114 protein-coding genes (2 of these 114 only partly in view) are annotated in these 112,209 nt (G+C 55.3%); 67 read left to right on the top strand and 47 right to left on the bottom strand.

Going from position 1 to position 112,209, the window contains the following annotated elements:
• Positions 1 to 838, bottom strand: the 5' portion of a protein-coding gene (locus GH984_RS09955; protein WP_172973216.1) for an acyltransferase family protein. The gene continues 251 nt to the left of window position 1, outside the view; only the first 838 of its 1,089 coding nucleotides appear in the window; its start codon is at positions 836 to 838; the stop codon falls past the left edge of the window.
• Between the two features lie 112 nt (positions 839 to 950).
• Here GH984_RS09955 and GH984_RS09950 point away from each other — a divergent pair, with 112 nt between their 5' ends.
• Genes GH984_RS09950 through GH984_RS09915 form a run of 8 tightly spaced genes read left to right on the top strand, consistent with a single transcriptional unit; the run spans position 951 to position 12,065 of the window.
• Positions 951 to 1,871 (top strand): lysylphosphatidylglycerol synthase domain-containing protein, encoded by a 921-nt coding sequence (locus GH984_RS09950; protein ID WP_153720067.1) that lies wholly within the window; start codon positions 951 to 953, stop codon positions 1,869 to 1,871.
• Positions 1,858 to 2,598 (top strand): glycosyltransferase family 2 protein, encoded by a 741-nt coding sequence (locus tag GH984_RS09945; protein WP_216643659.1) that lies wholly within the window; start codon positions 1,858 to 1,860, stop codon positions 2,596 to 2,598. The genes GH984_RS09950 and GH984_RS09945 overlap by 14 nt, the downstream gene beginning before the upstream one ends.
• The gene (locus tag GH984_RS09940; protein ID WP_153720066.1) at positions 2,595 to 3,509 is read left to right on the top strand and encodes an NAD-dependent epimerase/dehydratase family protein; all 915 of its coding nucleotides are present in this window, start codon (positions 2,595 to 2,597) and stop codon (positions 3,507 to 3,509) included. Before GH984_RS09945 ends, GH984_RS09940 begins: the two co-directional genes overlap by 4 nt.
• The gene (locus GH984_RS09935) at positions 3,502 to 4,539 is read left to right on the top strand and encodes an MraY family glycosyltransferase (RefSeq protein WP_216643658.1); all 1,038 of its coding nucleotides are present in this window, start codon (positions 3,502 to 3,504) and stop codon (positions 4,537 to 4,539) included. The genes GH984_RS09940 and GH984_RS09935 overlap by 8 nt, the downstream gene beginning before the upstream one ends.
• A 30-nt stretch (positions 4,540 to 4,569) precedes the next feature.
• On the top strand, positions 4,570 to 5,817 hold the full coding sequence (locus GH984_RS09930) for an NHLP bacteriocin system secretion protein (RefSeq protein WP_153720065.1): 1,248 nt from the start codon (positions 4,570 to 4,572) through the stop codon (positions 5,815 to 5,817).
• On the top strand, positions 5,807 to 7,975 hold the full coding sequence (locus GH984_RS09925) for an NHLP family bacteriocin export ABC transporter peptidase/permease/ATPase subunit (protein WP_153720064.1): 2,169 nt from the start codon (positions 5,807 to 5,809) through the stop codon (positions 7,973 to 7,975). The genes GH984_RS09930 and GH984_RS09925 overlap by 11 nt, the downstream gene beginning before the upstream one ends.
• Positions 7,972 to 10,671: an NHLP bacteriocin export ABC transporter permease/ATPase subunit gene (locus tag GH984_RS09920; RefSeq protein ID WP_153720063.1), complete on the top strand. Its 2,700-nt coding sequence runs from the start codon at positions 7,972 to 7,974 to the stop codon at positions 10,669 to 10,671. Before GH984_RS09925 ends, GH984_RS09920 begins: the two co-directional genes overlap by 4 nt.
• The gene (locus tag GH984_RS09915; protein WP_153720062.1) at positions 10,668 to 12,065 is read left to right on the top strand and encodes an AprA-related methyltransferase; all 1,398 of its coding nucleotides are present in this window, start codon (positions 10,668 to 10,670) and stop codon (positions 12,063 to 12,065) included. The genes GH984_RS09920 and GH984_RS09915 overlap by 4 nt, the downstream gene beginning before the upstream one ends.
• Here the strand turns inward: GH984_RS09915 and GH984_RS09910 are convergent.
• Together GH984_RS09910 and GH984_RS09905 are read right to left on the bottom strand one after the other, a co-directional pair.
• Positions 11,987 to 13,018 (bottom strand): homoserine O-acetyltransferase family protein, encoded by a 1,032-nt coding sequence (locus GH984_RS09910; RefSeq protein ID WP_153720061.1) that lies wholly within the window; start codon positions 13,016 to 13,018, stop codon positions 11,987 to 11,989. The genes GH984_RS09915 and GH984_RS09910 overlap by 79 nt on opposite strands.
• Positions 13,015 to 14,340, bottom strand: coding sequence for a TolC family protein (locus tag GH984_RS09905; RefSeq protein WP_153720060.1), 1,326 nt, complete (start codon positions 14,338 to 14,340; stop codon positions 13,015 to 13,017). The genes GH984_RS09910 and GH984_RS09905 overlap by 4 nt, the downstream gene beginning before the upstream one ends.
• Before the next feature lie 90 nt (positions 14,341 to 14,430).
• Between GH984_RS09905 and GH984_RS09900 the strand changes: the two genes are divergently transcribed.
• From GH984_RS09900 to GH984_RS09890, 3 genes are read left to right on the top strand one after another with little or no spacing between them, the layout of a single operon-like run.
• Positions 14,431 to 15,906 (top strand): radical SAM family RiPP maturation amino acid epimerase, encoded by a 1,476-nt coding sequence (locus GH984_RS09900; protein ID WP_153720059.1) that lies wholly within the window; start codon positions 14,431 to 14,433, stop codon positions 15,904 to 15,906.
• 24 nt (positions 15,907 to 15,930) lie between these two features.
• Positions 15,931 to 16,248, top strand: coding sequence for a Nif11-like leader peptide family natural product precursor (locus GH984_RS09895; protein ID WP_153720058.1), 318 nt, complete (start codon positions 15,931 to 15,933; stop codon positions 16,246 to 16,248).
• Complete coding sequence (locus GH984_RS09890) at positions 16,245 to 16,559, top strand: Nif11-like leader peptide family natural product precursor (protein WP_153720057.1); 315 nt, start codon at positions 16,245 to 16,247, stop codon at positions 16,557 to 16,559. Before GH984_RS09895 ends, GH984_RS09890 begins: the two co-directional genes overlap by 4 nt.
• A gap of 1 nt (position 16,560) precedes the next feature.
• Here the strand turns inward: GH984_RS09890 and GH984_RS09885 are convergent, their stop codons facing one another.
• Positions 16,561 to 17,433: a hypothetical protein gene (locus tag GH984_RS09885; RefSeq protein ID WP_153720056.1), complete on the bottom strand. Its 873-nt coding sequence runs from the start codon at positions 17,431 to 17,433 to the stop codon at positions 16,561 to 16,563.
• 175 nt (positions 17,434 to 17,608) lie between these two features.
• Positions 17,609 to 19,783, bottom strand: coding sequence for a hypothetical protein (locus tag GH984_RS09880; RefSeq protein ID WP_153720055.1), 2,175 nt, complete (start codon positions 19,781 to 19,783; stop codon positions 17,609 to 17,611).
• Between the two features lie 121 nt (positions 19,784 to 19,904).
• Between GH984_RS09880 and GH984_RS09875 the strand changes: the two genes are divergently transcribed.
• From GH984_RS09875 to galE, 10 genes are all read left to right on the top strand, one after another.
• Positions 19,905 to 20,072, top strand: a complete 168-nt coding sequence (locus tag GH984_RS09875) for a type II toxin-antitoxin system Phd/YefM family antitoxin (protein ID WP_369692046.1) — start codon at positions 19,905 to 19,907, stop codon at positions 20,070 to 20,072.
• Positions 20,060 to 20,446, top strand: a complete 387-nt coding sequence (locus GH984_RS09870; protein ID WP_153720053.1) for a type II toxin-antitoxin system VapC family toxin — start codon at positions 20,060 to 20,062, stop codon at positions 20,444 to 20,446. The genes GH984_RS09875 and GH984_RS09870 overlap by 13 nt, the downstream gene beginning before the upstream one ends.
• A gap of 45 nt (positions 20,447 to 20,491) precedes the next feature.
• Positions 20,492 to 21,388, top strand: coding sequence for a T6SS phospholipase effector Tle1-like catalytic domain-containing protein (locus tag GH984_RS09865; protein ID WP_153720052.1), 897 nt, complete (start codon positions 20,492 to 20,494; stop codon positions 21,386 to 21,388).
• A 77-nt stretch (positions 21,389 to 21,465) separates the two neighbouring features.
• Entirely contained in the window at positions 21,466 to 22,527 is a 1,062-nt protein-coding gene (gene rfbB, locus GH984_RS09860; RefSeq protein WP_153720051.1) for a dTDP-glucose 4,6-dehydratase, read from the top strand.
• Between the two features lie 11 nt (positions 22,528 to 22,538).
• Positions 22,539 to 23,426, top strand: coding sequence for a dTDP-4-dehydrorhamnose reductase (gene rfbD / locus GH984_RS09855; RefSeq protein WP_439959287.1), 888 nt, complete (start codon positions 22,539 to 22,541; stop codon positions 23,424 to 23,426).
• Entirely contained in the window at positions 23,423 to 24,316 is an 894-nt protein-coding gene (gene rfbA, locus GH984_RS09850; RefSeq protein WP_153720049.1) for a glucose-1-phosphate thymidylyltransferase RfbA, read from the top strand. Before rfbD ends, rfbA begins: the two co-directional genes overlap by 4 nt.
• Positions 24,313 to 24,855, top strand: coding sequence for a dTDP-4-dehydrorhamnose 3,5-epimerase (rfbC, locus tag GH984_RS09845; protein WP_153720048.1), 543 nt, complete (start codon positions 24,313 to 24,315; stop codon positions 24,853 to 24,855). Before rfbA ends, rfbC begins: the two co-directional genes overlap by 4 nt.
• A 9-nt stretch (positions 24,856 to 24,864) precedes the next feature.
• Entirely contained in the window at positions 24,865 to 26,829 is a 1,965-nt protein-coding gene (locus GH984_RS09840; protein WP_153720047.1) for a nucleoside-diphosphate sugar epimerase/dehydratase, read from the top strand.
• 22 nt (positions 26,830 to 26,851) lie between these two features.
• Positions 26,852 to 27,349 carry a transcription/translation regulatory transformer protein RfaH gene (rfaH, locus tag GH984_RS09835; RefSeq protein WP_153720046.1) on the top strand — a complete coding sequence of 166 codons (498 nt, stop codon included), beginning with the start codon at positions 26,852 to 26,854 and terminating at the stop codon, positions 27,347 to 27,349.
• On the top strand, positions 27,346 to 28,362 hold the full coding sequence (gene galE / locus GH984_RS09830) for a UDP-glucose 4-epimerase GalE (RefSeq protein ID WP_369692045.1): 1,017 nt from the start codon (positions 27,346 to 27,348) through the stop codon (positions 28,360 to 28,362). The genes rfaH and galE overlap by 4 nt, the downstream gene beginning before the upstream one ends.
• Here galE and rpiA read toward each other — a convergent pair.
• Positions 28,350 to 29,024, bottom strand: coding sequence for a ribose-5-phosphate isomerase RpiA (rpiA, locus tag GH984_RS09825; protein WP_369692044.1), 675 nt, complete (start codon positions 29,022 to 29,024; stop codon positions 28,350 to 28,352). The genes galE and rpiA overlap by 13 nt on opposite strands.
• Positions 29,025 to 29,051: 27 nt before the next feature.
• On the opposite strand from rpiA, the gene ilvA reads away from it, so the two are divergent.
• From ilvA to GH984_RS09805, 4 genes are all read left to right on the top strand, one after another.
• A complete protein-coding gene (ilvA, locus tag GH984_RS09820; RefSeq protein WP_153720044.1) occupies positions 29,052 to 30,563 on the top strand; it encodes a threonine ammonia-lyase, biosynthetic in 1,512 nt (503 codons plus the stop codon).
• Positions 30,564 to 30,639: 76 nt separating this feature from the next.
• The gene (locus tag GH984_RS09815; RefSeq protein ID WP_153720043.1) at positions 30,640 to 30,855 is read left to right on the top strand and encodes a DUF1289 domain-containing protein; all 216 of its coding nucleotides are present in this window, start codon (positions 30,640 to 30,642) and stop codon (positions 30,853 to 30,855) included.
• The gene (locus GH984_RS09810) at positions 30,855 to 31,571 is read left to right on the top strand and encodes a FadR/GntR family transcriptional regulator (protein WP_253939206.1); all 717 of its coding nucleotides are present in this window, start codon (positions 30,855 to 30,857) and stop codon (positions 31,569 to 31,571) included. Before GH984_RS09815 ends, GH984_RS09810 begins: the two co-directional genes overlap by 1 nt.
• A complete protein-coding gene (locus GH984_RS09805; protein WP_153720041.1) occupies positions 31,568 to 32,116 on the top strand; it encodes an adenine phosphoribosyltransferase in 549 nt (182 codons plus the stop codon). The genes GH984_RS09810 and GH984_RS09805 overlap by 4 nt, the downstream gene beginning before the upstream one ends.
• On the opposite strand, the gene GH984_RS09800 is transcribed toward GH984_RS09805, so the two are convergent.
• From GH984_RS09800 to GH984_RS09785, 4 genes are read right to left on the bottom strand one after another with little or no spacing between them, the layout of a single operon-like run.
• Positions 32,106 to 32,891, bottom strand: a complete 786-nt coding sequence (locus GH984_RS09800) for an ABC transporter permease (RefSeq protein WP_153720040.1) — start codon at positions 32,889 to 32,891, stop codon at positions 32,106 to 32,108. The genes GH984_RS09805 and GH984_RS09800 overlap by 11 nt on opposite strands.
• Positions 32,888 to 33,817 carry an ATP-binding cassette domain-containing protein gene (locus GH984_RS09795; protein WP_153720039.1) on the bottom strand — a complete coding sequence of 310 codons (930 nt, stop codon included), beginning with the start codon at positions 33,815 to 33,817 and terminating at the stop codon, positions 32,888 to 32,890. The genes GH984_RS09800 and GH984_RS09795 overlap by 4 nt, the downstream gene beginning before the upstream one ends.
• Positions 33,807 to 36,839 carry an efflux RND transporter permease subunit gene (locus GH984_RS09790; protein WP_153720038.1) on the bottom strand — a complete coding sequence of 1,011 codons (3,033 nt, stop codon included), beginning with the start codon at positions 36,837 to 36,839 and terminating at the stop codon, positions 33,807 to 33,809. Before GH984_RS09790 ends, GH984_RS09795 begins: the two co-directional genes overlap by 11 nt.
• Positions 36,836 to 37,945: an efflux RND transporter periplasmic adaptor subunit gene (locus GH984_RS09785; RefSeq protein ID WP_153720037.1), complete on the bottom strand. Its 1,110-nt coding sequence runs from the start codon at positions 37,943 to 37,945 to the stop codon at positions 36,836 to 36,838. The genes GH984_RS09790 and GH984_RS09785 overlap by 4 nt, the downstream gene beginning before the upstream one ends.
• A gap of 93 nt (positions 37,946 to 38,038) precedes the next feature.
• Here GH984_RS09785 and GH984_RS09780 point away from each other — a divergent pair, with 93 nt between their 5' ends.
• Positions 38,039 to 38,857 (top strand): universal stress protein, encoded by an 819-nt coding sequence (locus tag GH984_RS09780; protein WP_153720036.1) that lies wholly within the window; start codon positions 38,039 to 38,041, stop codon positions 38,855 to 38,857.
• A 41-nt stretch (positions 38,858 to 38,898) separates the two neighbouring features.
• Here the strand turns inward: GH984_RS09780 and GH984_RS09775 are convergent, their stop codons facing one another.
• The 6 genes from GH984_RS09775 to folE form a co-directional block, all read right to left on the bottom strand.
• Positions 38,899 to 40,245: a DUF2142 domain-containing protein gene (locus GH984_RS09775; RefSeq protein WP_153720035.1), complete on the bottom strand. Its 1,347-nt coding sequence runs from the start codon at positions 40,243 to 40,245 to the stop codon at positions 38,899 to 38,901.
• A gap of 4 nt (positions 40,246 to 40,249) precedes the next feature.
• On the bottom strand, positions 40,250 to 40,531 hold the full coding sequence (locus GH984_RS09770; RefSeq protein WP_216643657.1) for a DMT family transporter: 282 nt from the start codon (positions 40,529 to 40,531) through the stop codon (positions 40,250 to 40,252).
• A gap of 62 nt (positions 40,532 to 40,593) precedes the next feature.
• Entirely contained in the window at positions 40,594 to 41,568 is a 975-nt protein-coding gene (locus GH984_RS09765; RefSeq protein ID WP_216643656.1) for a glycosyltransferase family 2 protein, read from the bottom strand.
• 103 nt (positions 41,569 to 41,671) lie between these two features.
• Positions 41,672 to 43,225, bottom strand: a complete 1,554-nt coding sequence (locus tag GH984_RS09760) for a Fic family protein (RefSeq protein WP_153720032.1) — start codon at positions 43,223 to 43,225, stop codon at positions 41,672 to 41,674.
• Between the two features lie 84 nt (positions 43,226 to 43,309).
• Positions 43,310 to 43,666, bottom strand: a complete 357-nt coding sequence (folX, locus tag GH984_RS09755) for a dihydroneopterin triphosphate 2'-epimerase (protein ID WP_153720031.1) — start codon at positions 43,664 to 43,666, stop codon at positions 43,310 to 43,312.
• 11 nt (positions 43,667 to 43,677) lie between these two features.
• Positions 43,678 to 44,232: a GTP cyclohydrolase I FolE gene (gene folE / locus GH984_RS09750; RefSeq protein ID WP_153720030.1), complete on the bottom strand. Its 555-nt coding sequence runs from the start codon at positions 44,230 to 44,232 to the stop codon at positions 43,678 to 43,680.
• Positions 44,233 to 44,313: 81 nt separating this feature from the next.
• Here folE and GH984_RS09745 point away from each other — a divergent pair, with 81 nt between their 5' ends.
• From GH984_RS09745 to GH984_RS09715, 7 genes are read left to right on the top strand one after another with little or no spacing between them, the layout of a single operon-like run.
• Positions 44,314 to 45,273: a glutathione S-transferase family protein gene (locus tag GH984_RS09745; RefSeq protein ID WP_153720029.1), complete on the top strand. Its 960-nt coding sequence runs from the start codon at positions 44,314 to 44,316 to the stop codon at positions 45,271 to 45,273.
• A gap of 15 nt (positions 45,274 to 45,288) precedes the next feature.
• Positions 45,289 to 45,885 carry a GTP cyclohydrolase II gene (gene ribA, locus GH984_RS09740; protein WP_153720028.1) on the top strand — a complete coding sequence of 199 codons (597 nt, stop codon included), beginning with the start codon at positions 45,289 to 45,291 and terminating at the stop codon, positions 45,883 to 45,885.
• The gene (locus tag GH984_RS09735) at positions 45,885 to 46,964 is read left to right on the top strand and encodes an efflux RND transporter periplasmic adaptor subunit (RefSeq protein ID WP_153720027.1); all 1,080 of its coding nucleotides are present in this window, start codon (positions 45,885 to 45,887) and stop codon (positions 46,962 to 46,964) included. The genes ribA and GH984_RS09735 overlap by 1 nt, the downstream gene beginning before the upstream one ends.
• The gene (locus GH984_RS09730) at positions 46,948 to 50,088 is read left to right on the top strand and encodes an efflux RND transporter permease subunit (RefSeq protein ID WP_153720026.1); all 3,141 of its coding nucleotides are present in this window, start codon (positions 46,948 to 46,950) and stop codon (positions 50,086 to 50,088) included. The genes GH984_RS09735 and GH984_RS09730 overlap by 17 nt, the downstream gene beginning before the upstream one ends.
• Positions 50,085 to 50,687, top strand: a complete 603-nt coding sequence (locus tag GH984_RS09725; RefSeq protein ID WP_153720025.1) for a glutathione S-transferase family protein — start codon at positions 50,085 to 50,087, stop codon at positions 50,685 to 50,687. The genes GH984_RS09730 and GH984_RS09725 overlap by 4 nt, the downstream gene beginning before the upstream one ends.
• A 51-nt stretch (positions 50,688 to 50,738) precedes the next feature.
• Positions 50,739 to 51,380, top strand: a complete 642-nt coding sequence (locus GH984_RS09720) for an AzlC family ABC transporter permease (protein ID WP_153720024.1) — start codon at positions 50,739 to 50,741, stop codon at positions 51,378 to 51,380.
• Positions 51,373 to 51,690 (top strand): AzlD domain-containing protein, encoded by a 318-nt coding sequence (locus GH984_RS09715; protein WP_153720023.1) that lies wholly within the window; start codon positions 51,373 to 51,375, stop codon positions 51,688 to 51,690. Before GH984_RS09720 ends, GH984_RS09715 begins: the two co-directional genes overlap by 8 nt.
• 4 nt (positions 51,691 to 51,694) lie before the next feature.
• Here GH984_RS09715 and GH984_RS09710 read toward each other — a convergent pair whose 3' ends face one another.
• Positions 51,695 to 51,841, bottom strand: coding sequence for an RSP_7527 family protein (locus GH984_RS09710; protein WP_153720022.1), 147 nt, complete (start codon positions 51,839 to 51,841; stop codon positions 51,695 to 51,697).
• A 112-nt stretch (positions 51,842 to 51,953) separates the two neighbouring features.
• On the opposite strand from GH984_RS09710, the gene GH984_RS09705 reads away from it, so the two are divergent.
• Positions 51,954 to 52,913, top strand: coding sequence for a LysR family transcriptional regulator (locus GH984_RS09705; protein ID WP_153720021.1), 960 nt, complete (start codon positions 51,954 to 51,956; stop codon positions 52,911 to 52,913).
• A gap of 9 nt (positions 52,914 to 52,922) precedes the next feature.
• Here GH984_RS09705 and GH984_RS09700 read toward each other — a convergent pair whose 3' ends face one another.
• The 3 genes from GH984_RS09700 to glpK form a co-directional block, all read right to left on the bottom strand.
• Positions 52,923 to 53,408, bottom strand: a complete 486-nt coding sequence (locus GH984_RS09700) for a TspO/MBR family protein (RefSeq protein WP_153720020.1) — start codon at positions 53,406 to 53,408, stop codon at positions 52,923 to 52,925.
• Positions 53,409 to 53,419: 11 nt separating this feature from the next.
• Positions 53,420 to 53,863 carry a VOC family protein gene (locus GH984_RS09695; protein ID WP_153720019.1) on the bottom strand — a complete coding sequence of 148 codons (444 nt, stop codon included), beginning with the start codon at positions 53,861 to 53,863 and terminating at the stop codon, positions 53,420 to 53,422.
• Between the two features lie 150 nt (positions 53,864 to 54,013).
• On the bottom strand, positions 54,014 to 55,504 hold the full coding sequence (glpK, locus tag GH984_RS09690) for a glycerol kinase GlpK (RefSeq protein WP_153720018.1): 1,491 nt from the start codon (positions 55,502 to 55,504) through the stop codon (positions 54,014 to 54,016).
• 112 nt (positions 55,505 to 55,616) lie between these two features.
• Between glpK and GH984_RS09685 the strand changes: the two genes are divergently transcribed.
• The 10 genes from GH984_RS09685 to GH984_RS09640 all read left to right on the top strand — a co-directional run bounded on the left by GH984_RS09685 (position 55,617) and on the right by GH984_RS09640 (position 66,805).
• The gene (locus GH984_RS09685; RefSeq protein ID WP_369692042.1) at positions 55,617 to 56,405 is read left to right on the top strand and encodes a DeoR/GlpR family DNA-binding transcription regulator; all 789 of its coding nucleotides are present in this window, start codon (positions 55,617 to 55,619) and stop codon (positions 56,403 to 56,405) included.
• Between the two features lie 56 nt (positions 56,406 to 56,461).
• The gene (gene glpD, locus GH984_RS09680; protein WP_369692040.1) at positions 56,462 to 57,991 is read left to right on the top strand and encodes a glycerol-3-phosphate dehydrogenase; all 1,530 of its coding nucleotides are present in this window, start codon (positions 56,462 to 56,464) and stop codon (positions 57,989 to 57,991) included.
• Positions 57,991 to 59,079, top strand: coding sequence for an ABC transporter ATP-binding protein (locus GH984_RS09675; RefSeq protein WP_153720017.1), 1,089 nt, complete (start codon positions 57,991 to 57,993; stop codon positions 59,077 to 59,079). The genes glpD and GH984_RS09675 overlap by 1 nt, the downstream gene beginning before the upstream one ends.
• Position 59,080: 1 nt before the next feature.
• Complete coding sequence (locus GH984_RS09670) at positions 59,081 to 60,172, top strand: ABC transporter ATP-binding protein (protein WP_153720016.1); 1,092 nt, start codon at positions 59,081 to 59,083, stop codon at positions 60,170 to 60,172.
• Complete coding sequence (locus GH984_RS09665; RefSeq protein WP_153720015.1) at positions 60,165 to 61,058, top strand: carbohydrate ABC transporter permease; 894 nt, start codon at positions 60,165 to 60,167, stop codon at positions 61,056 to 61,058. Before GH984_RS09670 ends, GH984_RS09665 begins: the two co-directional genes overlap by 8 nt.
• The gene (locus tag GH984_RS09660; protein WP_153720014.1) at positions 61,055 to 61,879 is read left to right on the top strand and encodes a carbohydrate ABC transporter permease; all 825 of its coding nucleotides are present in this window, start codon (positions 61,055 to 61,057) and stop codon (positions 61,877 to 61,879) included. Before GH984_RS09665 ends, GH984_RS09660 begins: the two co-directional genes overlap by 4 nt.
• A 13-nt stretch (positions 61,880 to 61,892) precedes the next feature.
• Complete coding sequence (locus GH984_RS09655; RefSeq protein WP_172973215.1) at positions 61,893 to 62,168, top strand: DUF2160 domain-containing protein; 276 nt, start codon at positions 61,893 to 61,895, stop codon at positions 62,166 to 62,168.
• A gap of 64 nt (positions 62,169 to 62,232) precedes the next feature.
• Positions 62,233 to 63,972, top strand: a complete 1,740-nt coding sequence (locus GH984_RS09650; protein WP_153720013.1) for an ABC transporter substrate-binding protein — start codon at positions 62,233 to 62,235, stop codon at positions 63,970 to 63,972.
• An 87-nt stretch (positions 63,973 to 64,059) separates the two neighbouring features.
• Positions 64,060 to 66,546 carry a heavy metal translocating P-type ATPase gene (locus GH984_RS09645; RefSeq protein ID WP_153720012.1) on the top strand — a complete coding sequence of 829 codons (2,487 nt, stop codon included), beginning with the start codon at positions 64,060 to 64,062 and terminating at the stop codon, positions 66,544 to 66,546.
• Entirely contained in the window at positions 66,509 to 66,805 is a 297-nt protein-coding gene (locus GH984_RS09640) for a metal-sensitive transcriptional regulator (RefSeq protein WP_153720011.1), read from the top strand. Before GH984_RS09645 ends, GH984_RS09640 begins: the two co-directional genes overlap by 38 nt.
• On the opposite strand, the gene GH984_RS09635 is transcribed toward GH984_RS09640, so the two are convergent.
• From GH984_RS09635 to otsB, 6 genes are read right to left on the bottom strand one after another with little or no spacing between them, the layout of a single operon-like run.
• Positions 66,780 to 69,494, bottom strand: a complete 2,715-nt coding sequence (locus GH984_RS09635; protein ID WP_153720010.1) for a bifunctional acetate--CoA ligase family protein/GNAT family N-acetyltransferase — start codon at positions 69,492 to 69,494, stop codon at positions 66,780 to 66,782. The genes GH984_RS09640 and GH984_RS09635 overlap by 26 nt on opposite strands.
• A gap of 58 nt (positions 69,495 to 69,552) precedes the next feature.
• On the bottom strand, positions 69,553 to 70,479 hold the full coding sequence (locus tag GH984_RS09630; protein WP_153720009.1) for an AEC family transporter: 927 nt from the start codon (positions 70,477 to 70,479) through the stop codon (positions 69,553 to 69,555).
• Positions 70,476 to 71,522 carry a DNA polymerase IV gene (locus tag GH984_RS09625; RefSeq protein WP_153720008.1) on the bottom strand — a complete coding sequence of 349 codons (1,047 nt, stop codon included), beginning with the start codon at positions 71,520 to 71,522 and terminating at the stop codon, positions 70,476 to 70,478. Before GH984_RS09625 ends, GH984_RS09630 begins: the two co-directional genes overlap by 4 nt.
• The gene (locus tag GH984_RS09620; RefSeq protein WP_153720007.1) at positions 71,519 to 72,883 is read right to left on the bottom strand and encodes an alpha,alpha-trehalose-phosphate synthase (UDP-forming); all 1,365 of its coding nucleotides are present in this window, start codon (positions 72,881 to 72,883) and stop codon (positions 71,519 to 71,521) included. The genes GH984_RS09625 and GH984_RS09620 overlap by 4 nt, the downstream gene beginning before the upstream one ends.
• Positions 72,880 to 74,667 carry a glycoside hydrolase family 15 protein gene (locus GH984_RS09615; RefSeq protein WP_153720006.1) on the bottom strand — a complete coding sequence of 596 codons (1,788 nt, stop codon included), beginning with the start codon at positions 74,665 to 74,667 and terminating at the stop codon, positions 72,880 to 72,882. Before GH984_RS09615 ends, GH984_RS09620 begins: the two co-directional genes overlap by 4 nt.
• Positions 74,649 to 75,374, bottom strand: coding sequence for a trehalose-phosphatase (otsB, locus tag GH984_RS09610; RefSeq protein WP_153720005.1), 726 nt, complete (start codon positions 75,372 to 75,374; stop codon positions 74,649 to 74,651). The genes GH984_RS09615 and otsB overlap by 19 nt, the downstream gene beginning before the upstream one ends.
• Before the next feature lie 139 nt (positions 75,375 to 75,513).
• On the opposite strand from otsB, the gene GH984_RS09605 reads away from it, so the two are divergent.
• The 3 genes from GH984_RS09605 to GH984_RS09595 are packed head-to-tail and all read left to right on the top strand — an operon-like array spanning position 75,514 to position 77,114.
• Complete coding sequence (locus tag GH984_RS09605; RefSeq protein WP_369692039.1) at positions 75,514 to 76,386, top strand: mycobacterial-type methylenetetrahydrofolate reductase; 873 nt, start codon at positions 75,514 to 75,516, stop codon at positions 76,384 to 76,386.
• A complete protein-coding gene (locus GH984_RS09600) occupies positions 76,383 to 76,877 on the top strand; it encodes an MOSC domain-containing protein (RefSeq protein WP_153720004.1) in 495 nt (164 codons plus the stop codon). Before GH984_RS09605 ends, GH984_RS09600 begins: the two co-directional genes overlap by 4 nt.
• A gap of 3 nt (positions 76,878 to 76,880) precedes the next feature.
• A complete protein-coding gene (locus tag GH984_RS09595) occupies positions 76,881 to 77,114 on the top strand; it encodes a hypothetical protein (RefSeq protein WP_153720003.1) in 234 nt (77 codons plus the stop codon).
• On the opposite strand, the gene GH984_RS09590 is transcribed toward GH984_RS09595, so the two are convergent.
• Genes GH984_RS09590 through ccoN form a run of 11 tightly spaced genes read right to left on the bottom strand, consistent with a single transcriptional unit; the run spans position 77,092 to position 87,072 of the window.
• Entirely contained in the window at positions 77,092 to 78,513 is a 1,422-nt protein-coding gene (locus tag GH984_RS09590; RefSeq protein WP_153720002.1) for an FAD-binding oxidoreductase, read from the bottom strand. The two genes, GH984_RS09595 and GH984_RS09590, sit on opposite strands and share 23 nt — an antisense overlap.
• A gap of 7 nt (positions 78,514 to 78,520) precedes the next feature.
• Complete coding sequence (locus GH984_RS09585; protein WP_153720001.1) at positions 78,521 to 79,213, bottom strand: sulfite exporter TauE/SafE family protein; 693 nt, start codon at positions 79,211 to 79,213, stop codon at positions 78,521 to 78,523.
• On the bottom strand, positions 79,210 to 79,383 hold the full coding sequence (gene ccoS / locus GH984_RS09580) for a cbb3-type cytochrome oxidase assembly protein CcoS (RefSeq protein ID WP_153720000.1): 174 nt from the start codon (positions 79,381 to 79,383) through the stop codon (positions 79,210 to 79,212). Before ccoS ends, GH984_RS09585 begins: the two co-directional genes overlap by 4 nt.
• The gene (locus GH984_RS09575; RefSeq protein WP_172973214.1) at positions 79,380 to 81,773 is read right to left on the bottom strand and encodes a heavy metal translocating P-type ATPase; all 2,394 of its coding nucleotides are present in this window, start codon (positions 81,771 to 81,773) and stop codon (positions 79,380 to 79,382) included. Before GH984_RS09575 ends, ccoS begins: the two co-directional genes overlap by 4 nt.
• Positions 81,770 to 82,288, bottom strand: a complete 519-nt coding sequence (locus GH984_RS09570; protein ID WP_153719998.1) for a FixH family protein — start codon at positions 82,286 to 82,288, stop codon at positions 81,770 to 81,772. The genes GH984_RS09575 and GH984_RS09570 overlap by 4 nt, the downstream gene beginning before the upstream one ends.
• 11 nt (positions 82,289 to 82,299) lie before the next feature.
• A complete protein-coding gene (ccoG, locus tag GH984_RS09565; RefSeq protein ID WP_153719997.1) occupies positions 82,300 to 83,685 on the bottom strand; it encodes a cytochrome c oxidase accessory protein CcoG in 1,386 nt (461 codons plus the stop codon).
• Positions 83,682 to 83,966 (bottom strand): hypothetical protein, encoded by a 285-nt coding sequence (locus tag GH984_RS09560; protein ID WP_253939205.1) that lies wholly within the window; start codon positions 83,964 to 83,966, stop codon positions 83,682 to 83,684. The genes ccoG and GH984_RS09560 overlap by 4 nt, the downstream gene beginning before the upstream one ends.
• Positions 83,944 to 84,867, bottom strand: a complete 924-nt coding sequence (gene ccoP, locus GH984_RS09555; RefSeq protein ID WP_153719996.1) for a cytochrome-c oxidase, cbb3-type subunit III — start codon at positions 84,865 to 84,867, stop codon at positions 83,944 to 83,946. Before ccoP ends, GH984_RS09560 begins: the two co-directional genes overlap by 23 nt.
• Complete coding sequence (locus GH984_RS09550) at positions 84,864 to 85,034, bottom strand: cbb3-type cytochrome oxidase subunit 3 (protein ID WP_153719995.1); 171 nt, start codon at positions 85,032 to 85,034, stop codon at positions 84,864 to 84,866. Before GH984_RS09550 ends, ccoP begins: the two co-directional genes overlap by 4 nt.
• Positions 85,034 to 85,639: a cytochrome-c oxidase, cbb3-type subunit II gene (gene ccoO, locus GH984_RS09545; RefSeq protein WP_153719994.1), complete on the bottom strand. Its 606-nt coding sequence runs from the start codon at positions 85,637 to 85,639 to the stop codon at positions 85,034 to 85,036. Before ccoO ends, GH984_RS09550 begins: the two co-directional genes overlap by 1 nt.
• 11 nt (positions 85,640 to 85,650) lie before the next feature.
• Positions 85,651 to 87,072 carry a cytochrome-c oxidase, cbb3-type subunit I gene (gene ccoN / locus GH984_RS09540; RefSeq protein WP_153719993.1) on the bottom strand — a complete coding sequence of 474 codons (1,422 nt, stop codon included), beginning with the start codon at positions 87,070 to 87,072 and terminating at the stop codon, positions 85,651 to 85,653.
• Between the two features lie 148 nt (positions 87,073 to 87,220).
• Between ccoN and GH984_RS09535 the strand changes: the two genes are divergently transcribed.
• The 6 genes from GH984_RS09535 to hemL are packed head-to-tail and all read left to right on the top strand — an operon-like array spanning position 87,221 to position 91,697.
• Positions 87,221 to 87,805, top strand: a complete 585-nt coding sequence (locus GH984_RS09535; protein WP_172973213.1) for a YfaZ family outer membrane protein — start codon at positions 87,221 to 87,223, stop codon at positions 87,803 to 87,805.
• 7 nt (positions 87,806 to 87,812) lie between these two features.
• The gene (locus GH984_RS09530; RefSeq protein ID WP_153719991.1) at positions 87,813 to 88,829 is read left to right on the top strand and encodes a polysaccharide deacetylase family protein; all 1,017 of its coding nucleotides are present in this window, start codon (positions 87,813 to 87,815) and stop codon (positions 88,827 to 88,829) included.
• Positions 88,829 to 89,596 carry a phosphodiesterase gene (locus tag GH984_RS09525; protein ID WP_153719990.1) on the top strand — a complete coding sequence of 256 codons (768 nt, stop codon included), beginning with the start codon at positions 88,829 to 88,831 and terminating at the stop codon, positions 89,594 to 89,596. Before GH984_RS09530 ends, GH984_RS09525 begins: the two co-directional genes overlap by 1 nt.
• Positions 89,596 to 89,766: a rubredoxin gene (locus GH984_RS09520; RefSeq protein ID WP_153719989.1), complete on the top strand. Its 171-nt coding sequence runs from the start codon at positions 89,596 to 89,598 to the stop codon at positions 89,764 to 89,766. Before GH984_RS09525 ends, GH984_RS09520 begins: the two co-directional genes overlap by 1 nt.
• 3 nt (positions 89,767 to 89,769) lie before the next feature.
• Positions 89,770 to 90,390 (top strand): thiamine phosphate synthase, encoded by a 621-nt coding sequence (gene thiE / locus GH984_RS09515; protein ID WP_153719988.1) that lies wholly within the window; start codon positions 89,770 to 89,772, stop codon positions 90,388 to 90,390.
• 17 nt (positions 90,391 to 90,407) lie between these two features.
• Positions 90,408 to 91,697: a glutamate-1-semialdehyde 2,1-aminomutase gene (gene hemL / locus GH984_RS09510; RefSeq protein WP_153719987.1), complete on the top strand. Its 1,290-nt coding sequence runs from the start codon at positions 90,408 to 90,410 to the stop codon at positions 91,695 to 91,697.
• Here hemL and GH984_RS09505 read toward each other — a convergent pair.
• From GH984_RS09505 to GH984_RS09495, 3 genes are read right to left on the bottom strand one after another with little or no spacing between them, the layout of a single operon-like run.
• Positions 91,686 to 92,315 (bottom strand): flavin prenyltransferase UbiX, encoded by a 630-nt coding sequence (locus GH984_RS09505; RefSeq protein WP_153719986.1) that lies wholly within the window; start codon positions 92,313 to 92,315, stop codon positions 91,686 to 91,688. The two genes, hemL and GH984_RS09505, sit on opposite strands and share 12 nt — an antisense overlap.
• The gene (locus GH984_RS09500; RefSeq protein ID WP_153719985.1) at positions 92,312 to 93,610 is read right to left on the bottom strand and encodes a glutamate ligase domain-containing protein; all 1,299 of its coding nucleotides are present in this window, start codon (positions 93,608 to 93,610) and stop codon (positions 92,312 to 92,314) included. Before GH984_RS09500 ends, GH984_RS09505 begins: the two co-directional genes overlap by 4 nt.
• Complete coding sequence (locus tag GH984_RS09495; protein ID WP_153719984.1) at positions 93,607 to 94,128, bottom strand: hypothetical protein; 522 nt, start codon at positions 94,126 to 94,128, stop codon at positions 93,607 to 93,609. The genes GH984_RS09500 and GH984_RS09495 overlap by 4 nt, the downstream gene beginning before the upstream one ends.
• A gap of 92 nt (positions 94,129 to 94,220) precedes the next feature.
• Between GH984_RS09495 and GH984_RS09490 the strand changes: the two genes are divergently transcribed.
• From GH984_RS09490 to hemN, 10 genes are all read left to right on the top strand, one after another.
• Positions 94,221 to 95,384, top strand: a complete 1,164-nt coding sequence (locus GH984_RS09490; protein ID WP_153719983.1) for an SAM-dependent methyltransferase — start codon at positions 94,221 to 94,223, stop codon at positions 95,382 to 95,384.
• Positions 95,385 to 95,419: 35 nt separating this feature from the next.
• Positions 95,420 to 96,679 carry a 6-phosphofructokinase gene (locus GH984_RS09485; protein ID WP_153719982.1) on the top strand — a complete coding sequence of 420 codons (1,260 nt, stop codon included), beginning with the start codon at positions 95,420 to 95,422 and terminating at the stop codon, positions 96,677 to 96,679.
• Positions 96,680 to 96,730: 51 nt separating this feature from the next.
• On the top strand, positions 96,731 to 97,261 hold the full coding sequence (gene ppa, locus GH984_RS09480) for an inorganic diphosphatase (protein WP_153719981.1): 531 nt from the start codon (positions 96,731 to 96,733) through the stop codon (positions 97,259 to 97,261).
• A gap of 3 nt (positions 97,262 to 97,264) precedes the next feature.
• Positions 97,265 to 97,828 (top strand): cob(I)yrinic acid a,c-diamide adenosyltransferase, encoded by a 564-nt coding sequence (locus tag GH984_RS09475; RefSeq protein ID WP_369692038.1) that lies wholly within the window; start codon positions 97,265 to 97,267, stop codon positions 97,826 to 97,828.
• Entirely contained in the window at positions 97,825 to 98,718 is an 894-nt protein-coding gene (prmA, locus tag GH984_RS09470; protein WP_172973212.1) for a 50S ribosomal protein L11 methyltransferase, read from the top strand. The genes GH984_RS09475 and prmA overlap by 4 nt, the downstream gene beginning before the upstream one ends.
• A 29-nt stretch (positions 98,719 to 98,747) precedes the next feature.
• Complete coding sequence (fis, locus tag GH984_RS09465) at positions 98,748 to 99,011, top strand: DNA-binding transcriptional regulator Fis (protein ID WP_153719979.1); 264 nt, start codon at positions 98,748 to 98,750, stop codon at positions 99,009 to 99,011.
• 4 nt (positions 99,012 to 99,015) lie between these two features.
• Positions 99,016 to 100,584 (top strand): bifunctional phosphoribosylaminoimidazolecarboxamide formyltransferase/IMP cyclohydrolase, encoded by a 1,569-nt coding sequence (purH, locus tag GH984_RS09460; RefSeq protein ID WP_153719978.1) that lies wholly within the window; start codon positions 99,016 to 99,018, stop codon positions 100,582 to 100,584.
• Between the two features lie 21 nt (positions 100,585 to 100,605).
• Positions 100,606 to 101,904, top strand: coding sequence for a phosphoribosylamine--glycine ligase (gene purD / locus GH984_RS09455; protein ID WP_153719977.1), 1,299 nt, complete (start codon positions 100,606 to 100,608; stop codon positions 101,902 to 101,904).
• Positions 101,901 to 102,284 (top strand): MAPEG family protein, encoded by a 384-nt coding sequence (locus GH984_RS09450; protein WP_153719976.1) that lies wholly within the window; start codon positions 101,901 to 101,903, stop codon positions 102,282 to 102,284. The genes purD and GH984_RS09450 overlap by 4 nt, the downstream gene beginning before the upstream one ends.
• Positions 102,285 to 102,371: 87 nt before the next feature.
• Positions 102,372 to 103,763 carry an oxygen-independent coproporphyrinogen III oxidase gene (hemN, locus tag GH984_RS09445; protein ID WP_153719975.1) on the top strand — a complete coding sequence of 464 codons (1,392 nt, stop codon included), beginning with the start codon at positions 102,372 to 102,374 and terminating at the stop codon, positions 103,761 to 103,763.
• Here hemN and GH984_RS09440 read toward each other — a convergent pair.
• A complete protein-coding gene (locus tag GH984_RS09440) occupies positions 103,760 to 104,197 on the bottom strand; it encodes a copper chaperone PCu(A)C (RefSeq protein WP_153719974.1) in 438 nt (145 codons plus the stop codon). The genes hemN and GH984_RS09440 overlap by 4 nt on opposite strands.
• Positions 104,198 to 104,215: 18 nt before the next feature.
• Positions 104,216 to 104,896: a histidinol-phosphatase gene (locus GH984_RS09435; RefSeq protein ID WP_153719973.1), complete on the bottom strand. Its 681-nt coding sequence runs from the start codon at positions 104,894 to 104,896 to the stop codon at positions 104,216 to 104,218.
• 85 nt (positions 104,897 to 104,981) lie between these two features.
• Here GH984_RS09435 and GH984_RS09430 point away from each other — a divergent pair, with 85 nt between their 5' ends.
• Together GH984_RS09430 and ptsP are read left to right on the top strand one after the other, a co-directional pair.
• A complete protein-coding gene (locus GH984_RS09430; RefSeq protein WP_369692037.1) occupies positions 104,982 to 105,485 on the top strand; it encodes an RNA pyrophosphohydrolase in 504 nt (167 codons plus the stop codon).
• Positions 105,486 to 105,488: 3 nt separating this feature from the next.
• Entirely contained in the window at positions 105,489 to 107,759 is a 2,271-nt protein-coding gene (gene ptsP / locus GH984_RS09425; protein ID WP_369692036.1) for a phosphoenolpyruvate--protein phosphotransferase, read from the top strand.
• A gap of 7 nt (positions 107,760 to 107,766) precedes the next feature.
• Here ptsP and irrA read toward each other — a convergent pair whose 3' ends face one another.
• The 3 genes from irrA to GH984_RS09410 are packed head-to-tail and all read right to left on the bottom strand — an operon-like array spanning position 107,767 to position 109,203.
• Entirely contained in the window at positions 107,767 to 108,207 is a 441-nt protein-coding gene (irrA, locus tag GH984_RS09420; protein ID WP_153719971.1) for an iron response transcriptional regulator IrrA, read from the bottom strand.
• A gap of 55 nt (positions 108,208 to 108,262) precedes the next feature.
• The gene (hemJ, locus tag GH984_RS09415) at positions 108,263 to 108,691 is read right to left on the bottom strand and encodes a protoporphyrinogen oxidase HemJ (protein ID WP_153719970.1); all 429 of its coding nucleotides are present in this window, start codon (positions 108,689 to 108,691) and stop codon (positions 108,263 to 108,265) included.
• Positions 108,688 to 109,203 carry a peroxiredoxin family protein gene (locus GH984_RS09410; RefSeq protein ID WP_172973211.1) on the bottom strand — a complete coding sequence of 172 codons (516 nt, stop codon included), beginning with the start codon at positions 109,201 to 109,203 and terminating at the stop codon, positions 108,688 to 108,690. The genes hemJ and GH984_RS09410 overlap by 4 nt, the downstream gene beginning before the upstream one ends.
• Before the next feature lie 69 nt (positions 109,204 to 109,272).
• On the opposite strand from GH984_RS09410, the gene argC reads away from it, so the two are divergent.
• Both argC and erpA read left to right on the top strand, forming a co-directional pair.
• Positions 109,273 to 110,304: an N-acetyl-gamma-glutamyl-phosphate reductase gene (gene argC / locus GH984_RS09405; protein ID WP_153719968.1), complete on the top strand. Its 1,032-nt coding sequence runs from the start codon at positions 109,273 to 109,275 to the stop codon at positions 110,302 to 110,304.
• A 38-nt stretch (positions 110,305 to 110,342) separates the two neighbouring features.
• A complete protein-coding gene (gene erpA / locus GH984_RS09400; protein ID WP_153719967.1) occupies positions 110,343 to 110,693 on the top strand; it encodes an iron-sulfur cluster insertion protein ErpA in 351 nt (116 codons plus the stop codon).
• Here the strand turns inward: erpA and GH984_RS09395 are convergent, their stop codons facing one another.
• A complete protein-coding gene (locus tag GH984_RS09395; RefSeq protein WP_153719966.1) occupies positions 110,694 to 111,794 on the bottom strand; it encodes an anhydro-N-acetylmuramic acid kinase in 1,101 nt (366 codons plus the stop codon).
• A gap of 5 nt (positions 111,795 to 111,799) precedes the next feature.
• Positions 111,800 to 112,209: the 3' end of an OapA family protein gene (locus GH984_RS09390; RefSeq protein WP_253939204.1), read on the bottom strand. The gene runs 928 nt beyond the window's last position; only the last 410 of its 1,338 coding nucleotides appear in the window; its start codon lies beyond the right edge, outside the window; its stop codon occupies positions 111,800 to 111,802.

The raw sequence follows: 112,209 nt of genomic DNA, 5'->3' as shown, positions 1-112,209 counted from the left end.
GAATAATGCTTGGCGCAATACGCGTGCCGACTAAGCAAAAAATAATCCCCGCACCGGCAAACAGTAAATACAGCAGCGGTTGATTTACGGTGGCCTTGGCAAGGTCTACGGGTGCATTCAGTGGCGCAAACAGCGTAATCGCAAACGCTATCGCCATGAGGCCGATTGCTCCGGTTGAGCGGTGGGGCAGTGGAAAGCCGACACGCCGATATTCAAAGCCGACTTGTATAAACAACAACCCAATGAGTGCGGCATTGATGCTAAAGGGCAGTGCCATCCCATCTCCCACCCATAACGCAATGCCACTCATCATAGCTACGATGGCAAGCCGGGCGGCGGTGTTTTGCAGGCGATGGTTAATGGCATGACAGGCAACAAGCGCAATGAGCAGTGCCGGCAAGAACCACAGTGGGCTATTGACGAGCCGCCCATCACCGACCCTGCCCTCAAGAATTCCAAACAGGGGTATCCAGAGGCCGTCGGCAAAGGCGGCAGGGGGGTTGGCTTGCCCCTTTGTGAGAAGGTATCCGCCTAAGTGGAAGAGATACCCGATCAATGCAAAGATAATGTACGGCGTCATTAACTGCTGAAAGCGAAGACGAGCAAACGCCAAGGGTGCGGTTATTTTGGGTTTAAGATTGAGGCCGGCGGCAAAGAAGAAAAGCGGCACGTGAAAGGCAAAGATCCATTCGTAAAAAAGGGATCGATCATCAAGCGCCCAAATGTGCCCAATAACGATTAGGCTGATGCCCAGCCCCTTGATTGCGTCGATCCATTGGATTCGCGCTGATGACTGAGCCAGCGGTTTGCCGGCGGTGCTATCCATCAGATTTGCCACGAATCGGTTATCCTCTGCTCGTTTAGTAGCGAATGGTAGCTGATATGCTGCACCCGTGGAGACAATAGGGCAGTGGAGCATTAAATTGGGGAAGAAATCGCGATCTTTTCGCATGTGGGCACGTCGAGTCGGTTTTTTTCTCGTAGCGATCGGGACGATTTACTTCGCGTTTGCTTTGGTGTCTAACCTTGCCGATATGCCTAGAGTTAAGATGACGCCAAGCGCGTTGGCGGCCGGTCTATTCTCTTTGATCGTTGTGCCCATGACTGCCGCATTGCTCGCTTTGTTGTTTCGGATTTTGCTTGATGATTTAGGCGTCGTTGTTCGCTGGTCAGCCGCCTTTAAAATTATCGCGCTATCGCAGATGGCCAAGTATTTGCCCGGTAATATTGGGCATTTTGTGGGCCGTGCCGCACTCGCCAGAGCTCAGGGGCTTCCTTTGGGGCCGGTAATCAGCGTTACGCTGCTGGAAGTGATTTGGACGCTTGCATTGGGGCTGGGGATTGCCGCGATTGCGCTTTTGCTGCTGTTAGATACACCGCTCCGTGGGCCGTTTGATGTGCTTAATCAGCAATGGGTTGTTCTTGGGTTGGCTGGTGCATTGGCGCTGGCTCCGTGGCCGGCAATTGCGCTGTTAAATCGCGTTTCGCCGGGGCTGTCGAGACGGCTTGGTAATGGGGTAGTTATTTCGCGGCCTAAGGCGCTCGTGGCGCTGGTCACGGCGGCAATTTTGCTGTCTTGTTTTTGCCTGCTTGGTGCATCCGCATTTGTTCAGGCGCGGTACTTATTTGCCATTGATGCAGGCGAGTTGCTGTCGTTTATCATGTTATTTGCCACCGCCTGGGTAGCGGGTTATGTAACGCCCGGTGCACCGGGAGGGTTGGGTGTCAGAGAAGCCGCTTTACTCGTTTTGTTTTCTCCGATTTTAGGCCCTGCCGGTGCCGTTTCTTTAGGTATTAGTTCGCGCGTGTTAACAACGCTGGGTGACGGGCTGACATTTTTGCTTGGGTTGGTTTTTCGTGCGCGAGGGTGAAGGCAACCTAAGGTTATCCGTTGTTAGCCATGGGCAGCAGGCGTTATTAGCGCATTTGCTCCAAGATCTGCGCAAATTGCCTGAAAACGTGCAGATAAGCATTACGGCCAATTGCCCGGGCTCCTTACCAGCACATTTGTTATTAGATCAGTGGCTTGATGTGACTGAAAACACTCAGCCAGCAGGGTTTGGTGCTAATCATAACGCGGTTTTTCAGCGCTCAAAGGCGTCTTTTTTTGGTGTCATCAACCCTGATTTGCGTATGCCTACCGATCCCTTTCCTGCCCTGCTTGATGCATTGAAGCAACCGGATGTGGGTGTCGTTGCGCCTTTGGTGCGTTCACCATCTGGTGAGGTTGAGGACAATGCGCGCAATTTCCCAAGATTCCATGATCTCGTTGCAAAAGCACTGGGCGCGGCTGACGGGCGTGCGCCGGTTTCTGGCACAGATCCGCAAGCCGTAGACTGGGTTGGGGGGATGTGCATGCTCTTTCGCCAAGAAGCGTTTGCCTCGATTGGTGGGTTTGATGAGGGCTTCCATCTGTATTACGAGGACGTTGATATTTGCGCCAGACTCTGGCGTGCAGGCTGGAAAGTTCTGCTCGTCCCAGAAGCCGAAGTAATCCACGATGCTCAGCGCACAAGCCGCCGCAACTTAGGCTATATGCGTTGGCATGCCCTTAGCATCGCTCGCTATTTCTTCAAACACCTAGGGCGATTGCCATGAAGCCCCGGGCCGTGGCCGTAACCGGCGCATCGGGCTGGATTGGGCGGGTGGTGTGCGCCGAGGGCGCCCGCCGGGGGTTTGCGATGCGTGCGTTAACTCGCTCGCAGGCCGAATTAGGGCCGGATACGCAGTGGGGCCCTTGGCTCGATGGCGTAGATACGCTTATTCACTGTGCCGCGCGCGTGCATGTGATGGATCGGGCTGGCCAGGCTGATGAGGCTGGGTTTCATCGGGTGAATGCGCTGGGTACCGCCTGCTTGGCCAAGGCGGCAGCGGCAGCCGGCGTGCGGCGGATGATTTTCCTCTCCAGCATTAAGGTGAATGGCGAGTTGGCCTCAGCTGAGCAGCCCTTTCGCGCCGACGATACCCCCGCTCCCGCCGATGCCTATGCGCGCTCTAAAGCCGCGGCCGAAGCGGCGTTATGGGAGGTGGTCGCCCAGTCTGACTTAGAAGGCGTTGTAGTTCGCCCGCCGCTAGTGCACGGCCCGGGCGTTGGCGGCAATTTGGCAAGCCTGCTTAATGCCGTGGCCCGCGGGTGGCCCTTACCCTTGGGTGCGGTCAACAATCAGCGCTCCCTCATTGGCCGCGCTAATCTAGTGGACGGCCTTTTGCACTGCATTAACGCCCCCACCGCCCCCGGCCGAGTCTGGCTCATGCGCGATGCCCACATGCCCAGCACCCCCGAGCTGATCACCGAAATTGCCACGGCCATGAACAAAAAAAATTTGCTGATAAAAGTGCCTGTCCCCATTATTCGCGGGATTGGGCAGATCAGCGGTCAAAAATCGCGGGTTGAGCGGTTGATTGGGTCGTTATGTATGGATGTTGGCGATACCGAGGCTGTGCTTGGCTGGCGCCCACCGCTTACGTTTAAGGCGGGTATTGAGCAGATGGTGAAAGGCGATGGCTGAGGGGCATATTGGGCTGATTTGGCTGGCGCCAGCCCTGTGGGTGGCGGTGGGCATTACGGCGGTTTTGGTGGGTGTGGTGCGGCGCTACGCTACCAGCCGTCAGATGCTGGATCAGCCCGGTGCCCGGCGCTCCCACACCGAGCCCACGCCGCGCGGCGGCGGGCTGGCAATTGTGGCAATCGTGCTGCTGGGCCTGCCGCTGCTGTTACTGGGGGGTTATTTGCCGCTTAAGCCTGGCATCGGCCTGATGGCAGCGGGTTTGATAGTGGCGGCCGCAGGCTGGTGGGACGATCGCATGGGCGATATTCCTGCGCGCTGGCGGTTGGTGGCGCATGCGCTAGCCGCGGCGATAGTGCTTTTTACATTAGGTGGGCTGCCGCCTATCCCGATTGCTGGTCAGCTAGTTGATTTTGGCCTGATTGGCCATGCACTGGCCTGGGTGTATCTGATTTGGATGCTGAATCTATTTAACTTTATGGATGGCATTAACGGCATTGCCGGTATTGAGGCGTTTACCGTGGCCGGCGGCTTGGCATTAATGGCCCTCATGCTGGGCCCTTATCCCGCGGTAGTAGCGCTGGGCGGCCTGATTGCCGCCGGTGCGCTGGGCTTTTTGCCCTGGAACTTTCCCACCGCGCGTATTTTTATGGGCGATGCCGGCAGTGGCTTACTCGGGCTATTGCTTGGCGCGCTGGTGTTACTGGCCGCCCATGCCGCGCCACTGCTGTTTTGGAGCGGCATTGTGCTATCTGCCATCTTTTGGATAGACGCCACGGCCACCTTGCTCGTGCGCACCGCCCGCCGCGAGCGTATAACCGAAGCTCATCGCAGCCATGCCTATCAGCATGCGGCCGCCAAATGGGGTCATACCCGTGTCACATTACTCGTGTTACTCATCAACCTGGTTTTTCTGCTGCCCGCCGCCTGGCTGCTGGCAGCCGGTGCAATCCCGGCGCTGCCCACCGTGATTTTAATAACGGGTTTGCTCACGCTGTTGGCGGTTTGCGGAAGGGCGGGGCAGTCGTGCTAGGGTTAACACCTAAAAACAAGGAGCGGATTCATGGGGGCTAAGTCACCATCGCGCGGTGATCCTGAACAACTGTCCACCGCATTAAAGCTAACACGTCCATTTACTTGGCTGATTGCGGCCATTAGCACGTTGTTAGTGGGCGCGTTTATTGCGTGGGGGTTTTTTGGCCAAATCGACTATCGGTCTGAGGGGCGTGGGGTGCTGCTCTATTCTGATGCGAGTGTTTATTCGGTGGCAGCCCCCGGCGCAGGCGTGGTCGAAGAAATTGCCGTTTCGGTGGGCGACGAGGTAGAAGCCAACGCCTTGGTAGCAAAAATCAGCCAGTCAGAGCGGGCAACGCGTATTGCCGCATCACGTCGGCTGGTCGATCAGCTAGAGACAAGAATATCTGATTTGCAGGCCAGTCAGGCTCAGCTTTTAAAACAGCGCCAAGATAATGCGGATCAGCGGATAATGACCTTGCAGCAGCAGGTGGATGACGATGCGGAGCATCGAGATTATCTGCAAGCGTTGCTGGCTGATCAGCGTGAGGATTTGGCGGCGGGTTTTGTTACGCGTGAGCGCGTCGAGGCAACGCGACGCGAGCTGCATCAAACTGAGCAGTCTATTCGCCAGAGCCGTGATCAGATGGCAAAAATCCAGTTGGAGCTTTTGCAGTTCAAAGCTAGCCAGCAAGATCAATTGGCATCGCTTACAGAGTCACTCACCCGAGAGCAAAACCAGATAGAAGAATTATTGGCCGCTGTAGCCGCGGAGCAGTTTGTTCGCGCACCGGCAGCCGGCGTGGTGGTGGCGATTGCTCAAAAACGTGGCGATCGGGTGAACGCAGGGGATCAATTTGCCGTGATTGAGGGTCAGGATGGCCAGCTGCAGCTGGTGGGCTATTTTCCCGCGGGTCAGGGCAAAAACGTGACCACTGGCATGAGCGCGCAGGTATCGCCTGAAAATATAGAGCGCGACGTGTATGGCGCAATGATTGGCAAAGTCTCATTTGTGAGTGCCTTTCCGGCAACGCAACCTGCATTACTCAACCGTTTGGGCAACGAGCAACTGGTTAATGAACTGACCAAGGCAGGCGCGCCGTTAGAGGTGCATATCGATTTACTGCCTGATAAAGCCGCACCCAGTGGCCTTGCTTGGTCTTCGTCCTTTGGCCCGCCAACGCAGATAACAAGCGGGTCGCTGGCAACAGCAGCCGTTATTACCCGCCGTGCAAGCCCTATTCAACTGCTTATTCCTACGCTGAGAAACTGGGTCTCGCCACACAATGGCGGCTAGCAGCAAGACACACTGGCGTTTCCGCACTCCAACCCGGTTGCAGATGGAGGCAGTGGAATGTGGGGCGGCTGCGCTAGCCAGCATTTTGCAGTTTCATGGCCGCCGCGTGCCGCTAGAGCAACTGCGAAACGATTGCGCGGTCTCGCGCGACGGGGCAAAGGCAAGCAATATCGTTAAGGCCGCACGGCGTTATGGGTTAGAAACCAAGGGTGTTCGCACAACGGCCGACGAGGCGTTAACAGCGGGTGAGCCTTTTATTGCCTTTTGGAATGTCAGCCATTTTGTGGTGGTGGAAGGAGTTAAGGGCGATCGGGTTTATTTGAATGATCCGGGTAGTGGCCCGCGTCAGGTATCGCGCGAGGATTTTGAAGAGAGCTTTAGCAGCGTCATGCTTACCTTTAAGCCGGGCCCAGAGTTTGAGCCCGGTGGCGAGCGACCCAAGCTCTTGCCAAAGTTGCTTCCCCGTTTGCGTGGTTCGGGGGACGCAGCCAGCATTGTTATGTTATTTACCTTGTTGCTCGTAGTTCCTGGCTTAGTGCAGCCGGCACTCATAAAAACGTTTATTGACGATGTTTTAATTCGCGGCTACAGCAACTGGGTGTTTGTGCTGGTGGTCGGTCTTATCTTTAGTGGGGCATTTAGCGCTTTTCTGACCTGGGTGCAGCAGCGCTACTTACTTAAAATGCAAATGAAATTGGGCGTCACCATTGCCAGCGAGTTTTTCTGGCATACGCTGCGTTTGCCGGTGAGCTTTTATGCGCAGCGCTACATTGGGGATGTTGCCGCTCGCGTCCAATCCTGCCATCGGTTAGCCAGTTTGCTGGCCGGGCCGTTACCAACCACGGTAATTCACGCCTTAATGATTGGTTTTTTTGGGTTAGTGATGCTGTTGTTTAGCTGGCAGCTTACCGTGTTGGTATTTGCCCTTACGTTCACCAACATTGCGGCCTTGCAGTTTGCCCAACGCCGTCGGCGTGATTTAAATGCCAGCCTGCTTAACACCAGTGGAAAGTCTCAGGGCGCTGCAATGGCTGGCCTACAAGCAATGGAAACGCTCAAAGCCTCGGGCACTGAAAGTGATTTCTTTTCACTCTGGTCGGGTTATCAAACGAGAACCGTCAATACGCAGCAACAGCTATCGGCAACCACGTCTGTGCTAGAAGGTGTACCGTCTTTTTTGGACCATTTAATGTCTGCTCTCGTCTTAGGCGGTGGTGCGCTGTTAATTATGAAGGGTCAGCTCACGATTGGCGCACTCATTGCGTTTCAGGCGCTTACCGTTCATGTCACCACGCCTATCAAGCATTTGGTTGGGCTCGGCTCCCAACTACAGGAGATTGAGGGCGATTTAGATCGATTAGATGATGTGCTCGATAACCCCCAAGATCCGCTGCTGACCGAGCCACCAGACGATAAAACGCAGCCGTCATTGACGCCGCTTAGCGGACGAGTAGAACTCAAAGACATTACTTTTGGCTACTCCCCGGCAGAGCCGCCTTTAATTGAGGGGTTTTCGCTTAAACTAAAGCCTGGGCAACGGGTGGCGTTGGTGGGGGGCTCAGGTAGCGGCAAATCAACGCTGGCGAAGTTGATGACCGGGCTTTTGGTGCCGCAGTCGGGCACGGTGCTTTATGACGATGTGCCGCTATTTGATTTGCCCCGGCGGCTTGCCACTCGCGACATTGCCTCAGTAGACCAGGAATGTATTTTGTTTGCCGGCACAATACGCGACAACCTGACGCTGTGGGATGACAGTGTGACTGATGCGGCAATGCGACGGGCAACTCAGGATGCGATGATTCATGAGCTGATTGCTTCTCGCCCTGGTGGGTATTTAGAGGCGGTCAGCGAGGGGGGTGACAACTTTAGCGGCGGACAGCGCCAGCGGATTGAGATTGCACGCGCGCTGATACGAGACCCCGCTGTTTTGGTGCTTGATGAGGCCACGGCCGCGCTAGATCCGGTAACGGAGGCGCAAATTGATCGGGCACTACGCCGACGTGGCTGTACCTGCGTGATAGTTGCGCACCGTTTAAGCACGGTTAGGGACGCGGATGAAATTATCATGCTCGAGCATGGCAAGGTCATAGAACGGGGCACCCATGAAGATTTGATTGCGCTTAACGGACGTTATGCCGCATTGGTAGGTGAGGCATGAGTGATTTACTGGCGCAATTAGGGCTTTCAGACAGCGCCCAGCGCACAGAGCAGGTATGGTCTGGGCGTGATCGACTCACCCCTGCAGTCGGCACGATGCAGGTGATTATTGACGGGTGTTTGGATGTATTCCTAGAGCCGCCTGGGCCAATCACTCAGCGTCATTACTTATTTACGCGTGAGGCAGGCACGGTGTTGCCTGGCATGCCAGAAACGCCAAAGGGCGCGCGCTTGGTGGCGGTACCTGCACAGCCAACCCGTACGGTATCGATCGATTGGTCAAGTGTGCTTGCAGCTGCTGATACTGCTGGGCAGGCTGCTTTATGCCGAGCCTTGGATGAAGCCTGTGCTGCGTTTGCCGGGCCAGCGGAGCCTTGTCAGCCCGATTCAGAGCAGATTGCCGCGCGGCTGGCCGCCATCATTGAATCTGTAACAGCGCGTGCGGTTGAGGCAGAGCAAGCACGATCAGACGCCATAGAACGTACCGCGCAAAATCGATCCCGCGGTTTTCGAGATGCCATCGGTGCGCTATCGCAGGGTTTGCGAGGCCGCTTAGCGGGTGACGCCGCTGATGCCGCACGCGGAGATCTTGCCGCGGTGCTTGCCCATGTCGTTAAAGCCCAAGGTGGTGTGCTCGATTTAAAACCTGAGGCAGAAACCAGAGCCTTAAGCAGCCACGATCCATTGTCTGCGATGACGGCGCGCGCAGGGCTACAAAAGCGTGCAGTCCATCTGCAAACAGGCTGGTGGAACAATGATCATGGTCCTTTAATAGGCTTTGATAAAGCGAATAATCCACTGGCACTTATCCCCGATGGCCATCAACACTATCGCATGTGGACCCCGCAAGCCGGTGATCAGGTAGTCACGGCGGCGCAGGCTGCCGACATTGCACGTCAGGCCTTTTATGTCTTCATGCCGCTACCCGAGGGTAAAACGGGGCCCGCTGATTTGTTGCGTTTTAGTTTGACCGGTTGTGCGCAGGATTTCAGGCGGATTGGGCTCATGCTGCTATTGGCTGGCATCCTGTCACTGGCCACACCGGTGGTCACCGGTTGGATTATGGATCCCGTTATCCCCGAAGCTCAGCTGCATCAACTGACCGTGTTAATTGCGGCACTCATCACCTTAGCCGTGGCCATGGCAACTTTTGGCTTAGTGCGCGCTTTTTCGTCGTTGCGCATGGAAGGGGCGATGGACTACCGCGTGCAGGCCGCCGTCTGGGATCGGTTGTTAAAGCTTGAGGCGGCGTTTTTCCGAGAATATGCGGTAGGCGATTTGGCCAATCGAGCCATGAGCATTAACTCTATTCGTAAGCTACTCACCGGCTCTTTAATCGGTTCGTTATCGCATGCGGTGATTGGGCTGTTTAGCTTTGGCTTGATGGTTTGGTACGACTGGCAACTGTCTGCGGGCGCGCTGTTATTTGCCCTGATCTATATGGCAATTGCGTATGGCATTGGGCAGCAGGTAATAAAAATCTATCGGCAAACATTAGCGTTGCAAGGGCAGCTGCAAGGGCTGGTGTTGCAGTTGCTAGGGGGGCTATCTCGCCTGCGTGTGGCGGGCGCTGAGCGCAGCGCATTTGCTCAGTGGGGGCGGCCTTATGGCACTTTAATGGGGCTTAATTTTCAGCATGTCAATTTGCAGAATTGGTTAAGCGTTTTAAAAGCGGGGTTCCACCCCTTGGCGCTGGGGGCCGTGTTAGCGGTGATTGGTTTGCAAAGTGGTGCTCTGTTGGCGGTGTTTGAGTCGCCTGATGTAGGTCGTGCAGCAGCGGGTCAGCTCCAACAGGTGATGCCAACCAGCCATTTTGTGGCCTTTCATGTGGCCTTTGGACAATTTATTGCCGCGGTATTTGGTTTAACGAGCGTGGCCATTCAGCTCACCAACCTGCCCCCCCTTTACGAGCGTGTGCGCCCTATCCTTGAAGCACCCACCGAGCAGGCACCCGATCAGGCAGATCCCGGGCCAATTCAGGGGGCCATTGATTTACACGATGTGGTTTTTGGCTACTCAGAACAATCACCGCCAGTGCTTAAAGGATTATCGTTGCGAGCGGACCCCGGTGAGTTTGTTGCCATCGTTGGGCCATCCGGCGCGGGTAAGTCAACCTTGATTCGTCTGTTGCTTGGCTTTGAGCAGCCATGGAGCGGGAGTGTATTTGTTGATGATAAGGACTTGGCAACGCTGGACCGACGCGCGGTTCGTTATCAGTTTGGCGTGGTGTTGCAGCAGGGGCGGCTATTGTCTGGGTCCATCTTTCATAATATTGCCGCGGGCAGTGATGTTGATGAAGATGCCGCGTGGGAAGCGGCCCGCATGGCTGGCTTCGATGCCGATATCAAGGCGATGCCCATGGGCCTTCACACGTTTCTTAGCGAAGGGGCAACTACCCTTTCTGGCGGGCAGCGGCAGCGTTTAATGATTGCTCGTGCACTGGTGCGCCGACCGCGCGTGGTGATTTTTGACGAGGCAACCTCGGCATTGGACAATCGCACACAAGCCATTGTTAGCGAGAGCGTTGCGTCTTTGGCGTGTACGCGAATTGTCATTGCCCATCGACTCAGTACCATTCGCGCGGCCGATCGTATCTATGTGCTGCAAGACGGGCGCGTGGGCGAGGTGGGTGACTTTGCCACGTTGATGGATCAGCAAGGGTTGTTTGCAGCGCTTGCCAATCGCCAGCTGGCATGAGCTTAACCGAAACGCAGCAACGGGCATGGCAATCGCTTTGTTGTGCGATTAATCAAGCGGCGATGGGCTCGGTGGTTGATGCCCTTGAGCACAATGGCGTGTGGCATGCGCTACGCGCGGCGGATGGGCCAATTCCACTTGCGGTACTTGCCGAGCGGCATCACACGCATGCGGGTTTGCTGGCCTGCGTTGGGCGCTGGTTTGAGGTGCTCGGCTGGGGCGGTGTTTCAGCTGAAGGGTTGGAGTTAACAACCCCAAACACCATCACTGCGGCTCAGGGACGGTCTGCATTAAACGCATTGGTTGCCCTGGCGCGGTTGGCTGAGCAAGGGGCAGTTCAACGTTTAGCCGCAGGTTGCGGCATCACAGAGCAGATATGGCGGCAGGTACTGCAGCAGCTGGCCCCTTTGGGCTGGGTTACCGAAAGCACGAAGGGCTTTGCCCTCAATCAAACGGGGCGGGCGGGTATGCCCATGGCCGCGCAAAGTATCTACGTGGCAGGCTATGCGCCGTTGCTATCGGGTCTGCGTGATGTGTTTGCAATCCACGCTCATCGAAAGCCGGGGTTTGATGCTAGCGGCGATGAGTGGCACGTGGAGCGCGCTGCAGATATCGCGTTTAGCGCGGTCGTTTATGAAACCCATTGCCATAATGCGGTTTGCGAGTTGGTCATGGAGGCAATGCACATAGCGCCGAATAGACCGCAGGCCATTGTGGATACGGGGGCGGGTAATGGGGCATTGCTGCTGGGGCTGCATTCGGCGTTTGTTAAGGCAGGCCATACGCCGCCGCGATTGGTAGCTGTTGAGCCGAGTGCGCCAGCCCGCCGGCTATGCCAAACGCGCCTTGATCCTATTGGTGGGTTGGTGTTGCCAGGGGATATTAATCATCCCGAGGCCATCGCGCTGGCTTTAAAAGAACATGATATTGAAATGCAGGATTGCCTGCATGTGAGTAAATCGGTGATGCACAATCGTGCCGTGTTGGGCCAGCCTGATGAGCTAGATGATGCGGTTGTGCATTCGTCGTGTGCGGTGCATCTTAATCAAGCATTTGAGCAGCTAACGGCCGGGCAGATGGGTGCTGATTTGGTGGCGGCATTTCAACGCTGGCTGCCTTGGGTGCAGCGTCATGGGTGGGTGATGCTTGAGCCGCATGCGATCGATCCGGTGCTGCTTGGCAAAAACCTAGACTCACATCCGCTATTGGCCACCGATATTACGCACACCTTGTCGGGGCAACATTTGGTGGAGCAGGCGTTTCATCGCCGGTGTGCGGAGTTGGCCGGATTATCGACCGTATCAATCAAAGACCTTCAGCAAGATTTGTTAGGCGTGCCGTTAATGAGTGCTGATTTAATGATTGGTGCAATGGTGTCTGGCTCAAAGATATAGGCGCCGTGGGTGGTTTTGCTATCAAGCACATGATGTTTGACGGCAGCACCGGCAGCCTCAAGCTGTGTTTTCAGGGTCTCTACTTGGTCAGGCGGATACCGCCAGTCACGCTGATAACTGACCAGCTCAACGGGCCCGGTTAAGCGGGTTATGGCGTTATTCATATCAAATAGATCCATGGCACGGGTCAGGTACAGCAGGCTGTTGGGGTCCATGCCACCGGCTTTGCGCGCAATGATATCTTCAAGAAACTGCTCTACGGCAAAATACGGTTTAAAGGTTACCGGCTGATCAGGCGCGATGACTGCACGGCCAAAGCGGTTTTCCATCCCTTCTTTGCCTAACCAAAAAAGCGATCCAAGTGCAGCGCCTAAGCCCATACCCTCGTCACGGTCGGTCAGGATGAGTCGGCGAATCATCGCCCACATCGCAATGGTCATTGGGCTAGAGGCCGCGGTAGTACTAATCAACAGACTGCGAGATACCCGCTCAGGTGCCTGGCGTAACCACTCAAGCCCCTGAAAACCACCCATGCAACCACCAATCAACACGGCAATTTGTGAGACACCCAAGCCGTCTAAAAGCGCTCGTTGGGCCCGAACCATATCTGCGATAGTGAGTATCGGTAGGCGAGTGGCATAGGGCTTTGCATCAGTCGGGTGGGGTGTGTTGGGGCCGGTGCTGCCACTGTCTCCCCCCAACACATTGCTGCAAATGATGCACCATTGGTCAGTATCTAGGGGTTGGCTTGGTCCGATTAGTGATTCCCACCAACCTTTGCGTGACCCATTGGGGCCAGCATGCTGATTGCTGGTGAGCCCATGACAAAGCCAAATAACATTGTCACGCTTTGCATTGAGTTCGCCATAGCGGCAGTAGGCCACATCAACGTTTTCCAGCGGTGCGCCGTGATCAAGTTCGACGGGATCCGGTAGCCGCTGAATGATCGTCATTCTAGGCCAAGACGCTCAGGCGTTAGCGTACCCATATCAGCAAGCAGCTGAACCTCACTTTGGCGCAGTGTGGTGCGGGCATGAATTAAATCCTGTTCGGTGCTGCTGCGTTTTTGGTTAGCATCGAGCAGTGGCTGAATGTCGCTAAGGCCTTGATCAAACTCTCGCTTGCGCGATTGCTGTAGTGCTTTGGCAGCCGTGAGCTGCTGCTCAAGTAGGGTGATGCGCTGTTGCGCAGCAGCGCGTTTCATCCAGCTATGCCGTACCGCCGCAGCGGTGTCCTCTTGTGCAGCGCGCTGATGAAGTCGGGCGGCGGCTAGCGCGTGCGTAGACGCGCGAACCTGAGCACGCCCGGTGCCGCCATCCGTTAGCGGTACGGTTAGCTCAAGCATGGCGCCGGTTGATTGCTCGCGCGAGACCGCACGCTCCTCAAGCACATTCTCATGAATAGTTTGATCATAGTCGTAACCATGATGCGCGTTCAGGCTTAATCGCGGCCCAAGTGCACCTTCGCGTTCTGCCACTTCAGCTTCAGCTTGTGCAACGGCGGCACGGGCAATTTCAACTTGCGCTGCATGACGTGCCGCTTGAGTTAATGCTGCCTCCAGCGTAGCGGGAATTTTTGGTAATCGGGCGGTGCCAATGGCTTGTTCCGGGCGCAGTCCAGTCCAGTTCTCTAAGGTATCCACTGCCTGGTTGCGTTGCTCTTCGGTTTGTTGGAGCGCGGTTTGTTGTTCAATGACGGCCAGCTGCGCTGCACTTAAATCGGCCACTGTGGCTAATCCGCGCTCAACGCGCGTATTTAATTCCTCAACAAAGTTTTCTCGCTCGGCAATATCACTGCGCTGCAGTGCAATGACCTGCTGTGCTCCTTGTAGAGAAAACCAGTTTGTTGTCACTGTTTTGAGCGCGTCTATTGACGTTTGCACAAGCTGTGCATCGGTTTGTGCCGCGCTGGCATTCGCTTTCTCAATGCCGGCCGTAATTTGCCCACTGCGCCACAGGTCAAGGTTAAGTTCTAGGCGCACTTGCCGATCGGTTAGTGTTTCTTCGGCGGTGCGCTGATCTAAATGGCGTCGTCCCTCTTGTCCGGTTACCGTCAGGGTGGGCCAGCGCTGACCACGGGCAGCATCAACATTCGCTTGGCTGGATGTTTGACGCTCGCGAATGGCCGATAGGCGCGGGTTATTCTCAACGGTTGCCGCCAACAGCGTTGCGAGCGTTTGCGCTTGCACTTCCCCCGTTACAGCCACTAGCGCCGCGACGAATACAACAACGGTCATTTTTTTTGAGTAGCTCTGAAGAATACTTGCAACTGTCATGTGCGTCGTTTACCTTGAATTCATCACTAAAAATTTAGTAGGGGCAAAGTTGTGGCGACCATTACTAAGGCAATTAGATTTTATCGGGGGATGTTTGAACGCCGGAGTGAAGAGTCGCTCAATAAAATTGCGCACGTCAAGCGCTTTATGGAGTTCTTATGTGGTGATGCTGGCTTTCGAGAGGCGCTCACAGCTAATCATTCCGACCCTAACCCTGTGGTCGAGCAATACGGCCTTAGCGTAGATCCAACCGAATTACTGCCGCTGTGGCATTCTGAGTATGCCCAGTATCGATTCACAGCTGAGGCAGAAAAGTGGCCCCTTGTCGTTTTATGGGATGACTGGCTGGCGGACATGATGAAGCATCGCGACATGCTGACTGAGCTAGGGCGTTGCGAAGCAATAAACCCGGCCTTTGATGCATGGCGGATGCGCCAGCAAAAACGCTGCGAAAGCGAACTGGGTATGGCTTCCTCAAACTCTATCACGCATCCGATTGTTGCATTTGAGTTATCAGATGGTTGCTCAGTTGGCTGCTGGTTTTGCGGGATTTCGGCAGAGCGCTACCGCGACTACCAGCCCTACACGCCAGAGGTTGCTGAGTTATGGCAAGGCATGCTGGCGCACATGGTCGATCTTTTTGGCAACGCCACGCAAACCGGTTTTTGTTATTGGGCTACCGATCCGGCCGATAATCCCGATTACCCAAAATTTATTGAAGACTATTACCATGTAACGGGAGCCTTGCCGCAAACCACTTGCGCCGCCCCTCTGCGTGATCTTGAGTTAACTCAACAAGTGTTGTCGTTATTCGATCGCTATCGCACCGTAACTAATCGTTTTTCTATCATTACCCCCAAGATATTTAAGTCGGTTATGGAAACCTTCTCGCCTGAAGAACTGATGGGGGTTGAGCTCGTTCATCAGCAAAAGGGAGCGCTTGGCACTAAGGCCATTGCGGGTCGGGCGCGGACGCGCCGATTGCGAAGACAAGCCGCCGGCCGTGAGGATAATGAGCATTATTTTGGTGAAGACCATTCCACGATTGCCTGTGTTAGTGGGTTCTTAGTCAATCTGTTGCACCGGCGCATCCAATTAGTTACGCCAACTCGAGCCGATTCATTATGGCCTTTGGGTTATCGCGTTTATGCCGAGCGATTTTTTACAGATGCAGACGATTTTAGAGCCGTTATTGAGGATTTAATTGCTCGGCACATGCCGATGCGTTTACCCATGGATACGGTTTTGGGCTTTCGGCGAGATTTAAATTATCAGCCGATAGAAAATGGGTTTGAGTTGACTACCCGGACCCATAAAATTTGGCGTGATCAACTGCCGTTTGATGGCGCCTTAGGTGCAATGCTGGCTGAAAATCGGTTTACGGGCCGAGAGATTATGCGAAAGCTACTGCGGGACAAAGCGGATGTATTTTTTGTACAACGCGTGCTTCAGCAGTTATTTGATGATGGTCTATTAAACGATGATCCAGCGCTTTACGGCATTGCTTGTGATCCACCTCTAACCGCCACACAGACGCCATTGGCCCTGTCTGGCAATCCATCATAGTTTTTTTGTACAGGAGTTAACAAAATGAGTCAGGCAGAAATCGAGCGTTTTGTGAACGATTTAGCATCAAACGAAAGCCTTCGTGAAACGGTAGTGAATGCCTCAGAAGGGGTTGAGTCACTCGTTGCGATTGCGCAAGATCACGGCTACGACATCAATATTGATGAAGCACGTGATTACATTCAGGCAAACACCCAAGGTGAACTGAGCGACGATCAGCTTGACGCTGTAGCCGGTGGTAAGACTGCCGTTGCGACCAACGTTGTTCAAAGCGCTGAGGTTGCAACATCAGCTGTGGTAGCGGCTGAGACTGCGGCCGTCGTTGCTGTAGTTGCAACATGAGCGCGGCAGAAATCGAGCGCTTTGTTAGCGATTTAGCCTCGAATGAGCTTTTGCGTGAAAAGGCAGTGAATGCTTCTGAAGGTGTTGAATCGCTTGTAGCCATTGCTCAAGAGCATGGCTACGACATTACCGTTGATGAGGCTCAACAGTACGTCCAAGCAAATGCTCAAGGTGAGCTTAGCGACGATCAGCTCGATACAGTGGCAGGCGGTAAGGGCGGTGTTGGTGAATTTGTTCTCGTGACTGGCGGTGCGCCCTCCGCTAGTGGCCCAGCTGCGGTGGAAATTGTGTGCGCTGCGTCTGTAGCGTGACTTAGAGCTCCCGACTAAAAAGGGTTGCATACCCTAGCGCGGTTAGATGGGGTCGGATGCGGCGGAGGGTGAAACGCTGCATCCGGTCTAATCCAATCGGAACGGTCCAAGTCGCTAAGGGGTGTTTGCTGCCGGCTTTCTGCGCTTCAGCCGCGTTGCGCCAGAGTGGAAACACGCGGGTCATCGATTGGATTTGCGGATCTACCCAAGATGCCGTCCAGCGAAGGATTTGCGCGTCAATACCATGGGTGATGAGCCAGCCGCGAATACGGGATTTTTCATCAAGTAGTGCCTGACTAACGCTGTCGCAGTGATCTTTTTCTAAATAAAAAGGATCAAGTAAAGACGGCCAGTGGGGTTGGCTGTCTTTTAATGTTTGCCGTGATGAGTCACTGACCTCTGACCACGGTATGCAGTGATAGCCGGCGGGTAGTTGCGGGCGCTGTAACCAGTCAATTGCCAGTAGGTTATCAACAGGCGCTTTGCAGACCAGTTGACGCGTCCCCTGATACGTCCATCCGTGTTCAATCAGCCATTCAAGGGATTGGATGGAAGGCTCCCACACCACGGGCAAAAATTGGAGGGTCTCTAGCCCGACGGCCGAGCATTCTTTCTCAATCTGAGCCAGTAATTTGTTGCGAACAGCGGGGCTATCGAATAAAGGATTGATATACAGTGATACGAGCTCGTCAAAGCTCGTAGGTCTAGCGTGCGCCAACGCCAGCCCAACCGGATCTTGGCCACTACGCACGCCAACTGCTATCACTTTTTCCTGCCCAGGGTTGAGGAGCAACCAGCGTTGTGAAGGGTAGGTCAGGCTACAGAACTCGGCGCTGTCTTCCTTGTTAAGTTGTTGGATCTGAAGACCTGCCAATGCATAATGCCCCTATGGAAGACAAAAACCATCAATCGCCTAAAGAAGGCTACGGTAAACCTTGGTTTGCTCGCAAACGGTTTGGATGGGGAATACGGCCCGTCAGTTGGCAGGGGTGGGTTATTACCTTGCTTGTTTTGGTCGCTTTTCTATTCGTTGTTCGTTTGCTAGCAAGTTAGGGTAAGAGCTGCCGATAGGCCGCCATCACCTCAGGGTTGGGGTAGTAGCGCATGGCAAGCACATCGAGCATGACGCTGCTCGTGTAAAAAACCACGCCGCTAATCAATGCAATGGTAGCGAGCAGTGTTACACCCAGCGCCCGTTTTGATTGTGCCGCCAGCACTACCGCAATCGCAAGAAAGCTAAAGGGGTACAGGTAAAGAGGAAGGAAATAACGGCCTTGAATTTCCCTCCCCCATTCATTAGCGGCCCGTGCGTAATGGTCAAACGTGGCATAGCTGGCCACGGACACGGCCAGTGGAATCAAAATCAGGATGAATAGCGCAAACAAGGTGTGCTTTTGCTTCCAATTTTGCAGCGGACGATGGCCGTTACGCAGGCTAACTAGTCCATTTGCCACCAAAAGTGCCACCAGACCATAAACAAGAACCTTAAAGGCGATAGGCCCACGTTCGGGAAAGACCGTATCAAGCTGCCCGAGGACGCCAAAAAAGCTGTTGTAATCCAGCAACCCAAATGAATAAACAAACTGGGCGGTCTGCCATATATGTCGGTAGAAAACTTCAGGGTGCTCCGCGCCGATTAATGGTGATGGGATCGATAAAGGAATTAAGTGGCGACTGGCATCGAGCAGGTTGAGCAATAGAGGACCCATTGCAATGCCAGCAGCAATGAGGCTTGCGATAATCCATAGCCATCGGTAACCGTTGTGCCATCCATTAAGTGCCTGGCCCATTAACCAAAGAATACCCACCACAACGAAAGCAAGATAAGCCACCAGTTCACTGGCAAACATGGCGACTGCGATCAATAACAGGATTGGCGTTATCCAGCGGTGGAAAACAAAGACACTAACTAAAGTAAAAATGCCAAGTGGCGCAGCGTAGCCGGTGTCATTGATTACGCTTGTCATAAATAACATCTGCGGAATGGCGAGGTACACCAGTAAAGACAGCGCTAAACCCATCTTAAGCCGTGCCTGTCCCGCCTGAGTGAGCACGGGCGCCAACAACGAACGCCCCCGCGCAATCACAAAAAAAGTCAGTGCGTAAATAAAGTAGGCCAACAAAATTTGGCCGTACCGCAAGTAGCTTAAGTAATCGATGCTGGGGGTGTTGGGTTGTGTTTTATAGATCAACACCGGCAGCCAGTTATAGGCATGCGTTAGCATTAGCGTGGCGCCGCAGGTATGTCGATTGGTCTTTATTAGTGGTGTTTCAGCAGTGGGTGGTGGTGAGTTTTCTCGCAAGTCTTTTAAAAAGGAAACCTGCTCTTGGGTAACGGGCAGTCTAAGCCGACGGGCGATGGGCATAATTTCGTCGCGTACTGTAATTAAATCGGCCCATATCAAAGTACATTGGCCGTCTCCGCCAAATGCCATTTGGTGAAATCCCGCAAAGGAAACAGGCACCTGTGCCTCTTCATCCGGCCCTTGATACATTGGCGTGATGCGCGCAATTTCAAACTGCAGCACCAGCAATACCGATAAGCCAAGAGCACCTAACAAACCAACGAGAAGGGGTGATCGAGTTTCAACGAGATAGCCAATTTTTTCGGGTAGGCGCGCCAGTCTTGTTTGGTGAGGCTTGAGAAGTTCGACCAACAGCCAAATAACGATTCCGATGATGGTGGGAACCAGTGCAGCGGTAATTCGTTGCCAAATTGAGGGCGCATAAAGCTCTGGTGAAAGCGACAAAACAAAATGCGGATCACGCCCAGTACCCACCATTAAAAGTGAATCGGCGGCTTGAGCTGGCACATCAATTTGATGAGCGCGTTGTATGTTTGCCAGTATTTGCCCCGGCGATAGCGTTTGCTGCCCCCAGCGGCTTTGGATGTGAATGTTTCTTATATCGACGTTAATCGCTTGTTTTGCTGTGTCTATTCGCAGTTCCTGAATGGGATAGGCCACGTGAAAGGCGAATGTCGCTTGCGTCCAGGCTTGTGCTTCAAGTCTGGCTAGGCGTGCTTTTTCAGGGGTGTACGGGCCACCGGGAAACGGGGCAACAAATACTTCGGCTTGCGCCATTGCCTCGGCGCGTGCCTCAACCTGCACGATAATTGGTCGGTAGATGCCTTGAGCCAATAAAACAAGGCCAAAGACGAGCAATCCGACGAAAACGCTCCGCCGCTGCCATGAGCCGAGAAAAGAGTACACGTTAATTTTCACTGTCGCGATGATACCGCATCAACAAAAACTTGGCACGTACGCTTTTTTAATATAACGTACGCTTATGTCAACCATTACTCCATCATGGCTACGTGCCAACTTATATAAGGTGCTCGACCAAGTGATTGAAACAGGAGAAGTTGTGGAAATCTCTCGGCGGGGGCGGGTTATACGTCTGTCTGCAGAGCCGATAAGAGACTTACGTGTACTAGAGCCTCATCCTGAATATCTGGTTGGAGATCCAGATGAGATTGCGGAGATTGACTGGTCGGATGAATGGCAGCCGTAGTTTATCTAGATACGCATGTAGTTGTGCATCTTTATGGTAAGGGCACATCAGGTTTGCCTGATCCCGTTGTCGATCAGCTTCAATCAACCGAAGCGCTAAAAGTCTCTCCGATGGTTCGCTTAGAGCTTCAGTATCTATCGGAAATCGGTCGAGTCGGACAATCACCGGAGCGCGTGCTGGATTATTTGAGCGGCCGTGTTGGGCTTCAAACGTGTGAGGCCGCCTTTGGGGCAATTGTGCATGCGGCTCAGGCAGAAAATTGGACTAGAGATCCATTTGATCGTCTCATCGTTGCGCAAGCACGGCTCTCGCAGGCCGCTTTGCTTACCAAAGACCGTTTAATTCACCAGCATTATCTCCATTCTGTTTGGTGAAATAAGCCACAGAATCTCCCCGCGCCCTGTGCTTTCAATACGCGCATGCGCAATCTTGTTTACTGCAGTGATGGCACGGGCCAAACGGCGGCTGATCCGGCGTCTAATGTCTATCATTTAGTTCAACGGCTTGATTTCAGCGCCCCTCACCAACTTTACGACTATGCGCCAGGCTTAGGTTCTGGCCCGGAAGGGCTACTGGGGCGATGGTTTGGTTATGGCTTAACGCGTGAAATTGAAAACGCCTATCGGTTTTTAATTCGGCATTATCAGCCGGGCGATCAGATCTTTTTGTTTGGCTATAGCCGCGGGGCGTATGCCATGCGTGCGCTCACGGGCATGCTCGATCAAGTGGGTTTGTTGCGGCCTGAGCATGCTGATCGATTGAGCATGGCCAGCGATCTTTATACTCGCAAGGCGCTGCCAGCCGAGCGCAACGCCTTTGCCAAGCGCTATGCGCAACCTTGCCCCATTCATTTTATTGGCGCTTGGGATACCGTGGCTTCACTCGGTTATTTTTATGCTAATCGGCGCTTTTTTAACGCGCGATTAACTCCCTCCGTAAGCCATGCGCGCCATGCAGTGGCCATTCATGAGCGCCGCCCACGATTTGAACCGCTGCTGTGGCGTACCGCGCCGCTGCATGCGCGCCAAACCCTTAAGCAAGTTTGGTTTACCGGTTCGCATGGCGATGTAGGTGGCGGCTATGCCCGCCGTGGGCTGGCAGAAATCACCCTGCAATGGATGTTGGCCGAAGCTGCTGCGCAGGGCTTGGCCTTGCAACCTGATCCCGTTATCCCGCAGCCGCCCAACCCGCATGCCCTCATGCATAAACCCTGGCAGACTTGGCGCGGCAAGCTACTGCGCTTTGTGTTTGCCGGTAATCGGCCGCGGGAAATTCCCTCTGGCGCGCAGGTGCATGATTCGGTATGCCAGCGCTAATTGCTCACCTTTGGGTGCAACCCCCCTTTCCCGCTATACTCTGCAACGTTCTAGAGAGGGTTGCATAAGGGAAGGCCATGATTTTGGTTACCGGGGGCGCAGGGTTTATTGGCGCCAATTTTGTTTTGGACTGGCTGGCGGCGCATGACGAGCCGGTTATCAACTTAGATAAGCTGACCTACGCGGGCAACCTAGAAAATCTGGCCAGCCTAAAAGACGATGCGCGGCATCATTTTGTGCAGGGCGATATTGGCGATCAGGCGTTAGTTGAATCGCTGCTGGCCAAGCATCAGCCGCGGGCCATCATTAATTTTGCGGCCGAAAGCCATGTCGATCGCTCCATTCACGGGCCAGATGCCTTTGTTGCCACCAATGTGATGGGCACCTTTGCGCTGCTAGAGGCCGCGCGCGGTTATTACGCAGGCCTTAATGCTGCCGCGCAGGCCGAGTTTCGCTTTTTGCATGTGTCCACAGACGAGGTGTATGGCTCGCTAACCCCAGATGCCCCGGCCTTTACCGAATCTCACCCCTACCAGCCCAATTCGCCGTATTCCGCTAGCAAAGCCGGCGCAGATCATTTGGTGCGGGCCTATCACCACACCTATGGCCTGCCCACGCTAACCACCAATTGCTCCAATAATTATGGGCCGTATCAGTTTCCTGAAAAGTTGATTCCGCTGATTATTCATAACGCGCTGGCTGGCCGTGAGCTGCCCATTTATGGCGATGGCAGCAATGTGCGTGACTGGCTGTATGTGGGCGATCATTGCAGCGGCATTCGCCGGGTGCTTGAGGCCGGTAAGCCGGGTGAGGTCTACAATATTGGTGGCGAAAATGAGTGGACCAACATCGATATCGTGCGGCATATTTGCGCGCGGCTTGATGCGGTTAAGCCCGATCCCGCGGGTTCGTATGACCGGCTGATTACGTTTGTGACTGATCGCCCCGGGCATGATCGGCGCTATGCGATAGATGCCACACGCCTGCGCCAAGAGCTTGGCTGGCAACCGGCCGAGAACTTTGCCACCGGCATTGAGCGCACCATTGCCTGGTATCTGGCCAACACCGAATGGGTAGAGCGGGTGGCCAGCGGCGCCTATCGCGACTGGGTAGAGCAGCAATACGGGGTGGTGCCTTGAGCCAGCCGACGGTGCGCATTGCCCTGACCGGGGCGACAGGGCAGGTAGGCTTTGAGCTACGGCGTGCCCTAGCGCCGCTGGGTGAAGTGATTGTGCTTGATCGTGCACAAGCCGATTTAAGCGATGCGACGGCATTAAAAGCTGCCCTGCGGGCCATCGCGCCAAGCGTGATTGTGAACCCGGCGGCCTATACCGCGGTAGATAAAGCAGAATCTGAGCCGGAGCTGGCTAAAGCCATTAATGCGACCGCTCCAGCAGTGATGGGTGAGGTAGCCGCGGCGTTAGGCGCGCTGGTGGTGCATTACTCTACCGATTACGTGTTTGATGGCGCGCTGGCTAAGCCCTACCAAGAAACTGACACCACCCATCCGCAAAGCGTCTACGGTCAAACCAAGTGGGCCGGAGAGCAGGCATTAGCGGCAACGGGCGCGGATTATTGGATATTCCGCACCGCTTGGGTGATTGGTGCGCGCGGGCATAATTTTGCACGCACAATGCTGCGCTTAGCGGCCGAGCGAGATAGCCTGCAGGTGGTCAGCGATCAGGTGGGCACACCCACCACCGCCGCACTCATTGCCGATGTTACCGCGCAGGCGCTGCATCAGCGTTTGCAGCAGGGGGCAGCGGCCGGGCCGAATGGGGTTTATCATCTAACCGCAGCAGGCCATACCAGCTGGCATGGCTTGGCCTGCCATGTGATTACAAAAGCGCTGGCCGCTGGGCACACCCTTAAGGTTACGCCCGATCAGATTGCGGCCATTACCACCGCGCAATTCCCCACGCCGGCGCCGCGGCCCGCCGATTCGCGCTTAAGCACAACCAAACTTGAGAACACATTTGGCCTGACGCTGCCAGACTGGCGCGTTGCGCTTGACCACACTTTGGAGCAGATTTTATGACCCATCGCCAACGCAAGGGCATTATTTTAGCCGGCGGCTCGGGCACCCGGCTGTATCCGGTTACGCGGGCGATGAGCAAGCAGTTACTGCCGGTGTATGACAAACCCATGATCTATTATCCGCTGGCCACCCTCATGCTGGCCGGGCTGCGCGATGTGCTGGTGATTTCCACCCCAGAAGATACCCCACGCTTTACCGAGCTACTCGGCGATGGCAGCCAGTGGGGCATGAACCTGCAATATGCCGTGCAGCCTAGCCCTGACGGGTTGGCGCAGGCGCTTACCATTGCCGAGTCGTTCCTTAATGGCGATCCCTCAACGCTAATTTTGGGCGATAACATTTTTTATGGGCATGACATGGTCGAGTTGCTGGATGAGGCCAATGCCCGATCGGGTGCCTCGGTGTTTGCCTATCGGGTGCATGACCCAGAGCGCTACGGGGTGGCGGAGTTTGATGCCAATGGCCGGGTATTGAGCTTAGAAGAAAAGCCCAGCCAGCCCAAAAGCGCTTATGCGGTAACGGGTTTATATTTTTACGATGACCGTGCAGTGGATTTTGCCAAAAGCCTGCAGCCTTCGCCCCGTGGCGAGCTGGAAATTACCGATCTCAATCAATGTTATCTGGATGCCGATGATTTGCATGTCTCATTAATGGGACGCGGGCATGCCTGGTTGGACACCGGTACGCATGACAGTCTGATTGAGGCGGGGCAGTTTATTGCCACATTAGAGCGGCGGCAGGGGCTGAAAGTGGCCTGCCCTGAGGAAATTGCCTATCGGCAAGGCTGGATTACGGCAGAGGCTTTACAAACCCTGGCCCAGCCGCTGGCTAAAAACGGCTATGGGCAGTATTTACTGCAAGTCTTAAAAGAAACCGGAGATCTGCGATGAATCTAACCCCCTTGGCCATTCCTGATGTCATGCTGATCGAGCCGCGGGTATTTGGAGATCATCGCGGCTTTTTCTTTGAAAGCTTTAACGCCCGGGCTTTTGCTGACGCCACCGGCTGCCAGGAAACCTTTGTGCAAGACAACCACTCCCGCTCCAGCCAAGGCGTGTTGCGCGGCCTGCACTATCAGGTGCAACAAGCGCAGGGCAAGCTGGTGCGCGCGGTGGTGGGCGAGATTTTTGATGTGGCGGTGGATATTCGCCGCGGCTCTCCTACCTTTGGGCAATGGGTGGGCGCTGCGCTCACGGCGGAGAACAAACACCAGCTGTGGGTGCCGGCCGGCTTTGCCCATGGCTTTGTCGTGGTCAGCGAAACAGCAGAGGTGCTGTACAAGACCACCGACTACTACGCCCCGCAGCATGAACGCTCGATTTTATGGAACGACCCGGCCATCGGTATTGAATGGCCGACCCACGTTGAGCCACTGTTGTCTGAAAAAGATGCGGCGGCTGTTTTGCTGGCGGACGCCGATTTGGGCTAAGCTGTTGATATGGGGTTAAAACAGCATACGGAACGTTTGCGGCAGCGGTTGCTGGATTTATCCCGCGGTCAAAAGCGGGCAATCACCATGTTTGCCGACATGATGGTGCTGCCGCTTGCCGTGTGGCTGGCGTTTTATTTGCGCTTAGGCGAGCCCCTGCACCTGTTTTTTACCATCCATTGGTGGCTGGTGTTGGCCATTCCACCAATCGGTATTGCATGTTTTGCCGTTAGCGGCCTCTACAATATGGTGGCCCGCTACATTGGCCCGCGTGCCATTTATGATGTTTTTCGTGCCGCCGCACTCACCACGCTAGCCTTTGTGGCGGTGGTTGAGATTATGCGCTTAGAGCCCTTCCCCCGCAGTGTGTATGCCATTTTTCTTGGCGTCGTATTTTTGCTTAATGGCGGCATGCGGCTGCTGGCGCGCAGCTGGTTTCAGTCTTTCTTAAGCAAACCCCGGGGCCGGCAGCCCGTGGCAATTTATGGCGCTGGCCGTGCCGGGGCACAGCTCGCTAACACGCTGGTGGCAGACGGCGAGTTTCATGCACATTTATTTATTGATGATGACCCCCGTTTGCAAGGCCAAGTGATTGGCGGGCTTAAGGTGTATGCGCCCGATGATCTTCCCGCGCTAATCACCCGCTGCGAACTCCGCCACGTACTCCTGGCCATGCCCTCGGTGCCGCGTGCACGCCGCCAAGCCATTGTGAAATCGCTCGAGTCATTGGCTGTGCATGTGAAAACACTGCCGGATATGGCCGATATCGTCTCTGGCCGGGCGCGAGTGGAGCAAATTCAGGATATTGATGTAGACGATCTGCTGGGTCGCGGTACCGTTGCCTCAGATGATGAGCTGATTAATGCCGCGCTAACCGGTCGCTCGGTCATGATTACCGGGGCGGGTGGGTCGATTGGCTCAGAGCTGGCCCGCCAAGCCATGGCGCGTGAACCCGCGCGGCTGGTGTTATTTGATCACTCAGAATTTTTGCTCTATCGCATCGATCGAGAGCTGCGCAAAGCTGCGGCCATTGCCGAGCAGGATGTCGAAATTGTGGCCCTGCTTGGCTCGGTAACCGATCAACGCCGTATGGAGGCGGTTTTCCGCGCCTATGATGTAGAGGTGCTGTATCACGCCGCCGCCTACAAACATGTGCCCTTGGTAGAGACCAATGCACTGGAGGGCATTCGCAACAATGCGCTGGCTACTCGCTGTGTGGCCGAGGCGGCCTGTAATGCGGGCGTGCGCGACATGGTGCTCGTGTCTACCGACAAGGCAGTCCACCCACATAATGTGATGGGCGCGACCAAGCGTTTGGCTGAGCTCAGCCTACAGTCTTTAGCCAATGCCCGCCGCGGCCCCACCCGCTTTGCGATTGTGCGTTTTGGCAATGTATTAAATTCTTCGGGCTCGGTGGTGCCGCTCTTTAGAGATCAAATTCGCCATGGTGGCCCGGTTACGGTTACCGACCCTGAAGTCACCCGGTATTTTATGAGCATTCGCGAGGCCTCAGCGCTAGTTATTCAGGCCGGCGCGATGGCCGAGGGTGGCGAGGTGTTTGTGCTAGACATGGGCGAGCCGGTGCAAATTGTTGAGCTGGCGCGGCGTATGATTCGTTTGTCGGGCTTTTCGGTGCGCGACGAGGCCAATCCAGATGGTGATATTGCCATTGATTTTATTGGCCTGCGCCCGGGCGAAAAGCTGCATGAAGATCTGTTTTATGGCGAAGAAATTCGCTCCACGGCTCACCCCATGATTATGCAAACGGTCGAGCCCTCGGTGGCCTGGCCCGCCTTGCAGACGCAGCTCGATGCGTTACAGTTGGCGGTTGATGCCTTTGATTATGGCCAGGCCACGCGCTTGCTTTGCGAGGCTATTCGAAGCTCAAGCATGGATAGCGTGGCCTATGATCGGCTGGCTCAGCGTTTAGAGTCGAGCCTACTAGAGATGCAACCACCGCAACGCCCGCACTAATACGGCGGCAAGGAGACGGATTTTGAAGCGCTGGTATGCCATTTACTGCAAACCTAAAGAAGACGAGCGCGCTGAGTTTAATTTAGACCGGCAGGAATACGAGGTGTTTCGGCCCAAGCATCGGGTGCGCCGGCGGCGCAGCAACGGCATGTGCACGGTGGTGGACTCGTTATTCCCTCGGTATTTGTTTATTCATTTAGATGATATTGCCGAAAACTGGGCACCCATTCGTTCCACTCGTGGGGTAGCGGGCCTAGTGCGCTGGGGTTCGAGTATTCCTCATGTGCCTGACTATGTGGTGGATTGTCTGCAGCAAAATCTCGATAGTGCCGGGTGTATTCCTACCCCGCCGGTGGGCTACCAGCCGGGTGATAAATTGCGCATTCTTGAGGGGCCTTTTGCCGGTTTGGAAGGCGTTTTCTACTCCCGCCGCAGCGACGATCGCATCATGCTGTTGCTGGAGGTTATGAAACAAGAGCAGCGGGTACCCTTTCCCGAGGCTGCCCTAACCCGCGCGTGAAAATACTGGTCACCGGCGCGGCCGGCTATATTGGCTCGCATGCCTTGGTGGCACTGCATCAGGCCGGCTATTCCGTAGTTGCGCTGGATAGCCTCATTAATAGCTCCCAAAAAGCACTCGATCGGGTGGGTATGCTGACCGGCGCCCCGGTGCCGTTTGTTCATGCCGATGTGCGCAACCAAGCGGCGCTACGAGCCATTTTTGCCGAGCATTCGATTGATGCGGTTATGCATTTTGCCGGTTTAAAAGCGGTGGGTGAGAGTGCTGAGCAGCCGCTAAGCTATTACCAAGCCAATGTGGCCGGCGCGCTGAACCTGCTTGAGGTAATGCAGGAAGTGGGCGTGCATCGGTTGGTGTTTAGCTCATCGGCCACGGTGTATGGCAACCCGGCTGTCGTGCCCATTCCCGAATCTGCTTCCGCCGATCAACCCGCCAACCCTTACGGCCGCTGCAAGCGCATGATTGAACAGATCTGCCAAGACCTTGCTGCCGCCGAACCCGAGTGGGCAATCGGCTTGTTGCGCTATTTTAATCCGGTGGGCGCACACCCCAGCGGCATGCTGGGCGAAGACCCCCGCGGCGTGCCCAATAACCTGGTGCCCTACATCAGCCAAGTGGCGGTGGGCCGGCGGCCTGCCTTACAGATCTTTGGTGACGATTATCCCACCCCCGATGGCACCGGTGTGCGGGATTATATTCATGTGATGGATTTGGTGCGTGGGCATATCGCCGCATTGAAGTATTTAACCACCCACACCGGCTGCCCGATTTGGAACCTAGGCACGGGTCGTGGCTATTCGGTGCGCGAGGTGGTGGCCACTTATGAGCAGGTCAGCGAACAAACCATTCCGGTGAACCTGTGCCCGCGGCGCGCGGGCGATATTGCCACCTGTTATGCCGATGCCAGCAAAGCGGCCACAGAGCTGGGTTGGCAGGCCGAGCACGACCTACCCACCATGCTGGGTGATGCCTGGCACTGGCAGCAGCAAAACCCGCACGGCTATGCAGGGTGAGCGGTTTTTACCCCGTCTGCCGTTCCAATCAGCAATACATCGGCCGGGCGCAGCGCAAATAACCCGTTGCACACCACGCCGGCTAGGTCGTTGAGCTGCCGTTCCATGGCAATGGGCTCGCCCAAGTTAAGATCGTGCACATCTAAAATGACGTTGCCATTGTCGGTAGTAAACTCGCGCCGTAGCTCTGGCCGCCCGCCAAGCTTAACGATCTCTCGGGCCACATAAGAGCGCGCCATGGGGATTACCTCAACGGGCAGGGGAAAATCGCCCAGCGCGGTCACCGATTTGCTCTCATCTACAATGCACACAAACTCTCGGCTCATTGCGGCGATAATTTTCTCGCGCGTTAAAGCGCCGCCGCCGCCTTTTATCATTTGGCAGTGGCGATTAATTTCATCAGCGCCATCCACGTACAGGGCAAGCCCATCTACGGCGTTGGCATCTTCCACCAAAATGCCATGCTGACGCAGGCGCTCGGCACTGGCCTCTGAGGCAGCTACGGCCGCGCGAATGGGGTCGGCACTTTTAGCCAGGGCATCAATAAAATAATTAACGGTAGAACCGCTGCCCACGCCGATAATGCTGCCGGCTTCAACCCGTTGCGCGGCGGCCTCGGCAACGGCGCGTTTTTGCTCATCTTGCGGATTCGGTGTGCTCACGAGTTGGCTCCTGTAAACTGCGGATCTATGAAAAACTATCTGCAACGCATTCTAACGGCTAGCGTTTACGATGTGGCTAATCAAACGCCACTTACGCTGGCTAGCAATCTGTCGCGTCGGTTCAATAATCGCATTTTATTAAAGCGCGAAGATATGCAGCCCGTATTCTCCTTTAAATTACGCGGCGCGTATAACTGCATGGCCAAATTATCCGATGCCGAGAAAGCACGCGGAGTGATTTGCTCATCGGCCGGCAACCATGCGCAGGGCGTGGCGCTATCCGCGCAAAAGCTCGGTATTAAAGCGACCATTGTGATGCCGCGCACCACGCCGGCCATTAAGGTGGATGCCGTGCGTCAGTGGGGCGGCCGTGTCGTGCTGCATGGCGATAATTATGATGCCGCCAAAGCGCATGCCGAAAAGCTCACCGAAGAGCGCGGATTAACTCCCATTCCCCCGTTTGATCACCCCGATGTGATTGCCGGGCAGGGCACGGTTGGCATGGAAATTCTCAGCCAGCACCCCGGGCCCATTCATGCGGTGTTTGTGCCCACCGGCGGTGGCGGGCTAATTGCCGGCATTGCCGCTTACATTAAGCAGCTGCGCCCTGATATTCGGATTATTAGCGTAGAGCCTGAAGATGCGCCTACGCTTGAGCGCGCCATGGCCGCCGGGCGGCGCGTAACACTCGATGAGGTGGGCATTTTTGCCGACGGCGTGGCCGTAAAACAAATCGGCAAAGAACCCTTTCGCATTGCCCGAGAGCTGGTTGATGAGTGCTTACTGGTTAGTACCGATGAAATTTGCGCCGGTATTAAAGATATCTTTGAAGATACCCGCACGGTGATGGAGCCCGCAGGCGCACTGGCCGTGGCTGGCATTAAAAAGTACATCGCCCAAACCGGCATTACCGATGCCACGCTCATCGGCATTAACTGTGGCGCCAATATGAACTTCTCGCGCCTGGCGCATGTGGCCGAGCGCGCCGAGCTGGGCGAGCATCGTGAAGCGGTGCTGGCGGTGACAATTCCCGAGCGCCCCGGCAGTTTTAAAGACTTTTGCGAAACCATCGGCAACCGACCCATCACCGAATTCAATTATCGGTATGCGTCTGCTGATGAAGCGCATGTTTTTGCCGGCATTGGCCTAGTTAATGGGCTAGACGACCGTGACGAAGTGGTTGCCGCGCTAGAGGAAAAGGGCTACCCGGTGCTCGATCTAACCGACGATGAAATGTCTAAGGTGCATGTGCGGCACATGGTTGGCGGGCATGCCCAGCAAGTGGCTGACGAGGTTCTCTACCACGTGCGCTTTCCTGAGCGCCCCGGCGCCCTGCTAAATTTTTTAAAGCGCCTCGGCAAACGCTGGAACATCTCGTTATTCCACTACCGCAACCACGGCGCCGACTACGGCCGCGTGCTGGTTGGCGTACAAGTACCCCCCGCCGAGCGCGCCGACTTCAAAGCCAGCCTCGATAAACTCGGCTACCCGTACCGGGACGAATCCAACAACCCGGCCTACGCCTTGTTTTTGAGCTAAGGTGGCGAAGTCATGACTACCACGAAAACTTCGTCTGTATGGCATGATACCGATGATCAATAATCTGGAGGAACCGATGTCCATTTCTTCGCCTTGTGTGAGCATTTGTGAGAAAGAAAACGGCCGGTGTATTGGCTGTGGCCGTACGGAGCAGGAAATCGAAGTGTGGCGCGATTTAAGCGAAACAGAGCGCCTCGAAATTATGGCGCGGTTGGAGCATGAAGCGGCAAATGGTGGATGGTTTGCTGCAGACGCCTTCGGCACGCCAGCCACGCCAGTAGGGCGTGGCTAATGAGCGCGTTTGCGCCGGTTGAGCCAACTGAGGGGCGTCTGGCCGATACGATTGCCGAGCAGATTGAACAACAAATAGTAGCGGGGCAGTTAAAAGCGGGTGACGCGCTGCCGGCAGAGCGTGAGTTGGCGCGCATTATGCAGGTTTCGCGCGCGTCGCTGCGTGAGGCTTTGCTGCGCTTGGTGTCACGCGAGCTGCTCACGGTGCGGCGCAATGCTGGCTATACCGTAGCGGCGGTCACGGCGCCCAGCCTAACCGATCCGTTATTGCGATTAATGCAGACTCAGCCCAAAGCGGTGGCGGATGTGCTGGAGTTGCGTCAGGGCGTAGAAACGCTGGCGGCGCGCTTTGCGGCCGAGCGAGCCACCGAGGCCGATCAGGGCGCCATTGCCGAGGCCATTGAGCAGATGGAGCAGGCGCAGCAGGCGGGAGACGCCGAAGCGGCTGCCACATGGGATGCGCGGCTGCATTTGGCGGTGGCAGAGGCCAGCCATAATGTGGCGGTGGTAACCGTGATGCGCGGGTTGTTTACGGTCATGCGTGAGCATGTGCGCCGCACCCGAGCGGCTATGCTGGTGAATGCCAGTGGCGATCAGGCGTTGCGGGATCAGCATCGAGCCCTAGTAGCAGCAATACGCCAGCAAAACCCCGCGGCGGCCGAGCAGGCGGCCGAAGTGCATTTGCGTTATGTCCGACAGGGAGTGATTGCAGAATGAGCAAAATATCCGATAGAAGCGCCGCATTGGCGCAAATAGAGGGGTTGATACGGGATGTGCCCGACTTTCCTAAGCCAGGCATTATCTTTAAAGACATCACGCCGTTGTTGGGCGATGCGAAGGGCTTTGCGCTTGCCATCGACCTAATGGCGGCTGATTTGGGCCATTTAAAGCCGGAATATATTGTGGGCACCGAGTCACGCGGGTTTATTTTTGGCGCGGCGCTAGCCTATGAGCTGGGGGCGGGATTTATTCCGGTGCGCAAGCCGGGCAAGCTGCCGGCAGCGGTGCATTCTTGTGAATATGATTTGGAATATGGCACCGACGCGGTTGAGGTGCATCGCGATGCACTGCAGCACGGTGCTCGCACGCTAATTGTGGATGATCTGCTGGCCACTGGTGGCACGGCCCGCGCCACAGGAGAGCTTTTACGCCGGCTGGGCGCGGATTTGCTGGGCTATGCGTTTTTGATTGAGTTGGCGTTTTTAAATGGCCGCCAGCAAATGGCCGACGCCCCAGTGCAATCGCTGATTATTATCGAATAAGCCGGCGCCGGGCAATGGCCGCGCTTATCCAGTAACCCACGAAGGTATAGGCCAAAATCACGGCAAGATGCAGGAGTGGGGCATCAATGCTGCCGCCCGTCATTAAGGGTCTGACGAGCATCACGACATGGGCCAGCGGCAGAAATTGCGCGCCTAAGGCAATCGCATCAGGTAGGCCTGAGAGGGGAAAGAACACGCCAGAGAGCAGCAACATCGGCGTCATCACCAAAGTGAAGTAATACAAAAAGAAGTCGTAGCTCGGTGATAAGGCCGTTACGACCATGGCGATGCTGGCAAAGCAAAGCCCAGCCAGCGCAATTACGGGTAACACCAGAATGGCTTCGGGCCCAGCCACCAGGCCGAGGAGTGCGGCCACCAGCACAATGGCGCTGGCATTAATCAACGCTTTGGTGCCGGCCCAAACAATTTCGCCCAACACTACATCATCCACGGTCATGGGGGCAGCAAGCATGGCCGCCCAGGTTTGTTGCATGGTGAGCCGGGTGTAAGCGGAGTACAGCGCCTCAAACGTGGCGCCGGTCATCGCGGCCGAACACACAATACCGCTGGCCAAAAAGACCATGTAAGTCATGCCATCGATTTCGCCAATAAATTGCCCTAGCCCAAAACCAAGCGCCAGCAGGTAGAGCAGCGGTTCGCCAAAATTTCCGAGCATGGAGGGCAGCATGAGCTTGCGCCACACTTTAAGGTTGCGTAGCCAAACGGCCGCAAAGCGCAAACTGGGGATGGGGGCTTGGCGAAGGTGTTCGATCATCCGTCGCGCAGCTCCCGACCGGTAAGGCGTAAAAAGACATCTTCAAGCCCCGCGGGCCGGTAGAGGTAGCGAGTGCCAATATCGGCTTCTACGGCATTAAGGAGGGTGTCGCGCGTGTTGCTATAAATGAGCAAGGTCTCGCCGACGGCCTCGGTGCGTACGCCCTGAAGCTGAGCGGCCGTGCCAATGTGTTGTTGCCAGTGCAGGGCAAGATCACCACGTAGCTCCACCACATGCGGCTCGATGTGCTCGGCAATCAGTGCTTGTGGCGAATCGCAGGCCACAATGCGGCCATGATCAATAATAGCCGCCCGGTCGCATAGCCGCTCGGCTTCTTCCATGTAATGAGTGGTCAGTAGCAGCGTCTTACCGGCACGGCGCAGGGTATGCAGTCGCTCCCAAATATGTTGACGGGCCTGTGGGTCAAGGCCGGTGCTGGGTTCATCGAGAGCCAGCAGCTCGGGGTCATTCACCAGTGCGCGGGCAAGGGTCAGCCGACGCTTCATGCCGCCTGATAGCCCGCCGATGTTGTCATCCGCACGCGTGGTGAGCTCGGCAAACTCCAGCAACTTTGGCAGGCGCGCTTTCATGAGTTTGCGTGAGACACCGTAGTAGGCGCCGTAGGTAATCAGGTTTTCGCTCACGCTAAAATCAGGGTCGAGATTATCAAACTGTGGCACGATGCCGGCGCGCTGCCGCATTTCGCGGGCGCGTGCGGGAATGGGCTCGCCGAGCACCTCGATCTGCCCGCTGCTGGGTGGAGTTAAACCCAAAAGCATGCGCAGCGTGGTGGTTTTACCGGCGCCATTGGGGCCAAGCAGGGCAAAGCACTCGCCCTGCTGGATTGTTAGATCAACCCCATCCACCACATTGTGATTACCATAACGCCGGGTTAAGCCCTGCGTTAGCACGGCATTATTGGGCATGATGATCCCGCGCTAACAGCAGATAAAACGCCGGCAGCACAAACAGCGTAAATAACGTGCCAATGCCAAGGCCCGTGGCAATGGTCAGGCCGATGTGGAATCGGCTAACCGCGCCGGGGCCGGTGGCCAGCAGCAGCGGCACCATCGCCACAATCAGAGCCAGCGAGGTCATGATAATGGGGCGCAGGCGAATGGCGGCGGCTTCTTCAACCGCGTCTCGCTTGCTCATGCCTTTTTCTAATTGCAGTTTATTGGCAAATTCCACAATCAATATGCCATTTTTGGCAACCACGCCAATTAGGGTGATTAGCCCCACCTGCGTGTAAATATTGATGGTGGCAAAGCCCAGCACAATAAAGGCCAGTGCACCGGCAATACTCAGCGGCACCGAGACCAAAATGATGGCGGGATCACGCCAGCTTTCAAACTGCGCGGCCAGCACCAAGTAGATCACCAAAATAGACAGGAAAAAGGTAATTACCAGCGCATCGCCTTGATTAGCAAACTGCCGAGACTGCCCCGTGTAGTCAAAGCCGTAGTTGGCCGGCAAGAGGTTGGTTGCCTCGGTTTCTAGGTAGTTTAGCGCTTCGCCCAGCGGTACCCAGGGCATCATAATGCCCTCCAGCGTTAAGGAGTTGAGCTGCTGGAAGGTGTTTCTAGAGCCCGGTTCTACCGACTCTTGCAGTGTAATGATGCTGGATAACGGCACCTGCTGGCCGCTGGCGGTATCGATGGTGTAATCCTGCAGCATCTCGGCGGTAAGCCGGAAGTTGCGATCTACTTGAGGGATGACTTTGTAACTGCGGCCATCGAGGTTAAAGCGATTAACATCGCCCCCGCCCAGCATGCCCCCAAGGGTACGCCCCAGATTTTCCATGCTGATGCCCAAATCAGCCGCCTGATCACGATCAACCTCGAGGGTGGTCATGGGTCGGTCGAATTCTACGGATTTGCGTAAAAACATGAAGTTGCCGCTTTGCTGTGCCACCTGAGCCAGTTCGGTGGCGCGCGCATCAAGCGTGGCGTAATCATCAGAGGTAGTTAACACAAACTGCACGGGTAGCCCGCCGCCAGAGCCCGGCAGGCTAGGCCGCGGAAATACAGCCGTATCCAACCCGGGGTTGCTGGAAAAACGTGCCGAGAGATCTTGTTGTACCTCAGATTGGCTGCGCTCTCGCTCATCAACTGGCGAAAGGGCAATGCCGCCAAAAATCGTATCGGGAGAAAAACCGCCCAAAATCATAAAGGTGCGTTCATACTCGGCAACCTGCTCGGCCTCAGATTGATAGCGCTCGCCAAATTCGGCCAAATAGTCAAAGGTGGCCGTGCGTGGGGCGGAGCCAAGGTACAGCAGAATGCTTTGATCTTCGGTGGGGGCCAGCTCATCTTCACTCATGGTAAACATGAAGTAGTTCGATGCCAGCACCACCAACCCAAAGAAGACCAACACGCTTTTGGTATCGAGCAAGTTGTGCAGGCTGCGTTTGTAGCCACTTGCTAGCTTTCTAAATGCGCCGGCCACATACGCTTCAAAGCGGCCATGATCGCCCGCGGGTTTAAGAACACGCGCCGACACCATGGGTGAGAAGGTAAGCGCGACGATGCCAGAGATCAGCACGGCCCCGGCCAGCGTAAAGGCAAATTCACTAAATAGCGTGCCCACGAGCCCGCCCATAAAGCCAATTGGCGCATACACTGCCAGCAAGGTGGTCGTCATGGCGATAATGGGCACAGCCAGTTCGCGCGCGCCGGTGATGGCGGCGGCTTTACGCTCCATGCCATCTTCAATATGCCGTTGAATGTTTTCCACCACGATTATGGCGTCATCCACCACCAGCCCAATCGCCAACACCAGCGCCAGGAGGGTAAGCAAATTAATCGAGTAGCCCAGCGCTAGCATGAGGGTGGCCGCGCCAACCAAAGATAGCGGCACAGCCACAGAAGGTACGATTGCTGCCCGCAGGCTACCGATCGTTAAAAAGATGATCGAAAGCACAATGAGCACGGCTTCGGCAATGGTTACGAAGACCTCATCAATCGAATCAGCAATAAATTGGCTGGCATCGTAAGGCAGCGCAAGGCTGACGCTATCGGGCAGTTGGCGCTCTAGATCAGGAATACGATCGCGCACTGAGTCGGCCACATCCAGCGGGTTGGCGCCCGGGGCTTGTTCTACCGCAATAAAAACCGAGGGCTGGCCTTTGTACCAGGCAGCCGAGTCGTAGGTTTCGGCGCCAAATTCGATTTCGGCGATGTCTTCAAGGCGCACAACGGTGCCGTTATCTTCACGAACCACCAGTCGGTTGAATGCAGCGGGGTCGCTCACGTTGGTTGTAACCGATAGGTTGGTTTGCACAAACGCGCCCTTCGTGCTGCCAATGCCGGCCTGAAAGTTGTTTGCACGGAGGATTTGGGCGACTTCTGCGGCTGTTACATTAAGTGCGGTCATCCGCTCAGGATCAAGCCAAACGCGCATGGCGGGCGCACGGCCAAATACACGTGCTTTGGCAACGCCTGGCAGTGCCTGCACCTGAGGCTGCAGCACACGGTCTACAAAATCGGTAATCTGCGGTACGGCCACCGTGTCGCTGTAAATGGCCATATACATTAATGCGGTTTGATCACCCGTGCTCGATTCAATCACCGGGTCCTGCGCATCAGCGGGCAGCACGTTGCGCTGACTGGCTACCTTGGCTTGGATCTCCGCCACGGCCGCGTTGGCATCGTAGTTGAGCTCCATATTGACCTCGATGGTCGATAGGCCCTGGCGGCTTTCGGAGGTGATGTAGTCGATGCCGTTTGCCTCGGCAATGGCCTGCTGCAGCGGCTGGGTGATAAAGCCCTGCACTAGTTGGCTGTCGGCACCTGGGTAGGCGGTGGTTACGCTGACCACCGTATTTTCGGTGGAGGGGTACTGCCGTACCTCAAGCAGATCAAGCGAGCGAACGCCGGCCAGCAGGATCAGCAAGCTGACCACTGTGGCCAGCACCGGCCGGTTAATAAAGATATCCGTAAACTTCATTGCTCAGTTACCTCGGCCGGATCGAGGTTAGAGGCATTTTCCTCATCAATGGTAACTGATTGGCCCGGGCGCACTCGAAGCAGGCCAGCGGCCACGATTTGGTCGCCAGCCGCCAAGCCATCAACCACCTCAACAAGGCCGTTGCGGCGCTCACCGGTTTGTAACTGCACCCGCTCGGTGACTAACCCCTCGTCTGTTTCGTTAATACGAAAGGCAAAATCACCATACGTGTTAAAGCTAATGGCGGTTTCGGGAATGGCTAATACTTGACGGCTGCTGGGGTCTTGAACGGCTACCCGGGCAAACATGCCTGAGCGCAGCTGACCATTGGCATTGTCGACTGTGCCGCGAATACTAACCGAACGGGTTTGTTCGCTAATGCCAGGCTCAATGGCGCTGATTTCGGCATTAAATGTGGTATCGGGATAAGCGCTCACTTCAATGCGCAGGGCTTGGCCAACGCTAATGTCTGGCAGAAAACGCTCTGGCAGGGTGAAGTCAACAAACAGCGGGTCAAGTTGGCGTAACTCAACAATGTCGCTGCCGGGGGCTAAAAATTGCCCCACACTCACGCGGCGTAATCCGAGTACGCCGTCAAAGGGCGCGCGAATGGTTTTTTGCCGGGTTCTGGCCTCTTGAGTTTGGACCGCGGCGATGGCGCTATCGAGCCGCGCGCGTGATTCATCAAATTCCGATTGTGAAATGGCCTGACGGGGGCGAAGCTCTTCGGCTCGCTCAAATTCAATACGCGCCAGTTCAGCCTCGGCTCGCAGCCCATCGAGCTGCGCCTGATCTACCTCGTCATCCAAAATAACCAAAACATCGCCGGCACTAACGGTATCGCCCGAATCAAACGCCAGTTGCTCGATGGTGCCCGCCACCTCGGTGCTAATAGAAACTCGATCAACGGCGGTTAGGCTGCCAACGGCGTTGCGCACGCCCTGCCAGTCTTGCTCGCTGACCTCAGTGGCCATCACATTAACCGGTGGTTGCCCGCCCGGAGGGCCGCCTGCCTGCATCATGCTGTAGAACTGATAACCAAAGATGCCGCCAAAAATGACGCCAAGCAGCAGTAAGGCAAGCACAAATCGGACAACGAGTTTCATTTAAAAAGCTCCGGGCTGGTGTTCACCGACCAGTGTAACAAGGTAAGTTGCGAGTATGATGTCGAAATACGCAGAAAGTTGCGGAGAATATGCATGTTTAAAGATATTTTGCTGTATTTAAAAGATGATGGGCATGAGGCTGAGCACACCGCGATTACCGCGGAAATGGCGGCAGCATGGGGTGCACGTCTGACTGGGCTGGCGGTGGCTGAGCCGCTGGCCGCCCATGCAGAGTATCTGCCGCCAGATGCACTTGATCGCTATCGCGAGGCGTGGGAGGCACGTAATGCCCGTTTAGGCCAGGTTTTTAACGATGGCACGGCAGCCTATGACATCGCCACCGAATGGCGTGCCGTAGAAGATCTGCGCATTGATCGCGCCGCGGTGGATATCATTGCGATGCACGCCCATTACGCTGATATTGCGGTGGTGGGGCAGGTAGACCCCGATCGCCCCGCCGATTTGGTGCCTGCCGATCTGCCGGGTCAGGTGGCGCTATTGGCTGGCCGGCCCGTGCTAGCCCTGCCCTATGCCTGGCAGCCAACGCCAATTGGCCAGCGCGTGGTGGTTGGTTGGGATGGCGGGCGTGAGTCTGCCCGTGCTATTGCCGATGCCATGCCGTTACTTAAGGCAGCGCAAGAGGTTGCCGTGCTGGTGGTTGGTGAAGGTGATTTGCCCGGTGCGGATATTGCGGCTTATTTGGCCCGCCATGACGTGCAGGCCGAGGCCGTTGCCTTGGCAGACTCGGGCATTGCGGTGGCCGATACGCTGCTTTCTACCGCGGCCGATCGCAACGCCGATTTGCTGGTCATGGGCGCCTATGGCCGCTCACGCCTGCGTGAAATGATTTTGGGGGGTACCACCCGGCGCATCTTAAGCGAGATGACGCTGCCGGTGTTGTTGTCGCACTAATAGTTACTAATTAAATAGAAAAAGGATTTTTGATTACGCCGTTACATAAGCCCCGTTATGTAGTAGCGATCAAGCAATGTCGTGAGCATCATGGCCTGCGTATAGATCAGCATGGTTATGAGCGTGACCGTAGCGGCAATTGGCCAGCGTGAGGCGCCTGTTCCAAAGGCATAGGCGAGCAATGTTGCCATGGGCAAAAAATATCGACCCTGAACGCCGATGATATGGGTGTGATCTGGCGGGGTCCAGGTCAGCCACATCAGAAAAAAGACAGCAAAGGCAGAGAGTAGAGCGCTTGTTATTAGTAAACCACGTGCGGCTGGCACCGTGTCGACAGAGGATCTCATCCATAGCGATAGGAAAGCGCTCAGTCCAAGGAATGCATACCAAATCTCATAGTTTTGTTGATCAAAGGTAATATTCAACCATCCTAAAATCCCGATAAACCCCGCTAAGTAAAGCCTTAGATATTGGGCATCAGAAACGGTTACCCAAAACGACTCAAAGAAAAGGGTTGGCGCATCAATGAGAGTGATCAACCGATCAACTAAGGATACTTGGGTTGCGTCTGTTCGCAGGTCAACAACAGACATGGCCGCTGTTAGCGTCCATGCCGCTACCAGCACCCCAATGGCTGCCGTTGCTAAGAGAAAACGAGCGGAGCGGTGTTTCCACCACAAAGCGGCCGGTAGCAGTAGCAGCGGGAATAAATTAACCCGGGCAGTAAGTACGGTCAGTAGCACCACAGTAAATACGGCTAGCAACCTGCCATTTTGGTTTTCGTTGGAGTTGGCGAGTTTTTGAAACGCGCTCAATGCTAAGACGATCAACGCTACAATCAGCCCATCCAAATTAGTTGAGGTAGCTTGGAAAAGCACCACAGGTAGCATAATGATTGCTAAGACTAACGGGTTAGGCGGTGCTAGCAGAAATGCAAAAAAAAGTATGACGAAACAAACGGATAGAGTTAAAAATCGCGATAGTTGATAGCTATCATAAACCGTCCAGTCTAATTGTTCGCCAATCACTAAGCCCAGGGCTTGCGGCCCGTAAATAAGCGGGAAGTAATAGCCGGTACCGGGTGCGCTCACAAAGTGTTCTTGGCCCGCCCAGGATATCTCGGTGATTTGATCCTTTTTATCCTTGGTAAGGCGTTCGCCGGCGATTATCCCATGGGCTGCGTGATAAAAAGTGACTAACGCCCGATCAACATAGCCGCCAGAGCTTTGCTCCGGCGGGGCGGCAAGAAGCCATTGGCCTTGGCTGAGCATGTAAGCGCGTTGTAAATGATGGGGTTCGTCTGGCGACTGTAAGGGTGGCGTAACTAAAAGTACGCTCAGCCCTACAAATAGCCAGCCAATTAACAATAAGCGCCATGGCAGAACCATTGGGTTAGGCCGAATGAAACACAGTCAAAAATATGCCTGCTGCGATGAGCAGTACGCCGATAAAGTAGCTAAGCGAGAATTGTTCGCCAAAGATGAAGTGACTGCCAATGGGAACGAGCACAAACGCCAGCGCCATTAGGGGGTAGAGGCGACCCAAATGAGCAAACTGCAATACCCAAATCCAAACAAAAGTTGTCACGCCGTAAAGGGCAAGCGCTGTCAGAATGATCCAAACTGTTGGCTCAGCAAAGTATGAGCCTGTTGTTTGCAGTGATGTTGCGCTCATCTTAAAAAGGATCTGACCAATAGCGATTCCGCAAACACAAGCTAGAGCGACGGCATGAACCATTAGATGGAGTCCTTTTTGTGGGTAACACCAAGACTAGTGAGGTGGGCAGCATGTATTGGCTCAGAAGCCATGTCAGTACCGATAAAAGAGAGTAGCAGTTGTAAACCGGTAAGAATTGAAAGCCCTGCGATCATCACGGTTCCTGCCGTGGCGGGCGCGCCACTAGAGATTGAAATAACCCAATGATAAAGCCCGAATATACAGCCAAAAACGAACAGTAGCGCGCCTAAAGGCAGCTCAACTGAGGCAACTGACATGCCTCGCAGATAATAATTATAGAAAAACCGCTTGAAGGTATTACGAATATGTTTACCAAAGAACTCACCGATGATGTCGCGAATTACAAGGTTACTCACCTCATCGCCATATCGGGCATGCATTGGAATATCAATGACCACAGCGCGCAGTGTGTTTAACCGAAAAAGCATGTCAGACTCAAAAAAGTAACGCTCAGAGATCTTTTCAAGCGGCAAGCGCGCTGCAATTGACGCATGGATGGCGGTGTAGCCATTGGTAGGGTCAAAGATCTTCCAGTAACCCGAGGAAAATTTGTTCATAAATGACAGGATGGCATTGCCGATTAGTCTTTTCTTTGGCATGCACGCCAGCGTTTCTAAAAAGAAGAATCGATTGCCTTTTGTGTAATCAGCAACGCCATTTTTGATGGGTCGAATGAGCAAAGGGATAAGTGAGGTATCCATTTGGCCATCGCCATCGACTTTAACCAGTATGTCTGCCCCAGCCTTTATTCCCGCGCGGTAGCCCGTTATTACGGCGCCACCAACACCACGATTGCGGTCATGGCGAATTATTTGGACGCGTGGGTCACGGCAGTGTGATTCAACGTATGCTGCGGTGCCATCTGGGCAGGCGTCATCGACCAATACGATTAAATCGACTTCAGGCCCAATATCCGTGATTACCTGAAGAATCGTCTCTCTGACCTTGTAACAAGGTATAACCACGGCGGTCATTAAGTTTCCTTGATCTGCAGGCACTGGACCCATTCCATGGACCTATTTAACTCGCTGGGAATCTACCGGGGGTTTTAAAGCTCGCGCTGCTTATTGTCAATTTTTAGGCACTAATCTTCCCGACTCTTAGACAATTGGGAGGTGCTGGGCTGAAGAGGGCTAGAAATTTTGTGAATGCTCTGATGTCCTGGTCAACACTGGCGGCTTCAAGGGCGGCCATATACTCATTTCTCTTTTCGACCGGAATAATGGTCCAAGGGTATCCCCCTGATGCCATCATGATGTTCATGAGAAAGCGACCGATTCTACCGTTTCCATCCATATACGGATGAATATGTACAAATACAAAATGTCCGAGTACAGCACGCACTTGGGCGGCCTGTTCTTCCGCAAGTAGATCGAAGAATGCAGGCATCAAATCCCGTACGGCCTCCCTGTTGGGCGGGACATGCATGGATTTCCGGATATAGACAGGGCCATTTCTGTACCCGGCCAGATCGGACGGTTTTAGGATACCTGTTGTTACACTGGGGCCAAAGAGTTCCCGATACCATGCACTATGGTCTTTCTCTGCTGTTTGACCGGCATTTTGGCCCTTCAGGACTTTCTCGATGCTGTCTTTTACTGCTTGAAAGGCTTGCCAGTAACCTCTCGCCGCAAGGGCGTTGCGATGGTTACGGTCCTGCTCGTCGGTGTCCGGGTTCCATGAGCCTGATTTTACCTTCTCGATTAATTCATGACTGACCTGATAACCTTCAATCGAAAGCGAATGATAGGCATCCGATGTATAAACGTCTTCTACCTGCTTAAGGTACAACGCGGTATCAGACGGAATGCCTGGAGGGGCGGGAAACAGGTCAAGAACAGGCCCCCGCATTTCCTGCCACATGAGCCGGATACGGCTGACATAGGGAGAGCTCTCTCGTCTGGTAAAGGACATCGGACTTTGTGATTGGAACGGGTCGCTTTCTCTGACATCGTAGCCCGCTGCTTTCATGGTCTTGAGAAGGTCGTCGGCAACCCGCTTGCGGCCTATGTTACGGAAAGCTCCAGCAAGCCGTCCGGCAATCGTGCTGCGGCCGCCGTCCAGGAGCTGGTCCAGAAGTTCGGAGGCATCCCCGATTAGTGACAGGGCTGTTCTCATTTCTGTCGGGTGTTGTTTGTAGGTTCCTGGCGCACAGGCAATCAGTGCCGCCGGAAGGCTGTAGAGCTGCAACCCTTCGATGGTGACCCGATCCTTTGTGCCGGGCAGCTCGGCCCGGATGTCGAGCAGAGAGGTGCCATGCGGCAAGGTGGTGATGTTGTTGCGTGTCCGTTTTGCCCTTACCAGGAGTTGACCCGGCACGGTCCAGTTTCCGGCATGGAGAATGACTGACTGTTCTGGTGACAAACACCATTCTCCGCTAAAGCGGCTTTCAAGGTAAGAAGCGCAAAACTGCCAGAAGGAGGAATACCAGGCCGTACTGTCACCGGCCTGATCGTCCGGACGGTGTGGTACGTACCAGCCTTTGATGACTTCCTGTAAAAAGCCGTTACGGACCAGCCGTTCCCGGTGGGTGCGGGTCAGGTCTTTCGAACGTATGGCTACTGCGCCACCATCCTGCAATTTTTTCAGGACGGCAAGGGAGTCCGCCAGTTTTTCGGAAGGGCTCGCCATGTGCTACCGTTCGCCTATCGTGCTGTTTCAATATTCGCTTATTGTGTTGTAGCACGGTTCGCTTATTGTGTCGATTTTTAGTCGTTAATCTTCCCGACTCTTAGACAACGTTAGCGACACCGAGTCGGAAAACCGCAGGGCATGCGGTTTGTCGACTTCCACGGTGGCTTGTTGAGCGGGGCGATGGGCCATGACGATGTCAACAAGATCGTTGACGAGCTTTTCGAGCAGTAAAAAGCGGTTGTCTTCAACATGCGCGATAATCTCTTTGGTGATGCGCTTGTAATCAAGCGCTTCGTCCACCAAATCCCCTTGGGCCGCAGGGCCAGCATCGTATTCAATCCACACGTTAACCACCACATCTTGGCGCTTGCGGCGCTCTTCATCGTTAAAGCCGATAAAGGTGCGTAGGCGCAGGTTTTTAATGTGAATACGTGCCATAGATATACGGTTTACCGGCTAATGAGCTGCAAGAACTCGTTACGCGTGGATTGCGAGGTACGGAAGGTGCCAAGCATCACTGAAGAGCTCATTTCTGAGTTTTGCTTGTTAACACCGCGCATCATCATGCACAGGTGCTTGGCTTCCATTTGCACCGCAACGCCTTTGGCATCGGTGGCACTTTGCACCGCTTCAGCCACATCGCGGGTGAGTTTTTCTTGAATCTGCAGGCGCCGGGCGTACATATCCACAATGCGGGCAATTTTGGATAGCCCAATCACCTTGCCATTGGGGATGTAGCCCACTTGCGCACGGCCAATGAAGGGCAATACATGGTGCTCGCAAAGCGAGTAGAATTCGATGTTGCGAACGATCACCATTTCATCGCTGTCGGATTCAAATAGGGCGTCGTTCACCAAGTCGTCTAACGATTGTTGGTAGCCCTGCGTGAGATATTCCATTGCACGGGCGGCGCGGTAAGGTGTTTTAACGAGCCCTTCGCGGTCTACGTTTTCACCAATGCCGCGAATGATTTGCTCAAAGTGGTGGTCCAGGTCGGGATTCATTACCGATCTCCAATTGCCAGGGTTACCGCGATACGATCGACCATTATTACACGACTGTGAAAAAAGCGTTAAGGGGGATTGATGGGTTTATTAGTAGATGGGGTTTGGCACGATCAGTGGTACGACACGGAGTCTACCGGTGGGCGGTTTGAGCGGCCAGAAACCGTGTTTCGTCGTACGCTTGATCCGGCGGGTGATTTTCCGCCGCAGGCCAATCGCTACCATTTGTATGTTTCGCTGGCCTGCCCCTGGGCGCATCGTATTTTAATTGTGCGGGCGTTAAAGAATTTAGAATCGCTCATCGATGTGTCGGTGGTTCATCCTTACATGGGCAATGGCGGCTGGCATTTTGCAGATGATTACCCCGGCGCAACGGCTGATGCGCTGTATGGCAGTCAGTTTTTGCATCAGCTTTACCAAAAGGCCGACCCGCAATACACCGGGCGCGTGACCGTGCCGGTGCTGTGGGATCGTGAGCGCGAAACCATCGTCAATAATGAGTCGGCCGATTTGCTGCGCATGTTGAATCAGGCGTTTAACGACTTGCCGGGCGTTAATCGTGAGATTGATTTGTACCCTGCCGAGCATGCCAATACGATCGATACGCTCAATGCGCGCATTTATGACACGGTCAACAACGGGGTCTATAAATCGGGGTTTGCTACGTCGCAGGAAGCCTATGAAACCGAAGTTCATGCCTTGTTTGAAAGCCTAGATTGGCTGGAAGACCGGTTGAGCACGCATCGGTATTTGGTGGGTGATGTGATTACGGAAGCCGACTGGCGTTTATTTACCACATTGATTCGGTTTGATGCCGTGTACGTGGGGCATTTTAAATGCAATCTGCGCCGCATTGCCGATTATCCCAACCTGTCGGGCTATCTGCGTGAGTTGTATCAGCAGCCCAAAATTGCCGAAACGGTCAGCATTGATCATATTAAACGGCATTATTACACCAGCCATCCTATGATTAACCCGACGGGCGTCATTCCTGCGGGGCCAATTTTGGATTTTGATGCACCGCACGAGCGAGGGGCGTGATACCCTTTTCCTATTATGTCGAGTGTCAAATTAACGGGTAGCGCCCGTCTTCCCACCGCTTGGGGCGACTTTACCATTTATGGTTTTGCCGAAGCGCCCGATAAAGAGCATGTGGCACTGGTGATGGGGCAGCCAGATCAGGCCGAGGCCCCTTTAGTGCGAGTGCACTCAGAGTGCCTGACGGGTGATGCGCTATTTAGCCAGCGTTGTGATTGCGGGCCGCAATTAGAAGCGGCAATGCAGCGGATTGGCGAGGCCGGCACCGGGGTCATTATTTATCTTCGCCAAGAAGGGCGGGGTATTGGGCTGTTAAATAAGATTCGCGCCTACGGGCTGCAAGATCGTGAAGGGGCCGATACGGTTGAGGCTAACGAGGCGCTCGGTTTTGCCCCAGATGCTCGAGATTATGGTGTAGCGGCTGATATGCTGCGCATCTTAGGCGTTTTGAGTTTTCGGTTATTGACGAATAATCCGGAAAAGGTGGCGGGCCTTGAGCAAGCCGGTTTGCAGGTATTAGCGCGGCTGCCAATTTTGGCGGGGCGTAATCCGCATAACCATGCTTACCTAGAAACAAAGGCCGCTAAATTTGGACACCAGCTAAAGGCTGAGTGATGAACCTAAAATCGTATCTGTTAGCCGCAGCCCTTTTGCTTTTATTAAGCGTATGGATGTTAACGGGGCTGTTTGGCCAAGATCAGAGCACTGACGATACGGCCGATCAGACGCCGGCATCGTTAATGAGTGTGCAGGTGCGTGAGCTAACCAGCGAGCCGGTACTCCGAGAGCTTGAGGTGCAGGGCCAAACCGAGGCCGAGGCCGATATTCAGTTGCGTGCTGAAGTGGCCGGTCAGGTAATGGCGATAGAGGCGGCTGAGGGTGATTCGGTAAGCCAGGGCCAGCTGTTGGTTGAGATTGCCATGGGTGATCGTGCCTCTCGGCAGGCCGAGGCTGAGGCGCGCGTGATGCAACGTGAGGCGGATTTTTTAGCCGCAGAGCGTTTAGGCGATGAGGGATTTCAGTCTGAGGTTGCAGTGGCACAAGCGCGCGCCGAACTAGCCGCCGCCCGCGCGCAGCTGGCTGCCATTGAAGAGCAAATTCGGCATACCCAAATTCGCGCGCCGATTAGTGGGCATCTTGAGGTGCTACCGGTGAGTGTGGGCGATTATGTGGGAGTGGGCGATACGGTGGCGCGGGTGATTGATGCCGATCCGCTGATTGTCTCTGCCAATATCGCCCAGCAGAACATTCAGCAGGTTAAGCCCGGGCGGATGGCGCAAGTTGAGTTGGCAACGGGAGATCAGCTTGAAGGGCGTGTGCGCTTTATTGGCTCTGCCGCCAGCGATGGGGCCAGAACATTTCGGGTAGAGGTGGAAGCGGCCAACCCTGATCGGCTGCCGGTTGGCATGAGCGCTACCCTACGCGTGCCATTAGGTGAGGTAGAAGCCCATCGGCTTAGCCCGGCTTGGTTGTCGCTTGCCGATGATGGCGAAATTGGCATTAAGGGCTTGGATAGTGATAACCGGGTCATGTTTTATCCGGTAGAAATTGTTCGCGCAGAACGTGGCGGGCTTTGGGTAAGTGGCTTGCCGTCAAATCTGCGGGTGGTTGTGGTTGGCCAGGGGTTTGTGCAAATGGGCGAGCAGGTCAATCCTATTCCGGCGGAGCCGGTGTCGCATGCATTGGTTAATTAACGCCGCATTTAGCCGCAGCCGGACCGTCACGTTGGTCCTGCTGATCATTATCGGTATGGGAACGGTGGCTTACATCGACATCCCTAAAGAGGCCGAGCCCGACGTCAACATCCCCATTATTTATGTCTCCATGGCGTATGAGGGCATTTCGCCTGAAGATGCGGAGCGGCTGCTTGTGCGGCCGATGGAGCGCGAGCTGTCTTCCATTGAGGGGTTGCAGCAAATTAAGGGCACGGCGGCCGAGGGTTTTGCTTCGGTATTACTCGAATTTGATGCGGGGTTTGACCCAGATCAGGCATTGAGTGATGTGCGTGAAGGCGTAGATATCGCCAAGTCTGATTTACCACAGGGCGCTGAGGAGCCGCGGGTTAATGAGGTGAATGTGGCCTTATTCCCGGTGCTCACGGTAGCGCTTTCAGGGGCGGTGCCAGAGCGGGCTTTGGTGCAAACTGCCGAGCAGCTTAAAGATGAAATTGAAGCCTTATCGGGTGTGTTAGAAGTCGACATCGGTGGCAACCGTGAAGAGCTACTCGAGGTAGCGGTTGATGACCGGGTGATGCAGACCTACAACGTCTCTTACGACGAGCTGTTTTCTTTAGTTAACCGCAATAATCGTCTAATTGCGGCCGGTGCGCTGGATACTGGTGCTGGGCGGCTGTCCGTTAAGGTGCCTGGGGTTATTGAAGACATGGAAGATGTCTTAAGCCTGCCGGTAAAGGTGGATGGCGATCAGGTGGTCACGTTTGCTGATGTGGCCCAAGTGCGCCGAACGTACAAAGACCCGAGTGAGTTTGCGCGCATTAATGGTGAGCCGGCCGTCACCCTAGAGGTCTCGAAACGCGTTGGGGCCAACATCATCGAGGTAAACGATCAAACCCGCGCCATTGTTGAGGCGGCCAGTGAGCAGTGGCCAGATGGCCTGCACGTGACCTATCTGCAGGATCGCTCAGAAGATATCCGTACGATGCTGCGGGATCTGCAAAATAATGTGGTTACCGCGGTGTTGTTGGTAATGATTGTGGTCATCGCCGCCATTGGCTGGCGCCCGGCCCTGCTGGTGGGGCTATCGATACCTGGTGCGTTTTTAAGTGGCATTTTGGCCGTGAATGCCATGGGCTACACGCTCAATATTGTGGTGCTGTTTAGCTTGATTTTGGTGGTGGGATTGTTGGTGGATGCTGCCATTGTGGTGGTGGAGCTTGCCGAGCGTAGATTGGCTGAGGGCTGGAGTGCCAAAGACGCCTATCAGTATGGTGCAAAGCGAATGAGCTGGCCCATTACGGCCGCTACGCTAACAACCTTAGCGGTGTTTGTGCCATTGCTGTTTTGGAGCGGCATTGTGGGGCAGTTTATGAAATACCTGCCTATTACCGTTATTTTCACACTCACCGCCTCATTAGTGATGGCGCTCATTTTTATTCCGGTATTAGGCGGTAAGTTGGGGCGGGCTGATAGCAATCGCGCGCGGCATGATCGCCGGGTAGAGATTGCTGAGCGGGGAGATTTACAAACGCTCGATGGCTTTAGCGGGGCGTATGTGCGTTTTCTGAATGGCGCGCTTAAGGCCCCCGGTAGTGTATTTATTTTGATGATTGCCATTGTGGTGGCCATATACGGTGCCTATGGGCAGTTTGGCGCAGGGGTTACGTTTTTCCCGAGTACCGAACCTGAATATGCCCGGGTGCAGGTGCAGGCGCGGGGCGATTTGTCGGTGTATGAAAAAGACCAGCTAGTGCGCGCGGTCGAGGCCAAGGTGGCCGAGTTTGATGAAGTGGGCTATGCCTATGCGCGTACGTTTGCTGACCCCGCTCGCATGGGGGGGCAGTCACTCGCGCGCGATGCGATTGGCATCGTACAGCTAGATTTTGTGGACTGGCAAAAGCGCCGCCCCGCCGCGGTGATTATTGAAGATATTCGTCAGGCCGTGGCCGAGGTGCCTGGCATTCAAATTCAAATTACCGAGCAGCAGCAGGGGCCTGGGCAGGCAAAACCCATTGAATTGCAGCTTGGCGGGCCTGCAGACCAGCTTAATGAGGGTGTGGCGATGGTTCGCGAGCGCATGGAGCGCCTTGGCGGCTTTGCTGATGTTGAAGACAATCGCCCATTGCCGGGCATTGAGTGGTCTTTGCAGGTCAATCGTGAGCGGGCAGCCCGTTATGGTGCGGATGTGCAGCTGGTGGGTAATGCCGTGCAGCTCGTCACCAATGGTGTGCTTATTGCCGATTATCGCCCCGATAACGCGGATGATGAGGTTGATATTCGGGTGCGCTTTCCGGTGGAGCAGCGCAGCTTGGATCATTTAGGCCAGTTGCGGGTGCCCACGCGCTACGGGCAGGTGCCTGTGGCTAATTTTGTTGATTTTGTGCCGGTGCCGCGAACGGGCACGCTGGAGCGGGTCGATAGCAAACGCGTATTAACCATTAGCGCCGATGTAGCCGCGGGCGAGTTGGCCGATGAGCGGGTTTCGGCGTTGCGTGCAGCCCTGCAAGAAGACCCATTGCCGCAGGGCGTTAGCATTGAGTTTCGTGGTGAAGATGAAGATCAACGCGAGGCGCAGTCCTTTTTGATGGGGGCATTTTTAATTGCCATCGCGCTGATGGGGATTATTTTGGTCACGCAATTTAACAGCGTGTATCAGGCAATATTAGTGCTCTCTGCCATTGCGCTTTCTAGTGCCGGAGTGTTGCTTGGGTTAATGATTACGCAGCGGCCCTTTGGCATTGTAATGGGTGGTGTGGGCATGATTGCGCTGGCCGGCATTGTGGTGAACAACAACATCGTGTTGATTGATACCTATAACACCTTGCGCCGCGACGGGATGCCAGTGACTGAGGCAATTGTTCGCACGGCGGTTCAGCGTATGCGGCCGGTGCTGCTCACTTCGCTGACCACCATTTTAGGTTTGATGCCGATGGTGCTAAAGCTGAATGTCGATCTGCTGGGCCGCACCATTGAATTTAATGCACCTTCAACACAGTGGTGGACCCAGCTGTCTGCCACCATTGCCGGCGGCTTGGCCTTTGCCACAGTGCTAACATTAATTTTAACACCGTGCCTACTCATGATCGGGCATAATACGGCACAGAAAATAAGGGCAATGGCAGGGGGAGAAACGGTTAAATGATGAAATTATACGCATCACCTACATCGCCATACGCACGTATTGTGCGGTTGGTATTGGCACAAAAACAGCTAGGCGACCGGGTAACTGAGCACCTGTTAGACCCTTGGCAAAGCCCCCCTGAGCTATTGGCCGTCAACCCGGTGTGCCGGGTGCCAACTTTGGTAACCGATGAGGGCACCGCTTTAACGGAAGCCGCGGTTATTGTGTTGTATTTAGAGCGGCGGTTTCCTGAGCCGCGCCTTATTCCACGAGAAGATATTGAGGCCAATCATGCACGCCTTGGCTTGGCTTTAGGTGCCCTTGACTCGGGGGTGGGTGTGTTTTTGGAGCGGCGTTTTGGTGATCCAACCACTAAGCTTGCTGAGCGACGCTTAGAGGGGCTGCGCCGCAGTACGGTTGCGTTGGTTGATACCATTGATACTGCCCGTGCGGGCGAGCCAGATTTGGGCGATATTGCCACGGTGGTGGCGCTAACGTGGCTAGAATTTCGCTTATCGGCAGAGCTTGATTGGCGAGCGGGTAATCCGGCGGCGGTAGAGTGGTTGGCGCAAATGAATAGTTTGCCGGCATTCGCAGAAACAATGCCGCCCGACGCTTAAGCGCTTGTGAGACGCCAGGCTTTTTACGCCGGTTTACGGGCCGTATCTCCAATGTTGGCCGCGGTTACGCCCTTTGGCGTAGCGGCCGGGCTAGCGGGGCTTGAGGTGGGGTTAAGCCCAGAGATAACGCTGGGCATGTCGGTGGTGATTTTTGCGGGGGCCTCGCAGTTGGCCGCCATTCAGCTCATTGATGCTAATGCCGCCGCGCCCATCATTGTTATTACCGCTTTGCTGATTAATTTGCGCATGCTGATGTATAGCGCGCATTTAGGGCCGCATTTTGCTAATTTGCCGCTTCGTTGGCGCGGGCCAATGGCTTATTTGCTAACCGATCAGGCCTACGCCTTAACAATTTCTCGTTTTATGGTAGACGATCCGCCTGCCTACAACCATTGGTTTTATATGGGCGTGGGGGCACCGTTATGGGTAATTTGGCAGTTGGCAACGGCGTTTGGCTTTTGGGCGGGCGCGGCGGTGCCGGCCAGCTGGGAGCTCGGGTTTTTTGTGCCGTTGATATTTTTGGCCTTGCTGGTGCCCGCCATTCGAAATCGCCCGTCGTTTGTGGCGGCAGCCGTGGCCGGTAGCTTATCGGTGGCGGGGCGAAATTTGCCGGCAGGGCTAGGCCTGACTTCGGCAGCGTTAGCCGGCATTGTTGCAGGCATGCTAGCTGAGCAGTGGTGGTCTGATGACTGATCCACTGTGGCTTATTGTGTTGGTGATTGGCGCAGGCACGTTTTTTTGGCGCGGGGCGTTTTTGGTGTTTGGCGGGCAGCTCACCCTACCGAATGTGGTAAGGCGCGGATTAAATTACGTGCCCCCGGCTGCATTTGCCGCGCTGGTGCTTCCGGGGCTTGTGCAGTTTGATGGGGCAACGGGGAGTGTTGATGAGGCAAGGCTGCTGGCCGGGCTGGTGGCAGCATTGGTTGCATGGCGCAGCCGCAGCACCCTGTGGACCCTAGCGGCGGGTATGGGAGTGCTGTGGCTAATGCGCGCCTTTCTATGACGGTTTAGTGATGTGTGGCTAGACCGCCCGTTTGGGGGTTGTTTTCCGCCACGCGGCGGCGCAGGCTAGCAATAGCCTTGCGTACAAGGCTAGCAAGGTACTGGCTACGCAGTGCGTAGGCGTTTTGAACAGCTTGATCAACTGTGGTCATAACTATCTCCAATAAAAGGGGTGTTGAAACAATGAGCACAGTGTATTCTGTTCCGTTGAAGAGATAATCCGTTAAATCGGAACATTATTTAAGACAGAAAGGCACAAATAAAATGGATCGGGCGGCAGAGATGCACATGTTCGTGCGCGCGGTAGAGAAGGGCAGCTTCTCAGCGGCAGCGCGTGATCTTGATCTCACGCCATCGGCGGTGAGTAAACAAATTCGGCGGCTGGAAGATCGCTTGGGCGTGCGCTTGTTTAACCGCACGACCCGGCAGATTAGTCTTACTGAAGTGGGCCATGCTTATTACGAGCGCTCTGCCCGCATTATCCAAGAGATCGAAGAGGCTGAGGAGGCCGTTACGGCGCTTAACGAAAATCCGCGCGGCACATTGCGTATTGCAGCCACCGTGGCTTTTGGCCGGGTTGAGGTAATGCCGCGAATGAGCGAGTTTTTAGAGCGCTATCCCGACTTAACGGTTGAGTTTGAGCTTACCGATCGGCAGGTCGATTTAATTGAAGAGGGCATTGATGTTGCCATTCAATGGCGTGAGCAAATGGAAGATCCCTCGGTTATCGCGCGGCGGCTTTGTGTGAATCGACGCATTATTTGTGCAGCGCCAAGTTATATTGAGCGGCATGGTAAGCCGCGCACGCCAGAAGAACTCCTCAAGCATAACTGCCTAACTTTATACGAGGTTTCGCAGTTTAATGACTGGGCGTTTGAAGATGAGCAAGCCGGCTCACGCGTGTTGCATGTTAAAGGTAATTTTCGCGCCAATACCGCTGATGCACTTTACGAGGCGGCGCTTGCCGGCCTTGGGTTGGCGCGGCTGTCTACCTGGTTAGTGATGCCGGCCATACGCCGAGGAGATTTGGTGCCGGTGCTACTGCAGTATCCGCACGAAAGCTCGGCTTACTTTTTGATTTATCCGCATCGTCGACATCTTTCGCAAAAGGTGCGGGCTTTTGTTGACTTTTTGGTTGAAGAATTTACGCCCGTGCCACCGTGGGAGCGTGAAGGCCTCGAGTTTACCGAAGCGGAGTGGCAAGAGCGGATTGCCCGCGATTAGTTGTTTGGCCTACCCGGGTGGTGCTGGCCCATTTAAAACAATAATGCCGATATTAAGATAGCCCGCCAGGGTAACCCAGGCTAAGTAAGGGGCTAGCAACCAAGCGGCAAGTGGCCGTACGCGATGAAAGCGCAGTATGGTTAATAAGATCAGCGCCCATAAAATAATTAAATCAACCAGCGCCAAATCGGGCCGATGCCACTGAAAAAACAAAATGCTCCACAGGCCGTTGGCACCGAGCTGGGCAACAAAGGGCAAAAGGGTAGGTAACCCGCCAAGCAGCGTGGTTTTACGCCATACCAAAAAGACCGACACGGTCATTAAGGCATACAAAAGCGTCCATACAATCGGAAAGGCTAGGTCAGGCGGTGTAAAGGGGGGTTTTTGTAGTGCCGCATACCAGCTGCCCGGCGGGCTGAGGATGCCGCTCATTGCCGTGAGGATGACCAATAATGCCCATCCCGCAAACCCAATTACTGCCTGACGTGTGGTCATGCGTCTATTACCTACCAGCTGCCGGTATTTTCCATAGAGGCCCAAGGCTCCTGCGGTGGCAAGGGGTCGCCCTGCTGTAAGAGCTCGATGGAGATGCCATCGGGTGAGCGCACAAACGCCATATAGCCATCGCGCGGTGGGCGATTAATGATAACGCCGTTATCTTGCAGGTGCTGACAGAGCGTGTAGATATTCTCTACCCGATACGCCAAATGACCAAAGTTACGGCCGCCGCTATAGGTTTCAGGGTCCCAGTTCCAAGTGAGCTCTAGCATGGGCGCATTGTCGCTGGAGCGCGCCCGCTCTGCATCATCCGGCGCGGCCAAAAAGATCAGCGTAAAACGGCCTTTTTCGCTTTCTTTGCGGCGGATTTCTTGCATGCCCAGCAGGTCGCAATAAAACCGCAAAGACGCATCTACGTCGCTTACCCTGACCATTGTGTGTAAATACTGCATTAAGCCTCCTTTTTTGAGTTACCAAGGGGGCGTGGTATCAATGCACCAGCCCCTAGTTAAATTTATGCAAATAGAGAATTAGTCTGCCAATCCGCATAAATTTCCCTAGGCATCCAAATAACACTATCTCCACCCCGCTCCACCGCAGAGTCAAACGTTTGTTAGCGTCCTGCGTACTGCATCATGCCATCCTGCAACGATATGGTCACGATGGCTGCGCGAAATAGCCGGGTTAAAGGACTGATTAAGCGCCCATTGTGAACCAAGTTCGTCGAGTGAGGCGTAGATGCCATGCTGTAAACCGGCCAGATAGGCGGCGCCTAAGGCGGTGGTTTCGATAATCTGCGGTCGCTCAACGGTTAGGCCCGTCAGATCAGCCAGACGTTGCAGTAGCCAATTATTGGCCACCATTCCGCCATCAACCCGCAGCGTGTGTTGGTGGGTGCCGGAATCACCGGCCATTGCCTCGAGTAAATCACCGGTTTGCAGGCAGACCGAATCTAGCGCGGCGTGCACAAATTCAGCCACACCCGTATTGCGCGTTAAGCCAAAAAACGCGCCGCGGGCATTTGGATCCCACCACGGTGCGCCCAGCCCCGTAAAGGCGGGCACCAAGAAAAGGCCCTCGGCTTCGGCTGAGTTGGCAAGCCCCTCGCTTTGTGAGGCATGGGCGATGATGCCGAGCTCGTCGCGCAGCCATTGAATCGCCGCGCCGGCCACAAAAATAGAGCCTTCTAGTGCATAGGTGGGTTGGCCATTGATGCGGTAAGCCGTTGTGGTAAGTAGGCGATTTTTTGACGGCACGGCTTCAGAGCCGGTATTCATCAGGGCAAAACAACCCGTGCCATAAGTGCTTTTAATCATGCCAGGGCTAAAGCAGCATTGTCCAACAACGGCAGCATGCTGATCGCCCGCTATACCTTGAATAGGCAGTGCTGCGCCTAAAACCGATTCATCGCTAGTGCCAAAGTCAGCCGCGCTATCTAGTACTTCGGGCAAGATGGCTTTGGGGATATCAAACAGCTCTAAAAGCGTGTCATCCCAGCGTTGTTTGTGAATATCAAATAGGAGTGTGCGACTGGCGTTGGTGGCATCGGTGGCGTGGCTCTTGCCGCCCGTTAAGCACCATAAAAGCCAGCTATCGACGGTGCCAAAGGCTAGCTCCCCTTTTTCGGCCCGTGCCCGGGCGCCGGCCACGTTATCCAAAATCCAACCGATTTTTGTGGCTGAAAAGTAGGGGTCGAGTAACAGGCCAGTGCGCTCGGTAATCATGGCCTCATGCCCGGCTGAGCGCAGCGCGGCACACCGCTCGGCGGTGCGTCGATCTTGCCAAACAATGGCGTTATGCACCGGTTCGCCGGTTTTTCGATCCCACACAATGGTGGTTTCGCGTTGGTTGGTAATGCCAATACTAACCGCATGTACCCCCGCAGCGCGCGCGCCTTTCAGCGCTTTACGGCAAACCTTTAGGGTAGAGTCCAGCAGATCCTGCGGATCATGCTCTACCCACCCACTGTGCGGATAATGCTGGGGAAACTCCCGTTGTGCGGTAGCCACCGCGTGGCCATCAATATCGAAAACAATCGCCCTTGAGCTTGTTGTGCCTTGGTCGATTGCCAGTATTCCAGTTTGTTCCACCATATCGGTGCCTCTCCTCCAGCATTGCGTGATGTCTTTTAGTCGGTATGATCGAACGCGCAGATGAAAAGTCAAGCAACAATGTGTTCGAAAATGAAAATAAAGGAGGGGCGCGGTGATTTCGGCAGACTATGGCACCGTTGAATTGAATCCACGTCAGCAGGCAATGCTCAATCTGGTGCATGAGCAGGGATTTGTGTCTGTAGAAGACCTAGCGCAGCACTTCTCAGTCACTTCGCAGACCATTCGCAGAGACATTAACGATCTTTGTTCTGTTGGGCTGTTACGCCGATATCACGGCGGCGCGGGGCTACCTTCAAGCGTAGAAAATGTGGCGTATCAGGCCCGCCAGGTATTGCGCCCTGAGGCTAAAGAAAAAATTGCCGAGGGCTTAGCAGCGCGAATCCCCAATCATGCCTCGTTGTATATGACGTTAGGTACCACCACCGAGGCCGTCGCACGGGCACTGCGTGATCATCGGGGGTTACGTGTTATCACCAATAATCTTAATGTTGCCAGTATCTTAGCAGACAACCCAGCTTGCGAAGTGATTGTGGCAGGGGGCGTGGTGCGACATCGTGATCGGGGGATTACCGGCGAGGCAACCATCGATTTTATGAACCAATTTAAAGCGGATTACGCGGTGATTGGCATCTCGGGCATCGAGGCCGACGGTACGTTGCTTGATTTTGACTACCGGGAAGTGCGCGTGCTGCAAATTATTATGGCTAATGCCCGATCAGTGCTTTTGGCGGCGGATCGAAGTAAGTTTGGGCGCAACGCATTGGTGCGTGTGGCCGATCTTAGCCAGATTAGCGAGTTGCATACGGATGCCGAGCCACCCATTACCATTCGGCGCTGTTTGGAGGAACATGGCGGACGCGTTTTCGTAACTGATTCTTGACCCCAGAATTTTCGGTGGTATGTTGGAAACCGAACATACGAGGAGGAGTCGATTTCGTGGCAACCACGAGTCAGCAAGTAGACGCATTCGATATGGTAGTCGTCGGTGCCGGTATTAACGGTGCTGGTATTGCTCGCGATGCCGCTGGGCGGGGGCTTAAAGTCTTGATTTGTGATCAAGGCGATTTGGCCAACTACACCTCATCTGCCAGCACAAAACTCGTGCATGGTGGTCTGCGCTACTTGGAGTATTACGAGTTTCGTTTAGTGCAAAAAGCACTGGCCGAGCGAGAAGTATTGCTCGGAATCGCGCCTCATATCATTTGGCCGCTGCGTTTTGTGATGCCGCATGTCAAAGCGTTACGCCCCGCTTGGCTAATTCGCCTTGGCTTATTCCTCTACGATCATTTAGGCGGCCGTAAAAAACTTCCCGCCTCCCGCGGTATTAATTTGCGTCAGCACGAAACCGGCGCGCCGCTAACTGATGAGTTAAGCAAAGGTTTTATGTACTCAGATTGCTGGGTGCAAGACTCACGACTGGTTGTACTGAATTGCATGGACGCGGCCAATCGGGGCGCCAGTGTACGCCCAAGAACGCGTTGCATCGGTGCTCAGCGCACTGAAGGGATATGGGAAATTCGGCTTAAAGATTTGGTGACGGGCGAAGAGTCGGTGGTGCGCAGTCGCTCGCTGGTTAATGCCGCCGGCCCATGGGTGGCTCGCTTCCTTGACGATGCGATGAGCCGTGATGACGACAAAGATGTGCACTTGGTGAAGGGTAGCCATATTGTAGTGCCGTCTATGTTCGATCACGATGCCTCGTATCTATTTCAAAATAATGATGGCCGTGTGATTTTTGCAATTCCTTATGAACAGCATTACACGCTGATCGGGACCACCGATGTGGCGTATGAGGGCAACCCGGCAGACGCGCAAGCCAGCGAAGAAGAAATTCAGTATCTGTGTGACGCCGTTAACCGGTATTTCAAAAAACCCATTACGCCGGCAGAGGTCACTTGGACGTACGCCGGCGTGCGGGCGCTGTATGACGAGTCTGAAGAAGACGACGTTTCTGCGGTTAGCCGCGATTACAGCCTTGATTTAGATGAGCGCAAGCCGCCATTGCTGTCTGTGTTTGGTGGCAAAATCACCACTTATCGCACCTTGGCGCGCCAAGCGGTTGATCAGTTAGCCCCAGCGCTAGATGCCAAGGTGGTGGACTGGACCGGCAAAGAAACCCTACCCGGCGGCGATATCCCGAATGGAGATTTCGACGCGTATCTGGCCAGTGTGCACCGCGACTATCCGTGGTTACCCGATGACATGGTATGGCGGTTAGTGCGTAATTACGGCACCGAGGCCAGACGTTTACTGGGCTCGGCGCAAAGCCTTGCCGATTTGGGTGAGCATTTTGGATCTGATCTCTACGAGGCCGAGCTGCGCTATTTAGCAGACTATGAATGGGCTTTGAGCGGGGAGGATGCCATTTGGCGTCGTACCCGTATTGGACTTGCGCTGGATCAAGCGCAGCAAGATCGTGTGTCTGCCTGGTTTGGTGGGCAACAGAAAAAGAGGGCAACTGCGTAATGAGCCTGGTTCTTGAGGGGGTGAGTCGTTCTGTTGAGGGGGTTCCGTACCTCGACAATATCAATTTGGTTTGTGAGCGGGGCGAGTTTAATGTGCTGCTCGGTTTGACACGGGCGGGCAAAACCACATTGATGCGCGTAATGGCCGGGCTAGAGCCGTTGAACGCGGGGCGTGTGCTGGAAGACGGCGTGGATGTCTCAAAGGTCTCTGTGCGCAAGCGCTCGCTGGGCATGGTCTATCAGCAGTTTATTAACTATCCCGCCATGTCGGTTTACGAAAACATTGCCTCTCCATTGCGCCTTGAGCGCCTGCCCAAGGCCGATATTGATCGGCGCGTGCGCGATGAAGCCGCGCGATTGGGTATTGATCATTTGCTCGACCGGCTGCCCAGTGAATTATCCGGTGGGCAGCAGCAGCGCTGTGCCATGGCAAGGGCGCTGGTGCGTGATGCCAAACTGATTTTGCTCGATGAGCCACTCGTCAATCTGGATTATAAATTGCGCGAGGGCCTGCGCTCTGAGCTGCGCGCCTTATTTGCTGATCGCGATACCGTAGTGGTTTATGCCACCACGGAGCCTGAAGAAGCCCTGATTTTAGGCGGCAAAACTGCGGTGCTTCACGAAGGTCGCTTGCTGCAGCATGGGCCGACGGCCGAGGTGTATCGCAACCCTGTCAATACGACCGTGACCCAGGTCTTTGCTGATCCGCCCATGAACTTGATGCAAGCACGCATTGAGGATGGCCAATTTTATGTAGACGGTCGTGAAGGCATTGAGTTGCCGCCGCATTTAAGTCATCTCGCCACGGGGCATTACACCTTGGGTTTGCGCCCCCACCATTTGTTTGCCAGCGACCGTGGCCAAGGCTCGGTGTCTTTGGTGGGCGAAGTTGAGGTGGCCGAGGTGGCAGGTTCAGTTACCTACATTCACTTGGATGTTAATCACCGCGATTGGGTGGTGCTGGAGCGCGGCGTGCACACCGTACATCCGGGCGCTCGTTTTGAAGTGCATTTTCATCGCCGGCATTTGTATGTGTTTGATCAACAGGATCGCTTAGTCGCATCCCCAGACTCAGAGCTCGGGCAATAACATGGCTAGAATCGAACTAAACAACTTGGCACACCGTTACGCGCCCGGGGGCGAATACGCTTTACAGCCCATGCAGCATGTTTGGGAAGACGGCGGTGCCTATGCGCTGCTCGGCCCGTCGGGTTGCGGCAAAACAACGCTGCTTAACATTATCTCTGGCTTAGTGCAGCCCTCAGAAGGGCAGGTATTGTTTGATGGGGTAGATGTTACCCATCGCAGCACCGAAGAGCGCAACATCGGGCAGGTGTTTCAGTTTCCGGTGGTCTACGACACGATGACCGTGTTTCAAAACCTCGCCTTTCCGCTTCGCAATCGCAAAATGGCAGAAGATTACGTCAATCGGCGGGTGCGTCAGGTGGCAGAGATGCTCAGTTTAACCGACGTGCTTGATCGGCGTGCCCGCAACCTCACCGCTGATGCCAAGCAAAAGATATCGCTCGGTCGTGGTTTGGTGCGTGAAGATGTCTCCGCCGTGCTGTTTGATGAGCCACTCACCGTGATTGACCCGCATCTTAAATGGCAGTTGCGTCGCAAACTGCGTGAGGTGCATGAGCAGCTCAATTTGACGCTGGTTTATGTGACCCATGATCAAACCGAGGCGCTGACCTTTGCCGATAAGGTGGTGGTGATGTTGGCCGGCCAGGTACTACAAGTTGGCACCCCGCAGGAATTATTTGAACGCCCCGCCCATACGTTTGTTGGGTACTTCATTGGCAGCCCCGGCATGAACTTTATGCCGTGTGAGCTCAGTGGCAATGAGGCGCTGGTCGATGGCGAGCGAATTGCGATTGACCCGGCAACAGCGGCGGCCGCCAGCCAAAACGGCGGCAGCTTGCAGTTAGGCATTCGCCCAGAGTTGGTACGCCTGGCCACTGAGGGTGAGTCTGGCTTATTGCTGAAGGTTGACCAAGTTGAAGACTTAGGCGAGCACCAGTTGGTGACCGGCCATTTTGGCAGCCATCAATTTCATGTGCGCTTAGATGAATCAGAAAAAATCAACAGTGATGGCCTGCGGTTGGTTTTCCCCGTAGAGCACACGCTGCTGTATGCCGATGAGCATCTTGTCGGTGCAGGAGGAGCAAAGCATGGATAAACGTGAATACCAATGGGCGTGGCTAATGGTTTTGCCAGTGCTGGTGCTGGTGGCCTTTAGTGCGGTCATCCCGCTAATGACGGTGGTGAATTATTCTTTGCAGGATATTTTGGGTCGATCGGCGTTTTTTGTGGGTGCAGAGTGGTTTGAAGAAACACTTAACAACTCACGCCTGCAGGCTGCATTGATGCGGCAGTTTGCCTTCTCCTTTACGATTTTGGCTATTCAAATTCCATTGGGCATTGGCATTGCACTGCTAATGCCAAAACGCGGCTGGCAGGCCTCGGCCGTGCTCATCTTAATTACGATGCCGCTGCTGGTGCCCTGGAATGTGGTGGGCAGCATGTGGCAGATCTTTACCCGGGGTGACATCGGGTTAGCGGGCTTTATCATTCGTGAATTGGGGTATGACTACAACATTACCGCCAATGCGGTGGATGCCTGGGTCACCATCATCATTATGGATATCTGGCACTGGACGCCGCTGGTAGCGCTGCTTTGCTATAGCGGGCTGCGTTCAATTCCAGAAGCCTACTTCCAGGCTGCCCGCATCGATCGGGCGTCTAAGTGGGCCACATTCCGCTACATTCAGCTGCCCAAGCTGACCAACGTGCTGGTTATCGCAGTCCTTCTGCGCTTTATGCACTCGTTTATGATTTACGCTGAGCCATTCGTGCTTACTGGCGGCGGCCCGGGTAGCTCCACCACATTTTTGAGTCAGTCACTGGCCACTATGGCAATCGCTCAGCAAGACCTAGGGCCATCGGCGGCATTCTCAATTACTTACTTCCTGATCATTTTGGCGGTGAGCTATGTGTTCTACGTCACGATTATGAATATGCAAAAAGAAAAAGCGGCGCAGCAGGGCGCGGGAGGTGCTGAATGAGTGCCGGTGCTTCACGTGAGTCCAGCGGCTTAAGGCGTAGCCTGTTGGCGCTGTACTTATTCTTTACGCTGCTGCCCATTTATTGGCTGCTCAATATGTCTTTAAAGACCAACCAAGAAATCTTGGGCACATTCTCACTGTGGCCTGAAGCGTTAAATCTGCATGCTTATTTGCGGATTTTAACTGACCCATCTTGGTATATGGGCTATGTAAACTCGCTGACCTACGTGTTCATGAATATGACCATTAGCATATTGGTGGCGCTGCCAGCCGCGTATGCATTTAGCCGGTTTCGGTTTATTGGCGATAAGCATTTGTTCTTTTGGCTACTCACCAACCTGATGGCACCACCGGCGGTGTTTTTGCTGCCGTACTTTCAGCTCTATTACTCGGTGGGTTTGTTTGACACCCATATTGCGGTGGCGCTGGCCCATTGCCTGTTCAACATTCCGCTGGCCGTCTGGATATTGGAAGGCTTTATGAGCAGCGTGCCCAAGGAAGTGGACGAAACGGCTTATATCGACGGCTATAGCTTCCCGGCGTTCTTTGTGAAAATTTTCATTCCAATGATTCGCTCGGGCATTGGTGTAACGCTGTTTTTCCTATTTATGTTCTCGTGGGTTGAGCTACTCCTGGCTCGCATACTCACGGCAACCGAAGCACAGCCGATTGGCGCGATTATGACGCGAACGTCTACGGCTTCTGGGGTTGACTGGGCCACGCTGTCTGCAGCCGGCATTTTAACGATCGTGCCTGGCCTGCTGGTGGTTTATTTCGTGCGTAATCACATTGCCAAGGGCTTTGCCCTCGGTCGGACATAAAGGAGGCCTTGGCATGATGGAGTGGATGGTTTGGACGCTGCCAACGGCCCTTTTCTTTGGGGTCATTGCCACCGGTTTACTGGGGATGACGATTTGGGAGGTGGTTTCTCCCACCATCGAGCGCAAAGGGTTTCTGCCGATCAGTACCACGCGCGGCGATCGTTTTTTTATCGGTTTACTCACCTCTGCCTATATTCATTTGGTGGTGGTTGGCTTTACCGATATCAGTCTTTGGTTGGCTCTGGGTGTTTCTATCGTCTGGATGGCGATTTTAATGCGTTGGGGTTAAGTCGAAGTGAGGAAGAGAGCCCTTTTAGGGGTTGCAATTCGTGCTAGAAAGCAACGAGGTAGTTATGAAAAGTAATAAAGCACTATGGTCAGCGCTGGCAGGGGGGCTTTTGCTCACGCCCGGTCTGTTGCTGGCAGATAATCATGATACAGACGCGGTCATCGAGCGTTTGGTTGACGAGGTATTCGTTAACTCCACGCTGACCCGTGAGGAGAAAATTGCAGAGCTAGAATGGTTTGCCGAAGCGGCCGAACCATTTCGTGGCATGGAGATTAATACGGTTGCAGAAGGCCTGACGACTCACGTTTATGAGCGTGATGTGCTGGCAGAAGCCTTTAGCGAGCTGACGGGAATTGATATCACCCATAACATCATCGGCGAAGGTGATGTGGTTGATACCATGCAAACCCAGATGCAGTCAGGTCGTAATATTTACGACGGTTTCATTAACGACTCTGATGCCATTGGTACGCATATTCGTTATGGCGTTACCGTTAACCTGTCAGAAGCCATGGAAAATGAGTGGGCAGATTACACCCTGCCAACACTTGATCTGGACGACTTTATTGGTCTTCAGTACACCACAGGCCCTGATGGCAGCGTTTATCAGTTGCCTGCACAGCAGTTTGCCAACCTCTATTGGTTCCGTTTGGACTGGTTCACCGATCCAGACCTGATGGCACAGTTTGAGGAGCTTTACGGCTACGAGCTGGGCGTGCCTACCAACTGGACGGCCTACGAGGAAATCGCTGAGTTCTTCACAGACCATGTTCAGGAAATTGATGGTGAGCGTGTTTATGGCCACATGGACTATGGCCGTCGTGATCCTTCCTTAGGTTGGCGCTTCCATGACTCCTGGCTCTCCATGGCGGGTATGGGTAGCCCCGGCGTGCCATTCGGTAATCCGGTTGATGACTGGGGCATTCGCGTAGATGAAAACAGCAACCCAGTGGGTGCTAGTGTTTCCCGCGGTGGTGCAACCAACTCGCCAGCGTCCGTGTTTGCCATGACCAAGGCTGTGGATTGGCTTGAAGCCTATGCACCGCCAGAGGCAGCGGGCATGACCTTTGGTGAAGCCGGCCCAGTACCTGCTGAGGGCAACATTGCTCAGCAGATCTTCTGGTACACCGCCTTTACTGCCGACATGGTCGACCCAAGCGTTGCGGTAACGGATGATGAGGGCAACCCGCTATGGCGGATGGCGCCATCACCCGTCGGTCCTTACTGGGAAGATGGCATGAAAGTTGGTTATCAGGACGTGGGTTCCTGGACCTTCTTTGAGTCTACGCCTGAAGATCGTCGCACCGCGGCATGGCTGTTTGCGCAGTTCACCGTGGCCAAGACCACCTCTTTGGAGAAGACCATTGCCGGTCTAACGCCAATTCGTGAGTCGGACATCTTCTCCGATCAAATGACGGAAATGGCACCGAAGCTGGCTGGCTTGGTGGAGTTCTATCGCAGCCCGAACGAGAGCTGGTGGACACCATCCAGCACGAACGTACCGGACTACCCACGTTTGGCCCCCTTGTGGTGGCAGAACCTGGCGCCGGTCATGAGTCGTGAGGTAACGCCGAAGGAAGGCCTGGATAACCTGGCCGCGGCAATCGATCGGACGATGGAGCGTCTGGCCCGTGCTGATGTGTTTGACACCTATGCACCGGTGCTCAACGACGAGCGTGATCCGGAGTACTGGCTGAGTCAGCCAGGTTCGCCTAAGGCGCGTTTGGAAAATGAGATGCCACAGGGCACCACGATGCCTTATGACGAAATGATGGAAGAGTGGATGTCAGCCGGTCAGCGCTAAGCGATGACCTAACCCAAGGGGCCTTCGGGCCCCTTTTTTTTGCCTGCCACTTTGACCCCCCCTCCGGGGGAGGGGTATAGTCGAATCATGAATAAAGAAATTGAACTCGAAATTACGGGAATGACTTGCGGCGGATGCGTTCGCCGCGCCGAACAAGCGCTGCTTGCCGTGCCGCAAGTTACTCAGGCTGATATTAATCTGGCAACGGGCCGAGCCACCCTGACTATCGCTCCCGATGCCGAGCGCCGCGAGGTGATTGCGGCGGCGGTTCAGGCGTTAGAGGAGGCAGGCTATCCGGCAGGCACTGAGGTGCTGAGCTTATCGCTCACGGGGCTAACGTGTGGTGGCTGCGTCAACGGTGTAGAAAAGGCCCTGCTGGCATTGCCGGGGGTGTTAGACGCCAGCGTTAATCTCGGTACCAGCAATGCCCGGGTGACCTATTTACCGCGAGAGGTCAGTCGCAGCGAGGCCGTGGCCGCCATCGAAGCAGCCGGTTATGGGGTAACTGATTCTGAAGTGGATGCGCCGGTAGATGCGGCTGCGGGATTACGCCGCCAAGTGCTGATTGCTGCGGCCTTTACCATTCCGCTGGTGATTATTGCGATGGGGCGCCACTTACCTGGTGGGCATGATTTTTTCCATCAGTGGATGCCCGAGCGTGCTTGGATAGCGGTGGAGTGGCTATTGGCCACACCGGTGGTGTTTTGGGCTGGCCGCGACTTTTTTATTCGCGGCTACAAGGAGCTCAGCCATTTTGCGCCCGCCATGAGTAGCCTAGTAATGATCGGTGCCGGTGCGGCGTATGTTTATTCTCTGCTTGCCTTGAGCGTGCCAGGGTTGTTTCCCGCCGGTACGGCATTGAGCTACTTTGAGGCCGCTGGCGTTATCATTACGCTCATCTTGGTGGGGCGCTATTTAGAGCAAATTGCCCGCGGCCGTACCTCAGAGGCTATTCGACGTCTGCTCAGTTTGCAGACGCCAACCGCGCGGGTTTGGCGTGATGGTGACTACACCGAAGTCGATATTGATGCCGTGCAAGCCGGTGATCAGGTATTAGTGCGCCCTGGAGAACGAATCCCGGTTGATGGTGAGGTGATTGAGGGACAGTCACGCATTGATGAGTCTATGATCTCGGGTGAGCCGGTGCCGGTATCTAAGGGTGAAGGAGACGAGGTAATTGCCGGTACGGTGAATGGCCAGGGCTCAATCACTTTTCGGGTTGTTCGGGTGGGCAAAGACACGGTGCTTGCTCAAATTATCGATTTGGTTGAGCGTGCGCAGGCCGAAAAACCGCCGATTCAGCAATTAGCTGACCGAATTGCCGGTGTTTTTGTGCCGATTGTGCTGGTAATTGCCACGCTAACCGCGGTCACATGGCTGAGCGTGGGTCCTGACCCGGTTCTGTCTTATGCTTTTGTGGCCTCGGTAAGCGTGCTGCTCATTGCCTGCCCTTGTGCGATGGGGCTGGCCACGCCCACCGCGGTGATGGTGGCCACTGGCAAGGGCGCTGAAAATGGCATGCTCATGCGCCGCGGCGCGGCGTTAGAAGCGCTGGCACGGGCTGACACCGTGGTGTTGGATAAAACCGGCACGCTCACAATCGGGCGCCCCCAGCTTACGGACCTTGAGGCATTAAACGGCAATGAGGCGGGTCTGCTTGCCCTGCTGGCAGCGGTGGAAAACCACAGTGAACACCCCATTGGTACGGCGGTTGTTGAGGCCGCCCGCGCTCGCGATATTGCCTTGCCCGCTGTAAGCGACTTTGCCGCAGAAGTTGGCTTTGGCGTGCACGCCAAAGTAGATGGGCAAATGGTGCAAGTGGGCGCGGCGCATTACATGGAAAAGCTGGGCATTGATGTGACGCCCGTGGCGGATACCGCTCAACGCTTGGCGGACCAGGCGCGCACCACCATTTATGTGGCAGTTGATGGCGCATTAATTGGTTTGGCTGCGGTGGCCGACCCCGCTCGCCCAGAAAGTGCGGCGGTTGTGGCGGCGCTCAAAAAGCGCGGCCTCAGCGTGGCCATGGTAACGGGTGATCAAGCGGCAACGGCCAATGCCGTGGCACGCAGCCTAGGGATTGATGAGGTGCTGGCGGGTGTGCTGCCCGACGGTAAGGCCACTGAAGTTGAAAGGCTGCAGGCCGAGGGGCGCCGTGTGATTTTTGTTGGCGATGGCATTAATGATGCCCCCGCACTGGCGCGTGCCGATGTAGGTGTTGCCATTGGCAGCGGTACCGATGTGGCCATTGAAGCGGCGGATGCCGTGCTCATGCGCGCAGATTTGTACGCATTGCGTGATGCCATTGATTTGGCTAGAAAAACCCATCGCGTGATTCGGGGTAATTTTGTGTGGGCCTATGGCTATAATGTGGCATTAATTCCGGTTGCGGCGGGCTTGTTATTTCCGCTAACCGGGTGGTTGCTCAACCCAATGGCAGCCTCGGCTGCCATGAGTGTTTCAAGTTTGTTTGTGTTAACCAATTCACTGCGGCTGCGGCGCTTTACGCCTCACCCATCTACCGGAGAACCCACCGATGAGCGAACTCGACGCCCATTGCCAGCTAGCGCTTGACCCCAAAGTCCGCGAGGCCGCCCGTCAACGGCTCATCTCCATTCGCGGTCATGTCGAGGGGATTTTGCGCATGCTTGAGCGTGAGGATATTTACTGTGTCGATGTGCTGCGTCAGCTTAAGGCGGTGGATGGTGCAGTGGCAAAAGTGGGCGATGCCGTGTTGCGTAGTCACCTACACCACCACGTGACCAGTGCTCAGTCACGCGGTGATGCCGATGAGATGGTAGATGAGCTTATGGAGATTTTGAAGTATCGCTAAGCGGCAGTCGCACATGCACGATGTCGCGATCCTCTGGATCGGTTTTTTGGCTAAAACCAAGCTGCTTGCATAACGACAGCATGGGTCGATTTTCACGCAGTACATCGCCGATGACCTGCTTAATACCCCGCTGCTTGGCATATTCAATGACTTGTTCCATTAAAATTCGCCCTAAGCCCAAGCGGGTCAGATCGTGACGAACAATAATGGAGTATTCCGCTTCCTCTCCATCGGGGTCGGAATTCAGATGCACCGCGCCGTAGAGCTCTGCTTTGCCAGGCACACCCGGTACTGTGATAATAAAAGCCATCTCTCGGTCGTAATCAATTTGCGTAAATCGGGCCGCCGCCATGTGGCTTAGGTGCTTCATGGGGGCAAAAAAGCGCAGGCGTATTTGCTCAGGCGTTAAGTGGGCAAAAGCGCGGTGCAGCGCAGGCTCATCCTCGGGCAGAATGGGTCTTAGCAAATAATCCTCGCCATTTTCTGCGGTAATAGTGCGCTCAAGCTCTCGCGGATAGGGGCGGATTGCTAAGCGCCGGGTACCCATTCCGTTTTCACCAATGCGCACTCGTGCATCTAGCGCTACCACGCCGCTATCGGATGCTAAAAGCGGGTTAATATCGAGTTCTTTGACCTCTGAGAAGTCTGTGGCAATTTGCGCGATGCGGGTCAACGTTAACGCAATCATATCCAAATCAGCGGGGGCTTGAGAGCGATAGCCTTTGAGCTGCCGGTAAATACGGGTTTGGCGCATCATCTCGTGGGCCAGTTTAAGATTAAGCGGCGGCAGACCGAGGGCCTGATCGCGAATCACCTCTACGGCCGTGCCGCCCTGGCCGAATAACACAACGGGCCCAAACTGGGCATCATCAGTAACACCCACAATCAGCTCCCAAGCGCCGGCGCGTTTGGCCATAGGCTGTACGCTAAAGCCTTGTAATGCAGCATCAGGGTAAGTTTCTGTAACGCGGCGCTGCATGGCCTCTGCGGCTTGCTTGACCGCCTCGGCGTTTTCTAAATCGAGCACCACGCCGCCAACGTCACTTTTATGGGTGATATCGCGGGAGAGAATTTTAATGGCCGCAGGAAAGCCGAGTCGCTCTGCGGCTTGTGCCGCGGCCTCAGGGTCAGCCGCTACTTCAGTTGGCACAATCTCTACCCCATACGCCGCCAGTAATTGCTTGGCCTCAGGTTCTGAGAGAATTTCTCTTCCGTCGGCGCTGGCTTGGTCAATTAAGTCCCTGGCGGCTGCATAATCTGGCGTAAACACCTCGGGTACCGAAGGGGGTGTTTCAAGTAACTGGGCCTGGTTACGCTTGTATTCAACCATGTGCATAAACGCCCGCACCGCGCCCTCTGGCGTGCTGTAGGTGGGTACATGCGCCTCGCTAAAGCGCCGACGGGCGGCCTCAGCGGTATATTGCCCAACCCAAGAGGTAAACAATGCGGGTCGGGGTATGCCGGGTTTGCCGGGGCGATTTTTCTCAGCAATGACGGCCTCGGCGGCTTCCATACTGTCGGCAACTGCGGTGGGGCAGTTAAGCACCAAGATGGCATCGCTTTCATGCTGCTCGGTTAATACGCGCAACGCATCGGCATAGCGTTTGCCAGAAGCATCGCCAATGATATCGACTGGATTGCCATGCGACCAAGTTGGCGGCAGCACAGCATTGAGCGCCTCAACAACCGACTCTGGCAAATCCGCCAGTTCGCCGCCTTGGGCAATGAGGGTATCGGCCGCTAGCACGCCAATGCCGCCGCCATTGGTTAAAATGGTAAGGGCATCGCCTTGCGGTAGTTCGGCGGATGACAGTGTTTCTACCGCATCAAATAGCTCGCCCAGGGTATCTACCCGCAGCATACCGGCCCGGCGAAATGCCACGTCATAAACCGCATCAGAACCGGCAAGCGCACCGGTATGCGACGCTGCCGCCTGAGCACTGGCCGCATGTCGGCCAGCTTTAACCACGATAACGGGTTTCATACGGGCTGCCGCCCGGGCGGCCGACATAAACTTGCGCGCGTCGGTTACCGATTCCATGTACAACAGAATGGCGCGGGTGTGCTGATCATTGGCCAAATAATCAATGGTGTCGCCAAAGTCGACATCGGCCATGCTGCCCAACGAAATTAAATGGGAAAAACCAATTTTGCGGCGCTGCGCCCAGTCGAGCACCGAGGTAACCACCGCGCCCGATTGCGTGGCAAAGGCGATATGGCCCTTGGGTGGTGAGATATGCGCAAAACTGGCATTAAGCCCAATACCGGGCACCAATACGCCCAAACAGTTGGGGCCGATAATGCGCGTGAGGTGCGGCTTGGCCGCTGCAAGCATCTGATCACGCAATGCCATGCCAGTTTCATTATTACCCTCGCCAAAGCCGGCAGTAATCACGATAACACCACGGGTGCCGCGCTCGGCAAGCTCTTTAACCAAGCCCGGCACCGTATCAGGCGGCGTGCAAATGACCGCTAAATCAGGCGTGATCGGCAGGGCGCTGACATCGGGATAACATAAAACGCCCTCGATGGATTCATGCTTGGGGTTAACCGGCATGACCGGGCCGCCAAAGCCGCCATGAAAAAGATTACGGGCTAGCACTGCGCCCACAGATCCCTGTCGGCGGCTGACCCCGATAACCGCAATGGATTTGGGTTTAAAGATGGCGTTGAGATTGCGAATGGTCATATCAAACCCCTGATCGCCGCATTAATGCTGCATAGCAACATTGTAGCGCATCAAGATGTCAGTTGCTTGATAGCCCGGCCAAAATTAACGGTAATGTGATGGCGGCCGCGGCCGTTTGAAAGGTCAGTAGGCCAGAGACGAGCGTGTAGTCACCGCCCAGCTGGCGCGCCAGAATATAGGCCGAGGTAGCGGCCGGTAAGGCTAAAAAGAGTACTAAAATTTCGGTTTCTAGGGGTTGCAAGCCCAGTGCCAGTGCAATGCCCCAGCCTATCAGTGGCAATATCACCAACTTAATTAAACTGCTGCTTAAGATGGGGGCGATATCTTGGCGTAAACGCCGAAACTGCAGCCCCGCGCCCACACTCATCAACCCCAGTGGCACGGCGGCACTGCCTAAAATCTCTAATAGCCGATTGGCGATGCCCGGTACGCCCAGCCCCGTTAAATTGAGCGTCAAACCGATTACACAGCCTAAAATCAGCGGATTACTGATGAGGCTTTTTGTCACAGCGCCTGGCGTGGTGTGACGATCGGCACAGCGTGTAAGCACCAAAACGCAGGCCACGTTGAGTAACGGAATAAACAGCGCAATCACGAGTGCGGCGGTTGGCATGGCCGCTGGCCCCATCACGCTTAGCACAATGGCGATGCCCAAATACGTGTTAAAGCGCAGCGCGCCTTGATAGACAGAACTCAGCGCAGGCCCGGTGAGGTGGAGCAATGGGCGCAGCGCAAAGACAAGCGCGCTGCCGGCAGCCAGCGCTAATGTGAGCGCTAAAAACAAGGGCAGCAGGCGGGCTGCATCAAGCGCGGCATTGCCCAGACTGCTAATCAGTAGCGCTGGGAAGAAAACAAAGTAAATCAGCCGCTCAAGCGCTGGCCAAAAAGCATCGCCAGGAAAATGGGCACGGCGCAGGGCCGCTCCGATTAAAATCACCACAAATAAAGGCAGCAAGGCGGTAAGAATGGCGGCAACAGGCATCATACGCCTTCTGCCGGGGCATGCTCTAAACCCGAGAGCTGCACGCCCAGCAAGCGAACGGCGCGATGCAGCGTATGGGCAAACAGACAGTGATGAACGCTGCTTGCCAGCGCTGTAAACTCAGCACTGGCCTGGCCGAGTGTTTGTGAGCGGGTATGCGTGGTGAAGTCGCGATAGCGCAGCTTCACGGTTACCGTGCGCGCGCGCAGGCCACTGTGGCAAAGCCGGCCATGCACTTCTTTAAGCATTTGCTCGGCCTCATGCGCTAATCGCCCGCTGCTGCGGCAGTCTTGCTGAAACGTACGCTCCCGACCAATGGATTTGCGAACGCGCTCGGTTTGTACCGGGCGGTCGTCTTCGCCGCGCGCGGCCTGCTGCAAAGAAATGGTATGACTGGGGCTGAACTCACGGCTTAGCTCAAGCGGGTCTGCTGCGGCTAATTGGCCGATATGGGTGATACCTAAGGCGGCTAAGCGCTCGGCCGTGCGGGGCCCCACGCCATGTAGGGTTCTCACGGGCAGCGGCCAAATTTTTTCAGGCACATCAGCAATGGTTAGCAGGGTCAGCCCATCGGGTTTTTCAAGATCAGAAGCAATTTTAGCGAGCAGGCGGTTGGGTCCGATGCCTACCGAGGCAACCAGCCCCGTTGCGCTGAGAATATCGGCTTTAAGCTGTGCGCCAATCTGCAGTGGATCTTCTGGGCGATGGCTAATGTCGAGATACGCCTCATCAAGCCCCACAGCCTGTCGCACGGGGCTGACCTGATCGAGCACGGTAAATACCTGTGTGGAGGCGGCGCGATAGGCGGCAAAATCGACGGGCAAAAAAACCGCATTTGGGCAGAGGCGATGCGCCGTGCGCAGGGCCATGCCAGAGTGAATGCCGTGCACCCGCGCCTCATACGTGGCGGTTGAAACAACGCCGCGTTGAGTGGGGTCGCCGCGGCCACCCACCACAACGGGTTGGCCTTTTAGCTCAGGTTGTCGACGCAGCTCAACGGCGGCAAAAAACGCATCCATATCAACATGGAGGATGGTGCGGCTCATCGCAAATCGGTTAGGAAGCGCTCTTCCCACGCATTGATGTCGTTTTCACGCAGCACGGCCATCATGCGCGTATGGCGGCGTTGGCGCTCAGGCCTTGGCATAGCAAGCGCTTGATTAAGCCCGGCAGCAATCGCATCGATGTCGTAAGGGTTAATTAGGACTGCATCATCCAGCTCAGCAGCAGCACCGGCCAGTTCAGAGAGCACAAGCACGCCTGGGTCTTCAGGGTCTTGCGAGGTCACAAATTCTTTGGCAACCAGGTTCATCCCATCACGAATGGGGGTAACCAGACCCACGCGTGCAGCTCGATACAGGCCCATAATCGAACCGCGAGCAAAGGTTTTATTTAAATAATGCAGGGGCGCCCAATCGATATCGCCGTAGGTGCCATTAATATGGCCGCTCAGGCCCTCTAGCCGCGCCCGCAAATCGGCATATTCGCTGATGCTGCTGCGCGATAGGCTGGCAATTTGCATCATGACCGTTTGCCCGCGACGGTGCGCGTAGTCTTTGAGCAACAGCTCAAATGCGCGTAAGCGCTGCTCAAGGCCCTTGGAGTAGTCTAGCCGGTCAACGCCAATAATCAGATCCCGATCACCCAGCCCCTGCACTAAGCGGCGAACGCGGGGGGCCAGTACAGTACGTTCGGCCAGTTGGGCCAGTTCATCGACATCAACGCCCACAGGGTACACGCCGGTTTGTAAGTTGCGGTTGCGATGCCGCAGCTGCCCGGGTTGTCGGCAGAGCGCACCCACGGCGCGATTGGCCGATTCCTCAAAGGCATGTTGGTCGTTTTCTGTTTGAAACCCGAGTAGATCAAAGCGACAAAGGTCTTCAATGAGCTGCCGATGCCCAGGTATGGCACGCAGAACATCGTAGTCGGGAAATGGAATATGCAAAAAGAACCCGATTCGATTGGTCACCCCGCGATCGCGTAACTCGCGGGCCAGGGGCATTAAGTGATAGTCGTGAATCCACACGATGTCATCGGGTGAGAGCAGCGGTGTAAGGGCGTCGGCAAATAGGGCATTCACACGCGCATAGCCTTCTGCGTAATGCCGGTGATAGTCCATGGCGCCTAAGTTAAAGTGAAAAACCGGCCAAATAACGGTGTTGGAATAACCGAGGTAATAGTCGTCGTAGTCGGTGCGCGCTAAAGGCAGGGTGGCATATTCAATGCCCTCGTGAGTGGTGAGTTTGGGTCGGCTAATGGGGCCTTGGCTTAGCTGCCCGTTCCACCCAAACCACATGCCGCCGCGGCGTTTGAGTGCGCCGCTCAGGGCAACCGTTAAACCACCCGCTTGAGGCTGGTTAGAGCGTGGTGTCGGAACTCGGTTCGAGACAACCACTAGTCGGCTCATAGCGCTTCCTCCCACGATCGGCTCAGGCGCACCGCTGCGTTAATTAACCCGACCATACTGTAGGTCTGCGGGAAGTTGCCCCAAAGCTCACCGCTTTGGGTGTCTAAATCTTCAGAAAGCAGACCCAGCTTGGTGCGATGCGTGAGCATATTTTCGAGTAACTGTCTGGCTTCGTCTTGGCGGCCAATTGCTGCTAGTGCATCGATAAACCAAAACGTGCAAATGTTAAAGGCGTTTTCTGGCAGGCCAAAATCATCTTCTGCGGCATAGCGAAAAAGATGATCGCCGCGGCGCAAATGCCGCTCAATGGCCTCGACCGTGCCCACAAATCGCGGGTCATCGGCGGCCAAAAAGCCTAAGTCATGCATGATGAGCAGGCTGGCATCCATGGTGTTGCCACCAAAGGTTTCGGTAAACGCCCCTTCGGTTTCGTTCCAAGCGGCTTTGCAGATATGTGCGTGCATTCGCTCGGCTTCGTTTTGCCAACGACGGGCATCGGCATCAAGCCCCAACCGCTCGGCAATGCGCCGCAACCGATCGCAGGCCGCCCAGCACATCATGGCCGAATAGGTATGCACGCGTGCTCGACCGCGGTACTCCCAAATGCCGGCATCGGGCTGATCATAGAGTTGAGCGGCGGCATCACCGAGTGGGCAGAGCCGATGGTAAAGGCTTTTATCGCCAGGGCGCTCAAGGCGTTCATCAAAAAAGGCCTGCGTGGCAGCAAGGATGACCGTGCCGTAAACATCATGCTGGTTTTGACGATACGCATCGTTGCCCACGCGTACTGGGCCCATGCCGCGGTATCCGGTCATCGACTCTGCAATCGTCTCTTCGATGCGGCTTTCCCCACCAATGCCATAAAGCGGCTGCAGGCGTTGCTCTGTGCTGGCTGCCACAATGTTAATGATGTAGCGCAAAAATCCTTCCATGGTGCGTGTGGCGCCCAGCCGGTTGAGTGCGTGCACGGTAAAATAGGCATCGCGCAGCCAGCAATAGCGATAGTCCCAATTACGCTCGCTATTCGCCGCCTCTGGAATGGAGGTGGTGAACGCGGCAATTACCGCGCCGGTATCTTCGTAAGCCGATAATTTGAGGGTAATGGCGGCTCTAATTACCGGGCCTTGCCATTCAAACGGAACGGCAAGTGAGCGTGTCCAGTCACGCCAGTGTTGCTCGGTCAGTTCAAGAAAGCGCCGCCCCATGTCATCCACCGAGTCTTTAACGCTTTCATCGGGCCCAACGATAAAGGTAAGCGTGTTATCAACCATAAAGGGGTGCTCATCGAGCACATGGGTGAGGGCTGCGTTTGTGGTTACTCTAAGAACCTGCTCACGCCGTAAGAAGCGAATATGGTTGCTGCCACGGGTGATTTCTGGGCGCTCACCGTTCCAGCCCATCGCGGGGCGAAGGCGCACACGAATGACCGGATTGCCGCGCAATACCTCAACCCGCCTTACGATCATAACGGGTCGATAATAGCGGCCAAATTGACGAAACCGCGGGCAGAAATCCGTAATTCTCAGCACGCCGCCATGCTGGTCGGTGAGCTCGGTACACAGAATGGCCGTGTTGCGAAGATAGTACTGACGCGATTCTTGTTGATTGCAGAGTTCAATCGCAAAGTAGCCCTGATCGCGCGTATCCACTAATTGGCTAAAGGCCGGCTCTGCATCAAAGCGTGGTAGGCAAGACCACACAATCGTGCCCTGTTTATTGATGAGTGCGGCGATTTGGCAATTGCCAACAACGCCCAGTTCAAGATTTACAGGCTGCTCAGCCATTCTAACGCCTCATTAACGGTGTCGATTTTATACTGCGCCACAGTGTGTGGTGCATCACCCACGCGGATTGAGTGGCCGCCGAGTTCGTTGACGGCGGCAAATGCGTCTTCATCGGTTGTGTCATCGCCAACAAATACCGGCGTTCGGCCCTTAAACGGTGGCTCTGCCATATAGGTTTTAACGACTGTGCCCTTGTGCTGACTGCTCGGTTTAAGCTCCACGAGTTGTTTGCCCTTTTGCAGAATAAATTCATTACCCAGGGCTTTTTGTTCAGCAGCAAGCAGTGCTTCGGCGGCAGGGCCGGCCGTGGGCGCATTACGAAAATGCAGAGCCAGTGCATTGCCCTTATCCTCCCATACCGTGCCGGGGTGTGCTGCCACAAACTCACGAATGGCGTTACGGGCTTGGGCAAACTCGGCGGTACGGTCAACCGCCTGATAGAGCTGGCCTTCGGCATCGCGTCGCTCTAAACCATGAATACCCGCCATTGCCGGCAAGGCGCCATCGAGCAAAGCATCTAAACCCACCAGGCTACGCCCAGAGACAATGGCAATGGCGCCGTTGAGTCGGCGCGCTAAATTGCGCAACAGTGCGGGTAGCTCAGGCGGCACAATAACGGCATCGGGGTGTTCGGCAATTTCAACCAAGGTGCCATCAAAATCCAGAAATAAAGCCCAATCGGGTTGTGCAGCGGGTGGTGCGTTCACAGTTGCGTTAGCCGTCCCATCATGTTCTCCCTAGAAGTTATGATAGTAAGACTACCATTGTCGCTGGCTTGACGTGGCGTGATTGCCCACTGAAACTGATGGGTTATGCCAACTCTTTTAATAGGAATACGTTGAGATTGTGAAAACCTTACTTGAAGCGGTGCCGCCTGAGCTTCACCGCGGGCCCGCTGCCGTTGATGCGGTAGTGGCGCATGTGGCTGCCGTGCATGCCGATTTCCCCTTAGATGGCGTTAACATTCCAGAGATTCATGAAGAGCCTTCGCGCAGTAGCAAAGGTGAGCGACACAAGCCGTTTGCACCACGCATGGCGCCGCGTGAGCTTGCGTATGTGATTCAAGAGCAACTAGGGGTGCCCTGTATGATTAACCGGGTGGTGGTCACAACACCCGCAGATCAGCTGGTGGATTGGGCTAACGAGACCTGGGAGCGCTATGGCATTAACCAATTTGTGCTGGTGGGTGGTGGGCTAAGCAATCAGGCCTATGTGGGGCCATCGGTTACGCAGGCTAATCAGTTATTACGCGAGCACGCTGCCATTGATGCCCTACGCATCGGCAACATCTGCATTCCTTCTCGCGATGGCGAAGTGGCGCGTCTGCAAGCAAAAACCGACGCCGGTGCCGATTTTTTTACCACCCAAATTTTATATGAAGCAGACGATTTGCAGGCTGTGTTGACGGGGCTTGACGAGACATCCGGCCCCACCCCAGATGATCTTTGGGTAGCGCTGTGCCCCGCGCGTACGTTGCGTAATATTCGGTTTTTGCTGTGGCTTGGGGTGAATATCCCTGATGCGCTAGAGGCCTGGTTAATTGAGGCGCCTGATGAGGTGCTGGAGCGGTCACTAGCGCAAATCAAGCGTGTCTGGCAAAGTCTGAGCCAAGACCGAGCCGCTCGTATTCGCCCAGCGCTCGGAATTAACTTGGCGCCCATTGGCGCAATTCCCACCGACGTCACGGTAGGGCTAGCAAAGGAATTGGCAGCAATATGACCGCATTAACCCTGCATGAGCTTATGGCGCGGTTTCCCCGTTCGGGTCATCTTGAGTGGATCGGTGTGCGCCCGGCGCGTCGCGCTCCGCTTGAGGTGCTGGAGGCCGCTGAGGTTAACGCCGGCGGGTTAGTGGGTGATCGTTATGCCGGGCGCAGCGGCAAGCGAGCCATTACGTTAATTCAGGCAGAGCATCTGCCGGTAATTGCCGCCTTGGCTGGCGTGGCCTCAGTAGACCCGGGGCTGTTACGTCGCAATTTAGTCGTCAGCGGAATTAATCTGTATGCCTTGCGCAAAAGCCGTTTTCGGATTGGCGCGGTGCTGCTCGAGGGAACGGGCGTCTGTGATCCATGCTCGCACATGGAAGAAGCGCTGGGCGAAGGCGGTTACAATGCGATGCGCGGGCATGGCGGTATCACCGCGCGTGTGCTTGAGCCGGGTGCAATCGCACTAGGTAATGCAGTGGCAGCGGTGGCATCTGAGGAGGTCTGAGAGATGACGGATTTAGGGCGCATTTTTCGTCGCGTGGGTTGGATCTTTTTAGCCATCGCCGTCAATATTGTGGTGATTGGTGTAGGCGCGTTGTGGTTAGAAGCCGGGCAGGCCGGCATTGAGGCATTGTTTGACCCGGCTAATGCCTGGATTTGGCTAACCACGGCTTTAACGTTTGCACCGGCAGTTGGCAGCTTTTATGCATCATGGCTATTTAATCGTCGTAGCGCGGAATAACTTTGCCAGGATTCAGTCGCCCCTCGGGGTCTAGTGCCAATTTAATGGCGCGCATCAGTGATTGCTCCACCGGGTCTTTGAGGCGTGACACTTCATTGGGCTTTAGTTGCCCCACGCCATGCTCGGCCGCAAACGAGCCGTGATGGCGCATCACAATATCGTTTACCACGCCGGCTAGCTCCTCCCAGCGTGCTAAAAACTGCTCTGCGCTCATGTTTTTTGGCTGGCTTAAATTAAAATGCAGATTGCCATCGCCAATATGCCCAAAGGGGCAAAGCCGAACCCCCTGGCAATGCTGTTCGATGGCGGCTGAGGCCGCGTCGATAAAGGCCGGTAAGGCCGAAATGGGCACTGAGATATCGTTCTTTATACTCGCGCCCGCGCCTTTTTGGGCGCCGGGAATGCTATTGCGTAAGCGCCAAAAGTCAGCCGCTTCGTCTGCCGAACGGGCCACACGGTAATCACCCACATCAGAGGCATCTGCTAACGCCCGCTCGAGTCGCTTACTTAAGTCGACCGCGGCAGCGCTGCTACCCAGCTCAACAAGTAAGTACCAATGATGCGCGGCAGGCAGCGGTTCATGGCAGTTGGGGGCGTAATCGACGGCAAAGCCGAGTGCCTGGCGGCTCATCACCTCTGCGCTGGTCATGGTATCGCCACTGGCTTGGCGTAAATGTGAAAAAAGCTGTACCGCATCGGCCATGCTGGCTAGCCCCACAATGGCGGTGGCCCGGCAGCGCAAAGCAGGAAACAGCTTAAGCGTGGCGGCAGTGATAATGCCTAAAGTTCCCTCAGAGCCAATAAACAGATCGCGCAAGGCGTAGCCGCTATTGTCTTTGCGCAGGCCCGTGAGACCATGCCAGATTTGCCCATCCGCCAATACCACCTCTAGGCCTAAGGCAAGCTCGCGTGCATTGCCATACCGCAGCACATTCATGCCGCCGGCGTTAGTGGCCAAGTTGCCGCCAATTTGGCAGTCACGCTCAGCGGCATAGCTGAGCGGGAATAACCGATCGGCAGCGGTTGCTGCCTCTTGCAGAGCGCTTAAACGACAACCCGCCTCAGCCGTAATCGTGAAATTTTCGGCATCGAGCAGACGAATTTTATTAAGCCGCTCTAGCGATAAAATTACGCTGTGGGGGTCGTCGTCTAAAGCGGCAGCGCCACCGCACAGCCCCGTATTGCCCCCTTGGGGAATAACGTTAAGTTGCTGCGTTTGGCATTGCCGCATTGCGGCGGCTACCTCTTGGGTGCTGCCCGGGGTGAGTACGGCTGCAACGCGGCGTCCGGCAAATCGCCCGCGTCGCTCCTGCAGGTAGGGCGCCGTTTGCTCTGGCGTGCTGAGCACATTGTCAGCACCCAGAATGGTTTTTAATGGGGTAAGCGCGTTATCGATCATACCCCTACTATAACCACATGCGTGCTAACGCGCGCAGTGGGAAAATGGCTGTCCAAATACCGAGGGCAAGTACCGCAAGACCAGCCACTCGACGAAATCCTTTATGCCCAAAAAATTGCGCAAGCCTGCCACCGGCAATGCCGATTAATGCCATAGCCGGTACGGTACCCACCCCAAAGGCGAGCATGAAAGCCGCGCCGCCTGTTGGGCTGCCGGTGCCGGCCGCGGCCAGGGCCATCGCATAAACTAAACCGCAAGGCAGCCAACCCCACAGTGTGCCGAGCATAAAGGCGGTACCGGGGTTGGTAACGGGCATAAAGCGCTGTGCGACGGGCGCGATATGCTGCCAGAGCCTTAAACCAACACGCTCGATGGGCGCTAATAGGTTGCGATCGAGCATAAGCTGTAAGCCAACAACAATGACCAGCGCGGCGGCAAAAAGTCTTAATAGTGGGGCGGCTGAGCCCAGGCCCTGTCCAATGCCAGCCCCAATCAATCCGGCAATGGCGCCGATTAGCGCATAGCTGGCAATGCGTCCAAAGTTATAGCCAAACACACAGGCCACGCCGCGCCCACCCGGTGCCGCCGTGCCACCCAGCGCAGCGGCAATGCCGCCGCACATACCAATGCAATGACTACTGCCGGCCAAACCAGCAATCAGGCCGGCAATGAGCGTGGGGTCTGGTGTGCCCATATTCATGGTGAGTCCTTAGGGTCCTTAGGGGGTTTAGATTCGTCGTCTAATAAAATGCGCCAGGCCGGGCTGTCTAAATCGTCATATTGCCCATTGCCCACCGCCCAAAAAAAGGCGATTACCGCAATGGCCAGCAGGACAAGGCCCAGTGGCAATAGCACAAATAAGATATTCATGATGCGCTCCTTGAGAGCCGAAGTGCATTGCCGACCACTAATAACGAGCTTGCCGACATGCCAAGCGCGGCTGCCCATGGGGGGATCATGCCCAGCGCCGCTAAGGGCAGTGCACAAGCATTATAACTGGCTGCCCAAATCAGATTTTGGCGGATGATACGACGCGTTCGTTTGGCCACGGCCAGCCCGGGGGCAAGGGCGCTGAGCCGCTCACCGGCCAGCAGCAAGTCGGCATTACCATGCGCAATGGCGGCGCCGCTACCAAGGGCGATGGCCACATCGGCCCCGGCAAGAACGGGCGCATCATTAATGCCATCGCCAACCATTGCAACGGGCGCGGTTTGCCGATAGGTCTCAAGCAGGGCTAGTTTGCCAGCTGGGTCTAGGCCGGCTTTCCAGTCGTCGATATCCAGTTGTTGAGCAACGGCCGCCACAGCAGGGGCAGCATCGCCGCTGGCAATGCTCACATGCACCCCGGCCGCACGAAGGTCTCGAATTGCTTCGGCGGCATCGTCTCGAATGGCATCAGTGAGTTCAAAGCGGGCAATCAGGCCATGTTGGTCGCCTAAGAAAATAATGGTGCTGGCGGCAGCATCCGTTGCGGGAGGTGCAGATTGGCTTAACTCACTCACCCAATCGGGCCGGCCAAGGCGTAGCGACTGATTGTTTAGGGTGGCCGTTACGCCTAAGCCAGGGTGGCTTTCAATCGCTTTTACCTCGGCATGCCGCGGCTGACCATCAAAAGCACGGGCCAGGGGATGCCCGGCTTCCGCCTCCATCGCCGCGGCAATGGCGATGCTTTGCTCAGTAGAGAGTGGGGCAAAACAGTGGGTGTCCGTTAAGCGAATGCGCCCGGCGGTGAGGGTGCCGGTTTTATCGAAGACCACATGGCGAATGCGCACCAGGCGCTCAATCGCATCAGCTCGGGCCACCAGCAGCCCGTCTCGCGCCAAGCGACCCGTGGCGTTGACCAATGCGGCGGGTGTGGCCAGTGAAAGTGCGCAGGGGCAGGTCACCACTAAAACGGCGAGGGTGATTTCAAAGGCGCGTTCAGGAGCAATTTGTAGCCATATTGCGCCTGTGATGGAGGCGGCAATGAGTAAGGTGACCACAAAAATACGGGCCACTCGGTCGGCAAGGCGGGCGATATGCGGTCGTTCAGCCTGAGCCCGTTCTAAAAGGCGCATCACCGAGGCAACTACGGTATCCGCCCCAATTTGAGTGACCTCAATATCAATGGCGCCGTTGGTGTTGGTGCTGCCGCCAATGACCGCATCGCCAATTTGCCGTGCCTGCGGCATAGACTCACCGGTTAGCAGTGATTCATCAACATGCGTACGCCCTGAGACGATGCGGCCATCGGTAGGAATGGCCTCGCCCGGGCGAATACGCAATGTATCGCCAATCGATAAGGCAGCCAGAGCAACGCGTTCTTCTCCTTGAGCGCTAAGGCGTAGGGCGGTGGCGGGCAGGAGTCGCCCCAACGCAATGCTCGCGCGCCCTGCCCGTTGCCGTGCCATGAGCTCTAAGAATCGGGCAATCGTCAAAAAGAAGGTGAACATGGTAACCGAGTCAAAATAGACTTCGCCCTGGCCAATAAATACATGCCAAACGCTAAAGGTGTATGCACCGCCAATTGCCAGCGAAACCGGTACATCCATGCCAGGCCGCCCCGCACGCAAATCACGCACAGCGCCGCGATAAAACGGAAAAGCGGCATACAGCGCCACCGGCGTTGCTACAATGGCACTAACCCAGCGCAGAAGGGTTTCAAATTGCGGATCCATGCCAGCATGAATGGCGCCGGCATATAGCCCAACGGCATACATCATGACTTGCATCATGCCCAGGCCAGCCACGGCAAGCCGACGGATGGCGGCGCGTTGTTCGCGCAAAGCGGCGGAGTCTTGTTCTCCGGGGGCCAGCGGGTGAGGCTGATAGCCTAAATGATCCAGCTTACGCAACAGCACAGAAAGCGGTACCTGGGCCGGATCCCAAGTAACAACCGCGCGTGCAGAGGCCGGGTTAACGCTGACCTGCTGCACCCCCGGCACTTGGCCAAGTAAGTTTTCGATTAACCAGCCGCAGGCAGAGCAGCGTATCCCTTCAATGAGTAAGACCAATTCGCGGTGGCCATTATCGAGCTTGCGCACCAGCGGTTGTTGGGCTTTGTCGCTATCCCATGCGTTCCAGTCATCTTGAGCCGGCTCGGGGCGCGGCGCGGCTGCTGTGCGATAGCGGTAGAAATCCTCAAGCCCGGCGCCGGCGATAAGGGCGGCAACCGCCGCACAGCCGCTACAGCACACAGGCTTTGGCTGGCTGTTAATTATGACCGGTGGCGGTGGATGCGGCGGGAGCGGGTCGCCACAATGGAAACAGGCCTCGCTCACAGGGGTGATTCGCGGTACGGATGCAGGTGAACCTGAGTATTCCCCGCAGCGATCTGCCCCTCTAGTCGCCATGTTTCTTGCAAATCGGCCACCACCAAGTAATGCCTGTCTTGCAATGCGTTGGGCAGACGGCCTTGATACTGCCCGCCATCTACACGAACTAACTCAATTTGTTGGTCACGATCAGCCAATGTGGCATGTGCAAGGGTCAGGCGAATTTGCTGCGGGTTATCGTGCAGCCCCGTTAAGGTTACGCTGACGGTGCCGCCGGCGGCTGGCAGTGTGACATCCGCCTCAATTTCCCGATATTTAGCATCGGCCCGGGCGGCACTGGTGCTTTGGTAGCCAAGCCCCACTTTAGAGAAATCACCGGTAACCAAGTTATCCAGGTTTTTATTAGCGATGGTGATGAGCAAAATGCCCGTGCAAATAGCAATCAGGGGCGGTGTAAAAACAAACCACGCCCAAAATTGCCGATAGCCCGGTTTGGGTGAACGCATGGGTGAGGTGGTCATTTGAGATTCTCCTAACGGCCAAGTGGCGTACGAAAACGCGTGGTTTCGCTAGTGGTTATGGTTTTTTCGCCCACGCTTTGCGCGGTAACGGTCACGTCATCTCCGCCCACGCCCTGTGCATAGATCGGGTCAAGCTGAATACGTGCGGCCAGCGTGCGGGTTTCACCCGCGCCTAATGTGACCTCGGTGGGCTCGGTTTCAAGCATCACGTTTTCTGGCCCGCTAGCGCTAAACACGAATGTCTGCGCATCACGCGACATATTGGTTAATTTGATGGTGTAGCTGTTTTCGATCAGCCCCTCAACCGTCTCGCGATATAGCGTGTTGCGATCGGTCAGAATGTCTAGGCGGACGGGCTCGCGCAGTACCAGCCCCGTGGTGCCAGCGGCAAGCAGCGCCAGCAATAGCACGGTGTATAAAATGGTGCGTGGGCGAATAACACGACTGGGCTTGCCCTCGAGCGCATTTTCAGTGGTATACCGCACCAGCCCGCGCGGATACTCCATTTTGTCCATCACTTGATCGCAGGCATCAATGCAGGCGCCACAGGCGATACATTCGTATTGCAGACCTTTGCGAATATCGATGCCGGTGGGGCAGACCTGTACGCAGAGATTGCAGTCGATGCAGTCGCCAAGGCCGCGGGTTTTAGGGTCAATGCCGCGTTTGCGCCCACCGCGTGGCTCACCGCGCGCCTCATCGTATGAGATGACCAACGTTTCACGGTCAAACATCGCACCCTGAAAACGGGCGTAGGGGCACATGTAAAGGCAGACTTGTTCGCGCAAAAATCCGGCATTGCCGTAGGTAGCAAAGCCATAGAAAAGGCTCCAAAACGTCTCCCATGGCCCCAGCTCAAAAGCCACCGCGCGGGTAAGTAGGTCATCGATGGGCACAAAAAAGCCGACAAAGGTAAAGCCAGTCCATAAGGCAAAACTCAGCCACAGAACCTGCTTTGCACTTTTACGCAGAATTTTTTCGGCATTCCAGGGGCCTTTATCGAGTTTCATGCGCTTGGCGCGTTTGCCCTCAGTCCACTGCTCCATCCAGAGGAAGACTTCGGTCCACACCGTTTGTGGGCAGGCATAACCACACCAAACGCGCCCGGCCAGAGCGGTAACGTAGAAAAGGGCCACCGCGCTGACAATCAACAATAAGGTGAGGTAAACAAAATCTTGCGGCCAAAAGGTTAGCCAAAGAATATGAAATTGCCGTGCGGGCAAATCAAAAAGCACCGCTGGGTTACCGTCAATTCGTAGCCACGGCACAATGTAGAACAGGCCCAGCAGCAGAAATACCTTGAGCTTGCGGATGTTTTGATACCGCCCTTTGATCTCCCTTGGGTAGACCTTCTCATGGGCTGCATACATCGAGTCTATGGGTGGTTGTGCACTCATGCGCGCGGCGGCCTTGCAAGTAGCACGCTTACCGCACTGGATAATGCGGCCACCGCCCAAAACATTAAAAAGCCAATGCTATAACCCGCCGTGCGGCTAATTTCCCAGTTTGGGACGGTTTGTAAACGCAGGGTTTCCGGATCGATCCCAGAGAAAAAAAGCAGGGTTGCAATGCCAGCCGCTAAAAATGCTGGCCATAAGCAAATCCCAACGAGCCAAGCGCGGCTTGGGGGGTAGGGAGTGCGATCCACTGATGTCTCAGCGTGCGGCAAGCTCGTCATCGCTGTTCTCCTCACCGCCGGAAAGGCGGTAAACGTAGGCAGTTACCAAATGCACGCGATTTTCGCCAAGCGATTCGGCAAAGGCGGGCATGATGCCGTTTCTGCCCTGGTTGAGTGTTTCGGTAATCGCGGCCAGCGAGCCACCGTAAAGCCAGGTATTGTCAGTTAAATTAGGAGCGCCCAAGGCTTCGTTACCTTTGCCCTCTGCCCCGTGGCAGGCAATGCAGAGCGTTTGATAATGCTCCCGCCCGGCGGCCACGAGCCGCGCCGGGGCTTCACGCCCGCTTAAGGAATACACATAGGCTGCGGTGGCCTCTAATTCGGTTTCACTTAACGCGGCGGCAAAGGCGGGCATCACGGCTTGACGGCCGTTAATTAGGGTGTGCCTAATCGCCTCTGGGCTTCCGCCCCACTGCCAAACACCGTCAGAGAGATTGGGGTAACCGCGGGCGCCGCGTCCGTCTGATCCATGGCAGGTGGCGCAGTTATTCGCAAAGAGTCGCCCCGCAGTGGCCATTGCTTCAGAGTCGCTTGCAAGCGTAGGCACGGGAATTTCCGCATAGGCGGCATAGATCGGCTCGAAGCGCTCTTCAGCCGCGGCCATTTCTGCCTCGTAAAGCCCATACTGACTCCAACCAAGCAGCCCTTTGAAATTTCCAAGGCCGGGAAAGAAAAGCAGATACGCCAAGCCAAATACAATGGTGATGTAGAACAACCACAGCCACCAGCGGGGCATGGGGTTGTTGTATTCAGTTAAATCGCCATCCCAAACATGGCCGGTGGTTTCATGAGCGGCTGCCTCACCGGCGCGCGGCTTTGCCGTCCAGCGAATTAACCACCAGCAGGCAAATATGTTGCCCAAGGTGAGCACGATAATAAAAAGGCTCCAGAACAGGCTCATGACCGCTCTCCCTTGTCATTATTTTTTTCTGATTGAATCGGCTCGTCTTCCCTTAATGGCAGCTGAGCGGCTTCGTCAAAATCTTTACGACGCTTGCTGCTGAAGGCCCATACAACGATGCCAAGAAAGATCACGAGCAATAGCGTGGTGAAAATGCCACTAACCATTAGTTGGCTCCTCCAGGCACACCGAGCCCCTGTAGATAGGCAATCAAGGCCTCCATTTCGGTAACACCCTCAAGCGCGTCAGCCGCAGCAATATCTTCTTCGGTGTAGGGCACACCCAAATACTTTTGCTGAGCTCTCATGCTGCGGGCCACTTGTTCAGCGTTGACGGTGCGCTCAGCAAGCCAGGGGTAGGCCGGCATGTTCGATTGCGGCACCACATCGCGAGGGTTAATCAGATGCACGTAATGCCAATCATCGGTATACACCCCGCCCACGCGAGCCAGATCCGGCCCGGTGCGCTTGGAGCCCCATTGGAAGGGGCGGTCATACACAAAGTCTCCGGCTACCGAGTAATCGCCATAGCGTTCGGTTTCGGCGCGGAAGGGGCGGATTTGCTGTGAATGGCAGCCATAGCAGCCTTCGCTGACATACACATCGCGGCCAGCAAACTCAATGGCCGGGTAGGGCTCAACACCGGGCGCAGGCTCGGTGGTGTCACGCGCATACATCAGCGGCACAATTTCAACTAAGCCACCAATACTAATCACGATCAAAATGAGCACGGCCATCAGGCCAATATTTTTTTCAACGACTTCATGAGACATAGCGCAACTCCTTAGGCACTGGCCGTTGATGGCGTTGCTGCTTTGACCGGCTCAACCGGGCGAATGGTGCGCCACACGTTGTAGGCCATGATCAGCATGCCGGCAAAGAATAAGATCCCACCGACTAGGCGCACGGCATAGTACGGATAGGTGGCGGCAACAGACTCGATAAAGCTGTAGGTGAGCGTGCCGTCATCATTAACGGCGCGCCACATGAGGCCTTGCATAACGCCAGCAATCCACATCGAGGCGATATAGAGCACCACGCCGATCGTAGACACCCAAAAATGGACGTTAATGAGCGGAATGCTGTACATCTGCTCGCGGTTAAAGAGCCGCGGCACAAGCATGTAAATGGCACCAATGGTGATAAATGCCACCCAGCCTAGGGCGCCGGAGTGCACGTGGCCAATCGTCCAGTCGGTGTAATGCGAAAGCGCGTTAACCGTACGAATTGACATCATGGGGCCTTCAAACGTGGCCATTCCGTAAAAGGACAGGCTCACAATCAAGAACCGAATGATGGGGTCGTCGCGCAGCTTATGCCAGGCACCCGAGAGGGTCATGATGCCGTTAATCATGCCGCCCCAAGAGGGTGCGAGCAGGATCAGCGAGAACACCATTCCCACCGATTGCACCCACTCAGGCAGTGCCGTCCAATGCAGATGGTGGGGGCCTGCCCACATGTAAGTAGAAATTAACGCCCAAAAATGCACCACCGATAGGCGATAAGAATAAATGGGCCGGCCGGCCTGCTTGGGCACGAAGTAATACATCATGCCTAAAAAGCCGGCGGTTAAGAAAAAGCCAACCGCGTTATGGCCGTACCACCACTGCACCATGGCATCGACTGCACCGGAGTAGATGGGGTAAGACTGCGTGAGCGAGGTGGGGATCGCCAAACTATTAACGATATGCAGCACGGCAACGGTCAAAATAAATGCGCCATAAAACCAATTGGCAACATAAATGTGCTTAACCTTGCGCTTAACGATCGTGCCAAAAAACACCACAGCGTAGGTCACCCAAACAGCCGCAATCAGAATGTCGAGTGGCCAAATGAGCTCGGCGTACTCTTTGCTTTGGGTAAAGCCCAGTGGCAGGGTCACGACAGCGCCCAAGATAACGGCCTGCCAGCCCCAAAACGTAAAGGCGGCTGCTTTATCGCTAAGTAACCTAACGCCACAGGTTCTTTGCACCACGTAATAAGAGGTGGCAAATAGCGCTGATCCACCAAACGCAAAAATGACCGCGTTGGTGTGCAGTGGGCGAAGCCGGCTATAGGTTAGCCAAGGCAGTTCAAAGTTAAGAGCAGGCCAGAGAAGTTGGGCTGCAATCAGCACCCCCACCAGCATGCCCACAATGCCCCAGACCACTGTCATGATAGTGAACTGGCGCACAACCTTATCGTTATACGAAGCGGTAGTTTCCATGATGACCCTGTTATGCGGTTTTTTATTAGAGACGTGCAGTGTGTTTGTAATGGCAAGTTTTTGTGTTGATCCAGATCAAACCCTGTGGAGACGGATTGAGCCGTGTATTATTTCGAAATCGACTTTACGGCAGATCGGGAGAGTGAAAATGCGAGGTCAAAAACAGCTTCGTTGGAGCTTGGTGATTGGGTTATTGGTGGTGCTGAGTTTGCCGGCACACGCAGCAACAGTTGATATCGGCCGAAGCAGCGATGCGATTGGGCTATCGGTGTCAGGTAACCGTGATACGGCTGGTTGGGAGTATGGCGGCGAGCTGCGCTTGCACGATGATGATGGGCAGGTGATTGGGGGCGAGATTCACTACGTGAATGTGCCTGAGCCAGGCCGAGGCGCCTTTCAATTTGGCTTGGGTGGGCGAGCGCTTTTGATTGAAGACGATGCCCGAGATGCCGATGGCAGCGCCATCGCCCTAGGTGGAAAACTGCGCTGGACGTTACCGGAATACAATCGCGCCGCATTGGCCGCAAGTGCGTATTTTGCGCCTTCGTTCTCAGCCTTTAGCGATATCGATAGCTATCGTGAGCTGAGTGTTCGGGGGGAGTATTTTATGCTGCGTAATGCCGCTGTCTATTTGGGCTATCGTCAAATTCGCTTAGGCTTTGATGGCGACTCGCTTGGGGGCGATCGTAATTTTGAAAGTGGTGTTAGCTTAGGTTTTAGAATTGATTTTTAGAGGGTTAATGGCGCTAGCGTTAAGCGCTGTCTGCGCCGCACCCATGGCGCTGATGGCTGCGGACCAGGCAACGGTGTTGATGTATCACCGGGTGGGAGAATCGGCACACCCAAGTACGAACGTTACTGCGGATCAGTTTGCTGAGCATTTAGCGTACTTAGCAGAGAACGACTACACCGTGGTCTCGCTCGAGGAGGTGGTGGCCTGGCTAGAGCAAGGCGCATCACTCCCTCCTCGGGCGGTTGCCATTACCTTTGATGACGCCTATTCCAGTGTGGGAGCCGTTGCCCACGACATGCTGCGTGAGCGTGATTGGCCCTACACGGTGTTTGTAAACAGCAAGGCCATTGATAGCAATTATGGTGGCTATGTAGGCTGGTCGCGAATGCGGGAGATGGCCGCTCAGGGGGCTCGATTTGCCAACCACACCCACACGCATGCGCCCCTGCAGACACTGACTAACGCGCAAATACAAGCCGAATTAAATATCGCGCAAACGCGGTTGGTTGAGGAGTTGGGAGATGCAGCCCATCAGTCCCCCCCGTTATTGGCGTATCCGTACGGAGAATACAACCTGTCGGTGATGGAGCATGTGGCAGCACTAGGTTATGTGGCATTTGGGCAGCAATCTGGTGCGCTTTGGTTAGGGTCTGATCGCCGCGCATTGCCGCGGTTTGCTATGAATGAGCGATTTGCCGAAATGGACGGGTTTGCGCTTAAGGTGCAGGCGCGCCCGCTGCCTGTGAGATCGTCACAGCCAATAGACCCGGTGCGTGAAAGCGCAGAGGCCCCGGCGTTAGTGGTTACCCTAGAGCAGTCTGATTTGCCGGTGCATGGGTTGTCTTGCTTTTACGGCAGTGAGCGGCTTGAGCCTGAGTGGGTTGAGCCTGGGCTCACGTTTAAGGTACAAGGCGAGGCAGATTTACCCGTTGGAAGAAGCCGCTATAACTGCACCATGCCTGTGGGCGATGGGCGTTTTTGGTGGTTCACCCAACTTTGGATTTATGGAGCGGCGGGAAGCTAATGCAAAAAGGCCAAGGCGTGTGTCGGTTACTACAGGTGAGTGATACCCATTTATGTGCGCTGCCCTCGGCACCCACCGCAGAGGCCCCGGTAGATCAGCGCTGGCAGGCAACGCAAACCCGATTAATGGAATGGGTCGACAGCGCGGATGCGATCGTGCACACCGGTGATGTGAGTGATGATGGCAGTGCAGCCGCCTGTCAGCGGGTGGCTGAGGGTTTGCAAGCACTTAACCTGCCAGGCCAAGTGTTGCCGGGTAACCATGATGAGCCTGATGCGTTATTGCAAACGTTTGCCCCGGGGCAGCCGGTGTCTTTGGCGCGCGTGCTTGATTTAGGCGCTTGGCAGCTGATTGGCCTTGATTCTCGTCAACCCGGCGAGGTTTCAGGGCACTTGTGCCAAGCAGAGCTGTCTGCCTTAGATGAGGCATTAGCCAATGCGGGTAATGCCTGGGTGTTATTGGCCATTCATCACCCGCCCGTGTCGGTAAACTGCGCCTGGCTCGATGCCATTGGGCTGGATAACGCTCAGGCGCTGCTCGATCGGCTTGAAAGCAATCCACGCATAGCAGGTGTAGTGAGTGGCCATGTGCACCATGCCTTTGAGACAATGCATGCTGGCCGGCCCGTGTTAACCGCACCGGCTGTGTCGGTTCAGTTTTTAGCGGGTAGCGACGAATTTGCGATTGCGCCGGGTCCGCCAGCGTTTCGCTGGCTCGATTTATGCCCTGACGGGACAATTCAAACGGGGATAGAGGAGATGAATTAATGGAATACCGCTCTTGGATGTGTGTGGTGTGTGGCTGGATTTATGAAGAAGAAGACGGCTTGCCCGAGGCAGGTATTGTGGCGGGTACGCGCTGGGAAGATATTCCCGATGACTTTGTTTGCCCCGAATGTGGTGCAGGCAAGTCTGACTTTGAAATGATCGAGATTTAAACGATGGCCGGCGTTATTGCTGGTCTTTACGTAATTACAGACTCAGCGCAGCAAGCGGTCGCCGATGCTATTCGCGGCGGTGCGCAGGTGGTGCAGTACCGCGATAAATCGGCAGATACGGTACGGCGAAAAGAAGCCGCCGATGCACTGGCTCGACTGTGCCGTGGCGCGGGTGTTTGTTTTATTGTGAATGACGATGTGGCACTGGCCGCTGCCGTTGGCGCAGATGGGGTGCACCTTGGGCAAGACGATAGCAGTGTGGCGGCAGCTCGTGCGCAGCTAGGTTCGCGGGCAATCGTGGGGGTGTCTTGCTATAACAGCCTAGAGCGGGCTGCCGATGCCGTAGCTGCGGGGGCCGATTATGCGGGGGCCGATTATGTAGCGTTTGGCAGTGTTTATCCCTCGCCCACAAAACCGCAGGCGGTGCGCGCGCCGTTAAGCCTTTTTGCCGAGGCCCGTGCATTGACAGATCGACCACTGGTGGCAATTGGAGGTATCAATGCAACCAATGCCGCTGCGGTGCGAGCAGCAGGCGCTGATGCGGTGGCGGTTATTGATGGCGTGTTTGGCGCAGACAATGTTGAGGCCGCAGCAGCAGCCATCGCAAAGCAATTTAATGACTAAAGGAAATGTGAATTAGCATGTCTAATCGATCTGAAACTCTCTTTGCCGAAGCCAACGAGCACCTAGTTGGCGGTGTGAACTCTGCGGTACGCGCGTTTCGTGCCGTGGGCGGCACGCCGGTGTTTATTCAACGGGGTGAGGGCGCTTGGGTAGAAGATGTAGATGGCAAGCGTTACGTAGACTATGTGCTTTCTTATGGGCCATTAGCGATTGGGCATGCGCATCCTGCAGTGGTGGCCGCGATCGCTGAAACGGCGGCAAGCGGCACCAGCTTTGGTGCGCCTACTGAAAAAGAGACCGCGCTGGCTCAGTTGGTCAAGTCGCTAATGCCTTCGATTGAGCGTATTCGCATGGTCAATTCGGGCACTGAGGCGTGCATGAGTGCGGTACGCTTAGCGCGTGGCTATACCGGGCGTGATCGGGTGATTAAATTTCGTGGTAACTACCATGGCCATGTCGATGCACTGCTAGTAGAGGCAGGCTCTGGCGTGTTAACCCTAGGTATTCCAGGCTCACCGGGTGTGCCTGCCGCGGTTACAGAAACAACCTTAACGGCGCCATTTAACGACTTAGACGGTGTGGCGGCGTTGTTTGCGGAATATAGCAACGACATTGCTGCGGTGTTGGTTGAGCCCGTGGCGGGCAATATGAATTGTGTGCCGGCGCGGCAGGATTTTCTTGAAGGCTTACGCAAGCTGTGTGATGAGCACGGCGCACTGCTGGTGTTTGATGAGGTGATGAGCGGGTTTCGTGCCTCGCTCGGTGGCGCGCAAGCGCATTACAACGTGATGCCCGATTTAACCTGCCTAGGCAAAGTAATTGGTGGGGGCTTACCGGTGGGCGCGCTGGGTGGTCGAGCCGAGATTATGGACTATTTGGCACCAACCGGGCCGGTCTATCAGGCGGGCACGTTGTCGGGTAACCCATTAGCGATGGCAAGCGGTATCGCCACATTAACTGAGCTGGCTAAGCCAGGTGTGCATGCCGCTGCAGCCGCATGGACAGAGCGGTTATTAGCGGGCTTAAAGGCACGCGCTGATGCCGCGGGCGTGCCGTTGCTAACGCATCAGGCAGGCACGATGTTTGGGGTGTTTTTTACCGATGCGCCAAGTATTGAGCGCTTTGAGCAGGTAGAACAGTGCAATGCCGAGCGCTTTGTGAAGTTTTTTCATGGCATGTTGGCCGAGGGCGTTTACTTAGCGCCGTCAGCCTTTGAAGCTGGGTTTGTGTCTACCGCGCATGACGAGGCAGCATTAGCACATACCCTTGATGCCGCTGAGCGTGTATTTGCGAGCTTAACTGTCTGAGTCTAATCCCCAGCGGGGCATTAGACTTTGATCAATGTTTAGGTGATCTAGAATGCGCGCCACCACAAAATCGACCAGCCCGTTAATGTCAGTAGGGCGGTGATAAAACCCGGGGTTGGCCGGCAAAATAATCGCCCCAACGCGGGCTAGGCGCAGCATGTTTTCTAAATGAATTTGCGATAGCGGCGTTTCACGAGGCACAAGGATGAGTTGCCCGCGCTCTTTGAGCACGACATCAGCGGCACGCTCGATCAGTGCCTCGCTGGTGCCCGCCGCTAACCGGCCAAGGGTGCCGGTGGTGCAAGGGCAGACCACCATTTGTTTAGGCGCACCGGAGCCGCTGGCGGCCGGTGCTGTCCATGCTTTATCGCCAAATACTTGTAGCTGACCCTCTGCGGCATTAAATCGTGCGCTAAGCGTTTTTTCGATATCGCTGGGGCGTGCCGGTAAGGCTAAGTCGTGCTCCATTTTGAGCACTAAGCGCCCGGCCTCAGAGATCAGCAGATGCACGGGGCGTTGCGCGCTCAGCAGGCACTCTAGTAATCGCAACCCATAGATGCCGCCCGATGCACCGGTAATGGCAAGCGTAACTGGGGCAGCCGTTGGGTTGCTGTTCATTCTGTCTCCTTGTGAATTTCTAATGCGCTAAGCAGGCGCTCATGTAGCTGATCAAAAGCGCCATTACTCATGACCACGATCGTATCGTGGGGTTCTGCTTGTTGCACAATGAAACCGAGCAACTCAGTGGTTGTTTGTGCGGTCTGCAGTTTGTTGCCAAGGGGTGCGAGCGCCTGATTTACATCCCAGTTTAGCGCGGGATCGGTCAAAACAAAGCATTGATCCGCTGCTTGGAGGGCCTCGGCCAATGCATTGGCATGGGTGCCGTTGCGCATGCTGTTTGAGCGTGGCTCAAGCACGGCAATGAGGCGGCCGGTTAGGGGTTGTTCACGAAAAGCACTGAGCGTGGCGGCTATGGCCGTGGGGTGATGGGCAAAATCATCATAAACATCAATATTGTTCACGCGACCGCGCAGCTCAAGCCGCCGGCGCACGCCTTTAAACATGGCCAAGTTTTCAATAGCCGTGGCAAGCGGTACGCCGGCATGTTGTGCTGCAAGCAACGCGGCGGTGGTGTTCATCACGTTATGTTGACCGGGCAGTGGGGCGGTAAAGGCAGTATCCAGCTCAATGGGTGCTTGTTCGCTCCAGCAGCCTTGCTCTAGCACGCGCGCTAGTGCCGGCGAATTCGGATTAAAAAAGATCTTGCCGGTGCCGGGCACATTGCGTAATAACAGCGCAAATTGCCGCTCAATTGCTGCAAGATTGGGGAAGATGTCTGCATGATCAAACTCAAGGTTATTAAGAACCAAGGTGCGGGGGTTAAAGTGCAAAAACTTAGATCGCTTATCAAAAAATGCGGTGTCGTACTCATCTGCTTCAAGCACAAAAAATGGTGCGCTACCCAGGCGAGCTGAGCCGGTAAAGTTGCCTGGTTGCCCACCAATTAAAAACCCGGGGTTCAAACCGGCTGCTTCGAGTAACCAGGCAATCAGGCTAGCGGTGGTGGTTTTGCCATGGGTGCCTGCCACCGCAATAACCCAGCGATTGGGCAGGATATGTTGCGCGAGCCACGCCGGCCCAGAGGTATAAGGTAACCCGGCCTCTAACAGGGCCTCGATGGCAGGATTACCGCGAGATAGTGCATTGCCAACAATGACGGTATCGGCGGTATGCATGGCCGGGCCATCAGCATAGCCCGACTCAAATTCAATGCCAGCGGCAGTCAGTACATCACTCATGGGCGGATAAACGCCGGCATCTTGCCCTGTAACGGTATGCCCCGCCTCGCGCGCCAGTACGGCAAGGCCAGCCATGAATGTGCCGCCAATGCCCAGGATGTGGAAATGGCTCATGCGCCGGTCACCATAAACACAAAAACACTGGCACCAAAGATATAGCCCAGCGTGGCAAGCAGCCCAACAAACCGACTGACATCCAATGCCTGCCTCAAAATGTGGTTCACGATAGCAATGTTCCAAACCAGCAGTGCCAAGAACGCAATGGCTGCCGCGCCGCTGCCGGCACTGGCTTCCTCGGCGGCCGGCGGGCCCAGCAAAAATAATACCGGCAGTGCGACTGCCGAGATTAAGGCATCAGTGCCAAAGAGTGCAGACATGCTTTGCACAAAGCGGGGTCGTAAATCACGCAGCATGAGCGCGATGTAAACAAACGCCGCGTTAAATCCGAGTAACAGGCCGAGTTGCAGCAGTGGCTGTACCTCTGGGGTGTATTGCGCAATGGCCGGGTAATTGATGGCGGCGGTGGCAAGCGCCAGCATAAGCATCAGATTTTGCGAGGCGGGCAGGTCTTGCGGGCCGTTGCGAAGCAATGCAATGCCAATGAGCCGCTGCAGCGTTGAGTCTTTAAGCATTTGCCGGATACCAAATAGGTGACTTGTAGTGGTATGAATGGTAACTGTTTAAGGCACCAGCATTCACCTGATGGCTAAAATCGGAGGGGAAAATGCTTGAGGCAATGTTAAATCGGCACATCACCGAAGGTGCGTTGGAGGTGAGATATCCGGATGGCCGGGTAGCGTCATTTGGCGCGGGCACCCCCTCGGCGGTATTCGACCTGCATCATTCGCGCGTCCTGCGTCGGCTGGTGATGGACCCACAGTTTATGTTGGGGCAAAGCTATCTTGATGGTGCTTGGAGTACGCCGGATTTACGCGCGCTGATCAATGTTCTCATGCGTAACTTTCCAGATCAGCCTCCAGGCACGCTGCAGCATGCACTGCAGATGGTATTGCGGCCCCTGCAGCAATGGAACCGACGTGCAACGTCTCGGCGCAATGTCGCGCATCATTACGATCTTGATGAGCAGTTGTTTCGTGCCTTTTTAGACGATGATTTGCAGTACTCCTGCGCCTATTGGCCGGATGGCGTGAACGATTTAGATGCGGCACAGGCGGCAAAGCGCGCTCTGATTCGCAAAAAACTGTGTCTACAACCGGGGCAACGCGTTTTAGATATCGGATGCGGCTGGGGCGGGCTGGCGATAGAGATTGCCGAGCAGTCGGATGCGCAAGTGGTGGGCCTGACCTTATCGGAGCAGCAGGCGAGAGTGGCACGTGAGCGGGTTCGTGAGCGGGGTTTAACCGAGCAGGTCGACATTCGGCTGCAGGACTACCGTGATGTGCCGGAGCGGTTTGATCGTATTGTGAGTGTGGGCATGTTTGAGCATGTCGGCGTGCGCTATTACCGACGTTTTTTTCGGGCATTACAGGAGCACCTAACCCCGGATGGCATCGCCTTAATCCACACCATTGGACGCTCAGGCCCACCAACGGTGACCAACCCGTGGATTCGGCGTTATATCTTTCCGGGTGGCTACATTCCAGCTATGTCGGAGGTGGCTGCCGCGATAGAAAAGCAGCGATTAGTGGTTGCTGATGTTGAGGTTCTGCGGTTGCATTACGCTGAAACATTGGCGCACTGGTTTAGTCGCTTTCAGCAGGTGCGTGAGGCCATGGTTGAGGTTAAGGGTGAGCAGTTTTGTCGCTTATGGGAGTTTTATTTGGCGGCCTGCGAGGGCGCTTTTCGCTGGGGCGATTTGGTAGTTTTCCATTTTCAGTTGAGCCAACAAAAAGACGCCATACCTCTCACACGCGATTACCTTTGCTAAACTCATGCTCCGGTTAAGGGGAGTAGTTGAGTCTAATGAGCGTGAAAAATGCCTTTTATGCCCAATCTGGTGGGGTAACCGCGGTTATTAATGCCAGCGCCTGTGGGGTAATCGAAGCCGCCCGTGAGCATCCTGATCAAATTGGCACGGTGTATGCGGGAAAAAACGGAATACTGGGTGCGCTGCATGAAACGCTAATTGATACCAACGCAGAGTCTGCTGAAACCATTCGCGCGTTGCGTCATACCCCGGCCGGTGCCTTTGGTTCTGCGCGCTATAAGCTTAAAGGGCTTGAGGAAAATCGCGCAGAATATGAGCGCCTCATCGAGGTGTTTAAGGCGCATGATATTGGTTATTTTTTCTATAATGGTGGCGGCGATTCCCAAGATACCGCGCACAAGGTCTCGCAATTAGGCCAAGCGCTGGGTTATCCGATTACCTGTATTGGCGTGCCCAAAACGGTAGATAACGATTTGCCGATTACCGATACTTGCCCAGGGTTTGGGTCGGTGGCTAAGTATGTGGCTGTCTCAACGCGTGAGGCGGGGCTAGATGTGGCCTCGATGGCTGAAACCTCAACCAAAGTTTTTATTCTAGAAACGATGGGCCGGCATGCCGGCTGGATTGCGGCGGCATCAGCGCTGGCAAGCGAGCAAGCGGGCGATCCCCCACATGTCATTTTATTGCCCGAGGTGCCGTTGGATGAGGCGCGCTTTTTAGCGCGGGTTCAGCAAAGCGTTGAAAACAATGGCTATTGTGTGGTTGTCGTGTCTGAAGGGGTGCGCACACAGGATGGCCAGTTTTTAGCAGATCAAGGCACGCGCGATGCCTTTGGACATATGCAGTTGGGTGGTGTGGCCCCAAGCATTGCAGCGATGATTAAAAATGCGCTGGGCTATAAATATCATTACGCAATTGCAGATTACCTGCAGCGCGCCGCGCGACATATTGCCTCGGCCACGGATGTGGAGCAGGCCTATGCGTTGGGCCGGGCGGCGGTGGAGTTTGCCTTGGCAGGCAAAAACGCGATTATGCCAACGATTGTGCGTGAGTCAGACGAGCCGTATCGCTGGCATATTGGTGAGGTGCCGTTGGAGCAAGTAGCCAATGTCGAGGCAAAAATGCCGGCGTCATTTATTGATGAGTCTGGCTTTTTCGTTACCGAGGCCTGTTTGCGGTACTTAAGGCCACTGATTGCCGGTGAGGACTACCCCCCGTTTCGGAATGGACTGCCGGACTACGCGCGCTTAAAAGCTCAGCTGGTAGAAAAACGTCTACCGCCGTTTGCTGGATGAGTGCACTGCAACATAAACTGCAAAGTCTTTTTTAATCAGGAGTGAAAAATCATGGCGTACGAGGGTATTGGTGCCGGTAAAAATCTGCCGGAAGAGGTCAATGTAATCATCGAAATTCCGGCTAACGCGGATCCGGTGAAATACGAGGTTGATAAAGATTCTGGCGCGTTGCTAGTAGACCGGTTTATGGGCACCGCCATGCATTATCCAGCCAACTATGGCTTTATTCCTGACACCCTTTGTGGCGATGGCGACCCGCTGGATGCGCTGGTGGTTACTCCTTTCCCGCTTGCCATGGGTGCGGTTATCCGCTGCCGGGCGATTGGTGTTTTAGAAATGACGGATGAGAGCGGTGAAGACGCCAAACTCCTTTGCGTGCCGATCAGTAAGCTCACCCCGATTTACGATGCGGTCAACGAGCCTGAAGATTTGCCTAAGCTGCTGCTCGATCAAATCAGCCATTTCTTTGAGCGTTATAAAGATCTTGAGCCCGGTAAATGGGTCAAAATTACCGGCTGGAAAGGACGGGATGCCGCTTTTGCTGAAATTCAGGCGTCTGTTGCCCGAGTTCAGGGCAGCTAAGCGGTGGTTAAGCTCACACGGATATACACACGAACTGGTGATGCCGGAGAAACGGCTCTTGGCGATGGCACACGAGTGCTAAAAACCGATGCACGGGTGGCTGCCTACGGCACCGTTGATGAGCTCAACGCCTTGCTGGGTATTTGTCGGTTGCATGTTTCTCCAGAAATGGATCAGGCGCTGGCAAGGGTTCAAAACGACCTCTTTGATGTGGGTGCAGATCTCTGCACCCCGGAGGTTGAAGACCCGCCTTACGAGCCATTGCGCGTTCTGCCCAGTCAAGTTGACTGGTTAGAGACTGAGATTGATCGAATCAATGCCGGTCTTGAAACCTTACGTTCGTTTATTTTGCCTGCCGGTAGCCCGGCCGCTGCGCATCTCCATCATGCCCGCACCGTGGCGCGCCGTGCAGAACGCAAAAGCGTTGAGCTAGCGTCCGCAGCGCCTGTTAACGAAACAGTGCTGCGCTATTTAAACCGACTCTCGGACTATTTATTTGTGTTGGCCAGAGAGGTCAATCGCGAAGCCGGGGGCGATGTGCTCTGGCAGCCCGGCGAGCACCGGTGAGTGATGGTTGGCGACAGATTGCGTTGACCGTTGCCCGGGAGCGTGCCGGCCTGGTTGAAGCGGTACTAGAGTCGGCAGGCGCAACCGCGCTGACATGGGCGGAATTAGACGAGAGTCCTGCGGTATTTGAGCCAGCGCCAGGGCAAACACCGTTATGGGAGCGGTTGCAACTGCGGGCATTATTTGCGGCAGATGCGCCGGTTAATTCATTGCGCGCTACGCTGGAGGATGCGCTCGGTAGCGTGCTGGAAGATTGGCAGGATACATTCGTGCCAGATCGCGCGTGGGAGCGCGAATGGTTGGTGCATTTTCAGCCTCAGCATTTTGGTCATGGCCTTTGGGTGGTGCCCACCGATACAACGCCCCCTGATCCTGATGGCATTAATATCCATCTTGACCCTGGCCTTGCGTTTGGTACCGGCACACACCCCACCACGGCGTTGTGCTTAGAAGCATTGGCTAAACACCCGCCAACAGGCAACACGGTAATCGACTATGGTTGTGGCTCCGGTTTGCTTGGGATTGCTGCCCTTAAGCTGGGTGCAAAGCAGGTTTACGCCGTAGATACCGATCCACAGGCTATCCTCGCCACTCAAGAAAATGCGTCTCAAAATGGGGTGTTAGCAAAGCTACAGGTAGGCTTGCCAAATCAGCTTGAGTTGCCGCTGGCTGATGTCATGCTGGCCAATATTTTGGCCGGAGTACTGATTGAATTGGCACCAAAATTGATTGCTCAGGTGCGGCCGGGTGGCCGATTGGTGCTGTCAGGTTTGTTAAAGGAGCAACAAGCCTCTGTGCTGGCAGCCTACGCCGATGACTGCGATCTTGAGTCAATTGAGGTGCGTGATGACTGGTGTTGCGCTTTAATGCAAAGACGGTTGTCGTTATGATCGAGCGATCTGGAAGGGAGTTGTTTGCCATGGCAGATCAGTCAAGTAAGGACTGCTCGGGCGTGGGTCCGATTAGCCAAGAAGTTCGAAAATCATTAAGCGCGTATTTTGCCGATCTCAACGGAGACCCATGCTGCGATCTGTATCAAATGGTGATGCAGCAAGTAGAGCTGCCGCTGTTAGAGGTGGTGATGCACGAGTGCAATGGTAACCAGACAAAGGCGGCTGATGCGCTGGGCATTAACCGCGGCACCCTTCGTAAAAAACTCCGCCAATATGGCCTAGAGAACTGAACCTATGACCGATGCCTTTCGGGTGCGACGCGCCCTGATCAGTGTTTCCGATAAAACCGATGTGATTGACCTAGCCCGCGGCCTGCAGGCCCTAGATGTTGAGATTCTCTCCACCGGGGGTACAGCAAAGCTACTGGCCGAACAGGGTATTTCTGTTAGGGATATTGCCGATTACACCGGCTTTCCTGAAATGATGGATGGCCGCGTAAAAACGCTGCACCCGCGAGTTCATGGCGGCTTGTTGGGTCGTCGTGGGCAGGATGATGCAGTCATGGCAAGTCACGGCATTCAGCCCATCGATCTGTTGGTCGTTAATCTCTATCCGTTTGAGGCAACGGTGGCGCGGGCAGATTGTACGCTGGAAGAAGCCATTGAGAATATCGATATTGGCGGGCCGGCCATGCTGCGGGCCGCCGCAAAAAACTACGCGGGTGTTGCCGTATTAACCGCCCCCGATCAATACGCCGATTGTTTGCAGGCCCTTAATAAACCGGACGGCTTAAGCGCTGCATACCGTTTTGATTTGGCGGTGGAGGCATTTAATCATGTGGCCCGTTACGATGCGGCCATTAGTAATGCGTTATCGAGCCGTTCGATAACGGGCGAAACGCTGCCCTACCCGAGGCAGCTTAACCGCTATTGGCAAAAAGCGGCGGATTTACGGTATGGCGAAAACCCGCATCAAAGCGCGGCGTTTTATCAAGAGCTCAACCCGGCAGCGGGCAGCTTTGCGAGCTTTCGGCAGCATCAGGGTAAAGCGCTTTCGTATAACAACTTAGCCGATGCTGATGCGGCTTGGGCCTGTGTGGGGGCATTTGATGCACCCGCTTGCGTGATTGTTAAACATGCCAACCCCTGTGGTGTGGCGATTGCTGAGCGTGTTTTAGATGCCTACGATCGTGCTTATCAAACCGATCCGGTGAGTGTATTTGGTGGCATCATCGCGCTCAACCGCCCGTTAGATGTTGACACCGCCAGGGCGATTGTTGATAGGCAGTTTGTTGAAGTAATTCTGGCGCCTAGCATTGAATCGGGAGCATTAGCGGTAACGGCGGCACGTGCCAATGTTCGGGTTTTAGAGATTGCCGATGGCCCTCAGCCAGCCAGTGGTACACGGCTGCAAACTATTGATGGCGGGCTGCTTGTGCAGGATGAAGACACCACGCTGATTGGTGCAGATGGCTTACGGTGTGTGACTGATAAAGCGGTTGATGCTGACCTGCAGGCGGATCTTGAATTTGTGTGGCGAGTGGCACGCTATGTGAAATCTAATGCCATTGTGTATGGCCGCCATGGCCAAACATTAGGCATTGGCGCGGGGCAGATGAGCCGGGTTGACTCGGCGCGCATTGGGCTGCGTAAGGCCGAAGATGCCGGGTTGTCTTTGCAAGGCGCGGTTTTAGCATCTGATGCGTTTTTCCCGTTTCGTGATGGCATCGATCAAGCCGCTTCCGTAGGCGTAAGCGCCATTATTCAGCCAGGTGGTTCGATGCGTGATGACGAGGTGATTGCCGCCGCCAATGAGCATGGGATTGCTATGCTCTTTACCGGCCAGCGGCATTTTCGACACTAAAATCAAACAGGAAGGCCTTGCATGAAGGTATTGGTGGTAGGCAATGGCGGTCGTGAGCACGCGCTTGCCTGGCGGATCGCAGCATCGCCGCAGGTAAGCGCCGTTTACGTAGCGCCGGGCAATGCCGGTACGGCCCATGAACCGGGTGTGAGTAATCTGCCGATTGCAGCAACAGATATTGAGGGGCTGCTTGCCGCTGCCCTAGACCTCGGCATCGATCTTACCGTGGTGGGGCCTGAGGCGCCGTTGGCTGCTGGCATTGTAGATACCTTTACCGCAGCCGATTTGGCTTGCCTTGGCCCACATCAGGCAGCTGCTGAGCTTGAAGCCTCTAAGGCATTTGCCAAAGATTTTTTAGCGCGATATCACATTCCTACCGCTGAGTATCAGACCTTCGATGCACTGGCACCGGCGCTTGATTACATCAAGCAAAAAGGCGCACCGCTGGTGGTTAAGGCAGATGGTTTAGCGGCGGGCAAGGGCGTGACGGTGGCCATGACCGTTGATGAGGCTCTCGATGCTGCTGAGTCGATGTTTGCCGGCGCATTTGGTGAGGCAGGCGCCCGCGTGGTGGTTGAGGAGTACCTCGAGGGAGAAGAAGCCAGTTTTATTGCGTTGGTCAATGGAACGCAGTGCCTGCCATTAGCTAGCTCACAGGATCATAAAGCGCGCGATGCCGGTGATCAGGGCCCCAATACGGGTGGCATGGGGGCGTATTCACCCGCACCCGTCGTGACCGAGGCCCTTCATCAACGGATTTTAGACACCGTGATACAGCCAACCTTAGAGGGTTTAGTGGCCGAGGGGCGGGGTTTTACGGGCTTTCTCTATGCAGGGCTGATGATTGATTCTCAGGGAATGCCGCGGGTGTTGGAATTTAACGTGCGTTTGGGCGATCCAGAGACACAGCCCATTTTAATGCGGTTAAAAAGCGACCCCATTGATTTGTTTTTAGCGGCGCTCGATGGCCAGCTAGCCTCGGTAGCGGTGGAATGGGACTCACGCCCTGCACTGGGTGTGGTGCTTGCGGCCGGCGGATACCCGGGCGAGTATGCCAAAGGGGCTGTGATTAGCGGGTTAACGGCTAATACGGCCCCAGATTGCAAGATCTTTCATGCCGGTACCGCTTTGAACAACGCTAATCAGGTTGTGACGGCGGGTGGTCGAGTGTTGTGTGCCTGCGCCTTGGGTGAAGATGTAATGGCTGCGCAAAAGCTTGCCTATGATACGGCTTCTGCGATTCACTGGGATGGCGTGTTTATGCGGCCTGATATTGGCTACCGTGCCGTGCAGGCCCAACTCGATAAGGAGCCAAAATGACCATTGCTTACTGGTGTGTGCTAGTGGCGGTTTTTATCCCGCTGCTGTTTGCTGGGCTGGCTAAGTCGCGTGGCGATTTTGATAACGCGCGGCCGAGACGCTGGTTAGAGCAAACAGAAGGTTGGCGTCAGCGGGCGCATTGGGCGCAGCTCAATAGTTTTGAGGCATTCGCGCCGTTTGCAGCAGGGGTGATTATCGCGCATTTAGCCGATGCGCCGCAGGCCAGTGTGAATGTGCTGGCAGTGGCGTTTGTCTTACTTCGTTTAGGGTTTGGCGCTGCTTATGTGGCAGACCGGCCCACCCTTCGTACGTTGTTTTGGACAGCCGCGTTTGCCTGTGTGGTGGGGCTGTTTATTTTGGCGGGAATTGCCGGTACCTGACGCGTTGGGGTGATCCAGATCAACTGATCTAAGTGTCAGCAGCGGTAGGCTGTGACTTCTTAGAATGCAAAGATCAGGATATTCCCCATGACCGATCATTTGATGCTAGATCGAGAGCTGCTGCATCGGTACGACGTGACCGGTCCGCGCTATACGTCATACCCCACGGCAGCGCAATTTACCGAAGCATTTAACGAGCAGCGCTATCGTCAGCGCGTGCAATGGGGTAATGAAGACCCCATGCCGCGTCCACTATCGCTGTATGTGCATGTCCCTTTTTGCCGCACGGTCTGCTTTTATTGCGCCTGCAATAAGGTGATTACCGCTAATTATCGGCGCGCCGAGCGCTATTTGGATCGGTTGATACAAGAGCTCGATTTGCAGGCAGCACTCTTTGATGACGACCGCCCCGTTGAGCAGTTGCACTTAGGGGGTGGCACGCCGACGTATTTTAGCGATGAAGATTTAGCGCGCTTAATTGAAGCGATTGGGCAGCGGTTTCCGCTGGCGCCGCCAGAGCAGCGCGAGTTTTCTATTGAGATTGATCCACGAACGGTTGACCGCAATCGCGTTGCCAACTTGGCTGCACTGGGCTTTAACCGCATCAGTCTGGGTGTGCAGGATTTTGACCCCGATGTGCAAAAGGCCATCAATCGGATTCAGGGCGTGCAAGAAACGGCTGATGTGGTGGCCGCTGCCCGTGGCAATGGCTTTCACTCGGTCAATCTAGATTTGATGTATGGCCTGCCGCTACAAACACCAGAGCGGTTATCGCGCACACTGGATGCGGTGCTGGCTATTCGGCCAGATCGTATTGCCCTTTATAACTATGCGCACATGCCACAGATGTTTCGTATTCAGCGGCAAATTGCCGACGATAGCTTGCCGCCCGCCGGCGTAAAGCTGACCTTGCTTATTGAGGCCATGCAGCGGCTGGCTGCGGCGGGCTATCAATATATCGGCATGGATCATTTTGCGCTGCCCGAAGACGAACTAGCCCAAGCGGCTAACCAGGGGACCTTGCATCGTAATTTTCAAGGCTATGCCACTCGGCCCGATTTGGATTTAATTGGCTTAGGCGCTTCTTCTATTGGCCAAATTGGCGATGCCTATTGCCAAAATCGACGTGATCCAGAAGGGCATGCCGAGGCCGTGGCGGCTGGGCGATTGCCCGTATGGCGAGGGGTTGAGCTATCGGCCGATGATCGGCTGCGCCGCGATGTCATTCAAGCCATTATGTGCCGTCATTACGTCGATTTTGATGCCGTCGAGGAGCGGCACGGTGTGGTGTTTAGGCAGTATTTTGATGAGGCATTGGCCGCACTTAGCCCACTGCAAGACGATGGGATGGTTGAGATTGGGCGCAATTGGCTGCAGGTGAGCGATCGTGGCCGGTTTTTCCTGCGCAATGTGGCAATGCCATTTGATGCCTATTTAAATGCGGCGCCTATGGAGCGCCGCTTCTCGAAGGTTATTTAATGGCCATGACCCATGGTGGTGGGTGAGCGAACATCCACCTCAAGGGTGATTGGGTCGGCGCGCTCAAACAGCAAGGTGATGGTAAACACCTCACCTTCAACTAATGCTTCAGTTAGGCCCATGAGCATCACATGCCGCCCGCCGGGTTCAAAAATCACCTCACCATTGGCTGGCACGCGAACCTCTGGCGTGTGCACCATGCGGCTATTGCCGCCTTCCTCAATGGTCCGATGGAGCTCTACTCGGGGCGCGCGGTCTGTTTCTACCCCAACCATTCGATCGCCTTCGGCAGCCTCGTTACGCAGCGTGAAATACACAGCGCCAGTTTGTAGCCCGGGGGCGGTGGCGCGTGACCACACATTCTCAAAGTAAAGTTCGGCCTGTGCTAGGCCAGCGGTGGCCATTAAAACGAGTGCGATGAGTAGTCGGGGCATGATAAGCAAATCTCCGTTTTAAGTAAGGGCGGTCGGGGCGCTGCCCTCCCGTAGTGTAATTATAGGCCAATTGCGTTCTCGAGCCGCTTCGGTGAGCTGCGGATCGGGGTCAACCGCAACCGGATGATCCACATGCTCAAGCAGTGGCAGGTCGTTATGCGAGTCGCTATAAAAGTGCATCGCTGTGGTCATTTGACCTTCCTCATCCAACCATTGTTGCAAGGCCTGTACTTTGCCCTGCTGAAAGGTGGGAATGCCGACATATTTTCCGGTAAACGCCCCGTCTACAAATTCCGGTGCCGTTGCCAATAAGATCGGGATATTGAATAACTCCGCAATCGGCTCAGTCACAAACCGATTGGTGGCGGTAATAATCATCAGCCCGTGACCGCTGGCGCGATGTTGTTCAACTAGTGCCTTGGCCGCCGGTAATACGGTCGGTTGAATGTGCTGTCGAATGAAATCTTTGCGCCATTCCAGCAACACCTTATGCGGTGTATTTGCCAGTGGGCGCAGTGAGAATGCCAAAAAGCGTTCAATATCTAGCTGCCCTTGTTCATATTCGCGCATAAATCGCTCATTGGCGGATTCGTATTCGCTATGTTCAACGGCTCCACGTGAGATCAAATAACGGCCCCAAAGATAGTCGCTATCGCCCCCGAGTAAGGTGTTATCTAGGTCAAAAATGGCGAGCTGCATGCGGCATCCTTCAATGGTTAATTGCCGAGGGATTCTGCTATGTGGAAGAATGGAACACAACGACAGGTTACTAGTGGTAATACAAGTGATTGATTCTGATGGTTTTCGACCAAATGTCGGAATCATTCTGGCGAATGATCTGGGCAAGGTTTTGCTCGCACGCCGCATTGGGCAAGACGCCTGGCAGTTTCCGCAGGGCGGTATTCAGCAAAATGAAAGTGCTGAAGAAGCGTTGTATCGGGAGCTCAATGAGGAAGTTGGCCTGCAACCAGAGCATGTGATGGTGCTCGGCGCCACGCAGGGGTGGTTACGTTATCGTCTGCCCACCCATTTGGTGCGGCGGCGGCAGCACCCCACCTGTATTGGGCAAAAGCAAGTGTGGTTTTTACTGCGCTTAGCGGGTGAGGATAGTCTCGTGCGCCTTGATGCCAGCAGTGAGCCAGAATTTGACGACTGGGCATGGGTTCCTTACTGGGAGCCCTTAGGGGAGGTCGTCGCATTTAAGCGAAAAGTGTATCGACGGGCGCTAACAGAGCTTGCACCCCTGTTATTTCCCACCGGTGCCCCTGCAATACCGGCACAGGGCTAGGTTGTGTTAGAAACGCTGCACCGCGTTGTTCATGCGGTTAATGGGGCCGCTGATTTTTCAGCGGCGCTGCAAATTGTGGTGGATGAGGTGGCATCGGCCACCGCCGCCGATGTGTGTTCTGTTTACTTGCATGAAGAAGATCTGAGCTATTTGCGCTTAATGGCAACGCATGGGCTGAATGCCAGTGCCGTGGGTACCGTGCGACTTGCTGTTAACGAAGGTCTCGTTGGCCTGGTGGCCGAGCGGCAGGAATCGATTAATTTAGAGGATGCAGACCAGCATCCACGCTTTCGTTATTTTCCCGAGACCGGTGAAGAGCGCTTCCGCTCGTTTTTGGGCGTGCCCATTATTCACTATCAATCCCGCCTTGGCGTTTTGGTGGTGCAGCGGGTGGCGCATGCCGGTTTTAGCGACGCCGAAGTGGCCTTTTTGGTCACAATGGCAGCGCAGCTTGCCGGCGCCATCGCGCATGCGCGAATGCGAGGTGATTTGGCAGCACTGGTGGATGCAAGCGCCGGGCCACCGCCCTCGCTTGCCGGCATTAGCGGCTCTAGCGGCATTGCAATTGGCACGGGCGTGGTGGTGGCCAGCACGATCTCGCTTGAAGATGTGCCAGACCGAGCCATTAGCGACACAGATGCCGAAATTCAGCGGTTTATGAACGCCGTTGAGCAGGTCAAGGCCGACATTGCGGCCCTATCTGAGCGGATGCGCAGTGAACTGCCCGAGGCAGAACGCCTACTGTTTGATGTGTATCAGCAAATGTTAAGTGGCGATAGCCTAATCGGGCGTGTGCAGGCCAGCGTGCAAGCCGGTATGTGGGCGCCTGCGGCATTACGCCAAACGATTGCTGAGCATGCGCAGCGGTTTGAAGCCATGGATGATCCTTATCTGCGCGAGCGCGTTGAGGATGTCAGAGACTTGGGGCGACGCTTGTTATCGCGCCTGCTCACCACGGATGCCAAACAAGCGCAGTCGCTGCCTGATCGGGTAGTGCTGGTGGGAGAGTCACTCAGTGCCGCTCAGCTTGCGGATATTCCGCCAGAGCGCCTGGCCGCCTTGGTCAGTGTGGGCGGGTCGGCCAATTCGCATGTTGCTATTTTAGCCCGCGCACTGGGTATACCCGCGGTGATGGGCGTTGGCGCAGCGCCTTTGCATCGGCTCGATGGTCGCGAGTTGGTTGTTGATGGCTATCAGGGCCAAGTCGTGATTGATCCGCCGGCAGGCTTGCGCAGTGAGTTTCAGCGCTTACAGCAAGAAGAAGATGCACTGAGCGAAGAATTACGCGCCTTAACGCATGCGCCTTGTATCTCGCCGGATGGCCACGAAATTCAGTTGTATGTGAACACAGGCTTGTTGGCTGAGGTTGAGCTGGCGGTAGATAGCGGTTGTGCCGGGGTTGGGCTACATCGCACCGAGTTTCCGTTTTTGATGGGTGACCGCTTTCCGAGTGAGTCAGAGCAAATGGCGCTGTACCAAGATGTGTTGTCTGCCTTTGCGCCATTACCCGTTACGCTGCGCACGTTAGATGTGGGGGGCGATAAGCCGCTGCCTTATTTTCCGATGCATGATGAGAACCCATTTTTGGGCTGGCGCGGTTTGCGTATGACGCTCGATCATCCCGAGATTTTTCTGACTCAAATTAAAGCGATGCTGCGCGCGTCGGTTGGGTTGAATAATTTACGGATCATGTTTCCCATGGTCAGCCGGTTGGAAGAGGCGGAGCAGGCGGCAGCGCTTGTTGCCCGTGCACGCACAGAGCTGGATGAAGATGGGGTAGAGACGGCTGCCCCTTTGGTTGGCGCACTCATTGAGGTGCCGGCGGCGGTTTATCAGGCCGAAAGTTTGGCTAAACGATTTGATTTTTTATCGGTAGGCAGCAACGACCTGGCGCAGTATCTATTAGCTGTCGATCGAAATAACGCTCAGGTGGCATCGCTGTATGACGAACGCCATCCAGCGGTATTGCGGGCAGTCAACGAAGTAGCGGCGGTTGGTAAGCGGTTGGGCAAACCGGTGACGATTTGCGGCAGTATGGCCGGCGAGCCCGGGTTGGCCGTATTACTGATGGCGATGGGGTTTGAGGGGCTGTCGTTGAATAGCGGCCGGCTATTACGTGTGAAATGGGCGCTGCGGACTATTCCCCTGCAAACCGCACAGTCGGTGCTTGCGCAAGCCTTAGAGGCAGAGTATCCAGAGCAGGTCAGTGCGCTAATTACTCAGATGTTGGATACGCATGGGCTGGGTGGGTTGATTCGAGCTGGCCGGCGTTAGTGATTTATTAGGCGGAGCTGCGAACCCGCACAATCACATCAACCCCATGAATCGTTTTACCCGGTGGTGGGGCGGGTAGATCAGCAACCGACACCCCGTCTGCAGGAATGTCTTCCATATCGCCTGTATCTTCATCAAGAAAATGATGATGCGGGTTGACGTTGGTATCAAAGAAAATGCGCCGTGGGTCGGCCAGAATTTCGCGCAATAAACCGGCTTCGGTGAATTGATGCAACGTGTTGTACACGGTGGTCTGCGAGATACGTAAACCGGCGCCCAGCGCCTCGGCATATAGCCCCTCTGCCGTTACGTGCCGCTCCCCCTGGCTAAAAATGAGTTCAGCAAGACCAAGCCGCTGCCGAGTGGCGCGTAGCTTTGCCTGCTGCAGTAGATTACGCAAATGCGCATCATGCTGGCCGGTAATGGTGTGTTGCTTCTGCATGGTCATTGCCTTTGCCTCAACCGTAATAGGGGACTTATCTAGTACCATTTAAGATAGCACATTAAAAGGAGGGTTTTAAAACCACTAATAAAACAACGGCAATTAAAACGAGGACGGGCATTTCGTTGAACCAGCGATACCAAACATGCCCATGCTGATTGCGATCTTGAGCAAATGCGCGAAGTAACCGGCCGCAGTACCAGTGATACACAACTAACAACGCCACGAGTGCCAGCTTGATATGCAGCCAGCCTTGCAGCAGCCAAAACGGCTGAACAACCAGTATTGCCACACCTAAACCAATGGCCACAACGGCGCTTGGGTTCATGATGCCGCGATACAGCTTGCGCTCCATCACCTTAAACCGCTCACGGCTAATTTCGTCTTCAGCCATGGCGTGATACACAAATAGCCGCGGTAAATAAAAGAGGGCGGCAAACCAAGTGACCACACTAATGATATGAAACGCTTTAAGCCATAGTGCGGTCATGCGGACTGCTCCGATGGCAGCAGACGCCGGACTTCTTGTTCAACGCGATGAAAATCCAGCAATCCAATACGCTGCCAGACAACACCGCCATCGGCATCGATCAGTACGGTGGTTGGGGTTACACGTACCTCGTTAAAGCTGCGTGCAATTTCGCCATCATGATCAATGACAATGGGGTAGGGTAACTGCCGTTGTTCGACGAGCGCTTGCACCCGATCGACGGGGTCATAAGACATCGCCACCCCTAAAATCGTTAACCCCGCAGGCGCCAGTGTTTCGTGCAGTTCAACGATTTCTGGCATTTCGGCAACGCAAGTGGTGCAGCTCGTTGCCCAAAAAACCACCATCACCGGGCCATTGCGAAATTCGCTCAGTGCCCGCTGATCGCCTGAGAGCATGGTCAAGTCCAGTTCTGGGGCGGGTTCTCTGGCGGGCGGCGCAAGCCAAATAGCCGCCACCACCGCTACAATGCCGAGTACCAGAGCGCCCGCAAGCCATTCCTTGCGGAACATGTGTCGTTCTCCTATGTCTGTCTCTGGCATGATAACTGGAGACACAGTAAAAGTCAGAGAGGTTGCGGGATGATTTCTGCAGGTATTGTTGGTGGAACAGGGTATACCGGAGTGGAGCTATTGCGGCTTCTGGCGGCGCATCCTTCTGTGGCGTTAAGCGCGATTACCTCTCGGGGTCAGGCGGGTACTCCGGTGGCGGATGTTTTCCCCAACCTACGTGGTGTGGTTGATTTGGCCTATACCGAGCCAACCCAGGGCACATTGGGCGATTGTGATGTGGTGTTTTTTGCGACACCCAATGGCACAGCCATGGAGATGGCGCCGGCATTGATTGAGCAGGGTGTGCGCGTAATTGATTTAGGCGCTGATTTTCGACTGCGAGATCTGGATGAATGGGCGCACTGGTACGGAATGCCACATACGTGTGCGGCATTGGCGGCAGAGGCGGTTTATGGGCTGCCTGAATGCCATCGCGAGGCTATTCGTGCAGCCCGTTTGGTGGCTAATCCGGGTTGCTACCCCACCGCCGTCCAGCTCGGTCTGATTCCGCTGTTAGAAGCGGGCGCGGTAGATACACAGTCGCTCATCGCCGATGCAAAATCGGGTGCAAGCGGTGCTGGTCGGCAGCCCCGTCAGCACACGCTGCTTTGTGAGGCCGGTGAGAATTTTCATGCGTATGGTGCAAGCGGGCATCGCCATTTACCCGAGATACGTCAAGGGCTAAATGATGCGGCTGGTAAGCCGGTGGGGTTGGTTTTTGTGCCGCATTTGGTGCCAATGATTCGCGGTATCCACGCAACGCTTTATGCGCGGTTGCTTGATCCAACCATCGATTTGCAGGGTTTGTATGAGCAGCGCTACGCCAATGAGCCATTTGTAGATGTGATGCCGCCAGGCACTCATCCAGAAACGCGCAGTGTGCGCGGGAGCAACATGGTGCGAATTGCGGTGCATCGTCCAGAGGGGAGTGATTACGCACTGATCTTGGCGGTGGAAGACAACCTGGTAAAAGGCGCCGCGGGGCAGGCAGTGCAGAATATGAATCTGATGTTCGACCTGCCAGAAACAATGGGTTTGGAGTCTATCGGTCTACTGCCGTAGACTCAATGAGTGGAAAATTTTGTGCGGAGGCGCAAGCGATGACAGAAATTGCAGAACAAGAAGACCTGTTGGTCTTTACCGATACCGCGGCAACGAAAGTTCGCCAGCTGATCGACCAAGAGCAAAATGATGCCCTTAAGCTACGGGTTTATATTACCGGCGGTGGCTGCTCAGGTTTTCAGTACGGCTTTATGTTTGATGAAAATGAAGAGCCAGGCGATGCGGTTGTCGAAAACGGTGGGGTAACCTTGCTGGTAGACCCCATGAGCAGCGCTTACCTTGAAGGCGCCGAGATCGACTATGTTGAGGGCCTTGAGGGCGCGCAGTTTGTGATTCGCAATCCGAATGCGAGCACAACGTGTGGTTGCGGATCATCCTTCGGCGTTTAATTAGCGCGGATAAATGCCGCCAAGCGGTAATGGCTGAGGGGCGCCTGTAATGGCGCTCAGGTCATGCCGAATGCCTGCCAAGGCGGCGTGAGCCAGCCAAGCAAAGCCGATCGATTCAACCGCGTCGGCGGGTATTCCAAGTGCATCGCTCAGGTTAACCGAACAAGGCGCCACCGCAGCGGTGATGCGCCTGATCAGATCAGCATTGTGGGCACCGCCGCCCGTCACGACCAGATCTTCTGCTTTACTGCCCGATTGGCGTAATGCCTTTGCAATTGACTGGGCAGTTAGCTCCGCTAATGTCGCTTGCACATCTGCCGCGGCAATTGCGGGTGGTAACTGCGGCCTTAGCCAATTCAGATTAAAAAGCTCAGGCCCGGTGCTGCGGGGTGGTTTTAAGGCAAAAAATGGATCACTGAGTAGCTGCTCAAGAAGGGCCTGGTGAACCTTACCACTGGCTGCCCATTCGCCTGCCTCATCAAAGGCTTTGCCTAAGTTTTCTCGACACCATGCATCTAAGAGAGTGTTGGCGGGGCCGCAGTCAAACCCTGATGTGGCGCTTGCGTTTTCGCTTAACAGCGTGATGTTGGCAATGCCGCCCAAATTGAGAACCGCGCGCGGATGCGGCGCCTTAAATAAAACACGATGAAATAGCGGAGCGAGTGGAGCCGCTTGGCCACCGGCGGCTAGATCACGTTGGCGAAAATCGGCCACCACATCAATGCCGGTAAGCTCGGCTAGATGACTGGGGTTACCCAATTGGGCGCTGATGGGTGGGTTAGCCTGCATGTCATGCCAGACGGTTTGGCCATGACAGCCAATGGCCATAATCTGAGCTCTGTCGATTTCAGCGTTCGCGATGAGGGCCTGTACCACATCCGCGTAATACGTTGGCAGGGTGTTATGCCAATGCAAAACCGTGGCAAGCGGTGTGCTTGCATTGATCTGCCGCAGTGCCTGCTGCACGGCGGGGGGGTAGGGCACATGCAGATCCTCACACAGTGTGATGGGGGCATCGGGCGCGTTGCACTGCACTAAGCTTGCATCAATGCCATCGAAGCTTGTGCCCGACATCAGCCCAATAAAGTACTGCCTAGACATGGGGTTTAGTCTTCAGCCCGAGCTAGCTGGGTGCCGCTGATTTCCTCAAGCCGAGACAGTAGGGGTTGTGTGGCCCGTTCAAACTCCGTGCGATATTGCTCGGCAATGGGCTGTGCCTCGGGTAAATCAACGGTTCTTGGGTTTCGGTGCACGCCATCAACCCGAAATTCGTAGTGCAGGTGGGGGCCGGTGGCAAGCCCGGTGCTGCCAACATAGCCAATGGTATCGCCCTGCCGCACCCGATCGCCGATGGACTGCCCCTTCGCAAAGCTACGCATGTGCGCATATAAAGTAGTGTGGCGTGAGCCATGCTGAAGGATAACGGTATTGCCATACCCCCCCTTGGGCCCGCGATGAATGATTTTGCCATCGCCCGCCGCCCAAATGGGTGTGCCCGGTGGCGCAGCATAGTCTG

It is taken from the genome of Spiribacter salilacus (assembly GCF_009649225.1).
GTDB lineage: Bacteria > Pseudomonadota > Gammaproteobacteria > Nitrococcales > Nitrococcaceae > Spiribacter > Spiribacter salilacus.
Note: the sequence above shows the minus strand (reverse complement) of the source record. Positions and strands in the feature narration are given on the sequence as shown.

What these genes read in the sequence shown, in the direction of transcription:
- GH984_RS09410 (WP_172973211.1), bottom strand. Translation starts at nt 109,203, where the DNA reads ATGTTCCGCAAGGAATGGCTTGCGGGCGCTCTGGTACTCGGCATTGTA.
- irrA (WP_153719971.1), bottom strand. Translation starts at nt 108,207, where the DNA reads ATGACCATGCAGAAGCAACACACCATTACCGGCCAGCATGATGCGCAT.
- GH984_RS09395 (WP_153719966.1), bottom strand. Translation starts at nt 111,794, where the DNA reads ATGTCTAGGCAGTACTTTATTGGGCTGATGTCGGGCACAAGCTTCGAT.
- GH984_RS09815 (WP_153720043.1), top strand. Translation starts at nt 30,640, where the DNA reads ATGTCCATTTCTTCGCCTTGTGTGAGCATTTGTGAGAAAGAAAACGGC.
- GH984_RS09715 (WP_153720023.1), top strand. Translation starts at nt 51,373, where the DNA reads ATGACTGATCCACTGTGGCTTATTGTGTTGGTGATTGGCGCAGGCACG.
- GH984_RS09935 (WP_216643658.1), top strand. Translation starts at nt 3,502, where the DNA reads ATGGCTGAGGGGCATATTGGGCTGATTTGGCTGGCGCCAGCCCTGTGG.
- ccoO (WP_153719994.1), bottom strand. Translation starts at nt 85,639, where the DNA reads ATGTCTCATGAAGTCGTTGAAAAAAATATTGGCCTGATGGCCGTGCTC.
- ccoS (WP_153720000.1), bottom strand. Translation starts at nt 79,383, where the DNA reads ATGAATATCTTATTTGTGCTATTGCCACTGGGCCTTGTCCTGCTGGCC.
- rfbC (WP_153720048.1), top strand. Translation starts at nt 24,313, where the DNA reads ATGAATCTAACCCCCTTGGCCATTCCTGATGTCATGCTGATCGAGCCG.
- GH984_RS09620 (WP_153720007.1), bottom strand. Translation starts at nt 72,883, where the DNA reads ATGAGCCGACTAGTGGTTGTCTCGAACCGAGTTCCGACACCACGCTCT.
- folX (WP_153720031.1), bottom strand. Translation starts at nt 43,666, where the DNA reads ATGGCACGTATTCACATTAAAAACCTGCGCCTACGCACCTTTATCGGC.
- ribA (WP_153720028.1), top strand. Translation starts at nt 45,289, where the DNA reads ATGTCGAGTGTCAAATTAACGGGTAGCGCCCGTCTTCCCACCGCTTGG.
- ccoG (WP_153719997.1), bottom strand. Translation starts at nt 83,685, where the DNA reads ATGAGTGCACAACCACCCATAGACTCGATGTATGCAGCCCATGAGAAG.
- rfbB (WP_153720051.1), top strand. Translation starts at nt 21,466, where the DNA reads ATGATTTTGGTTACCGGGGGCGCAGGGTTTATTGGCGCCAATTTTGTT.
- GH984_RS09800 (WP_153720040.1), bottom strand. Translation starts at nt 32,891, where the DNA reads ATGATCGAACACCTTCGCCAAGCCCCCATCCCCAGTTTGCGCTTTGCG.
- GH984_RS09780 (WP_153720036.1), top strand. Translation starts at nt 38,039, where the DNA reads ATGTTTAAAGATATTTTGCTGTATTTAAAAGATGATGGGCATGAGGCT.
- GH984_RS09570 (WP_153719998.1), bottom strand. Translation starts at nt 82,288, where the DNA reads ATGACCACCTCACCCATGCGTTCACCCAAACCGGGCTATCGGCAATTT.
- hemL (WP_153719987.1), top strand. Translation starts at nt 90,408, where the DNA reads ATGTCTAATCGATCTGAAACTCTCTTTGCCGAAGCCAACGAGCACCTA.
- GH984_RS09870 (WP_153720053.1), top strand. Translation starts at nt 20,060, where the DNA reads ATGGCAGCCGTAGTTTATCTAGATACGCATGTAGTTGTGCATCTTTAT.
- ccoN (WP_153719993.1), bottom strand. Translation starts at nt 87,072, where the DNA reads ATGGAAACTACCGCTTCGTATAACGATAAGGTTGTGCGCCAGTTCACT.
- GH984_RS09600 (WP_153720004.1), top strand. Translation starts at nt 76,383, where the DNA reads ATGACCGCATTAACCCTGCATGAGCTTATGGCGCGGTTTCCCCGTTCG.
- GH984_RS09625 (WP_153720008.1), bottom strand. Translation starts at nt 71,522, where the DNA reads ATGAGCCGCACCATCCTCCATGTTGATATGGATGCGTTTTTTGCCGCC.
- GH984_RS09940 (WP_153720066.1), top strand. Translation starts at nt 2,595, where the DNA reads ATGAAGCCCCGGGCCGTGGCCGTAACCGGCGCATCGGGCTGGATTGGG.
- GH984_RS09650 (WP_153720013.1), top strand. Translation starts at nt 62,233, where the DNA reads ATGAAAAGTAATAAAGCACTATGGTCAGCGCTGGCAGGGGGGCTTTTG.
- rfbA (WP_153720049.1), top strand. Translation starts at nt 23,423, where the DNA reads ATGACCCATCGCCAACGCAAGGGCATTATTTTAGCCGGCGGCTCGGGC.
- GH984_RS09665 (WP_153720015.1), top strand. Translation starts at nt 60,165, where the DNA reads ATGGATAAACGTGAATACCAATGGGCGTGGCTAATGGTTTTGCCAGTG.
- GH984_RS09660 (WP_153720014.1), top strand. Translation starts at nt 61,055, where the DNA reads ATGAGTGCCGGTGCTTCACGTGAGTCCAGCGGCTTAAGGCGTAGCCTG.
- purD (WP_153719977.1), top strand. Translation starts at nt 100,606, where the DNA reads ATGAAGGTATTGGTGGTAGGCAATGGCGGTCGTGAGCACGCGCTTGCC.
- GH984_RS09805 (WP_153720041.1), top strand. Translation starts at nt 31,568, where the DNA reads ATGAGCAAAATATCCGATAGAAGCGCCGCATTGGCGCAAATAGAGGGG.
- GH984_RS09655 (WP_172973215.1), top strand. Translation starts at nt 61,893, where the DNA reads ATGATGGAGTGGATGGTTTGGACGCTGCCAACGGCCCTTTTCTTTGGG.
- GH984_RS09500 (WP_153719985.1), bottom strand. Translation starts at nt 93,610, where the DNA reads ATGAGCCATTTCCACATCCTGGGCATTGGCGGCACATTCATGGCTGGC.
- GH984_RS09865 (WP_153720052.1), top strand. Translation starts at nt 20,492, where the DNA reads ATGCGCAATCTTGTTTACTGCAGTGATGGCACGGGCCAAACGGCGGCT.
- GH984_RS09760 (WP_153720032.1), bottom strand. Translation starts at nt 43,225, where the DNA reads ATGGCGAGCCCTTCCGAAAAACTGGCGGACTCCCTTGCCGTCCTGAAA.
- GH984_RS09635 (WP_153720010.1), bottom strand. Translation starts at nt 69,494, where the DNA reads ATGACCATTCGCAATCTCAACGCCATCTTTAAACCCAAATCCATTGCG.
- GH984_RS09670 (WP_153720016.1), top strand. Translation starts at nt 59,081, where the DNA reads ATGGCTAGAATCGAACTAAACAACTTGGCACACCGTTACGCGCCCGGG.
- glpK (WP_153720018.1), bottom strand. Translation starts at nt 55,504, where the DNA reads ATGGTGGAACAAACTGGAATACTGGCAATCGACCAAGGCACAACAAGC.
- GH984_RS09840 (WP_153720047.1), top strand. Translation starts at nt 24,865, where the DNA reads ATGGGGTTAAAACAGCATACGGAACGTTTGCGGCAGCGGTTGCTGGAT.
- GH984_RS09745 (WP_153720029.1), top strand. Translation starts at nt 44,314, where the DNA reads ATGGGTTTATTAGTAGATGGGGTTTGGCACGATCAGTGGTACGACACG.
- GH984_RS09895 (WP_153720058.1), top strand. Translation starts at nt 15,931, where the DNA reads ATGAGTCAGGCAGAAATCGAGCGTTTTGTGAACGATTTAGCATCAAAC.
- GH984_RS09775 (WP_153720035.1), bottom strand. Translation starts at nt 40,245, where the DNA reads ATGGTTCTGCCATGGCGCTTATTGTTAATTGGCTGGCTATTTGTAGGG.
- GH984_RS09535 (WP_172973213.1), top strand. Translation starts at nt 87,221, where the DNA reads ATGCGAGGTCAAAAACAGCTTCGTTGGAGCTTGGTGATTGGGTTATTG.
- GH984_RS09905 (WP_153720060.1), bottom strand. Translation starts at nt 14,340, where the DNA reads ATGACAGTTGCAAGTATTCTTCAGAGCTACTCAAAAAAAATGACCGTT.
- GH984_RS09530 (WP_153719991.1), top strand. Translation starts at nt 87,813, where the DNA reads ATGGCGCTAGCGTTAAGCGCTGTCTGCGCCGCACCCATGGCGCTGATG.
- GH984_RS09730 (WP_153720026.1), top strand. Translation starts at nt 46,948, where the DNA reads ATGCATTGGTTAATTAACGCCGCATTTAGCCGCAGCCGGACCGTCACG.
- GH984_RS09615 (WP_153720006.1), bottom strand. Translation starts at nt 74,667, where the DNA reads ATGGCTGAGCAGCCTGTAAATCTTGAACTGGGCGTTGTTGGCAATTGC.
- GH984_RS09770 (WP_216643657.1), bottom strand. Translation starts at nt 40,531, where the DNA reads ATGAGCGCAACATCACTGCAAACAACAGGCTCATACTTTGCTGAGCCA.
- GH984_RS09525 (WP_153719990.1), top strand. Translation starts at nt 88,829, where the DNA reads ATGCAAAAAGGCCAAGGCGTGTGTCGGTTACTACAGGTGAGTGATACC.
- GH984_RS09560 (WP_253939205.1), bottom strand. Translation starts at nt 83,966, where the DNA reads ATGACGAGCTTGCCGCACGCTGAGACATCAGTGGATCGCACTCCCTAC.
- GH984_RS09450 (WP_153719976.1), top strand. Translation starts at nt 101,901, where the DNA reads ATGACCATTGCTTACTGGTGTGTGCTAGTGGCGGTTTTTATCCCGCTG.
- folE (WP_153720030.1), bottom strand. Translation starts at nt 44,232, where the DNA reads ATGAATCCCGACCTGGACCACCACTTTGAGCAAATCATTCGCGGCATT.
- GH984_RS09950 (WP_153720067.1), top strand. Translation starts at nt 951, where the DNA reads ATGTGGGCACGTCGAGTCGGTTTTTTTCTCGTAGCGATCGGGACGATT.
- GH984_RS09490 (WP_153719983.1), top strand. Translation starts at nt 94,221, where the DNA reads ATGCTTGAGGCAATGTTAAATCGGCACATCACCGAAGGTGCGTTGGAG.
- GH984_RS09900 (WP_153720059.1), top strand. Translation starts at nt 14,431, where the DNA reads ATGTTTGAACGCCGGAGTGAAGAGTCGCTCAATAAAATTGCGCACGTC.
- GH984_RS09790 (WP_153720038.1), bottom strand. Translation starts at nt 36,839, where the DNA reads ATGAAGTTTACGGATATCTTTATTAACCGGCCGGTGCTGGCCACAGTG.
- GH984_RS09695 (WP_153720019.1), bottom strand. Translation starts at nt 53,863, where the DNA reads ATGCAGTATTTACACACAATGGTCAGGGTAAGCGACGTAGATGCGTCT.
- GH984_RS09675 (WP_153720017.1), top strand. Translation starts at nt 57,991, where the DNA reads ATGAGCCTGGTTCTTGAGGGGGTGAGTCGTTCTGTTGAGGGGGTTCCG.
- GH984_RS09645 (WP_153720012.1), top strand. Translation starts at nt 64,060, where the DNA reads ATGAATAAAGAAATTGAACTCGAAATTACGGGAATGACTTGCGGCGGA.
- GH984_RS09440 (WP_153719974.1), bottom strand. Translation starts at nt 104,197, where the DNA reads ATGCCCCGACTACTCATCGCACTCGTTTTAATGGCCACCGCTGGCCTA.
- hemJ (WP_153719970.1), bottom strand. Translation starts at nt 108,691, where the DNA reads ATGACCGCACTATGGCTTAAAGCGTTTCATATCATTAGTGTGGTCACT.
- GH984_RS09520 (WP_153719989.1), top strand. Translation starts at nt 89,596, where the DNA reads ATGGAATACCGCTCTTGGATGTGTGTGGTGTGTGGCTGGATTTATGAA.
- GH984_RS09725 (WP_153720025.1), top strand. Translation starts at nt 50,085, where the DNA reads ATGATGAAATTATACGCATCACCTACATCGCCATACGCACGTATTGTG.
- GH984_RS09915 (WP_153720062.1), top strand. Translation starts at nt 10,668, where the DNA reads ATGAGCTTAACCGAAACGCAGCAACGGGCATGGCAATCGCTTTGTTGT.
- GH984_RS09590 (WP_153720002.1), bottom strand. Translation starts at nt 78,513, where the DNA reads ATGATCGATAACGCGCTTACCCCATTAAAAACCATTCTGGGTGCTGAC.
- GH984_RS09890 (WP_153720057.1), top strand. Translation starts at nt 16,245, where the DNA reads ATGAGCGCGGCAGAAATCGAGCGCTTTGTTAGCGATTTAGCCTCGAAT.
- GH984_RS09765 (WP_216643656.1), bottom strand. Translation starts at nt 41,568, where the DNA reads ATGACCGCCGTGGTTATACCTTGTTACAAGGTCAGAGAGACGATTCTT.
- GH984_RS09485 (WP_153719982.1), top strand. Translation starts at nt 95,420, where the DNA reads ATGAGCGTGAAAAATGCCTTTTATGCCCAATCTGGTGGGGTAACCGCG.
- GH984_RS09925 (WP_153720064.1), top strand. Translation starts at nt 5,807, where the DNA reads ATGGCGGCTAGCAGCAAGACACACTGGCGTTTCCGCACTCCAACCCGG.
- GH984_RS09700 (WP_153720020.1), bottom strand. Translation starts at nt 53,408, where the DNA reads ATGACCACACGTCAGGCAGTAATTGGGTTTGCGGGATGGGCATTATTG.
- GH984_RS09710 (WP_153720022.1), bottom strand. Translation starts at nt 51,841, where the DNA reads ATGACCACAGTTGATCAAGCTGTTCAAAACGCCTACGCACTGCGTAGC.
- erpA (WP_153719967.1), top strand. Translation starts at nt 110,343, where the DNA reads ATGACAGAAATTGCAGAACAAGAAGACCTGTTGGTCTTTACCGATACC.
- GH984_RS09550 (WP_153719995.1), bottom strand. Translation starts at nt 85,034, where the DNA reads ATGGTTAGTGGCATTTTCACCACGCTATTGCTCGTGATCTTTCTTGGC.
- GH984_RS09435 (WP_153719973.1), bottom strand. Translation starts at nt 104,896, where the DNA reads ATGCAGCTCGCCATTTTTGACCTAGATAACACCTTACTCGGGGGCGAT.
- fis (WP_153719979.1), top strand. Translation starts at nt 98,748, where the DNA reads ATGGCAGATCAGTCAAGTAAGGACTGCTCGGGCGTGGGTCCGATTAGC.
- purH (WP_153719978.1), top strand. Translation starts at nt 99,016, where the DNA reads ATGACCGATGCCTTTCGGGTGCGACGCGCCCTGATCAGTGTTTCCGAT.
- thiE (WP_153719988.1), top strand. Translation starts at nt 89,770, where the DNA reads ATGGCCGGCGTTATTGCTGGTCTTTACGTAATTACAGACTCAGCGCAG.
- hemN (WP_153719975.1), top strand. Translation starts at nt 102,372, where the DNA reads ATGACCGATCATTTGATGCTAGATCGAGAGCTGCTGCATCGGTACGAC.
- GH984_RS09630 (WP_153720009.1), bottom strand. Translation starts at nt 70,479, where the DNA reads ATGATGCCTGTTGCCGCCATTCTTACCGCCTTGCTGCCTTTATTTGTG.
- GH984_RS09705 (WP_153720021.1), top strand. Translation starts at nt 51,954, where the DNA reads ATGGATCGGGCGGCAGAGATGCACATGTTCGTGCGCGCGGTAGAGAAG.
- GH984_RS09585 (WP_153720001.1), bottom strand. Translation starts at nt 79,213, where the DNA reads ATGAATATGGGCACACCAGACCCCACGCTCATTGCCGGCCTGATTGCT.
- GH984_RS09735 (WP_153720027.1), top strand. Translation starts at nt 45,885, where the DNA reads ATGAACCTAAAATCGTATCTGTTAGCCGCAGCCCTTTTGCTTTTATTA.
- GH984_RS09810 (WP_253939206.1), top strand. Translation starts at nt 30,855, where the DNA reads ATGAGCGCGTTTGCGCCGGTTGAGCCAACTGAGGGGCGTCTGGCCGAT.
- GH984_RS09595 (WP_153720003.1), top strand. Translation starts at nt 76,881, where the DNA reads ATGACGGATTTAGGGCGCATTTTTCGTCGCGTGGGTTGGATCTTTTTA.
- GH984_RS09910 (WP_153720061.1), bottom strand. Translation starts at nt 13,018, where the DNA reads ATGACGATCATTCAGCGGCTACCGGATCCCGTCGAACTTGATCACGGC.
- GH984_RS09920 (WP_153720063.1), top strand. Translation starts at nt 7,972, where the DNA reads ATGAGTGATTTACTGGCGCAATTAGGGCTTTCAGACAGCGCCCAGCGC.
- GH984_RS09495 (WP_153719984.1), bottom strand. Translation starts at nt 94,128, where the DNA reads ATGCTTAAAGACTCAACGCTGCAGCGGCTCATTGGCATTGCATTGCTT.
- GH984_RS09930 (WP_153720065.1), top strand. Translation starts at nt 4,570, where the DNA reads ATGGGGGCTAAGTCACCATCGCGCGGTGATCCTGAACAACTGTCCACC.
- GH984_RS09720 (WP_153720024.1), top strand. Translation starts at nt 50,739, where the DNA reads ATGTTGGCCGCGGTTACGCCCTTTGGCGTAGCGGCCGGGCTAGCGGGG.
- ccoP (WP_153719996.1), bottom strand. Translation starts at nt 84,867, where the DNA reads ATGAGCCTGTTCTGGAGCCTTTTTATTATCGTGCTCACCTTGGGCAAC.
- GH984_RS09795 (WP_153720039.1), bottom strand. Translation starts at nt 33,817, where the DNA reads ATGCCCAATAATGCCGTGCTAACGCAGGGCTTAACCCGGCGTTATGGT.
- GH984_RS09640 (WP_153720011.1), top strand. Translation starts at nt 66,509, where the DNA reads ATGAGCGAACTCGACGCCCATTGCCAGCTAGCGCTTGACCCCAAAGTC.
- ppa (WP_153719981.1), top strand. Translation starts at nt 96,731, where the DNA reads ATGGCGTACGAGGGTATTGGTGCCGGTAAAAATCTGCCGGAAGAGGTC.
- argC (WP_153719968.1), top strand. Translation starts at nt 109,273, where the DNA reads ATGATTTCTGCAGGTATTGTTGGTGGAACAGGGTATACCGGAGTGGAG.
- ilvA (WP_153720044.1), top strand. Translation starts at nt 29,052, where the DNA reads ATGAAAAACTATCTGCAACGCATTCTAACGGCTAGCGTTTACGATGTG.
- GH984_RS09505 (WP_153719986.1), bottom strand. Translation starts at nt 92,315, where the DNA reads ATGAACAGCAACCCAACGGCTGCCCCAGTTACGCTTGCCATTACCGGT.
- GH984_RS09785 (WP_153720037.1), bottom strand. Translation starts at nt 37,945, where the DNA reads ATGAAACTCGTTGTCCGATTTGTGCTTGCCTTACTGCTGCTTGGCGTC.